This is a genomic window from Kitasatospora sp. NPDC101447 (assembly GCF_044767225.1).
Classification (GTDB): domain Bacteria; phylum Actinomycetota; class Actinomycetes; order Streptomycetales; family Streptomycetaceae; genus Kitasatospora.
On the sequence record NZ_JBIWNL010000001.1, the window covers coordinates 282232 to 395842 of the forward strand.

Annotated in this window: 95 protein-coding genes, 3 pseudogenes and 1 riboswitch (2 of these 99 running past the window's edge); of the genes and pseudogenes, 49 read left to right on the plus strand and 49 right to left on the minus strand. The window is 74.3% G+C overall.

What is annotated here, in order from left to right; all coding sequences use genetic code 11:
- Together ACIRST_RS01215 and ACIRST_RS01220 are read right to left on the minus strand one after the other, a co-directional pair.
- On the minus strand, positions 1–1206 hold the start of the coding sequence (locus tag ACIRST_RS01215) for a SpoIIE family protein phosphatase (RefSeq protein WP_402798921.1). It extends 1494 nt beyond the left edge of the window; 1206 of the gene's 2700 nt are visible here — the first part of the coding sequence; the start codon lies at positions 1204–1206; the stop codon falls past the left edge of the window.
- A 276-nt stretch (positions 1207–1482) separates the two neighbouring features.
- On the minus strand, positions 1483–2322 hold the full coding sequence (locus ACIRST_RS01220) for an SAM-dependent methyltransferase (protein ID WP_350525061.1): 840 nt from the start codon (positions 2320–2322) through the stop codon (positions 1483–1485).
- A gap of 205 nt (positions 2323–2527) precedes the next feature.
- Between ACIRST_RS01220 and ACIRST_RS01225 the strand changes: the two genes are divergently transcribed.
- A complete protein-coding gene (locus ACIRST_RS01225; RefSeq protein WP_402798923.1) occupies positions 2528–3667 on the plus strand; it encodes a hypothetical protein in 1140 nt (379 codons plus the stop codon).
- A 77-nt stretch (positions 3668–3744) separates the two neighbouring features.
- Complete coding sequence (locus ACIRST_RS01230) at positions 3745–4605, plus strand: DUF3592 domain-containing protein (protein WP_402798925.1); 861 nt, start codon at positions 3745–3747, stop codon at positions 4603–4605.
- 265 nt (positions 4606–4870) lie between these two features.
- Here the strand turns inward: ACIRST_RS01230 and ACIRST_RS01235 are convergent, their stop codons facing one another.
- The 3 genes and pseudogenes from ACIRST_RS01235 to ACIRST_RS01245 all read right to left on the minus strand — a co-directional run.
- The gene (locus ACIRST_RS01235) at positions 4871–5041 is read right to left on the minus strand and encodes a hypothetical protein (protein ID WP_402798927.1); all 171 of its coding nucleotides are present in this window, start codon (positions 5039–5041) and stop codon (positions 4871–4873) included.
- A 287-nt stretch (positions 5042–5328) separates the two neighbouring features.
- Positions 5329–5934, minus strand: coding sequence for a hypothetical protein (locus ACIRST_RS01240; protein WP_402798930.1), 606 nt, complete (start codon positions 5932–5934; stop codon positions 5329–5331).
- 181 nt (positions 5935–6115) lie between these two features.
- A pseudogene (locus tag ACIRST_RS01245) lies at positions 6116–6382 on the minus strand (ATP-binding protein); the annotation flags it as partial.
- Between the two features lie 357 nt (positions 6383–6739).
- Between ACIRST_RS01245 and ACIRST_RS01250 the strand changes: the two are divergent.
- Both ACIRST_RS01250 and ACIRST_RS01255 read left to right on the plus strand, forming a co-directional pair.
- A complete protein-coding gene (locus ACIRST_RS01250; RefSeq protein ID WP_350525066.1) occupies positions 6740–7108 on the plus strand; it encodes an STAS domain-containing protein in 369 nt (122 codons plus the stop codon).
- A gap of 426 nt (positions 7109–7534) precedes the next feature.
- Positions 7535–8641, plus strand: a complete 1107-nt coding sequence (locus ACIRST_RS01255; RefSeq protein ID WP_402798931.1) for a Ku protein — start codon at positions 7535–7537, stop codon at positions 8639–8641.
- Positions 8642–9334: 693 nt separating this feature from the next.
- Here the strand turns inward: ACIRST_RS01255 and ACIRST_RS01260 are convergent.
- The 5 genes from ACIRST_RS01260 to ACIRST_RS01280 all read right to left on the minus strand — a co-directional run bounded on the left by ACIRST_RS01260 (position 9335) and on the right by ACIRST_RS01280 (position 15721).
- Positions 9335–9874: a hypothetical protein gene (locus tag ACIRST_RS01260; protein WP_402798934.1), complete on the minus strand. Its 540-nt coding sequence runs from the start codon at positions 9872–9874 to the stop codon at positions 9335–9337.
- 20 nt (positions 9875–9894) lie between these two features.
- A complete protein-coding gene (locus ACIRST_RS01265) occupies positions 9895–11877 on the minus strand; it encodes a hypothetical protein (protein ID WP_402798935.1) in 1983 nt (660 codons plus the stop codon).
- Positions 11874–13037: a purine phosphorylase gene (locus ACIRST_RS01270; RefSeq protein WP_402798937.1), complete on the minus strand. Its 1164-nt coding sequence runs from the start codon at positions 13035–13037 to the stop codon at positions 11874–11876. The genes ACIRST_RS01265 and ACIRST_RS01270 overlap by 4 nt, the downstream gene beginning before the upstream one ends.
- Positions 13038–13781, minus strand: a complete 744-nt coding sequence (locus ACIRST_RS01275) for an NrtR DNA-binding winged helix domain-containing protein (protein ID WP_402798938.1) — start codon at positions 13779–13781, stop codon at positions 13038–13040.
- 980 nt (positions 13782–14761) lie between these two features.
- On the minus strand, positions 14762–15721 hold the full coding sequence (locus ACIRST_RS01280) for a pirin family protein (protein WP_402798940.1): 960 nt from the start codon (positions 15719–15721) through the stop codon (positions 14762–14764).
- 92 nt (positions 15722–15813) lie between these two features.
- On the opposite strand from ACIRST_RS01280, the gene ACIRST_RS01285 reads away from it, so the two are divergent.
- From ACIRST_RS01285 to ACIRST_RS01305, 5 genes are all read left to right on the plus strand, one after another.
- Positions 15814–16302, plus strand: coding sequence for a carboxymuconolactone decarboxylase family protein (locus tag ACIRST_RS01285; RefSeq protein WP_350525871.1), 489 nt, complete (start codon positions 15814–15816; stop codon positions 16300–16302).
- 160 nt (positions 16303–16462) lie between these two features.
- Positions 16463–17731 carry a serine hydrolase domain-containing protein gene (locus ACIRST_RS01290; RefSeq protein WP_402798942.1) on the plus strand — a complete coding sequence of 423 codons (1269 nt, stop codon included), beginning with the start codon at positions 16463–16465 and terminating at the stop codon, positions 17729–17731.
- 51 nt (positions 17732–17782) lie between these two features.
- Positions 17783–18568 carry a leucine-rich repeat domain-containing protein gene (locus tag ACIRST_RS01295; protein WP_402798944.1) on the plus strand — a complete coding sequence of 262 codons (786 nt, stop codon included), beginning with the start codon at positions 17783–17785 and terminating at the stop codon, positions 18566–18568.
- Positions 18569–18784: 216 nt separating this feature from the next.
- The gene (thrS, locus tag ACIRST_RS01300) at positions 18785–20134 is read left to right on the plus strand and encodes a threonine--tRNA ligase (RefSeq protein WP_402798946.1); all 1350 of its coding nucleotides are present in this window, start codon (positions 18785–18787) and stop codon (positions 20132–20134) included.
- Between the two features lie 172 nt (positions 20135–20306).
- Positions 20307–20597: a hypothetical protein gene (locus tag ACIRST_RS01305; protein ID WP_350525914.1), complete on the plus strand. Its 291-nt coding sequence runs from the start codon at positions 20307–20309 to the stop codon at positions 20595–20597.
- A 158-nt stretch (positions 20598–20755) separates the two neighbouring features.
- Here ACIRST_RS01305 and dmpI read toward each other — a convergent pair whose 3' ends face one another.
- Together dmpI and ACIRST_RS01315 are read right to left on the minus strand one after the other, a co-directional pair.
- Positions 20756–20938, minus strand: a complete 183-nt coding sequence (dmpI, locus tag ACIRST_RS01310; RefSeq protein WP_350522894.1) for a 4-oxalocrotonate tautomerase DmpI — start codon at positions 20936–20938, stop codon at positions 20756–20758.
- A 125-nt stretch (positions 20939–21063) separates the two neighbouring features.
- Positions 21064–21963: a LysR family transcriptional regulator gene (locus ACIRST_RS01315; RefSeq protein WP_350522893.1), complete on the minus strand. Its 900-nt coding sequence runs from the start codon at positions 21961–21963 to the stop codon at positions 21064–21066.
- 190 nt (positions 21964–22153) lie between these two features.
- Here ACIRST_RS01315 and ACIRST_RS01320 point away from each other — a divergent pair, with 190 nt between their 5' ends.
- Positions 22154–22825: a DUF1707 domain-containing protein gene (locus ACIRST_RS01320; protein WP_402798950.1), complete on the plus strand. Its 672-nt coding sequence runs from the start codon at positions 22154–22156 to the stop codon at positions 22823–22825.
- Positions 22826–22956: 131 nt separating this feature from the next.
- On the opposite strand, the gene ACIRST_RS01325 is transcribed toward ACIRST_RS01320, so the two are convergent.
- Positions 22957–23367, minus strand: coding sequence for a VOC family protein (locus tag ACIRST_RS01325; protein ID WP_350522891.1), 411 nt, complete (start codon positions 23365–23367; stop codon positions 22957–22959).
- A gap of 148 nt (positions 23368–23515) precedes the next feature.
- Between ACIRST_RS01325 and ACIRST_RS01330 the strand changes: the two genes are divergently transcribed.
- Positions 23516–24037, plus strand: a complete 522-nt coding sequence (locus ACIRST_RS01330) for a MarR family winged helix-turn-helix transcriptional regulator (RefSeq protein WP_350522890.1) — start codon at positions 23516–23518, stop codon at positions 24035–24037.
- A gap of 64 nt (positions 24038–24101) precedes the next feature.
- Here the strand turns inward: ACIRST_RS01330 and ACIRST_RS01335 are convergent, their stop codons facing one another.
- Positions 24102–24764, minus strand: a complete 663-nt coding sequence (locus ACIRST_RS01335; protein WP_402798953.1) for a C40 family peptidase — start codon at positions 24762–24764, stop codon at positions 24102–24104.
- Positions 24765–25017: 253 nt separating this feature from the next.
- On the opposite strand from ACIRST_RS01335, the gene ACIRST_RS01340 reads away from it, so the two are divergent.
- Positions 25018–25422, plus strand: a complete 405-nt coding sequence (locus ACIRST_RS01340; protein ID WP_402798955.1) for a RidA family protein — start codon at positions 25018–25020, stop codon at positions 25420–25422.
- Positions 25423–25522: 100 nt separating this feature from the next.
- Here the strand turns inward: ACIRST_RS01340 and ACIRST_RS01345 are convergent, their stop codons facing one another.
- Both ACIRST_RS01345 and ACIRST_RS01350 read right to left on the minus strand, forming a co-directional pair.
- The gene (locus ACIRST_RS01345; protein ID WP_350522887.1) at positions 25523–26023 is read right to left on the minus strand and encodes an SRPBCC family protein; all 501 of its coding nucleotides are present in this window, start codon (positions 26021–26023) and stop codon (positions 25523–25525) included.
- On the minus strand, positions 26020–26487 hold the full coding sequence (locus ACIRST_RS01350) for an ArsR/SmtB family transcription factor (RefSeq protein WP_402798957.1): 468 nt from the start codon (positions 26485–26487) through the stop codon (positions 26020–26022). Before ACIRST_RS01350 ends, ACIRST_RS01345 begins: the two co-directional genes overlap by 4 nt.
- 185 nt (positions 26488–26672) lie before the next feature.
- Between ACIRST_RS01350 and ACIRST_RS01355 the strand changes: the two genes are divergently transcribed.
- Both ACIRST_RS01355 and ACIRST_RS01360 read left to right on the plus strand, forming a co-directional pair.
- Positions 26673–27485, plus strand: coding sequence for a hypothetical protein (locus ACIRST_RS01355; protein ID WP_402798959.1), 813 nt, complete (start codon positions 26673–26675; stop codon positions 27483–27485).
- 60 nt (positions 27486–27545) lie between these two features.
- Positions 27546–28988, plus strand: a complete 1443-nt coding sequence (locus ACIRST_RS01360; protein ID WP_402798961.1) for a cell filamentation protein Fic — start codon at positions 27546–27548, stop codon at positions 28986–28988.
- Between the two features lie 166 nt (positions 28989–29154).
- Here the strand turns inward: ACIRST_RS01360 and ACIRST_RS01365 are convergent, their stop codons facing one another.
- The gene (locus tag ACIRST_RS01365; RefSeq protein ID WP_402798963.1) at positions 29155–29412 is read right to left on the minus strand and encodes a hypothetical protein; all 258 of its coding nucleotides are present in this window, start codon (positions 29410–29412) and stop codon (positions 29155–29157) included.
- A gap of 271 nt (positions 29413–29683) precedes the next feature.
- On the opposite strand from ACIRST_RS01365, the gene ACIRST_RS01370 reads away from it, so the two are divergent.
- From ACIRST_RS01370 to ACIRST_RS01395, 6 genes are all read left to right on the plus strand, one after another.
- Positions 29684–30418: a ScbR family autoregulator-binding transcription factor gene (locus tag ACIRST_RS01370; protein WP_402798966.1), complete on the plus strand. Its 735-nt coding sequence runs from the start codon at positions 29684–29686 to the stop codon at positions 30416–30418.
- 300 nt (positions 30419–30718) lie between these two features.
- Positions 30719–31588 (plus strand): AfsR/SARP family transcriptional regulator, encoded by an 870-nt coding sequence (locus ACIRST_RS01375; RefSeq protein WP_350522881.1) that lies wholly within the window; start codon positions 30719–30721, stop codon positions 31586–31588.
- 89 nt (positions 31589–31677) lie between these two features.
- Positions 31678–32481, plus strand: coding sequence for a TetR family transcriptional regulator (locus ACIRST_RS01380; protein ID WP_402798969.1), 804 nt, complete (start codon positions 31678–31680; stop codon positions 32479–32481).
- A gap of 452 nt (positions 32482–32933) precedes the next feature.
- On the plus strand, positions 32934–33737 hold the full coding sequence (locus ACIRST_RS01385; protein WP_402798971.1) for a putative protein N(5)-glutamine methyltransferase: 804 nt from the start codon (positions 32934–32936) through the stop codon (positions 33735–33737).
- A gap of 334 nt (positions 33738–34071) precedes the next feature.
- Positions 34072–34518 (plus strand): hypothetical protein, encoded by a 447-nt coding sequence (locus ACIRST_RS01390; protein WP_350522877.1) that lies wholly within the window; start codon positions 34072–34074, stop codon positions 34516–34518.
- Between the two features lie 90 nt (positions 34519–34608).
- Entirely contained in the window at positions 34609–35112 is a 504-nt protein-coding gene (locus ACIRST_RS01395) for a DinB family protein (RefSeq protein ID WP_402798973.1), read from the plus strand.
- Positions 35113–35193: 81 nt separating this feature from the next.
- Here ACIRST_RS01395 and ACIRST_RS01400 read toward each other — a convergent pair whose 3' ends face one another.
- Positions 35194–36606 (minus strand): pyridoxal phosphate-dependent decarboxylase family protein, encoded by a 1413-nt coding sequence (locus ACIRST_RS01400; RefSeq protein WP_402798975.1) that lies wholly within the window; start codon positions 36604–36606, stop codon positions 35194–35196.
- A gap of 178 nt (positions 36607–36784) precedes the next feature.
- On the opposite strand from ACIRST_RS01400, the gene ACIRST_RS01405 reads away from it, so the two are divergent.
- Positions 36785–37117, plus strand: a complete 333-nt coding sequence (locus tag ACIRST_RS01405) for a hypothetical protein (RefSeq protein ID WP_402798976.1) — start codon at positions 36785–36787, stop codon at positions 37115–37117.
- Positions 37087–37836, plus strand: coding sequence for a hypothetical protein (locus ACIRST_RS01410; protein ID WP_402798977.1), 750 nt, complete (start codon positions 37087–37089; stop codon positions 37834–37836). The genes ACIRST_RS01405 and ACIRST_RS01410 overlap by 31 nt, the downstream gene beginning before the upstream one ends.
- Here ACIRST_RS01410 and ACIRST_RS01415 read toward each other — a convergent pair.
- The 4 genes from ACIRST_RS01415 to ACIRST_RS01430 all read right to left on the minus strand — a co-directional run bounded on the left by ACIRST_RS01415 (position 37784) and on the right by ACIRST_RS01430 (position 46365).
- Positions 37784–39850: a HEAT repeat domain-containing protein gene (locus ACIRST_RS01415; protein WP_402798978.1), complete on the minus strand. Its 2067-nt coding sequence runs from the start codon at positions 39848–39850 to the stop codon at positions 37784–37786. The two genes, ACIRST_RS01410 and ACIRST_RS01415, sit on opposite strands and share 53 nt — an antisense overlap.
- Before the next feature lie 200 nt (positions 39851–40050).
- Positions 40051–41313, minus strand: coding sequence for an MFS transporter (locus ACIRST_RS01420; protein WP_402798979.1), 1263 nt, complete (start codon positions 41311–41313; stop codon positions 40051–40053).
- A 195-nt stretch (positions 41314–41508) separates the two neighbouring features.
- Entirely contained in the window at positions 41509–44565 is a 3057-nt protein-coding gene (locus ACIRST_RS01425; protein WP_402798982.1) for an RNA repair domain-containing protein, read from the minus strand.
- A gap of 6 nt (positions 44566–44571) precedes the next feature.
- Positions 44572–46365: an RNA ligase family protein gene (locus ACIRST_RS01430; protein WP_402798984.1), complete on the minus strand. Its 1794-nt coding sequence runs from the start codon at positions 46363–46365 to the stop codon at positions 44572–44574.
- 278 nt (positions 46366–46643) lie between these two features.
- Between ACIRST_RS01430 and ACIRST_RS01435 the strand changes: the two genes are divergently transcribed.
- Together ACIRST_RS01435 and ACIRST_RS01440 are read left to right on the plus strand one after the other, a co-directional pair.
- Positions 46644–47429 carry a class I SAM-dependent methyltransferase gene (locus ACIRST_RS01435; protein WP_402798986.1) on the plus strand — a complete coding sequence of 262 codons (786 nt, stop codon included), beginning with the start codon at positions 46644–46646 and terminating at the stop codon, positions 47427–47429.
- A 120-nt stretch (positions 47430–47549) separates the two neighbouring features.
- The gene (locus ACIRST_RS01440) at positions 47550–48896 is read left to right on the plus strand and encodes a DUF2254 domain-containing protein (protein ID WP_402798987.1); all 1347 of its coding nucleotides are present in this window, start codon (positions 47550–47552) and stop codon (positions 48894–48896) included.
- Positions 48897–48940: 44 nt separating this feature from the next.
- Here ACIRST_RS01440 and ACIRST_RS01445 read toward each other — a convergent pair whose 3' ends face one another.
- Positions 48941–49585 (minus strand): hypothetical protein, encoded by a 645-nt coding sequence (locus ACIRST_RS01445; protein WP_402798988.1) that lies wholly within the window; start codon positions 49583–49585, stop codon positions 48941–48943.
- A 208-nt stretch (positions 49586–49793) separates the two neighbouring features.
- Positions 49794–51632: a glycoside hydrolase family 15 protein gene (locus ACIRST_RS01450; protein WP_402798990.1), complete on the minus strand. Its 1839-nt coding sequence runs from the start codon at positions 51630–51632 to the stop codon at positions 49794–49796.
- A 467-nt stretch (positions 51633–52099) separates the two neighbouring features.
- On the opposite strand from ACIRST_RS01450, the gene ACIRST_RS01455 reads away from it, so the two are divergent.
- The 5 genes and pseudogenes from ACIRST_RS01455 (at position 52100) to ACIRST_RS01475 (ending at position 57449) form a co-directional block, all read left to right on the plus strand.
- Positions 52100–52789 carry a GPP34 family phosphoprotein gene (locus ACIRST_RS01455; protein WP_402798992.1) on the plus strand — a complete coding sequence of 230 codons (690 nt, stop codon included), beginning with the start codon at positions 52100–52102 and terminating at the stop codon, positions 52787–52789.
- Between the two features lie 337 nt (positions 52790–53126).
- Positions 53127–53744 (plus strand): annotated as a pseudogene (locus ACIRST_RS01460) (carbohydrate binding domain-containing protein); the annotation flags it as partial.
- Positions 53745–53942: 198 nt separating this feature from the next.
- Positions 53943–54908: pseudogene (locus ACIRST_RS01465) on the plus strand (chitinase); the annotation flags it as partial.
- A 223-nt stretch (positions 54909–55131) separates the two neighbouring features.
- Complete coding sequence (locus ACIRST_RS01470) at positions 55132–56460, plus strand: peptide ligase PGM1-related protein (RefSeq protein WP_350522863.1); 1329 nt, start codon at positions 55132–55134, stop codon at positions 56458–56460.
- A gap of 38 nt (positions 56461–56498) precedes the next feature.
- Positions 56499–57449, plus strand: a complete 951-nt coding sequence (locus tag ACIRST_RS01475) for a zinc-binding dehydrogenase (RefSeq protein ID WP_350522896.1) — start codon at positions 56499–56501, stop codon at positions 57447–57449.
- 106 nt (positions 57450–57555) lie between these two features.
- Here the strand turns inward: ACIRST_RS01475 and ACIRST_RS01480 are convergent, their stop codons facing one another.
- From ACIRST_RS01480 to ACIRST_RS01490, 3 genes are read right to left on the minus strand one after another with little or no spacing between them, the layout of a single operon-like run.
- A complete protein-coding gene (locus tag ACIRST_RS01480) occupies positions 57556–58086 on the minus strand; it encodes a MaoC family dehydratase (RefSeq protein ID WP_350522862.1) in 531 nt (176 codons plus the stop codon).
- An 18-nt stretch (positions 58087–58104) separates the two neighbouring features.
- Positions 58105–59340 carry an aminotransferase class I/II-fold pyridoxal phosphate-dependent enzyme gene (locus ACIRST_RS01485; RefSeq protein ID WP_350522861.1) on the minus strand — a complete coding sequence of 412 codons (1236 nt, stop codon included), beginning with the start codon at positions 59338–59340 and terminating at the stop codon, positions 58105–58107.
- Positions 59341–59342: 2 nt separating this feature from the next.
- Positions 59343–60350 carry an HpcH/HpaI aldolase/citrate lyase family protein gene (locus ACIRST_RS01490; protein ID WP_402798995.1) on the minus strand — a complete coding sequence of 336 codons (1008 nt, stop codon included), beginning with the start codon at positions 60348–60350 and terminating at the stop codon, positions 59343–59345.
- Between the two features lie 239 nt (positions 60351–60589).
- On the opposite strand from ACIRST_RS01490, the gene ACIRST_RS01495 reads away from it, so the two are divergent.
- Both ACIRST_RS01495 and ACIRST_RS01500 read left to right on the plus strand, forming a co-directional pair.
- Complete coding sequence (locus ACIRST_RS01495; protein ID WP_402798997.1) at positions 60590–62455, plus strand: hypothetical protein; 1866 nt, start codon at positions 60590–60592, stop codon at positions 62453–62455.
- Positions 62456–62808: 353 nt separating this feature from the next.
- Positions 62809–63888 carry an inosamine-phosphate amidinotransferase 1 gene (locus ACIRST_RS01500; RefSeq protein ID WP_402798998.1) on the plus strand — a complete coding sequence of 360 codons (1080 nt, stop codon included), beginning with the start codon at positions 62809–62811 and terminating at the stop codon, positions 63886–63888.
- Positions 63889–63951: 63 nt separating this feature from the next.
- On the opposite strand, the gene ACIRST_RS01505 is transcribed toward ACIRST_RS01500, so the two are convergent.
- A complete protein-coding gene (locus ACIRST_RS01505) occupies positions 63952–64548 on the minus strand; it encodes a DUF2867 domain-containing protein (RefSeq protein ID WP_402798999.1) in 597 nt (198 codons plus the stop codon).
- A 95-nt stretch (positions 64549–64643) separates the two neighbouring features.
- Here ACIRST_RS01505 and ACIRST_RS01510 point away from each other — a divergent pair, with 95 nt between their 5' ends.
- Positions 64644–65201: a TetR/AcrR family transcriptional regulator gene (locus tag ACIRST_RS01510; protein WP_350522856.1), complete on the plus strand. Its 558-nt coding sequence runs from the start codon at positions 64644–64646 to the stop codon at positions 65199–65201.
- A gap of 86 nt (positions 65202–65287) precedes the next feature.
- On the opposite strand, the gene ACIRST_RS01515 is transcribed toward ACIRST_RS01510, so the two are convergent.
- The 3 genes from ACIRST_RS01515 to ACIRST_RS01525 all read right to left on the minus strand — a co-directional run bounded on the left by ACIRST_RS01515 (position 65288) and on the right by ACIRST_RS01525 (position 69170).
- Entirely contained in the window at positions 65288–65887 is a 600-nt protein-coding gene (locus ACIRST_RS01515) for a hypothetical protein (protein WP_350522855.1), read from the minus strand.
- 563 nt (positions 65888–66450) lie between these two features.
- Positions 66451–67806 carry an NRAMP family divalent metal transporter gene (locus ACIRST_RS01520; RefSeq protein WP_402799001.1) on the minus strand — a complete coding sequence of 452 codons (1356 nt, stop codon included), beginning with the start codon at positions 67804–67806 and terminating at the stop codon, positions 66451–66453.
- Complete coding sequence (locus ACIRST_RS01525) at positions 67803–69170, minus strand: magnesium transporter MgtE N-terminal domain-containing protein (RefSeq protein ID WP_402799003.1); 1368 nt, start codon at positions 69168–69170, stop codon at positions 67803–67805. Before ACIRST_RS01525 ends, ACIRST_RS01520 begins: the two co-directional genes overlap by 4 nt.
- Before the next feature lie 311 nt (positions 69171–69481).
- A riboswitch (M-box (ykoK) riboswitch) is annotated at positions 69482–69660 on the minus strand.
- 361 nt (positions 69661–70021) lie between these two features.
- Between ACIRST_RS01525 and ACIRST_RS01530 the strand changes: the two genes are divergently transcribed.
- Positions 70022–70747: a DUF4232 domain-containing protein gene (locus ACIRST_RS01530; protein WP_350522851.1), complete on the plus strand. Its 726-nt coding sequence runs from the start codon at positions 70022–70024 to the stop codon at positions 70745–70747.
- Between the two features lie 182 nt (positions 70748–70929).
- On the opposite strand, the gene ACIRST_RS01535 is transcribed toward ACIRST_RS01530, so the two are convergent.
- Positions 70930–71619, minus strand: coding sequence for a phosphonatase-like hydrolase (locus tag ACIRST_RS01535; RefSeq protein ID WP_350522850.1), 690 nt, complete (start codon positions 71617–71619; stop codon positions 70930–70932).
- Between the two features lie 4 nt (positions 71620–71623).
- Complete coding sequence (locus tag ACIRST_RS01540) at positions 71624–72385, minus strand: GntR family transcriptional regulator (RefSeq protein WP_402799006.1); 762 nt, start codon at positions 72383–72385, stop codon at positions 71624–71626.
- Between the two features lie 162 nt (positions 72386–72547).
- On the opposite strand from ACIRST_RS01540, the gene ACIRST_RS01545 reads away from it, so the two are divergent.
- Both ACIRST_RS01545 and ACIRST_RS01550 read left to right on the plus strand, forming a co-directional pair.
- Positions 72548–73744 carry a TIGR03364 family FAD-dependent oxidoreductase gene (locus tag ACIRST_RS01545; RefSeq protein ID WP_350522848.1) on the plus strand — a complete coding sequence of 399 codons (1197 nt, stop codon included), beginning with the start codon at positions 72548–72550 and terminating at the stop codon, positions 73742–73744.
- A gap of 135 nt (positions 73745–73879) precedes the next feature.
- A complete protein-coding gene (locus tag ACIRST_RS01550) occupies positions 73880–74575 on the plus strand; it encodes a hypothetical protein (protein ID WP_402799008.1) in 696 nt (231 codons plus the stop codon).
- A 78-nt stretch (positions 74576–74653) separates the two neighbouring features.
- Here ACIRST_RS01550 and ACIRST_RS01555 read toward each other — a convergent pair whose 3' ends face one another.
- Positions 74654–74890 (minus strand): hypothetical protein, encoded by a 237-nt coding sequence (locus tag ACIRST_RS01555; RefSeq protein ID WP_350522846.1) that lies wholly within the window; start codon positions 74888–74890, stop codon positions 74654–74656.
- Between ACIRST_RS01555 and ACIRST_RS01560 the strand changes: the two genes are divergently transcribed.
- The 3 genes from ACIRST_RS01560 to ACIRST_RS01570 all read left to right on the plus strand — a co-directional run bounded on the left by ACIRST_RS01560 (position 74862) and on the right by ACIRST_RS01570 (position 77067).
- On the plus strand, positions 74862–75608 hold the full coding sequence (locus tag ACIRST_RS01560) for a molybdopterin-dependent oxidoreductase (RefSeq protein ID WP_402799377.1): 747 nt from the start codon (positions 74862–74864) through the stop codon (positions 75606–75608). The two genes, ACIRST_RS01555 and ACIRST_RS01560, sit on opposite strands and share 29 nt — an antisense overlap.
- A complete protein-coding gene (locus ACIRST_RS01565; RefSeq protein ID WP_350522844.1) occupies positions 75592–76239 on the plus strand; it encodes a cytochrome b/b6 domain-containing protein in 648 nt (215 codons plus the stop codon). Before ACIRST_RS01560 ends, ACIRST_RS01565 begins: the two co-directional genes overlap by 17 nt.
- 138 nt (positions 76240–76377) lie before the next feature.
- A complete protein-coding gene (locus ACIRST_RS01570) occupies positions 76378–77067 on the plus strand; it encodes an SDR family oxidoreductase (RefSeq protein ID WP_350522843.1) in 690 nt (229 codons plus the stop codon).
- Between the two features lie 58 nt (positions 77068–77125).
- Here ACIRST_RS01570 and ACIRST_RS01575 read toward each other — a convergent pair whose 3' ends face one another.
- The 5 genes from ACIRST_RS01575 to ACIRST_RS01595 all read right to left on the minus strand — a co-directional run bounded on the left by ACIRST_RS01575 (position 77126) and on the right by ACIRST_RS01595 (position 85462).
- Positions 77126–78865 carry an ATP-binding cassette domain-containing protein gene (locus tag ACIRST_RS01575; protein ID WP_402799010.1) on the minus strand — a complete coding sequence of 580 codons (1740 nt, stop codon included), beginning with the start codon at positions 78863–78865 and terminating at the stop codon, positions 77126–77128.
- A 282-nt stretch (positions 78866–79147) separates the two neighbouring features.
- The gene (locus ACIRST_RS01580) at positions 79148–80812 is read right to left on the minus strand and encodes an ATP-binding cassette domain-containing protein (protein ID WP_402799011.1); all 1665 of its coding nucleotides are present in this window, start codon (positions 80810–80812) and stop codon (positions 79148–79150) included.
- A gap of 437 nt (positions 80813–81249) precedes the next feature.
- The gene (locus ACIRST_RS01585) at positions 81250–81375 is read right to left on the minus strand and encodes a SapB/AmfS family lanthipeptide (protein WP_350522840.1); all 126 of its coding nucleotides are present in this window, start codon (positions 81373–81375) and stop codon (positions 81250–81252) included.
- A gap of 217 nt (positions 81376–81592) precedes the next feature.
- Complete coding sequence (lanKC, locus tag ACIRST_RS01590; protein WP_402799013.1) at positions 81593–84229, minus strand: class III lanthionine synthetase LanKC; 2637 nt, start codon at positions 84227–84229, stop codon at positions 81593–81595.
- Between the two features lie 741 nt (positions 84230–84970).
- On the minus strand, positions 84971–85462 hold the full coding sequence (locus tag ACIRST_RS01595; protein ID WP_350522838.1) for a DUF1269 domain-containing protein: 492 nt from the start codon (positions 85460–85462) through the stop codon (positions 84971–84973).
- A 255-nt stretch (positions 85463–85717) separates the two neighbouring features.
- On the opposite strand from ACIRST_RS01595, the gene ACIRST_RS01600 reads away from it, so the two are divergent.
- The 5 genes from ACIRST_RS01600 (at position 85718) to ACIRST_RS01620 (ending at position 94052) form a co-directional block, all read left to right on the plus strand.
- The gene (locus ACIRST_RS01600) at positions 85718–86665 is read left to right on the plus strand and encodes a polyphosphate kinase 2 family protein (protein WP_350522837.1); all 948 of its coding nucleotides are present in this window, start codon (positions 85718–85720) and stop codon (positions 86663–86665) included.
- 34 nt (positions 86666–86699) lie between these two features.
- Entirely contained in the window at positions 86700–89444 is a 2745-nt protein-coding gene (locus ACIRST_RS01605) for a cation-translocating P-type ATPase (RefSeq protein ID WP_402799017.1), read from the plus strand.
- Positions 89445–89472: 28 nt separating this feature from the next.
- Positions 89473–91209 carry a SulP family inorganic anion transporter gene (locus ACIRST_RS01610; protein WP_402799020.1) on the plus strand — a complete coding sequence of 579 codons (1737 nt, stop codon included), beginning with the start codon at positions 89473–89475 and terminating at the stop codon, positions 91207–91209.
- A 141-nt stretch (positions 91210–91350) separates the two neighbouring features.
- Entirely contained in the window at positions 91351–93021 is a 1671-nt protein-coding gene (hcp, locus tag ACIRST_RS01615) for a hydroxylamine reductase (protein ID WP_402799023.1), read from the plus strand.
- Positions 93018–94052: a 2Fe-2S iron-sulfur cluster binding domain-containing protein gene (locus ACIRST_RS01620; RefSeq protein ID WP_350522833.1), complete on the plus strand. Its 1035-nt coding sequence runs from the start codon at positions 93018–93020 to the stop codon at positions 94050–94052. Before hcp ends, ACIRST_RS01620 begins: the two co-directional genes overlap by 4 nt.
- Before the next feature lie 190 nt (positions 94053–94242).
- Here the strand turns inward: ACIRST_RS01620 and ACIRST_RS01625 are convergent, their stop codons facing one another.
- The 3 genes from ACIRST_RS01625 to ACIRST_RS01635 form a co-directional block, all read right to left on the minus strand.
- Positions 94243–94995: a maleylpyruvate isomerase family mycothiol-dependent enzyme gene (locus ACIRST_RS01625; RefSeq protein ID WP_402799025.1), complete on the minus strand. Its 753-nt coding sequence runs from the start codon at positions 94993–94995 to the stop codon at positions 94243–94245.
- Between the two features lie 111 nt (positions 94996–95106).
- Positions 95107–96129, minus strand: a complete 1023-nt coding sequence (locus tag ACIRST_RS01630) for a 2-dehydropantoate 2-reductase (RefSeq protein ID WP_402799027.1) — start codon at positions 96127–96129, stop codon at positions 95107–95109.
- A gap of 133 nt (positions 96130–96262) precedes the next feature.
- A complete protein-coding gene (locus tag ACIRST_RS01635) occupies positions 96263–97096 on the minus strand; it encodes a class II aldolase/adducin family protein (RefSeq protein ID WP_402799030.1) in 834 nt (277 codons plus the stop codon).
- A 157-nt stretch (positions 97097–97253) separates the two neighbouring features.
- On the opposite strand from ACIRST_RS01635, the gene ACIRST_RS01640 reads away from it, so the two are divergent.
- Positions 97254–97874 carry a TetR/AcrR family transcriptional regulator gene (locus tag ACIRST_RS01640; protein WP_350522828.1) on the plus strand — a complete coding sequence of 207 codons (621 nt, stop codon included), beginning with the start codon at positions 97254–97256 and terminating at the stop codon, positions 97872–97874.
- Positions 97875–97951: 77 nt separating this feature from the next.
- Here the strand turns inward: ACIRST_RS01640 and ACIRST_RS01645 are convergent, their stop codons facing one another.
- On the minus strand, positions 97952–98779 hold the full coding sequence (locus ACIRST_RS01645) for a class I SAM-dependent methyltransferase (protein ID WP_402799032.1): 828 nt from the start codon (positions 98777–98779) through the stop codon (positions 97952–97954).
- Positions 98780–98963: 184 nt separating this feature from the next.
- Between ACIRST_RS01645 and ACIRST_RS01650 the strand changes: the two genes are divergently transcribed.
- Positions 98964–100121, plus strand: coding sequence for a low temperature requirement protein A (locus tag ACIRST_RS01650; protein WP_402799034.1), 1158 nt, complete (start codon positions 98964–98966; stop codon positions 100119–100121).
- A gap of 27 nt (positions 100122–100148) precedes the next feature.
- Here the strand turns inward: ACIRST_RS01650 and ACIRST_RS01655 are convergent, their stop codons facing one another.
- The 4 genes from ACIRST_RS01655 to ACIRST_RS01670 all read right to left on the minus strand — a co-directional run bounded on the left by ACIRST_RS01655 (position 100149) and on the right by ACIRST_RS01670 (position 104781).
- A complete protein-coding gene (locus tag ACIRST_RS01655; RefSeq protein ID WP_402799037.1) occupies positions 100149–101516 on the minus strand; it encodes a GH1 family beta-glucosidase in 1368 nt (455 codons plus the stop codon).
- A 79-nt stretch (positions 101517–101595) separates the two neighbouring features.
- Positions 101596–102438: a carbohydrate ABC transporter permease gene (locus tag ACIRST_RS01660; protein ID WP_402799040.1), complete on the minus strand. Its 843-nt coding sequence runs from the start codon at positions 102436–102438 to the stop codon at positions 101596–101598.
- Positions 102435–103475: a carbohydrate ABC transporter permease gene (locus tag ACIRST_RS01665; RefSeq protein ID WP_402799042.1), complete on the minus strand. Its 1041-nt coding sequence runs from the start codon at positions 103473–103475 to the stop codon at positions 102435–102437. The genes ACIRST_RS01660 and ACIRST_RS01665 overlap by 4 nt, the downstream gene beginning before the upstream one ends.
- A gap of 1 nt (position 103476) precedes the next feature.
- A complete protein-coding gene (locus ACIRST_RS01670; RefSeq protein WP_402799044.1) occupies positions 103477–104781 on the minus strand; it encodes an ABC transporter substrate-binding protein in 1305 nt (434 codons plus the stop codon).
- Between the two features lie 155 nt (positions 104782–104936).
- Between ACIRST_RS01670 and ACIRST_RS01675 the strand changes: the two genes are divergently transcribed.
- Complete coding sequence (locus ACIRST_RS01675; protein ID WP_402799047.1) at positions 104937–106175, plus strand: ROK family protein; 1239 nt, start codon at positions 104937–104939, stop codon at positions 106173–106175.
- 210 nt (positions 106176–106385) lie between these two features.
- The gene (locus ACIRST_RS01680) at positions 106386–108644 is read left to right on the plus strand and encodes a discoidin domain-containing protein (RefSeq protein ID WP_402799049.1); all 2259 of its coding nucleotides are present in this window, start codon (positions 106386–106388) and stop codon (positions 108642–108644) included.
- 133 nt (positions 108645–108777) lie between these two features.
- On the opposite strand, the gene ACIRST_RS01685 is transcribed toward ACIRST_RS01680, so the two are convergent.
- Positions 108778–109761 carry a PQQ-binding-like beta-propeller repeat protein gene (locus ACIRST_RS01685; protein WP_402799052.1) on the minus strand — a complete coding sequence of 328 codons (984 nt, stop codon included), beginning with the start codon at positions 109759–109761 and terminating at the stop codon, positions 108778–108780.
- Positions 109762–110076: 315 nt separating this feature from the next.
- On the opposite strand from ACIRST_RS01685, the gene ACIRST_RS01690 reads away from it, so the two are divergent.
- Both ACIRST_RS01690 and ACIRST_RS01695 read left to right on the plus strand, forming a co-directional pair.
- Positions 110077–112143 carry an ABC transporter ATP-binding protein gene (locus ACIRST_RS01690; protein WP_402799054.1) on the plus strand — a complete coding sequence of 689 codons (2067 nt, stop codon included), beginning with the start codon at positions 110077–110079 and terminating at the stop codon, positions 112141–112143.
- Positions 112140–112787, plus strand: coding sequence for a 2'-5' RNA ligase family protein (locus ACIRST_RS01695; protein WP_402799056.1), 648 nt, complete (start codon positions 112140–112142; stop codon positions 112785–112787). The genes ACIRST_RS01690 and ACIRST_RS01695 overlap by 4 nt, the downstream gene beginning before the upstream one ends.
- Positions 112788–112820: 33 nt before the next feature.
- Here the strand turns inward: ACIRST_RS01695 and ACIRST_RS01700 are convergent, their stop codons facing one another.
- On the minus strand, positions 112821–113611 hold the 3' portion of the coding sequence (locus ACIRST_RS01700) for a polyprenyl synthetase family protein (protein WP_402799058.1). 421 nt of this gene lie beyond the right edge of the window; 791 of the gene's 1212 nt are visible here — the last part of the coding sequence; the start codon falls outside the window, past its right edge — the gene reads right to left on this strand; the stop codon is at positions 112821–112823.

Sequence of the window (113611 nt, forward strand, 5' to 3'; positions counted from 1 at the left end):
GTCGATCTCGCCCACGCGGACCACGGCCTCCGGCACGCCCGCCAGCACGGACTGGTGTGCCGCCCGGCGCAGTACGCCGTCGGTGACCGGTCCGGGCGCGGGCTCCCGGCCGCCCGCGACGCCGTCCAGCAGGTCGACACTGACGAAGTCGGCGAGCCGGGGCACCGCCACGTCCGCCAGCTCCTGTGCCGTGCCGGTGACGTCCAGGGTGGTGCCGATCCGGGCGCCCGCGTCGTACAGCAGCCGCAGCCGCTCCCGGGTCTCTTCGGCCAGGCCGGCCACCGCGCGCAGCTCGGTGGTGTCCCGCAGGGTCGCCACGAGACCGGCGGGCCCGCTACGGACGGTCATCGGCCGGAGGTTGACGGCCACCAGGCGGTCCCCGGCCGGGTGCACCTCGTCGGTGACGGTCCGCCCGGAGGCCAGCAGTTCGGCCATGCCCGGGTCCAGCCCCAGCTCGTCCACCCGTCGGCCCTGCGCGTCCGGGCTCAGGGCGAGCAGCTGCTGCGCCTCGTCGTTGGCCAGTACCAGCCGGTGGTCGGCGTCCAGGATCAGGACGCCTTCGCGGACCGCGTGCAGTACGGCGTCGTGGTGCTCGTACATCCGGGTCATCTCGATCGGGCCCAGGCCGTGGGTCTGGCGGCGCAACCGGGTGCTCACCAGGACCGCCCCGCCGGCGGCGAGGACCAGCGCGCCGGCCGCGGCGCCGAGCAGCACCGGCAGCTGGTGGTTCACGGTGGCGCTGATGCCCGTGGTCTGCACGCCGGTGGAGACCAGGCCGACCACGGTGCCGTTCGCGTCCTTGACGGGGACGAGCGCCCGGACCGCGGACTGCGGGGAGCCGGTGAAGACCTCGGTGAAGGACTGTCCGGCCGCGGCCCGGGCGATGTCGCCCTGTGCGCGCTGGCCGATCAGGCCGGGCACCGGGTCGGTGTAGCGGATCCCGCCGGTGCTCAGCACGTCGACGAAGTCGACGCCGGAACCCTGCTGGGCCGCCAGGGCGAGGGGCCCGAGCGCCGCGGTGGGGTCGGGCGACTGCAGCGCCTGCACCAGGCCCGGAGCCTGCGCGAAGCCCGTCGCGACGGCGAGTGACCTGTGCCGGGCGTCGTTCTGGGCGTCGTTCACGGTCTTGAGCACCAGGACGGTCCCGCCGACCACGGCGAGCAGCAGCAGGACCGCCAGCTGCCAGAGGAAGGTCTGACCGGCCACGCTCCGCGGGCCGAAGTGCGAGGTCGGTCGCGTCCGTGCGGTCCGTCGGCCGGTCGGCTGCGGGTTCTCGGCCGGCTGGGGCGGCGCAGGGCGGTGCCCGCGCCGCGGCCGACCGCCCGGCGGCCACAGGGAGCGGAATGTGCGCATACGCGACTCCTACCCGCCCAGTCAGCGACCGCACGTCGTGCCCGGGGAGCGTGGGCGCCGGGAGACGGTTGCCGGGGTGGTCCCGGACCGCGTCACCAGCGGGTGGCGCGGTCACGGTCCGTGAGCCGGCTAGTGCTTGACGGCGACACCCGCGTAGAACGACACCTGGGCGTCCGTGACCCCGTCCGGCAGTCGGCCGGGGGCGTCCTCGTCCGGGCGCCAGCGGTGTGCGGGCACGACTCCCGGTTCCAGCAGCTCCAGCCCGTCGAAGAGGGTCTCGAACTCGGCGCGGGGCCGCAGCCGCAGCGTGGTGCCCGCCTTGTTGTAGATCTCCTGCACCATCGGCGCGCCCTCCGGGTCCAGCTCCGCCGTGGCGTGCGAGAGCACCAGCGCCGAGCCCGACGGCAGCGGCTTCAGGAGCCGCTCCACGATCGCGCGTGCCTCACCGAGGTCCGGGACGAAGTGCAGCAGAGCCACCATGGAGAGCACGACCGGCTGCCCCAGGTCGAGCGTCCGCGCCACCTCGGGGGCGTTCAGGATGGTGTCCGGATCCCGCACGTCGCCGTGGACGTACGCCGTCCGCCCCTCGGGTGCGCTGGTCATCAGCGCCCGCGAGTGCGCCAGCACGATCGGGTCGTTGTCCGCGTAGACCACCCGCGCCTCGGGAGCCACCGACTGCGCGACCTCGTGCAGGTTCGGGGAGGTGGGAATGCCCGTGCCGACGTCCAACCACTGGCGCAGGCCCCGCTGCGCCAGCGTCCGGGTCGCCCGGTGCATGAACGCCCGGTTCGCCCACACCGCGATCCGCATGGTCGGGAACACCGTGAGCACGCGCTCGGCGGCCTCGCGGTCCACCTCGTAGTGGTCCTTGCCGCCGAGGAACCAGTCGTACATGCGGGCGCTGTGCGGTATGTCCTGCCGTATGACGGTGCTGAGCGGCTTCTCCAGGCCCTGGTCTTCCACGTTCATCGCCGCCGCTCCCCGCTCTCTCCCCACGACCACACCAGGGCCGAAAGGACGATATGACTTGACGTACGGTCAGTAGTGTGACAGGTGAGGCGGGCAAGGTGGTAGTACCCGGAGATTCTGTCCGGGGTCCGGGGTCCGGAGGGAGATCCATCGAGCGCGCACCGACCCCTGTCGGCAGCCACCCGGGGCCGACAGAATCACCCGTATGACAACCACCACGGTCGCGCCGCCCACCGGTGCCACTCCCGTCGACCTCGCCAGGGGATTCCTGACGGGTGGTGTGGTCGGGGTGTCGCTGGCCGCCTTCGTCGTCGGCTGCACCCTCGGGAAGGTGCCGCTGATCGTCGCCGGTCCGGCCCTACTTGCGGCCTACGGGCTGCTGTTCCGCCTCGCCGGCGCGCCGCGCCGGGCCCGGGAGGGGGCCCTGGCGCCCCGTACGGCGCTGGCGCTGATCGACGCGCTGGAGGTGCAGAAGGGCGAGGAGACGGACGTCCCGGTGCGGTTCGACCTCACCGTCGCCCCCGACCGGGCGCCGGCCTTCCGCATCCGGATCACCCAGGACGTGCACGTCTCCGAGCTGCGCGACCACCGGGCGGGCGCGGTCCTGGTGGTCCGGTACCCGCCGGACCGGCCGTGGCTGGTGCGGATCGTGAAGCGGCCGACCCCGGAGTGGGAGGAGCGGGCGGCCGGCGCCGTCCTGGAGTCGGCGCCCGGGCCGGCCGTGGCGGCCGACCGCCAGGACGGCTGCGCCTGGAGCCTCGTCACCCTCCTCGGGGTGCTGCTCGGCGCCGCCGCCGTGGTCCTGCTCCTGCGCGCCGAGCTGTTCGGGAAGGACACCGACGCGTCCGACGGACGCTCCGCCTCCGTGACCTCGTCGAGTACGAGCACGAGCACGAGCACGGTCACGAGCACCGGCACGGTCACGGGTGCGGTCACCTCCTCGGCCTCCGGCACGGTCTCCTTCGGCCCGGGCCGGTCGATGCTGGACCGGGGCGCGCTGCGGGCGGCCGTCGAGTCGCTCACCGCGGGCGGGGCCGGGGGCGGGGACGGCAAGTCGGCGCTCACCGTCGTCGTGCAGGAGCAGCTGCTGACGGTCGTGTTCTCCCCCGCCGGGGCGGACGCCCCGGCGTTCGACCCGCGCTCGCTGCCCTTCGACCGGGTGCCCGCGCTGGTCGAGGAGGCCAGGACCACGCTCGGCGTCGACTCGCCGCAGACCTGGCAGCTCTCCGCGGAACGCCTGACCGGTGCCCTCACGATCAGGATCAGCGTGGCCGGGGCCGGCGGCTCGGCCTCCCTGGAGGCGGACGGTCAGGGCGTGGTGGTGCGGCGCAGCCCGGCCCGCTGAGGGCGTGCCGGAGGGGCCGGCCGCCGCGGTGCGGCCCGGTGGGGCAACGGGGTCGGAGAGACAGGAGGGATGGGCGCATGGGGTGGCACGGGTACCTGGCGCTGTGGTGCGCGGTGCTGGGCGCGGTGGCGCTGGTGGGGTACGGCCGGTCGCTGGCCGGGGTGACCAGGGCGCAGCGGATGGTGCGGGTGCGGGGGCGGATCGAGCGGGTCCGGGAGCCCCGGCACGGCGGCTCCCGGCGCGGGGGGATCGCGGTGGTGGTCTCCTACCGTGAGCCGTCCTCCGGTGCGGAGGTCACCGTGACGAACGACGGTGAGCGCGGCGAGCTGATCACCGCCGCGTGGACGGGCCGCGAGATCGGGGTCAGCTACCCGCGCGGGAGGCCGCACGACTACCGGTTCAGCGACGACCCGGAGGCGGGCGGTCGCGGGCTGGGCTGGCCGAACGCGGCGCTCTTCCTGATCTACGTCGGCCTGGTGGTCGTCGCCTCGGTCGACCGGGGCTGGCCGTGGGCGCTGGTCGGCGTCTGCGGGCCGTGGGCCCTGGTCGGTGTCTGCTACCTGCCGGGGAACGTACGCGACGCCCGGCACCGCCGCGAGCAGCTGGCGTCGATGGTCGCCGTCCCGGGCCGGATCGTCGCGGTGCTCAGGGACGTCAGCACCGATGCGGAGGGCAGCACCTCCACCACGATCACGCCGGTGGTGGCGTTCACCACCCGCGAGGGCGCGGCCGTCACCGCCCACTGCGACTCGGGCGTGCCGGACCCGGCCGGGTCGTACGGGCGGGAGCTGACGGTGCACTACCCGGAGGACGATCCGGCCCGGTTCGTGCTGGACCACGCGGCCCGGCAGCGCTCGGTGCGCTCGGACGTCGCGGTCAACGTGGTGTTCCTGGCCCTCGTCGCGGCGGCGGCCGTCGTGGGCGTCGTCCTGCTCTGACCCGCAGTGGCCCCCGCCGGCCCCGCCGACCGCGGCGGGGCCACAGGGGGCGGCTACGGCATGGCACCCCGAAGGCTCCGTCCGGTCGGCTCCCGCCGTCGCCGGCAGGCTCTGGAGGCGGTGCCGCTTCCGTGAGTGCCGGGGATCGGCGGGTCGGTGTCCCCGCGAGATCGGCGGGTCAAATCTTCTCGCGAGTGGGGCCGGCCGCCCGCTTGTTTCCCCAGGCCGGGCCCTGGACCGGGCCGGACCTACGGACGGGCGGCCGTCACCTCGGCTGGCGAGCCGACTGACCCCTGCGCAGGAACGCGCCGCCGAGTGCGAGGGCGATGAGGAAGACGACGATGCCGATGAGGAGGAGGTAGAGCAGGCCATGCGCGGCCACGCCGATGATCCCGAGGATGATCGCGACCAGAATGAGGAAGAGGATCCAGGCCATGGCGGCCCTCCTTTGTTCTCGTTCCTTGCTCTCGTTCGCCGACGGGCTGCGCGGTGTCGGCGAGGGTCACGGCGGTGCCGTCGGCCGGCGGCTCGGACCGACACCGGGTGCCGTACTTCGCGTGTGATCGCCTGCCCCGGCGGCGAAACCAGCACAACCGCCCCGGCTCACTCGCCCCTGCCGGGCAGCCCCCTCCACCGGTGTTCCCGTGCTCGCCGGTCAGCGTGGTGACCGGCGAGGGGTCCACCGCCCGTGAGGCCCACCCGGTGCCGCTCAGCCGGTGCCGCTCAGCCGGATGCCGGGGACACAGCTCCCAGCCCGAAGTACTCGACGGCCCGCACGGCGACCTCATCGGGTTCCAGGTGGGTGTTGTCGATCAGCAGGTGTGCCTCGGGGATGTGGGCGAAGTCGTCGACGGAGTTGAGCCGGTACCGGGCGTCCATGCCGGTCAGGTTGGCGTTGGACCATTGCAGGTCGCGCTTGGAGGCCTTCTCCGCCAGGCGGGACTCCCCGGCGTTGCGCTGGAGCCGGACGCCCTGGTCGGCGGACAGCTCCAGGAACAGCACGCGTGAGCCCCGGTCGCGGAAGGGGGCCGCGTAGCGTTCGACGAGTGCGGTGTCGGCGGGGTCGTCGAAGTCCCAGACGAGGGTGAACACCAGGCCGGGCAGGTCGCTGGCGGCGGCCTCGGCGAAGATCTGTTCGCGGAAGCCGTGGTTGAGCCGCTGGAACTGCGGCGACTCGTAAGGGAACAGCCGCAGCAGCGGTTCGATGGTCAGGTGGTTGTGGAAGAGCTTGAACCCCGTGCGTTCGGCTATCGCGCCGCCTACGGTCATCTTCCCGACCGCGGCCGGGCCGATGACGAAGAGCAGGGTCGGGGCAGTGCTGTCGGACATCGCGCCAGAATAGGGGCCCGTCGCGATCTTCGTCGACCCGTCGCTCGGCCGGACCCACGTACGTCCGCACGGCGACACCGTCGATTCCCACCACCCTGCGGGCCGCCCCCGCCCGTCCGCACGCCGGCACCCGACACGGCTGCCCCACCCCGGCCGCCCCGGCCGACGGCCTCGCACGGGGTCAGGGAACGGGCAGCGCGGCCCACACGGTCTTGCCTCCCGAAGCCGGGGCGGCGCCCCAGGCCGCGGTGAGCCTGTCCACGACGTGCAGGCCGTGGCCGCCCGGCTGCGCCGGCCGCCAAGGGCGCACCACCGGCGGGTCGGCGGCGGTGTCGCTCACCGCGACGATCAGCACGCCGTCACGGACGTCGACGTCCAGGCGGGTGGGACCGGGAGTGTGCCGGCAGGCGTTGGTGAGCAGCTCGCAGGCCACCAGGAGCACGTCGTCCCGTCTGCGCTCCGCGGTGGCCCCGCCGGTCGGGGGGGATGGCGCCCAGCACTCCCCGCAGGTGGGTCATGGCCGGTTCCAGCACGCTGCCGGAGTCGCAGTCGAGCGGGAAGCACCAGTGTTCCGTCATGCCGTCCACGGCCTTCACCTCCCGCAGCTGAACGAGCACCCGGACCGGGCGGAGCACCGGCGGCCGGTGCCGGACACCGGGCGTGTTTCCGCGATCACCCCGTCCTAATCCCGGCCTGCCTTTGTTCCCCGGGCCTCCGCGCGCGGGTGCTTCGCTCCCGCGGTGGTGGGCAGACGCAGGACGCGCCGACCGCGGGAGCACGATCCGGCGCCGGAAAGGGGCCGATCATGGAAACGGGCCTGAGCACCAGACGCCGCCCGGCACCCCCGGGCACGCGCGTCCTCGCCCTGACCGGTCACGCCGACCTGGACACCGCCCCGGCCCTCGCCCGGGCCCTCGGTGACGCGCTGACCGCGACGCCCGTTCCCGGCACCCTCGTCGTCGACTGCCGCGACCTGACCTTCTGCTCCTCCTCCGGCCTCAACGAACTTCTCAAAGCCCGCCGGGCCGCCGGCGCCGCCGGCACCGTCTTCCGCCTCGCCGCCCCCGGCCCCCAGGTCACCCGCCTGCTGCGGGTCACCGAAACGGACACCGTCTTCGACATCATCCCGACCGTACCCACCCCGGCCGTTCCCGACCTGGACCCCCTGTTCTGACCGCACGGACGGGACCACCGTCCGACGATGCGCCGGCTCTCCGCAGAACTCGTCCGAGCCCCCGGCCGTGAGGACGGCCGCCGGACGACCGGGCGCGGCGGCCGGGCCCGCTGGTAGCCCGAGAGCCTGACTCAGGCGGCTCACGTGGTCGCCATCGAGTTCGCCACCATCGCGTCGTCGGGCCGGGCCGACGTGATCAGCCCGATCCTGCGGGCCACGGGTTTGAGGATGCCGCAGGTGGCCAGGCGCCCGGTAGGGCGTCGCCGTATCGCCTCCGAAAGGGGCTCAGCAGGGCGGCGACGCCCGTCGGGCCCGACACCGCCTGCGGACCACCGGCCCGGCGCCGACGCCGGCCGTGACCCGTGCCGCGCGAGCGGGCCCGGCAGCCGGACCGGCAGCGGGACCGGCGCAACGAAGGAGGACGTGATGGCCCGACCCATGTGGACCGGCGTGCTCACGTTCGGCCTGGTCACCGTGCCCGTGGCCCTGTACTCCGCCACCCGGTCCCACGACGTGCGCTTCCATCAGCTGCAGCGCGGCACGTCCGACCGGGTGCGCAACAAACGGGTCAACGAGCGCACCGGCCAAGAGGTCGAGTTCGCCGACATCGTGAAGGGCTACGAGGTCACCGACGGCGAGTACGTGATCGTCGAACCCGACGAGCTGGAGCAGATCTCCCCCGGCCGCTCCCGCACCATCGACATCTCCGGGTTCGTCGACCTGGATGACGTCGACCCGATCTTCTTCGACCGCACCTACTACCTCGGCCCGCGCGGCATGGAGTACCAGAAGGTCTACGGGCTGCTGGTCGAGGCCCTGGAACACGCCGGCAAGGCCGGGCTGGCGATGTTCGCGATGCGCGGCAAGGAGTACCTCACCGCGGTGCGGTCGGACCACGGGCTGCTGGAGCTGCACACCATGCACTTCGCCGACGAGGTCCGCGATCCGCGCCGCGAGGTCGACAACCTCCCGGAGAAGACGAAGCTCACCGCGCAGGAGGTCGGGACCGCCGAGCAGCTGATCGGCATGCTCGCCATCGACTGGCAGCCCGACGAGTGGCACGACACCTACGAGGAACAGGTCAGGAAGCTCGTCGAGGACAAGCTCGCCGGCCGGGAGATCGCCGTCTTCAGCGGCCCCGCCCCCGAAGCCACCAACGTCATCGACCTCATGGACGCCCTGCGCCGCAGCCTCGACTCCGCCCGGAAGGACGAGCCCGCCGGGCAGCCGAAGAAGTCCACCGCCCGCACCCATGCCTCCCGCGCCGCCGTGGCCCCCAAACGGACCGGCGGCAAGAAGAGCACCTCCACCAAGACCACGGCCGCCAAGCCCACCGCCACCAAGACCACCTCCGCCAAGACCACGGCGAAGCGGACCAGCCCGACCGGCAAGCGGCAGTTGTCCCAGCTCACCAAGGCCGAGCTCTACCAGCGGGCCACCGACCTCGACATCCCCCACCGCTCCACCATGACCCGCGACCAGCTCCAGCACGCCCTCGAACAAACCGGGCGCCCCAGCCGCAGCGCCTCGTAGACAGCACACCGCCACGGTCCGGCGTCCCGGGGACCTCCGCCGGCGGACCGGGCCCCGCGGCTCCCGGTTCCCGGGCTGCCGACGCCGGCCGCTCGACCGGCCGGACCGCGCCCTGCGCGTCCGATAGCCACGGTCCCGCCCTCCGCTCCCGCGACGCAGCACCGCGCCCGCCGACGACGTTGACATCCTTGGTCGGCCTCGGCGACGTTGCCGGGGGCTTTGACACTCTGGGCGTCTAGGACGGCCGCAGACGCGAGCACTCCACGGCCATACTCCCAGGGGACGCCCGTGCGGTTGACGAAGAGGATCGCGTTCACGATCTCTCGCAGGTCATGGACCTGAGCCGCCGGGCTCGGCACGGCGAGCCCGCCAGGCTATGAAGACCGGTTCGATCAGGCCCCATCGGGCATCGGATACGTCACTGCGATACGGGCGTCGAGAAGTCACGAGCCCTGCGACGACCCATCAGCGATCAGGTCACTCGCCCCGGACATACCGCCCGCAAGGCAGATCAGATGCCATCTAAAGTACGGCTCGGGAGAGCCGGCCGACGGACGGATCTGAACCCTCGGAATGGACGAGCTGCCCCGGCCCGAGCCGGATGCTTGCCGACTGTATAGCGGATCCCGGCCCGCGCTTCGTGTGCACCGGAGCCCCGTACGTGTGTATGGCGCGGGTCCGGCGGGGCTGGTGCTACTGGTCCGCACGGCGAAGGAACCGCCAGCCCAGTACGGCCAGGGCGAGCGTCTGTACGACAGAAGTGAGCACGAGCAGGGGCTGAACGGTGAGAGAGCACCAGAACGCGATCGTGCAGACCATTGGCAGGACCAGGTACGCGAACAGGTCCACCGCGGTCTGAAACCGCTTGCGTACGGCGCGGCCGGCCACATTGCGGTGGTAGGCCTCCCAGCCGAACACCGTGCCCTGGGCGGAGACGAGTTCCCCCAGGCGCGGTCCCAGTTGGTCGCGGACGTAGCAGCCGATCGCCGAGATCTTCTCGTCGTTGACCAGGTAGGTCCAGCCCAGGATCAGGCAGATCGCCGGGACGGAGAGCATCAGCCGGGACTGTCCGCTCTGGACGCTGATCGCCACGACCGCAGTGGCTGCGGCGAGCGTGAAGTAGAGCAGGTTGTCGCGGAACCCTATGCGGGTTTTCTGTTCCTCCTTGAGGCAGTCGTACTCGGCCAGCAGAATCTTGCTCTCGGTGACATCGTCCGTGGAGGTCACAGGCATTCCTATGCTCGCGTTCAGGATCAGCTGGCGATCTGGAAGAGCGTCAGGTTGCTGGGGCTGTGCCGTTCGATCCAGCCCTTCCCGTCCGCCGCGATCCCCTCCAGTAGACGGAAGGTGTGGGCGGAGCCGGCCGCGCTGAGGGTGATCTCGGAAATTTCCTGAGCGTTCTCGTCCGGTGCGAGTTGATGGGCATCGGCGTCCTTGACGCGGATCTTCCTGGCCGGTCCGTTGGTGAGGACGAGCTCCAGGTCGTAGCCGATGTCGGCGTTCTCGGTCACCTGCACGGAGGACAGCGCGTCGAACCGGTAGTTGCTCCGTTGTTCGTTCTTGCGCGTCGCGTCGGAGAAGTTGAACTCGGAGCTGATCTCGCGGATGCCGTCCTGGGTGAACAGGAACAGGCGGAAGACGTAGTGCGAGTACCGCCAGGGGCCGCCCCTGACTCGACCTCGTTTGTAGGAGGGACCCGGGGCCATCAGGATGGTGTGGGTGATCAGGTCGCGCCAGGTGAGCCGGTGGTGCCGGAGCGCCTCGTCGACGAACGCGGTCTTGTCGCAGGAGAGCCAGGTCTCCATCTCCCGCTCGCTGGGGCGCATGCCGTCCAGGTACGACTTCCAGCGCTGGTAGGCGAGCTGTCGTGCGGTCAGCTGTTCCTGGTACTCCAGGGTCTCCCGGACCAGCCGGCACTCCTCGCGCCGGACCTCCAGCCACCGGGAAGCGGCCGCGTGCCCGGACCAGGCCGCACCGAGCACGGCCAGGAACGCCCACAGGGGCCGCGGTTGGGCGGCACCCGAGACCGCCGTGTCGAACGCGGCCAGAGCCGCGGCGCCGAGGAGGGCGAGGGCTGCCACGGTCAGGGCCTTCGTCCTGCCCGGGGTCTGCTCCTGGCGGTGCTGGTCGAGCAGGGTGTCGTTGGTGTGGCGGTTCCTGGTGTCCTCGGCGAGGTGCCGGATCAGCCAGTTGACCCGGTCCACTCTGATCCGGCTCTCCCGGTAGAGGTCCGCGATCTCGGCCGCGAGGCTGCCGCGGACCTGAGTGGTGTGGGCGAGCCAGGCCTCCGGGGTGAACCCGTAGGGCGTGCGAATGCTGAAGTAGTAGTCGAACGAATGGCGGACGTTCTTGGTGAACCCGCCTTCGGTGGGTGCGGGATCGCGCGGGTGCGGGATGCGTGCCCCGGCTGTGAGGTCCGGCCGGGTTTCCCGGCCCCACCACCGGATGCCGAGACGGGCCGCGGTCAGACCCGCGCCGAGCGCCACCAGCAGTTCGACGACCGCCTGGGTCGGATCCGCGATCAGCGCCAGGGTCGAGAGGAACGCACTGCTGACGACGAACAGGGCCGCCCGGACCGGGAGGGCTGCCTGGGCGTCGGCAGCGGTGCTCGGGCGGGGCGGGACGGCCCGCGCCCCGATGGGGGCGGGCGCGAAGTAGGCCCAGACCCGTCGGGCCCGGTCGTTGCCGAAACGCTCCGCCTCGGCCCGTTCGAGGGTCTCTGCCCACAGCGCGTCCTTCAGTCCTCCGGTGAGCATGAGGTCGAGGTGGCGGAGGATTGCGTCGTGCTGGTAGGGCGGCAGGTCCTGCAGCTGTTTCAGTACGGGTCCGGTCTCGCTGCCGGACGTGCTGAGTACCGCCAGCAGGTCGAAAGTGACGCGCAGGGCCTCCTTCCACTCGTTCTCGGCGTAGGTCCGTACGAGCCCGGAGGCGTAGCGCAGCGCCTGGCCTTCTTCGGTGCTGAGGTCGTGGTGGGTGCGTGCGCTGAGTATGGCGAGCACCCAGTGGAAACGCATCTCCGCGCCGTCGTATCCGTGGGCGATCGCATCAGCGATCATTTTGCGGGCGCGGCTGGGGACGCCGTCCTGCAGGAGCTGCACCCCCACTCGGTACTTCTCCTGCGGTGAGGCGTCCGGGTGGACGAAGTAGACGTTGGAGTTGTGTACGGTCTCGGCCTGGATCCCGACGGTGGAGTCGTGATCGGCCGAGTTGAACGTGGCACTGCTGTTGTGGCTCATGCCAGGTCACCGGCCGCGGCGACCAGGGGGGTCAGCTCGGCCACCAGCGCGGGGCACTCCGCGACCAATCCGCGCAGCCTCCTGAGCGTCATGACCGTCCGCTTCGACGATTCAGGGCTGGTTCCCCCGGCCGACCGGAGGGCGGAGTCCAGATCGCTCAGGGCCTCCCGGTAGGTGTCCTCGTCGAGGGCACCCTCGACGCGGTGCCGCCCCAGCTGCTCTCGGAAACGGTTCAGGTCCGTGACCAGGTCCGCCGGTCCGGATGCCTTCGGGACCGCGTTCATGTGGACGCTGCTGCCCGTGACCGAGCCGGCCATGATGCCGACGGTGCTGGTGTGGGCGGTGTTGCTGACGTTTCGGCCGAACCGGTCGGCCGAACGGACCCTGTCGTCCCGGGGCACTGCGCCCACCTCCAGTTCCCCCACCAGTTCCACCGCCAGCCGGGTGGCGAACGCCGCCGCGTTCGCTGCGGCCCGCGGCTGCCAGTTGCGGTCATCCGCACTGTTCTTCGTTCCGTCCGCCCGGTCGCTGATTCCCCGGATGATGGCCACCGGCGCCCCGTTGAGATGGCCGGCCTGTGCCACACCGGCCGCCTCCATCTCGATGGCGAGTGCGTCGTTGTAGTGCTGTCGAATCCACTTCGCCTCGGCCGAGATCCTCGAATTTTGGACGACCTCGCCGGCGGCGATCGCCCCGAAGCGCACCTGCGGTGCGTCCTCGTGACCGGGTGTGGGGTCCGCCCAGTCGTTCAGGCGGGCCAGGTGCGAGGCGAGCTGGCTGATGCCATGCGGTGCTTCCCACGCCCGGGGGCGGGCTTTGAGCCCGTCGTCGTCGCTGGTCCCGCCGTGGTAGGCGTACACGTGTGACGCCATCACCACGTCGCCCAGCCTGGTGGCGTCCCACAGGGCGCCGGCGACCCCGACGAACAGCACGGCCACCGGCGAGAACTCCTGGATCGCGCGTTCGGCGATCACTGCGGCGGAGTGGTTTCCCTTGCTCGTCAGACCGAGTGCGACACGGCACGACGTTCCTTGCACGGTTCCCACCTCGAAGCGGGTGCCACGCTCATGGCGATGCACCTGCGGACCCACCAGCCTCTGGCGCACAGCCTGGTACTCAAGATTGAGGGCAGTGAGAACCACCACCGGACCATTCGACATCTATTCCTCTTCCCCTTCGGTGTTCTCTTCCATCGCGGATGGCGCGGGTCGGATCAGCGGTGGGAACAGCACGGTCTTCGGACCGGCCCGGTACAGTCGCGCGGGCCGTCCTCCCGTGGTCCTGCGATCCGTGCCGACGGGGATGATGAATCCCTTCGCGGCTTGGACCTTCCGGTAGAAATTGCGGGTGTCGAGTTCGGTGCCCCAGACGGCCTCGTACACCTCTTGCAGCTCTGCGATGGTGAAGTTCTCCCTGCAGAACGCTGTGGCCAGCGCCGAGAACTCAAGCTTGGTGCGCGCGTGTTCGATCCCGTCCGTAGCGATTCGACGGTGGTCGAAGGCGAGCTCCACCTCGCCGGACAGTACGGCTTCCGCGGGAACCCACGCGGCATCGGTGGCATCCGTTCCCGCGACCGGGTCGGGCAGCCCCGGTGCGATCGCCAGGTGGGCCACGGAGACAACTCGGCCCCGTGGATCGCGGCCCGAGTCCCCGTACACGGCGAGCTGTTCAAGGTGCACCCAGCCGGCGGCCAGGGCCGTTTCCTCGCTCAGTTCGCGGTGGGCGGCATCCAGGATCTCCTCACCATCGTGGTTCAGGAATCCTCCGGGCAGGGCGGGCATGCCCCGGAAGGGATCTTCGCCCCGCTCCACCAGGAGGACGTGCAGGCGGCTCTCCCGCAGCGTCAGGATCACGAGATCGACCGTCAGCAGCACAGAAGGTGGTGACCACACGTCATCTTGCATGCTCTGCAAGGTACTTCAGTTACTGTCACTTACACAAGAAGGGGGTGGTGGGGATTGCTGTGCTGCTCGAATCCGCAGCTACGGCGCGTGGCCGGGGGCCACATGGATCGACCGGCAGGCACCGACCCCACCAGTCCGTTCCGAGTTCGGGGTTCCCGCGGCCCCGATCGCCGTGACGGGAGCCGGAAGCTCCCATCCGGACTGGCCTGCGGCTCGTGACACCATGCGGCTGACAGGCAGGCAGCGCTCGTTAGCCGCCGCTGCCAAGGTAGGGAGAGCCTGAGACCGGGAAGGCGGAAGCCGGACTCTTCAACGTGAGCGAGTGCGTTCGCGAGCTCCGCCTGTCATGGGTGGCAGATGGATCGAACCGGTAGGGGCGGTCGTCGGGTCGGTCCACGGTGCAGGGTGCGTTTCTCCGGCCTACCCCCGAGTTTCAGCTGCATCTGGCATGAACCCCGGTAGCCGATGGAGTGGAGCGCGGTGAGGGTCACGTAGTGCCCAGGCCTCAACCGAGAGACCGTCGCGTGCATAGAGGTCATCTGCGAGTACTTCGGGGCGGCGGGAGGTGACCGGAGGCCAGGAGGGCGCCGAAGCCGCATATCGGCAGGCTGTGGAGGCGGCCAACGGTGGCCCCACTGCAGCCCACCTGGCTTGGGCCCGGGAGGCGGCTGGAGAGCAGGAGGGTGCTGAAGCCCTTGCCTTGCAGGCTGCCGATGCCGGCGACTTCTACGTACTGCGCGACCTCGACCGGATGCGGGAGGAGGCCGGAGACCAGGAAGGGTGTCGAAGCTCTGTACCGGCACGCCGACGCTGGTCACGTCCGCTCGCCGCTTGACCGTGAACGGTGGCAGTGCGGACTGGACCCGGACGGGTGACTCTCAGCTCCGTGGAGCGTGGACTCTCAACCGCCCCAGGGGCCTTCATAGGTGGGGAGCGCGGCAGGTTTGGCTGCTGCGCTCCCCGGCCGGCGAAAGAGCAGGTCAGCGCACGCGGCCGCGGGGCTTGAGGGCGATTCCCGGGAGCTCCGGGGCGGGGAGGCGGTCGCCCGGGTAGCCCTGGACGGCGCCGTAGCGGTCGGGGTTCTCGGAGCTCATCCAGTCCTCGCGGGCCCGGACGATGTCCTCGTGGGACCGCCCGATGAAGTTCCACCACATGACGATCTGTTCCTCGAAGGGCGTGCCGCCGAGCAGGACGGTGCGGGCGGCGGTGTCGCCGGTGTTGGTGAGGGTGACGGTGGTGGCGCCGGGGGCGAGGTAGCCGAGGTCGGCGGGGTGGAGCGGGGTGTCGGCGAAGCGGACCTCGCCGGTGTCGACCAGGAGGCCGTGCTCGAAGGCGGGGTCGACGTCGAGGGTGACGGTGGCGTGCGGGCGCAGGGTGATCTCGGCGCCGAGCAGGGGGGTGAAGGTGGGGACGGGGGAGGTGTCCCCGGCGAGGGTGCCGAGGAAGACCCGGGCCTCGCCGCCGTCCAGGGCGACCGGGGCGGGCGCGTGGTGGTGGAAGGCGCGGCCGGTGTGCCGGTGCTCCTCGGGCAGGGCGACCCACAGCTGTACGCCGTGCAGGGTGGTGGTGGCCGGGGTGGAGACCTCGGAGTGGGCGATGCCGTGGCCGGAGGTCATCAGGTTCACCTCGCCCGGCCGGACGTAGGCGTGGATGCCGAGGCTGTCCCGGTGCTCGATCTCGCCGGTGAAGAGCCAGCTGACGGTCTGCAGGCCGGTGTGCGGGTGCGGGGCGACGTCCATGCCGCCGGTGTGGGCGACGTCGTCGGGGCCGTAGTGGTCGACGAAGCACCAGGCGCCGATCAGGGTGCGGGAGCGCTGCGGCAGCGTCCGACGCACTGTCATCGCGCGCGGACCGCCGAGCGGGACGTCCCTCGGGGGCAGGACCTCGACGCGCGGGTCGGCGGCGTGCGGGTCGATGAGGTCGGTCTCGGTGGTGCTCACGGTCGGGGTCCCTCCCAGGTGCAAGTAGTTCTAGATTCAACTATCATGCCATGGCAGAGTGACGGGTGACAACGATCGGCCAAGGAGTTCAGGTGAGTGACGTGACGGTGGTCCCGGCGGACCGGCGGGTGTTCATCGACAAGCAGAGCCCCCAGGCGTACAAGGCGCTCGTCGCGGCCGCCGAGGCGGCGCGCGAGGTGGCGGCGGAGGCCGGGCTGGACCGTCGGCTGGTGGAACTCGTCAACCTGCGGGTGTCGCAGATCAACGGCTGCGCCTACTGCCTGAACGTCCACACCAGGGCCGCGCTGCGCGAGGGCGAGACCACCCAGCGGCTGGGCGTGCTCCCGGCGTGGCGCGACACCGAGGTGTTCGACGCGCGGGAGCGCGCCGCGCTCGCGCTGGCCGAGGCGACCACCAGCCCGGCGGACGCGGTCGTGCAGGAGGCCGCGTACGGCGTCGCGCGCGAGGTGTTCAGCGAGGCGGAGATCTCGGCGGTGGTGTGGGTGGCGATCACCATCAACTCGTTCAACCGGGTCTCCATCATGAGCAAGCACCCGGTCCGCCCGGCCCCGGCGCGGTAGCCGATCGGAAGGGGGGAGGGCTCGGTCTTTCGGTGGAGGTCCTCCTTAGGCTGGTGTATGACCGATTCCTCCTGGTGGCGGATGACCGATCGTCAGTTCGTGGGTGAGGCTGGGCGTCGAGGGCGGGCGGGTGCTCGCCGCGGGGTCAACTGGGGGGCGCATGAAGCAGGGTGAGGGACGTACGGCGTCGGGCGGGGGGCGTACGGCGTCGGGTGGGGCGCGCACGGCGCGGCGCACCGTTTCGGCGCTGGCGGCGACGGTCTGTCTGGCGCTGGCGGCGCCGGTCGCCTCGGCGGCGGCCGCCGGGCAGGACGGCGGGTCGAACGGCGGCGAGCCGACCGCCGCCGACCGCCGGACGGCGGCGCTGCGGGCGGTGACCGGCGCGGGCGCGGTCTCCGCGATCGCCGAGGTCAGGGACCGGAACGGGGTCTGGCGCGGCGGGTCGGGCGTCTCCGACCTGGCCACCGGCACGCCGGTCCGCACCGACGGGCGGTTCCGGGCCGGCAGCATCACCAAGGTGTTCACCGCCACCACCGTGCTCCAGCTGGTGGGGGAGGGCCGGATCGGCCTGGACGACCCGGTCGAGCGCCACCTTCCGGGCGCCGTCCCCGACGGCGCGCACATCACCGTGCGCCAACTGCTCAACCACACCTCCGGCCTCTGGGACCCGACCAACGAGAAGGGCGGGCTCTTCCCCGACCCGACCGACCCGGCGGCCGTCCGGACCTGGCTGGACCAGGGCGGCCTGACCCGGACGATCACCCCGGCGCAGGTGGTCGCGGCTGCGGTGGCGCACACGCCCGCCTTCCCGCCGGGCACCTCGTGGGGCTACTCCAACGTCAACTACACCCTGCTCGGCATGATCATCGAGCGGGTCACCGGGCACGGCTACGCCCAGGAGATCACCGCGCGCCTCCTGCGCCCGCTCGGCCTGGCCGGGATGTACTTCCCGGGGACGGCCACCGACATCCGCGGCCCGCACGCGCACGGCTACCTGACGCTCGTCGAGGGCCCCGGCCCGGCGGACCGCAGCGACCGGGACGTGACCGTGCAGAGCGTCTCCTGGGCGAACTCGGCGGGCGAACTCGTCTCCACCCTGAGCGACCTGAACCGCTTCGAGCAGGCCCTGACCGGCGGGCGGCTGCTCCCGCCCGCGCTCATGAAGGAGATGACCACGACGGTCCCGATCGTGGTCGACGGCCAACCCACGGGACTGAGCTACGGGCTGGGACTGGCCCGGTGGCAGCTGTCCTGCGGGGTGGTCTACGGGCACGACGGCGGGGTGGCCGGCTACAGCTCGCAGCTGTGGAACTCGGGGGAGCGGCAGGTCGCGATGTCCGTCGCCCCGCGTGGGGACGAGACCCAGCTCCAGGCGCAGGCGGTGGCGGGGTACGGCTTCCTGGAGCAGGCCTTCTGCGGCACCCGGTAACACCGTGGCGCCGTGACACCGCTGGAGCCGCCTGCGGCTCGGTGGCGGAGAATGACCGGCGTGACGGACACGACACTCAACCTCTGGAAGCAGCAGCTCGGCCGGGTGCCCGACGGGCTGTGGGACCGCACCGACCTGACGGTGCTCATCCTCGCCGACACCGGGATCACCGAACTCCCGCCCGGGATCGGGAGGTTGACGGCGCTGCGCACCCTCGATCTCGGGCACAACCGGCTCGCCGCGCTGCCCGCGGAGCTGGGGAGCCTCACCGGGCTCGGCGACTTCCTCTACGTGCACGACAATGCGCTGACCGTCCTGCCGGACACCCTCGGCCGGCTCGCCGCACTGCGCTACCTCAACGTCGGCGAGAACCTGCTCACCGAACTCCCCGCCACCATCGGAGAGATGGCCTCCCTGATCGAACTCCGTGCGCAGCACAACCGGCTCGGCACGCTGCCGGAGTCCATCGGCAGGCTCGGTGCGCTGCGCGAACTCTGGCTCCGCGGGAACGAGTTGACCGCGCTGCCGGAGTCCGTGGCCGGGCTCACCGAGCTGCGCGAGCTGGAACTCAGGGAGAACGCGCTCACCGAGATCCCGGCTGCGCTCGCCGGACTGCCGCTGCTGCGCCGCCTCGACCTGCGCGGCAACCGGATCACCGAACTGCCGCGCTGGCTGACCGAACCGGGCGAGTCGGCCGGGCTGCCGGGGCTGCCCGGGTCTCCGGTGCCGCCCGCGTTTCCCGCGTTGGAGAAGCTGGACCTGCGGTGGAACGAGGTGCGGCCGTCGCCGCAGGTGCTGGCCGCGCTCGCCGCGCGCGGGTGCGTCGTCCTGTACTGAGCGGGCCGCCGGTCGCGGCGGCCGGAAAAGATCTCGCGCTCGGCCACCGGCCTGCTACGGTGGATGACATGAAGCGCGCTGCACTCGTCACGACGACGCCGGAGAGAGTCCCGGCGCGCTGACTGCTGACCTAGTCCGAAGCCCCGGGGCGAGTGCCCCGGGGCTTCGTCGTTCCCGGCTCCACTCGCCCGCAGTCCCAGAGTGGAGACCAGAACCATGAACGCCCAGCCCGCGCACGACACCGCCGCGCACGACACCGCCGTACGCCACAGCGCCGCGCACGACAACGCCGTACACCACAGCGCCGCGCAGGACAGCGCCGTGCACGACCACCCCGCGCACGACCACCGCAGGCTCGGCCGTGAGCTCGACCTGTTCGACACCGACCCGCTGATGGGCGCCGGCCTGCCGTACTGGCTGCCCGACGGCGCCGCGATCCGGCACACCCTGGAGGAGTTCATCCGCGGCCGTGAGCGCCGGGCCGGCTACCGCCACGTCTACTCCCCGGTGCTCGGCAAGCGCGAGCTGTACGAGATCTCCGGGCACTGGGCGCACTACCGCGAGGACATGTTCCCGCCCATGGAGCTGGGCTCGGAGGAGATGGTGCTGCGGCCCAGCCTCTGCCCGCACCATGCCCTGATCTACCGCTCCCGTGCCCACAGCTACCGGGAACTACCTTTGCGGATGGCCGAGTTGGGCGGGATGTACCGCTCCGAGCCGTCCGGGGTGCTGGGCGGGCTGACCAGGGTCCGGGCGATCCAGCTGAACGACGCCCATGTGTTCTGCACCCCGGAGCAGGCCGCCGACGAGGCCGTCGCCGCACTGGAGTTGATCCGCGAGGCGCACCGGGCGCTCGGCATCGTGCCGGTCCGCTACCGTCTTTCGCTACCCGGCGCGGGCGGCAAGTACGTTGCCGATCCGGCGCTCTGGGAGCGTGCCACCGCGCTGCTCACCGACGTGCTGGAGCGGTCCGGCGTGCCGTTCGAGGCGGCGGAGGGCGAGGCCGCGTTCTACGGGCCCAAGATCGACGTGCAGATCGCCGACGGCGCCGGGCGCGAGTTCACCCTCTCCACCGTCCAGATCGACTTCCACCAGCCCGAGCGGTTCAACCTGCACTACATCGGCCCGGACGGCGCCAAGCACCGCCCGGTGATGGTCCACCGCAGCGTGATCGGCAGCGTCGAACGGGTGGTCGCCCACCTGATCGAGCTGTACGGCGGCGCGTTCCCGGCTTGGCTGGCGCCCGTCCAGGTCGTGCTGCTGCCGATCTCCGACGCCGAACTGCCGCAGGCCGAACGGCTCCGGCAGCGCTGCCTCGACCTCGGGCTGCGGGCCGAGGTCGCCGGGCCCGAGCACGGAACCCTCGGTGCCCGGATCCGGGAGGCCAGGCTGGTGCCGTACCAGGCGGTGATCGGCGCCAAGGAGGCCGTGGACGACCGGGTCGCGCTGCGGCTTCGGGACGGCCGGCGGCTGGAGCCGCTGCCGGCGGAGGAGGCGTGGGCCCGGATCGGCGCGCTGGTCGCCGCCTGCGGTGCCGAGCTGTGGGAGGACGGTCCCGGGTGGTGAGCGGGCGGTGAGCGGGCCGGCGAGGGCGCGGCGCCCGTCGGGTCGGTGGCGAACGTACGACTAGTGCGGCTCGCGGTGTGTCGGCCGGGCCGTGGGCGGCGGCCGCCCGTCGAATGGGCGCGGCGGCCGAGTCCACGGCCGCCGCTGTCCCCACCCGTACCGGAGGTATCCCGTGCGCATCCCGCGCAGGCTCGCCGCCCCCGCCCTCGCCGGCTCCCTCGCCCTCGCCGGGGCCGTCGCCGCCACCCCGGCCGGCTCGGCCCAACTCCGCCCGCTGCCCGTACCCGACGGCCGCTACTGCGCCGCCGTGCTCGGGCACGTTCCGGGCGCGGACGCGGCCTCGCCGGTCCTCGGGCGGGCCTGCGCACCGGACACCCTCGCCGACGCGCTCGCCGGGGCGGACGGCCTGACCCGCACGGCGGAGCGACCGGGCGACCGCGTGGTGCTGCTGGTGGAGGAGTAGCGGGCCGGGCCCGCCGGTCTGCCTCGACCGTCTGCCTGCCTGCTTGGCTGCCTGAGCGCCTCGGCCGGCTGGGCGCCTCGGCCGCCTTGGCCTCGGCCTGCCTCGGCCGCCGACCGCCGGGAGACGCCCGGCGGTCGGCTCGCGGTGGCGGCCGGCGGCTACCGGTCCGCGGTGAGCCGGCCGGCGGCGCCCCAGTTCTCCGCCGGGTACTCCTGGATCCACACCGACACGCTCTCGGCGGGAACCTCCAGGGTCGCCACGAAGGCCTCGGTGATCCGCTCGACCAGCTCGCGCTTCTGCTCGACCCCGCGCGGGCCCTGCTGAATGGTGACGATGGGCATGTTCGGCTCCTGACCGGGTGTTCCCGCCGGGACTTCCGGCGGGGTTCTCCTGCCGGTTTCTCCGGCTGGGAACAGTCCACCCCACCGGGCCGTCGGCACCCAGACCCGATTCGCTCTGGCAGCGATCACGAATCCTGATCGTCCCCGGTCGCAGCGGTGCGGCGGCAGGCTTCCAGGAGCAGCCGGGGGAGCGGGGCGGTGCGCCGTACGGCGATCGAGGTCGGTACGGCGAGCGGGGTCCGGCAGGGGCGGAAGGCGATCCGGTGGGCGTTCGTCATCCGGGCGTTGGCGGCGTACACCACCGTCCACATCGGGGTGCCGGTGCCGATCGAGGCCAGGGTGTCCTGGAGGGTGCCGTCGTGCGCCGGGCCGGGGACCGGCCGGAAGCCGGCCCGGGCGCAGGCGTCCGTCACCAGGTCCACCAGGGCCGGGTTGTTGCGGCGCTCGGTGAGTCGCAGCGGCAGGTCGGCGAGGTCCGCGAGGTCGACCTCGGGCCGGTCGGCGAGGGCGTGCCGGGCGGGCAGCGCGAGCACCAACTCGTCCTCCCAGGCGGGCAGGAAGCGGAGGTCGGGGCTGTCCTCGGCGACGGCACCGCGGACGAACGCGGCGTCGAGACGGCCGTCCGCCAGCCGGGCGAGCCGTTCCCGCACCGGGGCGGAGTGCAGTTCGACGCGCACCTCGGGGGCCCGCCGCTGGTAGGTGTCCAGGATCAGGTCGAGCCGCTCGCCGAGCCCGGTGACGGTGCCGAGCCGGAGGACGGCCGGTGCGGCCAGATCGGCGGCGAGGGCGCGGGCGGCGTCCTCGGCGGCCAGGACGTCCCGGGCGGCGGGCAGGAAGCGCTCGCCGGCCTGGGTCAGCCGGACGTGCCGGGGCGAGCGGTCGAACAGCTCGACCTTCAACTCCCGTTCCAGGCGCCGGACCTGCTGGCTCACGGCGGGCTGGCCGAGCAGCAGCTTCTCGGCGGCCCGCCCGAAGTGCAGCTCCTCGGCCACGGCGACGAAGCAGCGCAGCTGCCGTAGCTCCATGCGATCCCCTGCTCGAACTGTTGATCTGTCGATGGTCGGCCTGCCGTGGTCGGTCGGCCGGCGGCCGGCCCGTCCGTGGTCGACCCTGGCGGCCAAACGTATCGCGATATAGCGTGTTCCTGTTCGCGCCGTCGGTCGCACCACCGACCCCATCGCGTGAAAGCCCTTCGTCGAGCTCAGGACGGGATGCATGCCGGGAGAGATCTCGCCCATCGGGAAGCCCACCGCAGGGTCCGCCGGGAAGCCCGCCGGAACGCCCTCCGGGCACGGTTCGCAGCCCGCGATGCGGGCCTCCCACGCGGACCGGGACCGGGTGGTCGAGCTGCTCCGGGTCGCGGCGGGCGACGGCCGGCTGACGTCCGACGAGCTGGACGAGCGCGTGGACGCGGCCCTGTCGGCGCGGACGGTCGACGAGCTGGCCGAGCTCACCGTCGACCTGCCGACCGGGCCGGTCTCGGCCACCGGGGCCCTGGCCGAGGTCAAGGACGTGGTCCGGATCGACCAGCGGTTCAGTACGGTCGAGCGGTCGGGGCGCTGGGTGGTGCCCCGGCGGCTGGAGCTGTCCGCGGAGTTCTGCAAGGTGACACTGGACTTCACGCAGGCGGTGATCACCCAGGACACCGTGCAGATCGCGCTGGACATGCGGGGCAAGACCCTGACGCTGATCGTCGCGCCGGGCATGGTGGTCGATGCCGACGGCCTGGCCCTGGAGTTCAGCAGGGTCAGGGACCGGCGGACGCCGGACCCGGACGTGCCGGTCCGGCTGCGCGTGGAGCTGGTCGGCAAGAAGACCTTCGGCCGCGTCGTCGTGCGGCAGCCGCGGAGGTCGCGCCGGCCGACCGGCCGACGACCCCTGGGGTAGCGCGCGCAGGCGGCGATCGCGCGGCAGTGCCGGACGCGCCCGCCCACGCCCTTGGTGTCCTATGACCTGCGCCCTCGACCGGAGCCCCTGACCGGTGTCCCTGGCCTGCGTCAGGGGGACGCGTCTCAGTCTTAGTAGGACTGAAGCTCGATCAGGTGACCGTCCGGGTCCCGCAGATGGGCGGTTCGGAGGTTCGGGCCCCACTCCGGCCGGTCGGTCGCCTTGACGGCCAGGGTGCCGCCGTGGCGCAGGCAGAGGTCGACCGCGGAGTCCACGTCGTCCACCCGGAAGACCAGCATCGCGGAGTCCTGCGTGGGTGTGGCGGGGCGGGTGGGCGACCCGGCGGTGCCGAGGGTGGCGGCCATCATGGAACGGTCGAAGAGCACCAGAACGGCTTGGTCGGCGACGTCCCAGTTGGCGTACGGGCCCTCGGGTGTGCCCTTGACCAGGGCGGCGCCCGTGAACGGCGGCAGGATCGCGCCGTAGAAGGCGAAGCAGTCGGCGAAGCGGGTGACGAGCAGGCGGGGGTACAGGGCGTCCACGGGCGAACTCCTGGGTTCGGTCGGGTCGGGTCGGGTTCGGTCGGATCGGCTCGGGTCGGTTCGGGGTGGCTCAGGTCGGCCACGGGCGACTCGGGTCCAATATTAGTGGGTCGACACCCACTATAGGTGTGGACCCTAGAATGGCGCCATGGCCTCCGAGAACCCGCCCTCCGCGTCCGAGCGTCCCGCGCCCGAGGGCTCCGCGCCCGACCTCCAGGGACTCGAACTTCCCCCGTCCCTGTTGGATCTGAGCACCTATCTGCTCTCCCGGGTCGGCCGGACGGCCCGTGTCCGGCTCGCCGAGCGGCTGGCCGAACGCGGCCTGCGGCTCTGGGACATGGCGGTGCTCGCCTCGCTCGCCGACTTCGGTCCGCAGGCCCAGCGCGACCTCGTACGGCGGCTGAGCCTCGACCCGAGCGACCTCGCCAAGGTCGCCGACCAGCTCGCCGCCGCCGGGTACGTCGAGCGCGCCCGGGACCGCGCCGACCGGCGACGGGTCTCGGTCTCGATCACCACCGCCGGGCGGGCGCTGCTCGCCGAACTCGACGCGCAGGCGCGGGCGGTGCAGGACGAGGTGCTGGCGCCGCTGGACGCGGGGGAGCGGCAGGTGCTGCAGTCGCTGCTGCTCCGGGTCCACCGGGGAGCGGGGGAGCGGCGCACCGGTCTGTGACCGGTGACCGGGACGTCCGCGGCCGGTCAGGCGGCGGGCGGGCCGGGCCGGGGGTGGCGGGCGGTCAGTCGGCGGGCGGCGCGGGGCGGCGGGCGCCGGCGAACTCGCCCGCCCAGCGCGGAACGTCGAGCACGTGCTCGACGCGGGCGACCAGCGTGCCGGTGCGCTCGGCGTGGATCATCGCGCCGTCGCCGACGTGGATCCCGACGTGGTGCAGCGGCGCGTCGGGGCGGGAGAAGAACAGCAGGTCGCCCGGGGCGAGCGCGTCGCGCTCCACCGGGGCGCTGCGGTTGAACTGGGCGACGGTGTAGTGCCCCAGCTCGACGGCACCCTCGCTGCCCCGGTACCAGCAGTAGAGCGAGAGGCCGCTGCAGTCGAAGCCCACCGTCGTCTCGCCCATGCACAGGCCGTTGAGGTAGCCGTTCTGGTCGTCGCAGAAGCCGAGGCCCGCGCCGAGGCGGTCGCCGCCGCCCCAGGCGTACGGCACCCCGATCTGGGCGGCTGCCACGGCGGCGACCCGCAGGCCCAGCGCGCCGGCGGGCTCGGTGTCCCGTGCGGGGGGTGGGGTGGGCGTCGGGTGTGCGGCGTGTGCCGCCTGCGCTGCCTGCGCCGCCGGGGTGAGCGAGGGGGCGAGCGCCGGGACCAGGCCCGCCCCGAGGGCGAGGCCGAGCATGCGGCGCCGTCCGACGCCGGCGTCCTGGTCGCGGTCGGACGGTTGGCGTTCCATGGGGCGGCTCCCGGGCGGCGGTTGCGGGCGGAGACACGCGTGCGGAGGTGCGTGCGCGGAGGCACGCGTGTGGACGCGCGTGCGTGGGCACCAGGATCGCGTTCCGGTGGGGTCGCCCGCCATCACCCGCAACGGTGAATCGTGGGCGCACCGGCCTTGTGACCGCGGGGATTCCGTCGGTAAATCGTTTGACGGTCGTTCACATGGGGCCAACGATGGGCGCGAACGTTCGGTCGGGCCGTCGGAGGACCTCATGAGCAGCGCCGTCAAGTTGATCCGCACCACACGTCTGACGCAGGCCGTCGACTACGCCTACGGCGCGGTGGTCGACGCCCCGGCGCGCACGCTGTGGCTGGCCGGGGCCTGTCCGCTCGACGAGGACGGCCGGACGGTCGCCGTCGGCGACTTCGAGGCGCAGGCCCACCAGGTGATGCGCAACCTGGTGACGGTGCTGGAGGACGCCGGCGCCGGGCTGACGGACATCGCCCGGACGACCGTGTACGTGGCCTCCGGTGACCAGGCGGACCTGGTGAAGGTGTGGAACGTGTACCGCGCCTACATGGGGGAGCACGACGCGCCCAGCACCCTGCTCGGCGTCTCGGTGCTCGGGTACGACGACCAGCTGGTGGAGGTGGAGGCGGTGGCCGTGCTGCCCTGATCGCCCGGGAAGCGGAGAACCCGGGAGCCCGCGGGCCCAGGAGTCCGGAGCCGGATGGCCCGGGCGATCACGGCGGCACGTCGGCCCGCCTGTCGCTCGGTCAGCCCGCGGCGAGGCCCGTGGCGAGCAGGGCGTCCAGCTGCCGGTAGCCCTCGACGACGCCGTGCTCCATGCCGCTGGCCAGGATGGCGTCCCGGGCCGCCAGGCTGTCGACCACCGACAGTACGGTGACCCGGGTGCGGCCCTCCCCGGCGGGCTCGAAGGTGGCGGTGTCCAGTGAGACGCCGTCCGGCACACCCTCGAACGTGAAGGTCTGGACGAGCCGGGTGGTCGGCCGGACTTCGTGGAAGGAGCCGTAGAAGGCGGCGATCTCCTGGCCGTCGCGGTGCATCGTGTAGCGGTAGTGCCCGCCCGTCCGGGCCTCCCAGGTGTCGATCTTCATCTCCAGGTCCTTCGGGCCGAGCCACTGGGCGACCAGCTCGGGCTCGATCCAGGCCCGGAACACCCGCTCCTGCGGGGCGTCGAACTCGCGGACGATCCGGATGGTGGGCAGCTGCGGGTCCGCCTCGATGTGGGTCTCGGGGCCGGTGGTGGAGGTCATGACGGGTCTCCTTCGCTCTGCTGGGGTCGATCCTTGCCGTGGCTGTCGCTGCTGTCGCTGTCGCTGTCGCTGTCGCTGTCGCTGTCGCTGTCGGTGGAAGTGGAGGTGGAGGTGGTGGCGGGCCCGGTGTGGGCATCGTCGTCCGCCAGCTCCGCGAGGAGGGCGTCCAGGCGGCCGAAGCGCTCCTCGGCCTGGCGCCGGTACCGCTCGATCCAGCTCGTCATCAAGTCGAACACCTGCGGCTCCAAGTGGCACGGCCGTCGCTGCCCGTCCCGGCTGCGACTCACCAGTCCGGCCTCCTCCAGCACCTTCAGGTGCTTGGAGACGGCCTGCATGGACATCGCATAGGACTCGGCCAACTCGCCGACGGTCGCGTCCCGCAGTGACAGCCGGGCCACGATGTCCCGTCGCGTCGGATCCGCCAGGGCCACGAACGCCCGGGACAGCTGGTCGGCAGCCACCATGCACTCCTGCTCTTCCTCAACCGATTGGTTGAGAACAACGCTACGCCGCCTCGCGCGCTTGTTCAACCGTTTGGTTGCGAATGCCCCGCCGTACAGACCCGCGCAGGCCGTGCCGACCGTGCCGACCGCGCAGGCCGTGCCGCCCGCCCGGCGGCCCCGAGCCACCGGTGTGGGATCATGATCGGATGCCTCAGGACCCCGAACCGTCGACCGACCCGCTGCGCGGCCGGTGGCCCCTCGCGCCCTCCAGTTCGGCCGACTGGCTGACCGAGCTGTGCGGCGACGGCGTGCTCGGGTTCATGCCGCCGGCGATGCCCGATGCCGCCTGGGTGCTCAACGCCATGTACGAGCACGAGCACGGGCCGGGCGAACTCACCCACCACGAGTACCGCCAGGCCCGGCTGGCGGACGGGAGCGCGCAGCCCCTCGTCCTCGTGGGCGTGGACCTCGACGCCGTGGGCGTGGCCACGGGCGGTGACCTCGGCCGCGCCGAGCACCCCGGACCCGGCTGGCGGCGGTTGCGCTGGGCCGAACTCGCCGAACGGACCGGCGACCCCGTCGTGCCCGAGGGGCAGCTGCCCTGCCTCCGCTGCTTCCCGTCCGCGAGGAAGGGCGGCAGCTGGCCGCTCGGGATCGTCCCGCCCGCCGAGGGGAGCCTCGACCGGGAGACCTGGAACCGTCTGATCGCCGTCCTCACCGAGCACAGCCCGGCCGGCCCGGACACCCGCTGCCTGGCCTACTACAACCCGCTGATGATGGCGGCCGACGACTTCGACAAGCACCACGTGCGCGAGGGCCGCCTCGGCGACGCCGAACTCCTCTACGACACCGACGACGTGGACTCCAGCCCCTCCAACCTCTGGGCCGCCGACCGCTCCTGGGTGCTGTGCACCGACTACGACCTCTGGGCCACCAAGGTCGCCGGGCCCCCGGCCCTCGTCGAAGCCCTGCTGGGCGACGCCGAGTTGGAGGCACTGCGGCTGCCCTGGGCGGCCTGACACCGGGCCGGGCCGAACACCACGTGAACCGGCATCGCACCGGTATGCCAAGCTGACGCGGTGATTCCGAACCTGGCCCCCGGCCGCCTGAGCTGGCACGACGTGGACCCGACCCGTCACCCCTTCGACGCCGCATCGGTCGAGCGGGAGGTCCGCGGGCTCGGACCGGCCCTGCGCGTGCCCTCCGCGTCCGACGCCCCCACGGGCGACGCCGAGCGGCGCGAGTGGAGCCGGAACGTGGCCGCGCCCTGGGCCGGCGCCATGTCCTACGCCCTCGCGCAGCACTACGGCGGTTGGATCGTCGGCTGGCGCTGGGCCATCGGCGAGGGGGACTACGACGGCGGGCCGATCGACAGCTGGTGCTGCCCGCCACACTCGGTGACCACCCCGGAGGAGACGCTGGGGCGGGTCGTCGCGGCGGTGCGCGAGTGGCGCGCCTGGCTGGAGGACCTCGCCGAACGGTTCGAGGCGTACCCGCTGGACCCGGCCGCCATCGGGGAGCAGCGGGCCCTGTGGCAGAGCGCCGCCCGCGGCCTCATCCTGCACGTGGCCGACCGCACCTGCGGCGACAGCGGCTGGTACGGGCACTGCAAGCAGGTGCTCACCTGGTTCCTCGCCCGTTGGGGTGTCGCGCCCGACATCGCCCGGGAACTCGTCGAGGAGGCGGTCGGCGGGAGGTTCACGAGCTGGGTCAGCCCCGACACCGTCCTGGTCCACGAGGTCGCCGAGCGGCTGGCGGAGTCGCTGCCGCCGGTGGCAGCGGCCGCCGACCGGGCCGTCGAGGCCGCCGACCGGCCCGCCGCGGGCGGGGCGGCCGTACCGGACCACCTGGAGCGCTGGCTCGCCGTGCGCCCGGACGTGGCCTGGCCGGCACCCTCGGCGGAGGCGACGTCCGGGCCGGTGACCCCGACCCGCGACGGAGCCGCCGAGGACATCCAGGCCTTCGACGGCTCCATCGACCCCGCCCGGGCGGACGGCCTGCTCGCCGCCCTCGACCGACTCCGCGCCGACGCGGCACGCGGCGCCGCCCTCGACTTCGAACTGCTCCGCGGCTGGCAGCAGCACGTGCTGGGCACACCGGAGCCGCCGCGCTTCCGCACCCTGCCGGCCTTCGCCAAAGGCGGCGGGGAGCGCTACGGCATCGCCCCCGACACCCGCGCCCGCTTCGACGCCTGCCTCGCCGAGAGCGCTCGCCCCGCCGAGGTCGCCGGTTCCGCCGGTGACACCGACGGAGACGGGGCGCTCCCGCTCACCGTCCGCGCCGCCCGCGCCTACCTCGACGTCTGCTTCTTCCACCCCTTCGACGACGGCAACGCCCGCGCGGCCTTCCTCACCCTCCTCTTCGTGCTCGCCCGCGAGGGCGTCGGGCTCGACGGCGTCACCCTGCTGCGCCGCATCACCTTCCAGGCCGACAACCCGCAGGACCCGCTGATCCTCGCCCGCTACATCGGCTTCCACCTCGACGAGACCCGCCGCAACGCCGCTGCCGTGAAGGAGTCCTGAAGCCTGTCGCGGCGGGTCGGGTGAAGGCAGGTCGACGTGTGCCCCGGCCTGCTGGTTCACGCGGTTCGGGCGAGTGGTGCATGTGGGTGACGGCAGGCGGCCGACGGTGCGGCGGATCCCGCGGAGGCGCCGGTGGGCGCGGTTCTCGTGCGGACCGGCGGGTTCCTCACTCGCAGATGCGGTCGCCGGGGACGTGTGCCGAGTCCTTCCCGTCCGGGAACCGGGCGCGGTCGGGGAGGACGGTGCCGTCCGGGCGGCGGACGCGGGCTTGCAGGACGCCCGGTGCGGCCCACGGGGTGCTGACGGCGTAGACCGTGCGCGGGCCGGGGGTGCCCGGGAAGTGGGCGACGGTCCGGACGGCGAGGTGCCGGTCGCCGCAGGCGATGTCCTGGACCTCCTCCTGGTCCGCGTAGAGGAAGCTCACCCACCGGCCGCGACGGCACGGCCACGGGGAGGGCGACTGTGCGACGAAAGGAAACCAATCGTTCGGTTTTTGTGAGCGAAAGGATTTCCCTGGGTAAGTCGAACGGCAGTGGCTGGCGGGTTGCGTGGTGACGGACCGTCGGACGGGGCTCGGCGGACTGCGGGGAAGGGCGAGCGGTTGGGGGATTGCCCGACATCGTCTTGTCGGTTGCGGGTGGGGCGTAGCTAAGATACGGGGTGTTTGGTTTTGTTTTCCGGGATCTCAGGGCGGGGTGGTTGCGGTGGTACGGCAGGAGCGGGCGCTCCGGACGCGTCGGCTGATCCTGGAGGCGGCGGCATCGGTCTTCGACGAGTTCGGGTACGAGGGAGCGACCATCGGGGAGGTGGTGACCCGGGCCGGGGTGACGCGCGGTGCGGTCTATTTCCATTTCGCGTCGAAGCGGGATCTCGCACAGGGCGTGGTCGAGGAGCAGTTCTCCCAGGACGGGGTTCCCGAACGGAGCTGCAAGCTCCAGGAGTTCGTGGACACCGGGATGGTCGTGGCGTATCTGATGCCGCGTGACCCGCTGCTGAGCGCGGGTGCCCGGCTCTCGCTCGGGCAGGACCTGTTCGACGACCTCGGCGGGGGAGCCATCCCCGGGTGGATCGACCGGATGGAGGCGCTGCTGACCGTGGCCGGCGAGCGCGGTGAGCTGCTGCCGCACGTCGTTCCGGCGGACACCGCATGGCTGGTCATCGCCGCGTGGACGGGGGTCCAGATCCAGTCCCAGAAGCTCTCCGGGCGCGCTGACCTGGAGCTTCGGGTGTCCGGGCTGTTCCAGCACCTGATGCCGAGCATCGCCGTGCCGGGTGTGCTCGGCTCGCTGCGGATGGGGCCGGACCGGGGCGCCCAGGTGGTCGCCGAGATCGCTGCGGCCCGTACGTCGGACGACGGCGTGGACGGGGACGGCGCCGACGAGGGCGGTGCGGTGCCGGTCGAGCAGCAGGCAGGGGTCGGCGTGGGCTGACGCCGGATCAACCGGCCTCCCGTCCGCGGGAGGTGGGCGCGCGAAGGCGCGGTGGCGGTGGCGGGATGCGGGGGTCCTGCGCCGCCTTTGTTTTGCACTGCGGCCGGTACGGAGGGTGGCGGAGCGGATCCAGTGGGTGAGCGGGGCGGCCCCACCTGAAAACAAACAGCACGTTCGGTTTTGTATTGACAAACCGCGCGTCCTGTTTTTCACTGGTGACAGTTGCCCCCTGGGCTGTCGACCCGGGTGCCGGCCGCGGCGGAAGAGCCTGCGGCGTTCCGTGTGATTGGGGTGGTCATCGTGGAAATTCGGGTGCTCGGGGCGTTGGACGTCCGGGTGTGCGGGGTGTCGGTGGTGCCGTCGGCGCCCAAGCCGCGCCAGGTGCTGGGGCTGTTGGCACTCCGTGCCGACCAGGTGGTTCCGGCGGGGGTGCTGGCCGACGAGCTGTGGTCCGGCCGTCCGCCGCGCAGCGCGCGCACCACCGTGCAGACGTACGTCCTCCAACTGCGCGACCTGATCGACCGGGCGCTCGCCCAGGGGGACGGCGGTCCGGGGGCGACCTGCGCCAAGGACGTCCTGGTCACCTCGCCCGGCGGCTACATGCTGAACAGCGGCGGCGGGCTGACGGACGTCCGCGAGTTCGAGCGGCTGGCCGGTACGGGCTACCGGGCGATGGACGGCGAGGACCATCCGCTGGCCGCCCGGATGCTCGGCGAGGCGCTCGCACTGTGGCGCGGTCCGGCCTTCGCGGACGTCCCGGTCGGCGGCCAACTCGCCGTCGAGGCGAAGCGGTTGGAGGAGACCCGGCTCTGCGCGCTGGACCAGCGGATCGACGCCGACCTGCGGCTCGGGCGGCACCGCGTGCTGCTCGCCGAACTCACCGTCCTGGTCGACCGCTACCGCACCCACGAGAGCCTGCACGGCCAGTACATGATCGCCCTGCACCGCTCCGGACGGCGCGGCGAGGCCCTGGAGGCCTACCAGCGCCTGCGGAACACCCTGGTACGGGAGTTGGGCATGGAGCCCTCGGTCGGACTGCGCCGCCTCCAGCGCTCCATCCTGCTCGCCGCGCCGGAGCGACCCGCCGCGTCGGAGCGGACCGGGCGCGAACCCGTCGCCGCCGGAGCCGGGTTGTCGGAGGCGGCAGCCCGACTCAGCCGGGTCGGCTGAGCAGGTCGGTCGCAGGACCCGGCGCCCGCCCGGGAGTTCGCCGGGGTCCGGTCGGAACGTGCTTGTCGTCGTGAGGGGTTGTGGGACGAGTGGTCCAGGAGAGGTCGGAACGGACGCGCGGGCGGCTGGTGGAGGCGGGGGCGGGGCTGTTCGACCGCTGCGGCTACGCCGGTGCCACCCTCGGCGAGATCGCCGCAGCCGCAGGGGTGACGAAGGGGGCGCTCTACTTCCACTTCGCCTCCAAGGAGGAGCTGGCCAGAGCGGTCTTCGAGCAGGCCGAGCGCTCGCTGCGGTCGGCCTGCGGCGACCACCGTGCCGTCGACTCGCCGCTCCAGGCGCTGATCGATGCCGGGTACTGGCTGGTCGACGCCCTGGGGACGGACCCGGTGGTCCGGGCGGCGTTCCGCCTCGGCCGCGCGGGCGGCTGGCAGACGGACCATGCGACGGGTGGGTCCGGGGCGGGTGGCCCTTCCGCAGGCGGACCGTCCGCGGGCGGGCCCGCAGCGGGAGGGCTCGGGGCGGGAAGGCCCGGGTCGGGCGGGTTCGGGTCGGGCGCAGCCGGGGCGGTGGATCCCCGGCGGGTCTTCGCGGGTGTGCGCGGCTTCCACGGCGTCTGGGCCGGCGTCGTCCGGGACCTGCTGGCCGGAGCCGACCGCGCCGGCGAACTGCGCGCCCGCTCGGACGGTCTCGGCCCGGAGACGCTGGTCGTGACCGCCGCCTGCGGTCTGGAGGTGGTGTTCGCCGACGGCTGCCCCGCCGAGGAGCGTGCCCGTCGGGTCGGCGCCCTCTGGGACTGGTTGCTGCCCTGCCTGGTGCCTCCCGGCAGGGCCGACGGATACCGCACCAGGCCGCCGGCGCCCCAGCCGGTCACACCGGCGCCGCAGCCCGTCTGACCGGCGGCGTGACCGTCCGGCCGGCGGCGTAACCGTCCGACCGGAGTGCGGATCCGCAGGAGAGGAGTGCGCTCCCGCCCGGCGGGCGAAGCGGAAGCGGGGAGTGGGCGCCCTCCGCCGCGCCCCCGGGTCGGCCCCCCGGGTCGACTGCCCGGTGGGCGCCCGACGGAGCGCGCGCCCGCCCGACCGAGCGGCAAGGGCCGGGGGCCGCAGCACGGTTGATCATCCTCGGCGGGCCGTGCGGTAAGGTGGTTGACGCCGAGTGTGACCGCGACCTAGGGAGGTGAGACCCATTACCGGAATGTCCGAGCGGGTGCTCCCTGAGTGCGGCCGTGCGGGCGCCGCGCGCGCGTAGCGTAGGCGGCGTGCCGACGGTGTCGGCCCTGGCGGGAGCCCTGACGGAGTCCTTCTCCTCCGTTCCTCCTCCTCCCGTCTTCCCCTAAGGGGTTCTCTTGCCGGTCTTCTCCTCCGCCGCTCTCCGATCCTCGGTGGTCTCCCGACTGCGCGCAGCCGGTTGCGTGTTCGCCGAGGACGAGGCGCGCGTCCTGCTCTCCGCCGCCGCCTCGCCCGCCGACCTCGCCACCATGGTCCGTTCCCGCGCCGAAGGCCGTCCGCTCGAACACGTCGTCGGCTGGGCCGAGTTCGCCGGTCTGCGGATCGCCGTCGACCCGGGCGTCTTCGTCCCGCGTCGGCGCAGCGAGTTCCTGGCCGCCGCCGCCACCGCGCTGACCGGCCCGCCCCGGGGCCCGGGCGCGGTGGTGCTCGACCTGTGCTGCGGCAGCGGCGCACTGGGCGCCGCCGTGGCGGCCGGGGCCGCGCACCCGGTCGAGCTGCACGCGGCGGACATCGACCCGGACGCCGTTCGCTGCGCCCGCCGCAACCTGGCGGGAACGGGCGGGCTGGTCCACCGGGGCGACCTGTTCGCGGCCCTGCCCCCGGAGCTGCACGGCCGGGTGGACGTGCTGATCGCCAACGTCCCGTACGTCCCGACGGGCGACCTCGCGCTGCTGCCGCCCGAGGCGCGGCTGCACGAGGCCCGGCCGGCGCTCGACGGGGGAGCGGACGGCCTGGACGTGCTGCGCAGGGTGGTCGCGCAGGCGCCGCGGTGGCTGGCGGCGGACGGCGCGCTGCTGTTCGAGACCAGTGAGCGTCAGGTGGCGGCGGCCCTCGCGGTGGCGCGGGAGGCCGGGCTGGCGGCGGCGGAGAGCCGGCACGAGGACCTGGACGCCACGGTGGTCACCGCGACGCCGGGGTGAGCCGTGGCCCGGGGGGCGCGGTCGTCGCCGCCCCGGGCCGGTGGTCGGCCCGGCCCGTTCAGAGGTGGGTGCCGTACACGTGGTCGACCGGGATGGTGAGCAGCACCCGGCGGTCGGCGACCATCACCTCGCGGTACTCCTTCCAGTGGCCGGGCGTGTTGCGCGGGCGGCGCCCATGATGGCACGCGCCGCGGGCCGGGTGGGGAGGTTCGGCAATCCGGTGCGACGTCCGTCGGGGCGGGGCTATGGTCGGGGCGAGAACGTGACGTTCCGTCGGGTTTCCGTGACGGACCGTCGACGACCGCGCCGCCCGAGACCGAGGGGACACCGCACGATGGCACGCGAACGCAGGCCCGTGGAACTGCTGGAGTTCTCCGACGACCTCCACTACGAGGACGTCACGCCGCTGCGGGCCTTCCTCGACGCCCGGCTGCGCGAGGTGGTCGAGGCCCAACCCGAGGGCACCGACGCCCGGTTCGCCGCCGAGCGCCTGGCGGACGTCACGAAGTCCGACTGCATCTTCCTGTCGGACGTCCTGGGCGCCTGGGAGGACGTACTGATGGAGGGCCGCGGGGACGAGCCCGGGTGGACGCAGCGGATGCGGCAGGACGGCGTCCTGTGGTGGGCGCGGCTGTGCCGGACGGCGGAGCGGTTCCGCGATCACCCCGACCACCGCAGCCGGTGGCGGCCGCTTCCGTTCATGAACCTCGCGCACGCGGAGTTCATGGCGGGCCTGACCGACCGGGCGGGCGGCGTGTACGGGGACGGGGCGCACCCGTGATCCCCGCCGGGCAGGGACGGGTCGGGGCGGGCCGGTCCGGGGCGGTGATCGGGGAGCCGGGTTGTCGGTGCCGGCTGGTACGGTCCGATCATGGAGAAGCGAGTGCCCTTCACGGGTGAGGAGAAGGAAAGCCTTCACGTCGCACTGGACCGGCACCGCGATGCGGTGCTGTGGAAACTGGAGGGCTTGGACGACGAGCAGTTGCGCCGGCCGATGACGCCGTCCGGGACGAACCTGCTGGGGCTGGTGAAGCACCTCGGTGGTGCCGAACTCGGGTGGTTCCGGGAGACGTTCGGCCGGGAGACGGGGCCGTTGCCGTTCGACCTCGACGCCGACGAGATGTCCGACATGCGGGTGGAACCGCACGAGTCGACGGCGGACGTCCTGGAGTTCTACGCGCGGGCGCGGGCCGGTGCGGACGAGACCATCCGGGAGCTCGCGCTGGACGACCTCGGGACGTCGTGGTCGGGCAACACCGTCTCGCTGCGCTGGGTGCTGATCCACATGACGACGGAGGTCGCGCGGCACGCCGGGCACGTGGACATCCTGCGGGAGCTGATCGACGGCGGCACGGGGGACCACAACCGGAGCTGAGCCGGGGCCGGTCGGGCGCTGCTCCGGTCGGGCGCTGCTCCGGTCGGGTCCATTCGGTCAGGCCTGTGTCCGGTCAGGCCCTCAGGTTCCGGTCGGGGCCGGCTTCCCGACGGCCCGGGCCAGCGCCTCCGCCGTCCGCCGGACGTCCGCCTCGGTGGTGCGCCAGTTGCTGAACGCCGCGCGCAGGGCGGGCCGGTCGGCGTAGCGGGTCGGGGTGAGGAAGGCCTCGCCGGCCACCTCGGCGGCGAGGTCGGCGAGGCGCTCGGGCGTGGGATCCGTCGCCAGGGTGAAGCAGACGACGTTCAGCCGGACCGGCGCGAGCAGGCGCAGGCCGTCGATCCGCTCGACCGCCTCACCGAGTGCGCGGGCGCCCGCGACGTTGCGCTCCACGATCTCCCGGTGGCCGGAGCGTCCGTACGCGCGCAGCGTGAACCAGGCCGCCAGGGCGCGCAGCCGGTGCGAGTTCTCCGGGGTGAGGTGGACCAGGTCGGGGTGCTCGCCGAGAGGGCCGAGGTAGGCGGCGGCGTTCCGGAACACCCGGGCCTGCAGGTCGGGGCGGCGGGTGAACTGGACGGCGCTGTCGTACGGCACGTTGAGCCACTTGTGCAGGTCGACGCAGACCGAGTCGGCGAGGTCCAGGCCGGCCACCAGGTGCGCGTGCTGCGGCGACAGCGCGGCGAAGGCGCCGAACGCGGCGTCCACGTGCAGCCAGAACCCGTACCGCTCGCGGAGGGCCGCGATCGCCGGCAGGTCGTCGAAGTCGACGGTGTTGACCGTGCCCGCGTTGGCCACCACGACGCACGGCCCGTCGGCCTCGGCCAGCGCCCGCTCCAGCGCGGCCACGTCCACCGCCTCCCGGCCGGGCAGCAGGGGCACGCCGTGCAGCGCCGTCCGGCCCAGGCCCAGCACCGACAGCGCCTTGGGGACGGAGGAGTGCGCGCCGCCCGACAGCACCCGGACCGGGCCCAGCGCGCCGACCCCGTCCTCGGCGACGTCCACACCGAGCCGCTCGCCGAGCCACTCACGGGCGATGGCCAGCCCGACCGTGTTCGACATGGTCGCGCCGCTCACGAAGGTGCCGTGGTGCGCCGGGGACAGCCCGAACAGCTCGCGCAGCCAGCCCACCGTCTCGCGCTCCAGGTGCTGACCGGCCGGGTCCAGCGAGGAGTTGGAGTTCTGGTCGGCGGTGGCGGTCAGCCAGTCGCCCGCCAGCGCCGCAGGGGTCGCACCACCGGTGACGAACCCGAAGTACCGCGGCCCGGCGCTCGCCGACAGCCGCGGCTCCCACCGCTCGGCGAACTCCGCCAGCGCCGCGGGCAGGCCACCGCCGGCCGTGGGCAACCCGCCACCGCCCGTCGTCGGCAACCCGTCACCGGCCGCCCGCGGGATCACGGACCGCTCGTCGAGGCCGTCGAGGAAGGCGAGGGCGTGCTGCCGGGTCTCCTCCAGGAGTTCGGGCAACCGCGCGAGGTCGGCGGCGAGTTCGGGGTGCATCGGGTTCTCCGTTGATCGACTTGCGTGGTTGACCGGCTGTGTGGTTGACCGGCTGTGTGGCTGATCGGCTGTGCGGCCGAGGGTAGTGGCCGGCCGGGCCGCCGTCCCGGGCCAATCCGGTACGGGTGGCCCGGTCCGGACGGGGAGTTGTCAGTGCGGCGGGCTAGCGTGGCGGACCATGGACGTTCGACAGGCGGTACCGGACCTCGCCTCGGCGGACGCGGCGGTGCGTCGCGCGGCGATGCGGGCCCTGCGCGGCTGCGGGGACGCCGGCAGCTCGCAGGCGGCGAGCGTGCTGCCGCTGCTGGGGGATCCGGACGCCGAGGTGCGGCAGGCGGCGGTGCGGCTGTTCTGCTCGTGGGGCGAGGGCGTCGTGCCGCTGCTGCAGCGGGTGCGCCGGGACGGTCCCGGCGCGCGCGGGCGGCGGCACTGGAGGCACTGGCGGAGATCGGCGGGGAGGCGGCCCTGTCCGCCCGGGACGTGGCGGCGCTGGAACGGCTGGTGCGGGTGAAAACGCCCGGGGACGCACCGGTGCCGATGGCCTGCTGCTTCCTGTCGTGGATCGCGGTCCCCACCCGCGACCAGCCCGGGGTGATGAGCCTGCTCGGCCTGTCCGCGCCGCGTCCGGTGCCGTTCGCCGCCGGGGTGTACGCGGCCGATGTCGACAGCCACGGCGGTTTCGACGAGGACCCGCACGACGCGCTCCGCCGGGTGTTCGTCACCCCCGAACTGGCGGGCTGGACGCTGGTGGTCGGCGCCTGGTGCGATCCGAGCGACGCCGAGCGCGCGGACGACGTCCTGGCGGCCTGCGAGCGCCTGAGCGCCCGCTACGGCCGGGCCCAGGCGTACTGGTGGAGCGCGCAGAACGACGGCTCGGCCGTGCTGGTCGCCGAACGTGGCGCGGCCGTACGGCGGTTCGCCTACATACCGGGCGAGGACACCGGGCACCTGGAGCTCGGCGCGCCGCTCGGGTACGAGCAGCGGCGCCGGGCCGAACTCGGCCTGCCCCCGCTCGTGGCGGGCCGGCTGCCGGCGGAGGCGGACGAGGAGGACGAGGCGGAGGACGAGTGGATGTGGGAGCTCCTGGAGCTGGCGCCCCGCCTGGCGGGCGAGCTGAGCCTCGACCCGCTGTCGCTCGGGCCGGGCACGCCGGTCCGCGGCACCGGCGTGCTGGCACTCACCCCGTACGGGCGTCGGATGCGGCCGCCGGCGGGGGCGTTGCGGCTGTGACCCGGCACAGCTCGGTGACGGCGGCGCGGATCGTCTCGTCGTCCACGAAGGCGCGCCAGGCGCCGGACGTGCTGAGGCGTTCGTCGCGGGTCAGGGCCTCGGCCAGGACGGCGGCGGCGGGGCGGGCGGCCGGGCCGATGCGGGTCAGATGGCGGACGGCCTGCAGCATGGCCGGGTAGTAGGTGCCGGCGCGGAGGTTCCGGCAGGCGTCGAACAGGGCCGGCACGGCGGTGTCGGTGTCGCCGGTGGCGGCCCACAGGGCGTGGGCGGCCTCGACGCTGACCCAGTCGTACGGGTCGGCGACCAGCGCGCGGAGGCGGTCCCGGTACGGGGCGGCGTGCGGGCCGAGGTCGGCGAGCTTGCGCAGCGCGGGGCCCACGAAGCGGCCGTCGGTCGCGGCCGGGCCCAGCACGGCGAGTGCGGGTCCGGGCTCGCCGCCGAGCCGCCAGTAGGCCCAGGCGGCGAGTTCCGCGTCCGCTCCGGCGGCGATGGTGCCCGCGGCGTTGGAGCCCGCAGCGGCAGTGGTGCGGGCACGCAGGAGGGCGAGGGCCTCCTCGCCGGCCGGCTGCCGGATCCCGGCCAGCGCGGTCGCCGCCGGGGCCCAGGTCGCGTCGTCCGCGAGCAGGCCGAGCAGCTCCGGCACGGCGGGTGCGGCAGCCGGCCCCCAGCCGGCCAGCACCTCGCAGAGCGGGCGGGCCAGCGTGGGGGCGGAGCCGCGCAGGTGGGCGCGGATCGACGGCAGGAGGGCGTCCGCGTGCTCCCGGAGCGGGGCCAGCAGTTCATGGATGCCGGGGAGTTGCGGGTAGTGGTGGGTGCCGAACCGGGCGTGGTGCACCCCGGCGGCGCCGAAGGCGGTGGCGCGACCGCCCGCGGTGACCAGGTCGACGACGGCGGGGACGCAGCGCGGGTCGCCGATCCGCGCCAGGGCCCACACCGCCGCCTCGCGGACGGCTTCGCCCGCCCGGGTGCTCCGGGTGGCGGTGTCGTCGAGCAGCGCGGCCACCGCGTCGGCGTGGTCGGCCGCGGCGCTGCCGAGGCAGGCGAGCAACTCGACCGAGCGGAAGCGGACCTCGGTGTCCGGATCGTCCAGGCGCGCCGCGACGGCGGGCAGCACGGCGGGCACCGCCGAGCGCCAGCGGGAGAGCAGCCCGCCCGCCTGGCCCAGTGCACCGATGCGCTGTTCCGGGTCGGGGTGCTCGGCGAGCAGGCCGAGGACGTACACGGGCGAGGCGCCGGGGAACAGGCCGGCCGTCCAGCCCTGGACGCCCTGGACACCGCAGTCCGCCGTGCTGGTCTGCCGCCAGAGCTCCACCCCCGGGTCGCGGACCGCGTCCAGGACGCGGCCGAGGTGCCGGTCGGCGAGCCCCGGATCGTCCGGGGCCAGCGCGTGCACGGCCGCCAGCCGCAGTTGCGGTTCGGGCGCGTCCAGCAGCCCGCGCAGCAGGGCGGTGGTCCGGGTGGACAGGCCTGCGGTCGGCTCCCGGCGGGTGGCGTGGCCGAGGGCGATCACCAGGTCGAGGCGGGTGGCGGGATCCTCCTCCGCCTCCCACCGCGTCAGGAGGGCGGGCAGCGTCCGCGCCCCGGAGCTGCCGCAGCCTCCCAGCAGATCGGCGACGGTCCGGCGGATCGCGGGGTCGGGATCGGACAGCTGACCCAGCACCTCGGGCAGCGCCCGCTCCCAGGCCGCCCCCCACGCCGGATCGACCTGTGCCTCGGCGACGAGCGCGGCCTCACCGCTCAGCCTCGTCAGCAGGTCCAGCAGCTCCAACCGCTCACGCCGGGCCACGACATCCGGCCGGGCGGCCAGCCGGACCAGGTACGGCAGCGCGGCCGAGGCGGCGGAGCAGACCCAACCACCCTGGTGGAACAGGAGGTTGTCCAGATCGCCCGCGGCCTCCCAGGCGTCCTCCCGGTCGGGGCCGGCGCAGCGCCGCAGCAACCCGGGCACGTCCGCCGCGGAGCCGTAGTTGTGCTGCAGCCCGGCCCAGTCGATGGTCTCCAGTCCCTCCCACATGCGCGGACCCTATCGCGTGGTCCGATCGTCGGACTGCGGACTGCGGACTGCGGACTGCGGACTGCGGACTGCGGACGCCCGGGCCGCTCGGCACGTCTGTCGGTACGCATGGCCAGTCCCGATCCGGTCTCACATCGCATCACCGATCACCAACCGGACGGACACATCCGATCAAGTGCTCAGCCCATCACAGACACGCCTCAGACGGTGTCGGGGAGCGGGGTCCCGTCGGGGTGGACGGGTGCGGTGGGGGCCGGGTCGTCGTTCGGGCGGCGGGTGCGTTCCGCCCAGGCGGCCAGCGGCGGGCCGGCCGCGCCGAGGGCTGCGAAGAACACGCCGAGCAGCAGCCAGCCCGAATGTCCGAAGCCGAGGACGACCGTCGTGAGGACCGCCGGGGCCAGGGCCTGACCGGTGTCGAAGCCGACGCCGAGGAGGCCCTGGTACTGCCCCTGGGCGTGGTCTGGGGCGAGGCCGAAGCCGAGCGCGTAGCCCCCCGAGGACTCCCACACCTCCCCGAGGCTGTGCACGCCGACGGCGAGGACGACGAGCGCCGGCGCGACCCAGGCCGGGACGTCCGCGGTCAGGGCCATCAAGGGGCAGCTGACCAGGAAGCACAGGCCCGCGAGGCGGAGCGCCCGCCCGCCCTGGTGCGGAGTCTCCACCCGGGAGCCGATCCGGCTCTGGAGCAGCACGCACACCGCGCTGTTGACCGCGTAGACCGCCGCCACCGTCCAGCGGGGCGCGTCGGTGTGGGCGGAGAGCCAGATCGGCAGCAGCAGCGAGACGGTCTGGTACTGCAGGCCCATCGCGCCGTAGAGCGCGACGAAGGACACGAACGGCCGGTCGGACAGGACGGCGGCGCGGTGGTGCTCCTCGGGCCGGGGCAGCGGCCGGTAGTCCGGGAGGCCGCGCACGGCGATCAGGGCGGCGCAGGCGAAACTGGCGGCATTGGCGAGGATGAGCGCGGTGTACGCCGTGCGGGTGCCGATCGAGACGGCGAAGGCGGCGCCGAGGGTGCCCAGGACCACGCCGAGGTTGACGAAGGTGCGGAGTCTCGCCCGGAAGGCGGCCGGGCGCTCGCCGCCGGCGCGGGCGACGAGCGCGCCGCCCGCGGCGCCGGCCGCCGCCGCCGCGAGCCGGTCCAGGGTGGCGACGACCGTGAAGGTGGCCCAGTCGTGGATGAGGACGAAGGCGGCCATCGTCGCGGCCTGCAGGGTGAGGGCCGTCAGCCAGACCGTGCGCGGCCCGTACCGGTCGGCCAGGTTCCCGGCCGGGACCCCGGCCAGCAGCCCGACCAGCCCGGCGATCGTGAGGCCGACCCCGACCCGGGCGGCGGGCAGGTGCACCACCAGCGTGAAGTAGAGCACCGACGCGGTGTTGAACAGCCCGTTGCCCACGCGGCTGACGAAGCTCGCCATGATGAGGGCGCGCTGCGGACCGCTCGCCGGCGATAAGCCGGACACCTGTGACCTGCTGCCGTTTCCGATCATGGAGGACAGGCTAACAATGCCGCCGCGGACACCCTCCGGACTGGACTGCGACGGCCTCGCGGCCGGCCTGGTCGAGCGGGCCGAGGCCCTGGAGGCGGGCTGACGACGGTTCGGGTCCCCGCCCGGGACGGCGTCCGGCGGGCGAGGACGTTCGGCGGGAAGGGGCGTTCAGCGGGTGAGGGTGGGGACCGCGCCGCCGTCGACATGCTCGATGCGGACGCCGGGGAGGTGGCGGCACCAGGCGGCGGCGAGCGGGGCGAGGCGGTCCGCGGTGAGCGGGGTGCCGGCGGGGCCGAGGCCGATGGGGAAGTGGGTGCGGCCGTCGGACGTCCGGTAGGGCTGTGGCCAGGCGTGCAGGTGGGTGCCGCCGGCCTCCTCCAGTGCGGCCAGGAGCGTACGGAGGCGGCCGCGGACCAGCCCGACGGACTCCTCCGCGGCGGTGACCACGGCCCAGGCGGCGTGCCGGCGGTGGAGCGGGGGCGGGGCGAGCAGGGCGGGCCAGGGGTCGGTGCTCTCCGTGACGAGCTCCCAGGCGCGGTACAGCTCCTCGGCGAGCAGGTCGCGGGTGTCCGCGCCGACCTGGGTGGTGCAGCTGCGGACGGGGGAGGAGGGGGTGAGGACGGTCAGCGGTTCCGGCCGGCGGTCGGTCAGATCGCCGTCGGGGGAGTCGGGGGAGTCGGGGGAGTCGGGGGAGTCGGGGGAGCCGAGGGAGACGGGCCGGCGCCAGTCCCAGCCCGCCCAGGTCTCGGCGAACCGCCGGAACAGGCCGCCGTCCGTGTCCGGGCCGTCCGTGTCCGGGCCGTCCGTGTCCGGGCCGTCCGTGTCCGGGCCGTCCGTGTCCGGGCCGTCCGTGTCCGGGCCGTCCGTGTCCCGGCCGTCCGTGTCCTCGGTGGACTCGCTCGCGGTGCCTTCGTCGTCCAGGACGGTGCGTGCGGCGAGCACCGACCAGGCGAGCGAGGGAAGTTGGCCGAACGGCGCCGAGTCCAGGCCGCGGGCCCGGGCCCACGCCTTGACCTGGCGGGCCAGCCGGACGAAGCGGTCGTGCCGTTCGCCGAGTGCCGTCAGGATCGCCTCGGCGTCGGTGACGGCGCTCAGCGCGACGGCCTCCGCCTCGCCCAACTCGGCCCGCCGGTCGACGGCTCGGGCCGGATCGAGCGAGCCGGTGAACACGACGACGAGATCGACGGACAGGCCGTCCGCGGCCAGCCGCAGCCCCGGTACCCGGGCGCCGCGCACCTCGCGCAGCTGCCGGGCGTCCGGCAGCGCGGCCGCGATCCGGGCGCGGACGCCGGACAGGTCGGCCGGGCCGGGCAGGGCCGCCACCAGGTCCAGGTCGGCCCCGTCCAGCTGACAGCCCAGCCGGCGCGAGCCGACGACGTGGACCGCGCCGTCGGGCAGCGCCGCCGCGATGCGCCGGGCCAACTCCCTTGCGGCGGCCGTCCGTCGGGGTGACTCGGGCCGAGGCGAGACGGTCGCTTCCTCGGGCACCGGACGCACCTCGCCCGTCCCCAGCGCGATCACCGCGCGCGGCCGCATCGGCTCGGCGCCCCGGCGGGAGAGCACCACCAGCTCGCCGACCCGGGCCGGGACCGCGTCGAGCCCGGCCGCGCAGTCGGCGGCCACCCGCTGCGGATCGGTGCTGCGCCCGAGGGTCAGGTGCGGCGTGAACCCTTCCGCCCGGCCGCGGCAGCGGGGGAAGCGGCGTTCCAGCGCGTGCCGCAGCGCCGCCCACGGCTCGGCGGAGGCGGCGGCAGGGTCGAGCCAGACGGTGGCGTCCTCGCGGTGACCGAAGGTGTGCACGCCCTCCAGCCGCGCCGTGAACGGGTCCACCTCGGCGGCGGCCGCGCCCAGCAGCGGCAGGGCGCGGTCGAACTCGGCCTCCGGGACGAAGCCGAACAGCAGGTTGACGTGCGGCGGCCAGCGGTGCACCTGCGGGTCGTGCGCGGTGCGCAGCCGCTGGATCGGCGGCCACAGCTCCTCGGGCGGCAGCCAGGCGACGGCGGTGCGGGCGGTGGGCGCGGCGGCGAGGAAGTCCGGAGCCCCGGCCTCGGACCCGCCCGCTCCGGCGTCGGCCCCGCCCGCGCCGCCGAGGGTGAGGTCCACGGCGACGCCGTAGTGGTCGGAGGGGTGCAGGCCGTCGGCGGTCGGGCGGTCGCCGAGCAGCCCGGCGGCGGTGACGCGGGTGCTGTCGGAGCGGTGCAGGACGCGGTCGATCCGGCCGGGGCGGCCGGTCAGCGAGGAGACGGCGGCGAGCGGGTTGACCGTCGGGTCGAAGGTCGGGGTGTCGTCGGACGGCCCGTGCACCTGGGTCCAGGCGTCCCGCAGGCCCAGGGCGGCGGCCGGGCCCGAGGTGCCGGAGCGGGCGTCGTTGAAGTCCCCGAGCAGCAGCAGTTCGCCCTCGACGCCGCCCAGACCCTCGGCCAGCTCGGTGAGTTCGGCCTCGCGGCGGGTCGCGCCGTCCGACGAGTGGTCGCTGCTGAGGTGGACGGCGGCGACCGTCAGCGGTTCGCCGGCGGTCCGTACGGTGATCGCGGTGACGGCCTTGTGCGGGCCCAGGGCGTGCCTCCCCGCCTCCAGGACGGGTAGCCGGCTGAGCAGCAGCAGGCCGTGCTCGTCGACGTCCCGCCCGAGCGGGTCGGTGTTCAGGGTGTACCCGGCGCGGACCCAGGGCGCCGCGAGCAGCAGGGCGACCAGGGCCGGTTCGACCTCCTGCAGGGCGATGACGTCGGCGTCGGCGGCTTCGAGCGCGGCGAGCAGCAGCGGACGGCGGCGGGCGGTGGCGATCCGGTCGGCGTCGTAACGGTCCCACAGGGTGTTCCAGGTGACCACGCGCAGGCCGGTGACCGCCGGGGCCGCGGCGTGGGCGGCGCCCGGGGCGGGGGTGTGGGCGGCCTCCGCGTGGGCGGCCAGCCAGCCGTCGTCCGGCCGCCAGGCGTACGGGGTCGTGGCCGCGAAGAAGGGCGGGCGCAGGCGGCGCGGAGCGGTGCGGCGTCCGGCCTCGGTGGTGTCGAGCACGTCCACGCCGGACGGGCGGTCCCAGACCACCACGCCGTCGGCCTCGACCCGCTGCACCCGGTGCCAGGGGATGTCCCCGGAGGCGGCGAACGCCTCCAGCGGGATGCGCTCGGTGCGGTCGTCGCGCTGGCGCACGCCCAGGGTGAACCGGGCCGGGTCGAACCGGGCGTCCCAGCGGATGCGCTGGCAGATCTGTTCGATGGGACGCATCGGTCCTCAGTCCTCCTCGGCGTCGAGCGTGCCCGCCGTGTCTTCCACGGTGCCACCGGCGCCGACGTACCAGGTGCGGTGCGCCTGGCCGGCGTGCGGCGGGCTGAAGCGGTGCAGCTGTGCGGTCAGCACGTCGGCCGGCACCGGGTGCGGCCGGACGGCGTTGCGGCGCAGCAGTTCGTCCTCGTCGACCACCAGCACCACCTGGGTGACCAGGGCGTCGCGGCGCTGCGCGACGGCGTGGACGTGGGAGCGCTGCTGCCGGTTGAGGGAGGTGGCGTCCCAGACGACGGTGGCACCAAAGGAACCAGAGGCCTCAGAGGCACCGGACGGGCCGAACGCACCGGGCGCACCCGGTGAGCCCGGGGCGGCGAGGGCCGCGTCCAGCCGGGCCAGGCCCTCGCGCAGCACCACGGCGTTGTCGCGCTGGTCGGCGCGCGAGCCCCGGGCGGCGCGCAGGTCGTCCAGGCTGATCCGGGTGCCGACACCGGTCAGCCCGGCGGCGAAGGTGCTCTTGCCGCTGCCGGACGGGCCGCACAGGTGCAGCAGCCGGGGGAAGCGGCCGTCCCGCAGGCGCCAGGTGGCCGCGACGGCCTCCTCCGCGGTGGAGATCCTGCCCCGTGCGTACGCCTCGCGGGCCTGCGCCCAGCAGCGGTCGGCGGCGTCCCGGTCGAGGCCGGCCAGGGCGTCGCGCAGGCCGCTGCGCAGCCGGGCGAGCGGCCCGCCGTCGTCGTCGAGCAGCCCGGCGTCCTCGGCGTGCAGGGCCGACCAGGCGACCTGCTCGCGCTCCGCCGCCCCCGGGGCGGCGGTCGCGGCGACGGCGTGCAGCACGCCGAGGTCGGCGGCGCAGGACAGCCGGACCAGCCCGGCGCGGCGGTCCTCGTCCGGGTACGGCCGGTGCAGGCCGGGGTGCAGCGCGACCAGGTCGGCGACCCTCCGGGCCAGCGGCAGACCGAGCGGCCCGGCCAGCCGCGCCGCCGGGTACTGCCGGGGCCCGGCGCGCAGCACGGTGGCGAGCACCCCGGCCAGCCGGGCGTCCCCGCCGCGGCCGAGCTCGTCCAGCCGGGCCGACACCTCCGCCGGCTCCTCCGGCCGGCAGGACAGTTCGGGGAGCCCCAACGCGGCCGCCAGGGCGGACAGTTCGGGCAGCGCACCGGACCGTACGGACCACAGCGCGGCAGCCGGTCCGAGCCCGTTCTCCACCACGGCGGCGTGCATCCAGTGCGTGTCGGTGCGCACGTGGTGCGGGCGGACCCACTTGGCGACCCGCTCGCCGAACTCCCCCCGGGCGAAGCCCCGGACGGTCCGGACGACGTAGCCCTCCTGCCGGTCCAGGTCCAACCTCAGGGCGCGCAGGGCGCGTTCGTCGTAGCGGCCGCGCCACAGCACCCGGGGCGCCGGGACGCCGAGGCGGCACAGGAAGCGGACGGTGTCGTCCCAGTCCAGGCAGTGGTCGCGGTCGGTCCACACCGAGAAGCCGTAGAACCAGCTCTCCAGGTCGGTGTACGGGATCGAGTGCCGGGCGAACAGGTTCTCGCCGCAGATCCGCCAGCCGTCCGGGATCCGCCCGCCGATCCGGCCCTGCAGGCCCTTCACCCAGGCGCGGGAGGGGTGATGGGCCGAGTCCAGCGAGCGGGCGTGCAGGCCGTCGGAGTAGAGGGTGGTGTTCTCGCCGTCGAGCTTCTCGGTGACGACGACCTCGGCACCGGTCAGCGCGGTGAGGTCCCCGGTCCGTACGTCGTCCGCCGCCGCCCCGGGTGACCAGGGAAGATGCGGAGTCCGGGGGTAGTGCACGCGCATGGCCGGGGCTCCTGTGAGGGTGGTTGATCCGGCGGACACTGTAGGAGTGGCCGTCGCGCGCGGGCCACCGAATTAGCGCGGGGCGCGGCCACCCGGCGCGGCCACCCGGCGCCGTCGCCCGGCGCGGCCACCCGGTGCCGTCGCCCGGCGCGGCCACCCGGTGCCGTCGCCCGGCGCCGTCGCGGCGACACGCGGGCAGGAACGTCCCTGCACGTGCGCGGCCGGCGGCCGGGGTGCAATGGGCGCGCCCCACACGCCGTCAGAGGGAGGCCGCCCCGGTGGAGACGAGGACGAGGGACGCGGATCCGGTCCGCGTACTGGACGTGGCGAGCGCCGACTACCGACGGGTGTTCGAGCTGTTCCTCGCCGGGACGGACGAGAAGCCTCTCACCCACGCCCGGCTGAGCGAACTCGTCGCCGCCCTGCCGCACCGCCGGGTCCTGCTGGACCTGGGAGCGGGCGACGGCCGCACCACCGCCCACCTGGCCCGGTCCTTCGACCGGACGGTGGCCGTCGAGCCCAGCGCCGCGATGCGCGAGAAGCTCCGCACCACCTGCCCCGACGCCCTCGTCCTCCCGGACCGGCTCGACCGCGTCCGGCCGCCGGAGCCCGCCGACCTCGTCCACCTCTCGCACGTGCTCTACTACGTGCCCGAGCCGGACTGGCCCGCCACCGTCACCCGCGCCCTCGACTGGACGGCCCCCGGCGGCACCCTGCTGGTCGTCCTGCAGAACCCCGAGAGCCCGTGCATGCGGATGGCCGCCCACTTCACCGGCGTGCGTTACGACCTGGGCCCCCTCGTCGACCTCCTGCGCGAACGGCACCCGGCGGACGACGTCACCCTGGAGAGCCTCGACCTCCACTACCGCACGCCCCACCTCGCCGAGGCCGTGGACGTCGCCGAGTTCATGGTCAACGTCGCCGACCTCGCCACCCTCAACCCCCGCCCCTCCCGCGCCGCCCTGACCGCCTACGTCCGGGACCACTTCGCCCGCCCGGACGGCACCTACGCCATCGGCCACACCCAGGACATGCTGATCGCCCGCCGCACCCCCGCCGCCTGACCGCCCGGGCCCGCCCCCCGGACCCCCACCCCGTACCCCGCCCTCCCGTCACCTGCACGTCCGAGTGTTTAGGGTGGATTCGTCCGGTCGGCGCCGGGGCGGAGCGACGGAGGTGGTGGCGTGATCCGTGGGGTCCACCTGGAGGCGCAGTGGCGCCGGGAGGCGCTGCGGACGAACCTGTGGGTCGTACCGGTCCTGGAGGTCGTGCTCGCCGCGCTGCTGTTCGTCGTCACCTGGTCCCTGGACCGGGCCGCCTACCGGGGGGACGTGGACCTGCCGTCCTGGGTCGTCAGCGGCACCGCCGACGCCGCCCGGCAGATCCTCGCCGCCATCGCGGCGGCCCTGATCACCGTCGTGGGCGTGGTGTTCTCGATCATGATCGTGACGCTGACCCTGGCCTCCACCCAGTTCGGCCCGCGCATGCTGCGGACCTTCATCCGGGACCGCACCACCCAGCTGACCCTGGGCACCCTCGTCGGCACGTTCGTGTACGCGATGCTCTCGTTGGTCGTCATCGGACCGGCCTCGCACGGCGACCTCGTGCCGCACCTGTCCATCACCGTCTGCATGGCACTGGTGATGGCCGACGTGGCCGTGCTGATCTACTTCATCCACCACATCGCCACGTCGATCCAGCTGCCCAGGGTCATCGCCAGCATCGCGGCGGAGCTCTCCGAGGCGATCGAGGCGGGGGCGGGCGAACCGGAGCGGGCCGCAGGGGCCACCGCCGGGCCCTCGGCGGCCGAACTGCACGCAAGGCTCGACCGCTCGGGCGCGGCCGTCCCGGCGCCGGCCAGCGGCTACCTGCAGTTCGTCCGGCACCGCACGCTGGTGCGGATGGCGACGGAGCTCGATGCCGTCATCCGGTTGGACCACCGGCCCGGACACTTCCTGGTGCAGGGGCACCCGCTCGCCACGGTCTGGCCCGCCGAGGCGGCGCCCGAGGTGGCCCGGAGCTTCGCCCGCGCCCACGTCACCGGCTCGACCCGGACGCTCGCCCAGGACATCGCCTTCGCCGTCGACCAGCTGGTGGAGATCGCCATCCGGGCGCTGTCCACCGCCGTGAACGACACCTTCACCGCCCTGACCTGCGTCGACTGGCTCGGCGAGGGCCTGTGCCGGGTCGCCGCGGGCTGGCACCCGAACCCGGTCCACCGGGACGCCGGCGGGCACATCCGGGTGATGACCGCCCCCGTGAGCTACGAGCGGCTGGTCCAGCGGGCCTTCGAGAAGATCCGCCAGGCCGCCGCCGGCATGCCCGCCGTGCTGATCCGCCAGCTCGACGTCCTCGCGGAGATCATGTCGGAGACGACGACCGAGCAGCAGCGCGAGGTGCTCCTCGCCCAGGCCGGGATGATCGAACGCCTCGGCCGCGAGTCGGTGTCCGAACCGGCCGACCGCGACGACGTGCACCGCCGCTACCTGGCCGTCCTCGCCGTCCACGCCGACCTCACCGGGCGGGGCTGAACGGCGCCCGGAGCGGCCGGGCGGGCGGCGGCGTCCAAGGGGGTTCAGGTGCACCAGAACAGCAGCCGGGTGCAGCTCGGTGTGGCCGTCGGGCCGGTCGGGTGCTGGGTGGGGGAGGTCGGCGGGACGGGGCCGGTGTTCGGCGGGGGCGTGCTCGGGGCGGGCTTCGCGGGCGGGTCCGCCGGAACCGGGGCGGCGGACACGGTCGGGCCCGAGGGGGACGTCGCGGTCGGGGCGGTGCCGGACGGCCTGGGCCGGGTGGTGGTGGCCGACGGCTGCGGGCGGGCCGTGGCGGTGGCCGTCGTGGTGGCCGGCGCCGGTGCGGCCGGGGCGCCGGGGGTGGCCGCGGTGTGCTGCGAGGGCGATTCGGCGCCCGCGGAGGCCGGGGCCACCGCACCGTCCGAGTTGCCGCCGGACAGCACGACGGCGGCCAGTCCGCAGACCACCACCCCGGCGGCCGACACGGCCAGCACCGTGCCCCGCGGCCGGCCCTGCCGCCGCCGGGCCGAGCGCCGTCCGGACTGGCGTGCCGACCGGCGTGGCGGTGCGGACGCGTCGGCGGAGCCCTCGCCCGGTGGCGTGGGCCGCGGGCCCGCCGCCTCCCCGGTCGTGGGTTCGGCGGCCCGGCCGCAGCCGGGGCAGGAGAGCGCGCCGTTGAGGTGGCGTCGGCAGGGCGTGCAGTAACTCATGGGATCTCTTCGGTAGGTGCGGCATGACCTGGATCCCGACGGTGACTGCCACGCCCCCCGCAGGCCGGGCCGGATCGGATGCGAGCGTACGCAGATCAAGCCGGTCCGCGACACCCGCGCGGCGCGAGGCTTCTGCGCGGGTCGGGTGTGGTTCGTGTGACGATGGATGACGCGTGTGACGCCCGTGCCGGTTTCCGCGGGGCGGCCGTCAGCCCAGGGCGCGGTCCAGGTTGAAGGCGGCGCTGATCAGCGACAGGTGGGTGAACGCCTGGGGGAAGTTGCCGAGTTGTTCGCCGGTCCGGCCGATCTCCTCCGCGAACAGGCCCACGTGGTTGGCGTAGGTGAGCATCTTCTCGAAGGCCAGCCGGGCCTCCTCCAGCCGGCCCGCCCGGGCCAGCGCCTCGACGTACCAGAAGGAGCAGATCGAGAACGTGCCCTCGGAGCCCTGCAGGCCGTCCGGGCTGGCCGCCGGGTCGTAGCGGTACACCAGGGAGTCGGAGACCAGGTCCGAGGTGAGCACGTCCAGGGTGGAGAGCCACTTGGGGTCGGTGGGCGAGACGAACTTGGCCATCGGCATCATCAGCAGGGACGCGTCGAGCACCTCGTCGTCCAGCCCCTGGACGAACGCGCCGCGCTCGGTCGACCAGCCGCGGTCCATGATCTGCCGGTAGATCGTGTCGCGGGTCCGGCGCCAGCGCAGCAGGTCGGCGGGGAGGCCGCGCCGGTTCGCGATCCGGATCGCCCGTTCCAGCGCGACCCAGCACATCAGCCGCGAGTACACGAAGTCGCGCCGCCCGGCCCTGGTCTCCCAGACCCCCTCGTCGGGCTGGTCCCAGTGGTCGCAGAGCCAGTCCACCACGCCGCCGACCTCGTCCCAGTGGCCGCTGCTGATCGGCTGCCCCCACTTGTCGTAGAGGTAGACCGAGTCGATCAGGGCGCCGTAGATGTCCAGTTGGAGCTGCCCGGTGGCGGCGTTCCCCACCCGCACCGGCGCGGAACCGAGGTGGCCCTCCAGGTGGGACAGCTCCCGCTCGGGCAGCTCGCGGCGCCCGTCGATGCCGTACATGATCTGCAGCGGACCGGTGTCCCCGGTGCCCCGCATGATCCCGTGCTCGGAGATGAAGCCCATGAACGCCTCGGCCTCCGAGGTGAAGCCCAGACGGAGCATGGCGTAGATGCAGAAGGCCGCGTCGCGCACCCAGACGTAGCGGTAGTCCCAGTTGCGCTCGCCGCCGACCTGCTCGGGCAGGCTGGTGGTCGGCGCGGCGACGATCGCGCCGGTGGGCGCGTAGGTGAGCAGCTTCAGCACCAGGGCCGAGCGGTGCACCATCTCCCGCCACCGCCCGTGGTACTGCGACTGGTGCAGCCAGCGGCGCCAGAACCGGACGGTGGCCTCGAACTGCTGCTGCGCCTCCCAGGCGGGGCACGCCCGCGGGCCCACGTCGGCGCTCACCCGGTCGAGGGCGAACACCGCGGACTCGCCCTCCAGCAGTTTGAACCGCGCGGACACGTCGACGCCGTCGGTCTCGACCGGCACGGTGGCGGTCAGTGCCACCGACAGCCCGGCGGAGTGGAACACCGCGTGGCCGTCCCGGAGTTCGACCGTGTGCGGATCCGCCCCGTAGCCGAACCGCGGGGCGACCTTCGCCCGGAACGGGAGCACCCCGCGGACGCAGATCACCCGCCGGATCAGCCGGTGGCGGTCCGCCTCGCGGGACTCGTCGACGACGGGCATGACGTCCTGGATCTCCGCCACGCCGTCCGCGGCGAAGAACCGCGTGATCAGGACGTTGGTGTCGGGGAAGTAGAACTGCCGGGTGCGGGACGGCACGTCCGCGGACAGTTCGAAGCTGCCGCCCCGGTCGGCGTCGAGGACGGACGCGAAGATGCTGGGCGCGTCGAAGCGCGGGCAGCAGTACCAGTCGATGGTGCCGTCGGTGGCGACGAGCGCGGCGGTACGGAGATCACCGATCAGGCCGTGTTCGGAGATCGGCAGGTACCGGGCACGGCTCAGCTCGCCGAATCCGCCGTTGCCGTTCTGAGCCATGGCGGCCTCCTCACCCGTTGGCGCGGGGTGGCGCCGGGTATCGAGCCGAATGTCTCGTTTCATGCTAGATCGCCGGGCGCCGGGACGCCGAAGCGAAGCCGGCTGCGCCCGGTGGCGCAGAGCGAACGGTCGGCACGGGGTGTGTACGGAGTGTGTGCAGGAGGTCCCCGCTGCCGAGCGGGGCCGGTCGCGCGGGATCCGCTGCTCCCGGGAGCGACGGTCTGCGGGTTCGGGAGGATCGGACCGCCGCCTGTGACGACGTCAGAACCTGGTGCTCACTCATCGGCACCGTGGCGTCGACCCCGCCCCGCTCGAACACCGGGCGCCCGCGCGACGTAGGCTGCGGGGCTCGGGCCGGGCGGGTGGGAACCGGGCTTCCGGTGCACGCGTTCCGGCTGAGGACACCCGGGTGCGGCGGCCGTCGAGCCGCTGCCGGGTGGCCGGTTCGCACAGGGAAAGGAATGCACATGCACGTCACCCTCGCCGAGGAGCTGATGCTGCTCTCGCTGGACGACGAGTCCGGCGTGGCGAAGGACGGTTCGAGCGCCGGGTGGGCGGCGGCGGGAGGCCTGCTCGCCGACCTCGCGCTGGCCGGGCGGATCGCGGTCGACGAGGGCCGGCTCGCCGTCACCGACCGGACCCCGACCGGTGAGCCGCTGCTCGACGAGTGCCTGGACCGGCTCGCCGCGTGGGTCGAGCGCAAGGCCCCCGGCAAGGCGAAGGCGGCGGACTGGCTCACCAAGGACCACCCCGTGGCGGTCCGCTCCGCGGTGCAGCGGCTGTGCGAACGCGGTCTGGTCGTCGAGGAGCGCCGTCGGGTCCTCGGCCTCTTCCCGGTCCGCCGCTACCCGGAGGCGGACGGCTCCGTCGAGCGCGAACTCCGCGCGCGGCTGGCCGGCGTGATCCGGCACCACGCGACCCCGGACGTCCGCACCGCGACCCTGATAGCCCTGCTGCACGCCGCCCGGCTGCACGGCCTGGCGTTCCCCGACCTCCCGCGTGCGCGGGTCGAGCTGCGCTTCGGGGAGATCGCCGCGGGTGACTGGGCGGGCGAGTCCGTCGGCCAGGCGATCCGGAACATGCAGGTCGCCATTGCGGCCATCACCGCCGTGACCGTCGCCACGGCGGCCACGGCCGCCACCGTGGCCGCCGGCTGACGGTCGCCGACTGACGGCTGACGGCTGACGGTCCGACGGCTGACGGTCCGACGGCCGCCGGGCCCGCCCCCGCGTCGGGGCGGGCCCGGTCCTGTTCCCGGGGCGGCCCGCCGCCCGGGGCGGCCCGCCGCCCGGGGCGGTCCGGCCGCCGCCCTCCGGCGGGAGCCTCAAGTGGTCCAGACCTAGTGCAATTGGTCCAGACCTATTGACGGGCCCGGGCGCCCCTCCTACGATCCCGTCCGGCACAGCCCCACATGTCCCCACCTCACCCAGAGCCGGGCGTCACGCCCCCACGCGCTGGTCATGCCCATGGCGCTCGGCGGGAAGGGAGCACAGCATGTTCCGTCGGAAGTCGCGTACGCCACGCCCGTCGGGCGGGTCCCGCCCCTGTCCGGATCCCGGCCGCGTCGACGGCGACCGGGCCGGGGCCGAACCGCACCGCGCGCCGCGCCCGCAGCGGGCGGCCGTGCAGCGCGCACCGCGGGTGAACCGGGCGGGCCGCACCGGGCACGGGCCGACCGTGCTGCGGCGCTCGCTCGCCGGGGCGAGCGCCGCCGCCCTGATCGGTGCCGGCATCGCCGTGGTCGGCTCCGTCACGGCCGGGGCCGCCACCACCAACCTGGTGGCGAACCCCGGATTCGAGAACGGGCTCTCCGGCTGGACCTGCTCCGGCGGCTCCGGTGCGGCCGTCGGCAGTCCGGTCCACTCCGGCGCCGCCGCGCTCAAGGCCACGCCGGCCGGCTCGGACGACGCCCAGTGCACCCAGACCGTCAGCGTGCAGCCCGACTCCCAGTACACGCTGAGCGCCTACGTCCAGGGCAGTTACGTCTACCTCGGCGCCACCGGCACCGGCATCACCGGCACGCCGTCCACCTGGACGCCGAACAACGCCTCGTACGGCCTGCTCAGCGTCGGCTTCACCACCGGGCCGAACACCACCTCGGTGACCGTCTACCTTCACGGCTGGTATGGCCAGCCCGCGTACTACGCGGACGACGTCTCGCTCACCGGCCCCGGCGGCAGCAGCCCCACGCCCACCGCGACCACGCCCACGACGACCCCGCCCACCACACCGCCGCCGACCACCACCCCGCCGACCACGCCGCCGCCCACGTCGACCCCGCCGACGACCCCGCCGCCCACCACCACCCCGCCGGGCGGCGACACCTGCCCCACGAAGCCCCGGCCGTCCGGCAAGGTCCTGCAGGGCTACTGGGAGAACTGGGACGGCGCCGCGAACGGCGTCCACCCCGGCATGGGCTGGGTGCCCATCACGGACAGCCGGATCGCCGCGCACGGCTACAACGTCATCAACGCCGCCTTCCCGGTGATCCTCTCGGACGGCACCGTCCTGTGGCAGGACGGCATGGACGCCGGCGTCAAGGTCTCGACCCCCGCCGAGATGTGCCGGGCCAAGGCCGCCGGGGCGACCGTCCTGATGTCGATCGGCGGTGCCGCCGCCGGCATCGACCTGAGCTCCGGCGCCGTCGCCGACCGGTTCGTGGCGACCGTCGTCCCGATCCTCCAGAAGTACAACTTCGACGGGATCGACATCGACATCGAGACCGGCCTGTCCGGCAGCGGCAGCATCGGCACGCTGTCCGCGTCCCAGGCCAACCTGGTGCGCATCATCGACGGCGTGCTGGCCCGGATGCCCGCGGGCTTCGGCCTGACGATGGCCCCCGAGACCGCGTACGTCACCGGCGGCAGCGTCACCTACGGCTCGATCTGGGGCGCCTACCTGCCGATCATCAAGAAGTACGCCGACAACGGGCAGCTGTGGTGGCTGAACATGCAGTACTACAACGGCAGCATGTACGGCTGCTCCGGCGACTCCTACCAGGCCGGCACCGTCCAGGGCTTCACCGTGCAGACCACGTGTCTGAACAACGGCCTGACCATCCAGGGCGCCACCGTCAAGGTGCCCTACGACAAGCAGGTGCCCGGCCTGCCGGCCCAGCCCGGCGCGGGCGGCGGCTACCTGGACCCGGGCCTGGTCGGGCAGGCGTGGAACGCCTTCGGCGGTTCACTGAAGGGGCTGATGACCTGGTCGGTCAACTGGGACGGCTCCAAGGGCTGGACCTTCGGCGACAACGTACGCTCCCTGCAACGTCGTTGAGCGCCCGCTGACAGAACGGGACGGGCCGCCCCGGCCACCGGTGCTCCGAGGTGGCCGGGGCAGCCCGCCCCGGAGCGGCGCCGCCGGTTGTTCGGCGTTTTGTTCAATGACCGAGGGCCGAACCAGAACAACCCCGGTGCGCTACACCAGTAGCGCACGCCACACCCGTGCCGTGCGTGGGACCAGGGCCGCAACAGCGCCGAACGCCGGGAGAGTCCACCAGATGACGACGCTCTGCATCGCGAACAACCGCACCGAGGAGATGGTCGGGGACCTCACCGGGATGACGCCGCTGGAGCAGCGGTTCGCCGGGTGCGGGGCGCAGCGGATGCTCTGGTGGGCCGAGGACGGCGACGTCCTGGTGCTGCCCTGGGGTCCGGACCCGGAGTACCTGGCGTACGTCACCGGGCTGACCGGCGTACGGGCCGACAGCCTGACCTTCGTGGTGCCGCCGCCGGGCGCCGAGGGCGACCAGATGCTCACCACCGACCGCCTGGCGGACCCGGGCTTCCGGGCGGAGCTGCGCCGCGTCCTGGACGGCCGCACCGTCGAGGAGGTGCTGGCGATCTCGCCGAACGGTGCGGTGGCCGACCTGGCGGCCGCGCTCGGCCTCGCGCACGCCATGCCCGGTCAGCCCTTCGCGGCCCAGGGCGGCAACGCGCTGGTCAACAGCAAGGCCGGGTTCCGGGCGGTGGCCGCCGGTACCGGGGTGCCGATCCCGCCCGGGCGGGTGGCCGGCTCGCCCGCGGAGGTCGAGGCGGCCGTCGAGGACCTGCTGGCGCAGGGGCACAGCGTGATGGTGAAGGTCGAGTTCCAGGCGGGCGGGTTCGGCAACGAGGTCCTCTCCCGGGACGAGCGGGTGGAGGTGGCGGCCGGTGCCGAACGGGTCGTCCCGCTGCCGGACCGGGCGGCGGTGGCCGCGTACGTGGCCGAGCGGTGGACCTGGCTGACCGGCGGCCGCGGCCAACGGGTCGTGGTGGAGCGGTACTTCACCGACTCCGCGGCGCTGTACGCCCAGTTCCTGGTCGACGACGCGGCCGTGGTGCTCTCCGGCTGCGGCGAGATGGTCATGCAGCCGGTGGTGATCGGGGAGATCACCCCGCCGGTCACCCCGGACGCCGACGTCCGGGCCGAACTCGTCGCGCAGGGCGCCCGGTTGTGCGAGGCGCTGCGGGTGATCGGCTACCGCGGCACGGTCAGCGCGGACGCCGTGCTGACCCCCAAGGGCGAGATCTACTTCCACGAGACCAACGGGCGGCTCACCGGCTCCAGCCACCTGCACGACGCCTTCTTCGGCCGCCTGCTGCGCGAGGAGCACCGCGGCTCGCGCTACATCCTGGAGCTCGCCGGCCTCAAGGTGCCCTCCTTCGCGGCGGCCGTGACGGCGATCGCCGACGCCGGGCTGGCCTTCGACCCGCGGACCGGCACCGGCGTGGTCTACAGCTGCGACTTCGCGCCCGCCGACGGCTCGGTGATGTACTGCGTGCTCGCCGAGACCCCGGAAGCCACCCGTGCCCTGGAGGCCCGGCTGCTCGCGCTCTTCGCCGGATGAGACCGCAAGGGATGAGACCGGAGGCGGCCGTGGGCGGGATGCGTGCGACGGTGATCCACCGCTACGGCGGGCCGGAGGAGTTCCGCACCGAGACGGTGCCGGAACCGGTGGCCGGGCCGGGCCAGGTGCTGATCGACGTCACCCTGGCCGGGCTCAACTACGCCGACCTGCACTGCCGCACCGGCGAGTACGCGCGCTACCCGCTGCCGGCGGTGCTCGGCGCCGACGTGGTCGGGCGGCGGCGCGGGGACGGGCGGCGGGTCGCCGCGCTGCTGCGCGCCGGGGGCGGGTACGCCGGGGTGGCCCGCGCCGAGGCGGCGCACACGGTGGAGGTGCCGGACGGCGTCGGCGACGAGCAGGCGCTCGCCCTGCTGGAACAGGGCGCGACGGCGTACGGCGCGCTGACCCTGGCCGGGCGGCTGCGGCCGGGCGAGAACGTCGCGGTGACCTCCGCCGCCGGCGGGGTCGGGCACCTGGCGGTGCAGCTGGCCCGGGAGTTGGGCGCGGGGCGGGTGACCGCGCTGGCCTCGACGCCGGAGAAGCGGGCGTTCGCCCGCTCGCTGGGTGCCGACGCGGCCCTCGACCCGGCGGAGCCCGACCTGGCCGAGCGGCTGGCGCGGTCGGGCGGGGTGGACCTGTTCGTGGACCTGGTCGGCGGCCCGGTGCTGCGCGCCGGGCTGGCCGCACTGGCGCCGTTCGGGCGGCTGCTGTCGGTCGGGGCCCGGGGCGGGCCGGAGGAGAGCTTCTCGGTGGACGAGCTGGCCGACCGCTCGGCGGGGCTGGCGGCCTTCTGGCTCCAGCACGTCCTGGCCGACCGGGTGCTGTTCACCGGCATCGCCGAGCAGCTGTTCCGGCTCGCCGCCGAGCGGCGGCTGGTGGCGCGGATCGACCGGACCGTACCGCTGTCCGGGATCGCCGCGGCGCACCGGGCGCTGGCCGCGCGGGAGACCATGGGCAAGGTGCTGGTGGACGTCCGCCGCGAGGACTGAGCCGCGGCACGCGCGCCGGGCCCGACAGCGCACTGTCGGGCCCGGGGCGCGGTCGGCTCCCCGGGGCGGCCGGTACCCGCAGGCGGCCGGTTCCCCGCGGGGACGGTCAGTACCCGGCGACCTCGTCCAGGCCGTGGCCGCGCAGCGGGACGAGGAAGCTGCGTTCGAAGACCACCACGACCTCGCCGGTGGACTTCGTCCCGGTGGTCCGGCAGCTCACGATGCCCTGCCCCTCGCGGCTCTTGGACAGCCGCTTGGCGAGGGTCTCGGTCTCCGCGTAGAGGGTGTCGCCGGTGAACACCGGGTGGGTCATCCGGATGTTCTCCCAGCCCAGGTTGGCGATGGTGCGCCCGCTCGTCGAGCGGGCGGTCATCCCGCCGACGATGCTGAGCGTCACCAGGCTGGAGACGATCGGCCGCCCCCAGGGGGTGTGCGCGCTGTAGGCGGCGTCGATGTGCAGCGGGGCGTCGTTCATGCTCAGCATGCTCATCAGCACGTTGTCGAGCTCGGTGACGGTCCGCCCGGGGCGGTGCTCGACCACCTCGCCGACCTCGAACTCCTCGTAGTAGCGCCCGACCACCTCGCGGTAGCGGCGCTCGCCGATCCGCCGGTAGCCGGCGGGCTCGGTTGCGTCCATGGCGACTGCCCCCAAGTCCTAGAGATCGGCGGTGAGTTCCTTGACGTGGCCGGCGAACTCGCGGATCAGCCGCTCGTCCATGTCGGCGCGCATCATCAGCCGGAGGCCGGCCTCGCCCTTGGGTACGATCGGGAAGAACACCGCGGAGCTGTAGAAGCCGCGCTCGAAGAGCTGGGCGGACAGCTTGACCGCCCGCTCGGCGTCGCCGACGTCGACCCGGCGCACCGGCAGGCCGTTGCCCGCGAAGGTGGTCGGCAGCAGCTCGTCGAAGAGGTCGATGTTGCGGTTCAACTTCGCCTGGAGGTCGGCCAGTTCGGGTGACCGATGGATGGCGGCGCTGCCCAGCGAGGCGCCGACCAGCGGCAGCGCGACGTTCTGCGACCAGCCGACCGGGCCGGCGTGCCGGTGCAGGAACTCGAACTGCTCGCGGTTGCCGAGCATCGCGACGCCGCCGCCGGTGCCGAAGCCCTTGCCGAGGCTGGCGACGATGACGGTCAGCGGGTTCATCTGCAGCCGGGAGCGGACGAAGCCCTCGCCGCGCTCGCCCATGATGGACAGCGAATGGGAGTCGTCGATGTAGAGGAACAGCCCGTAGCGGTCCTGGAGTTCGAGCAGGCCGTCGAGGGCCGCCGCGCCGCCCATCGAGTACGCGCCGTCGGCCACGTAGGCGACCCGCGGGTACTTGCGGCAGATGTCCTCCAGGTAGTTCAGGTCGTTGTGCGGGCAGGTCAGCACCAGCGACTCGTCGGCGCAGATCGGCTTCACGTACGCCATGCAGAAGTGGCAGAAACGGTCGAAGACCATCACCCGGGGCCCGCCGCCGCTCCGACAGTCGCCGTCCAGGTGGCCGGAGGCGATCAGCGGCAGGATGCCGGCGGTGAGCGCGGTGCAGGACGCGCCGGGCAGGATGTGCGCGCCGAACAGCTCGCCCAGCTCCTCCTCCAGGCGCACCAGCAGGTTGTGCCGGATCCGGGTGGTCGAGGTGACCAGCCAGGTGCTGCGGGACTCGGCCAGCGCGTCCACCGCGGCGGCCGCGACCGAGGGGTGGTTGTTCAGGCCCAGGTACGCGCAGGAGACCATGTTGGCGAACTCGTGGCCGGTCTCGCGGACGATCAGCCGGTTGTTGGACTCCGAGTCCACCGTGATGCCGATCAGGCCGTTGGCGGCGGCGGCCTGCCAGACCGGGTCGGCGCTGGCCAGCATGGCCTCGGCGTTGCGGTACCGGCGCGGGCCGAGGATGGGTTCTTCGGTCATCGTCACTTCTCCGTCGCGTGGGTCGGGGTGTCGGTGGGCGCGTGGCCCGGGGGCGGGCCCTGCCGGTCGCCCTGGGGGTGCTGCGGTCCGGCCGACCGGGGCGAATCCGGGGGCTGGCGCGAATGCGGGGGCCGGGGCGATCCGGCGGGTTCCGGCGGGCCGTCGGGCCTCGGCGGGTCGAACTGCTCGATCAGGCGCTGCGAGGCCTCGAAGAACGGCATGCCGACCATCACCCCGTCCACCACGGTGACCGAGCGGCCGTTCTCCAGACCCGCCGCTACCACCCGGCGGGCGCGTGCCAGCAGCTCCTCGTCCGGGCTGAACGTCTCGTTGATCAGCGCGAGTTGGCGCGGGTGGACGGCGATCTTGCCGCTGAACCCGAAGTCCCGGGCGAGCCCGGCCTCGCGGCGCAGCCCGGCGAGGTCGGTGACCTCGAAGAACGGCGCGTCCATCGCCTCCACCCCCGCGGCGCGGGCGCTGTTGACCACCCGGGCGCGGGCGTGGGCCAGCGCGTCCCAGGAGAGCCTGGCCCCCACCGCGAAGGCGTAGTCGGCCGAGCCGAAGACCAGCCCGCGCAGCCGGTGCCCGGCAGCCGCGATGGCCGGCGCGTGCTCGATGCCCAGCGGCGTCTCCACGACGGCCAGGAACTCCGTCTCCGGGCAGTCCCGGCCGAGCGCCCCGGCGGCGATCTCGATGTCGCGGGGCGACTCCGCCATCGGGACCAGTACGAGGTCCGGCTTGACGCGGTACCGGGTGATGGCGATCAGGTCGCGCAGACCGTCCGGGCCGGACAGCGTGTTGATGCGCACCGCGCTGCGCGCGAGCTTGGTCGACGGCAGCGCGAAGAACTCCTCGGCGAGCCGGCGGGCCTCCTCCTTTCGGGCGGGTGGGACCGAATCCTCCAGATCGACCATGGCGATATCGGCCCCGGACTGGTGGCTCTTGGTGTACCGCTCCACCGCCATCGCGGGTGTGGACAGTAGGGAACGGCAGTACCGCGTGAACTTCATGGATGTCTCCGAAGTCAGCGAAGGCTGCGGGTCCCGGTTCTATCCCACCGGCTTTGTTCGGCGCCGTGCGGCTGGACATTGAACATCAACTCGGAACAACCGACCCGCACGCACCATTGTTTGACGCCAACCGTCCTGTGCATGATGAATCACCGGGGGATGGACACGAGCCGCGTGCGACGCGCGTGGACACGTGAGCACAGGTTCAGGACACCACTTCACCGAAGAAGGGGGACGTCGTGCCGCGTCGGGAAAGTCCTCTGGACCCCGGGGACGCGCCGCTGCTGCGGTTCGCAGGCGATCTGCGGGCCCTGCGGGAACGCGCCGGAAGTCCGCCGTACCGTCAACTCGCCGTCCGGGCGCACTGTTCGGCGGCCAGTCTGTCGGTGGCCGCGGGAGGCCGGCGGCTGCCCAGTCTCGCCGTCACCCTCGCCTATGTGCAGGCCTGCGACGGGGACGTGCGGGAGTGGCGGCACCGGTGGCAGTTACTGGCCGCCGAGCTGGCCGCCGAGGCCGCCTCCCGGCGGCGCGCCCAGGACGCCGGGCGCGCCCCCTACCCCGGCGCGGCGGCGTTCGAGGCGGTCGACGCCGAGCGGTTCTTCGGCCGCGAGGCGCTGCTGGACCGGCTGGTCGCCCTGCTGGCCGATCGGCGTCTGGTGATCGTGGCCGGGCCGTCCGGGGCGGGCAAGTCCTCGCTGGTCAGAGCCGGTCTGCTGGCCCGGCTCGGCGGCTCGCCCGCGGTCGGCGCGGCAGTCGGTGCGGCGGCCGGGCGGGGCGGGGCCGGCGGGCGGTCCGGGGCCCGGGGCGGCCCGGGGCGGGCCACGGCCTCCGGCAGCGGTGTCCCGGTGGCGCTGCTGACGCCCGGCGAACGACCCATGGAGGCGTACGCGCTCGCGCTCGCCCGGCTCGGGCAGCGAGCCGGGGAGGCGAGGCGCGACGCGTCCGGACCGACGGCCGGCGACCCGGTGCTCGTGGTGGACCAGGGCGAGCAACTGCTGACCCGCTGCCGGGACTCCGCCGAGCGGGCGCGCTTCCTGGACGCCCTGGTGGCGACGGCCGCGGGCGGTCCGGTCGAGGCCTGGGCCGGGCTGCCGGTGCCGGCGCCGGCCCGCTGCCGGGTGGTGCTGGTGGTCCGCTCGGACCAGAGCGGGCCGCTGCTCGCCGGGCACCCGGGGCTGGCCGACGCCGGGCGCCTCGGCGTGCTGGCGGTGGGGCGCCCGGCGCCGGACGACCTGCGGCGGGCGATCACCGAACCGGCGCTGCGCTCCGGCTGCACCGTCGAGGGCGCCCTGCTGGCCGTCCTCATCTCGACCGCCGCCCAACAGCCGGGCGCGCTCCCGCTGTTGTCCGCGGCGCTGCTGGAGACCTGGCGGCGGCGCAGCGGCAACGCGCTCACCCTGGCCGGGTTCCAGGCCACGGGAGGCTTCGAGGGTGCGCTGGCCCGGACGGCGGAGTCGCTGTACAACGGGCTGGAGGCGGCCGACCGGGCGCGGGCGCGGGCGGTGTTCCTGCGGCTCGGCGGGGAGCTGCTGGGCGGGGAGTTGCCCGGGTCCGGAGCGGGCGCGGGCGCGATGGCGCTGGACGACGGGCCGGCGTCCTGCGGCGAGCTGGTGCCGGGCGGTGACGAGGGCACCCGCAAGCCGGTCCGGCGGGCCGAGTTCGACGATCCCGGTGTGCCGGAGGTGCTGGAACGGCTGGTCCGGGCACGGCTGGTGGTGGTGGACCGGGACACCGTCGAGCTGTCCCACCACGCCCTCCCGCAGGCCTGGCCGAGACTGCGCGGGTGGCTGGCGGAGGGCCAGGAGGCGCTGGGGGAGCAGCGTCGGCTGACCGCGGCCGCGCGCGGCTGGGCGGCTGCCGACCGGGATCCGGAACTGCTCTACCGGGGCGTCCGGTTGGAGGAGCTCAGACGGCGGGTGGCGGCCGGTGAGCTGGCCGCGGCCGGGGTCGAGCGGGCCTTCCTGGCGGCCTCGGAGCGGGCGGCCGCCGCCGACCGGCGCCGGGCGCAGCGGCAGAACCTGGCGGTGGCGTCGGTCGCCGCGGCGGGCGGGGCGCTGCTGGCCCTGGCCGGCGGGAGCCGGATCCGCCGGGCGTGGCGGTGGTGAGCGTCGGGCGGCGGGAGGGGACGGCCGGGTGGGTCCTGGCCGTAAGCCGAGCGTTGATCGGCGCCGGGGCAAGGGAGTTGAACAACGGGCGGATCGGTCGGAGGTTCGTCGGGGCGGCGTGTGCGGTGCCGATCACGGTCCTTGCGCCGCCGTCTTCCGGCCGGGTAGCTTGACCGTCGATCCCGGCCCGTCGAAAGGCGAATTCGGCTGCCCGGCCGGTGATTTCCCGTAGGCCGTGCTCGACCGGAGACAGTCCGGCGGTCCATCCGTACCGATGTCCATGGCCGGTTCCGCGCAGCCCGGGGGCCTCGCTCCGCGGTGCCCGTCCCTAAATCCCGTGTCAAGGGGGAGTCATGTCCAATTCGGCCCGTCCGGTCCACAGCTGGGACGAGTTCACCACACTGCGGGAGGTCGTGGTCGGCAGCGCTGTCGGCGCCCGGCTGCCCGAGCAGACCGAGCCGTCCTCGTGGCTGTCCTGCTTCCCGAAGACCAGCGCCGCCGACCTCGCCTCGATCGAGGTCGGGCCCTACTCGCAGCAGGTCGTGGAGGAGACCGAGGAGGACCTGGACGCGTTGGTGGCCACCCTGCGCGGCCTCGGCGTCACCGTCCACCAGCCCGAGGCGGTCGACCACGCGGCCGAGTTCGCCTCGCCGCTCTGGAAGGCCGACGGCGGTTTCCACTCCTACTGCCCGCGGGACCTGACCCTGGTGGTCGGCGAGACGGTGATCGAGGTGGCGAGCCCGATGCGGCAGCGCTACTTCGAGGTCTTCGGGCTGCGCGGACTCTTCCAGGACTACCTGCGCCGCGGCGCCCGCTGGCTGGCCGCCCCCCGGCCGCAGTTGAGCGACGAGCTCTTCGAGTACGACGCGGACGGGCTCCCGCTGCTGGGCGAGGCCGAGCCGGTCTTCGACGCCGCGAACGTGCTGCGGCTCGGCCGGGACGTGTTCTACCAGGTCTCCCGCAGCGGCAACGAACTCGGCCTGCAGTGGCTCGAATCCACCCTCGGCCTGCTCGGCGACGGCGGCCTGCGGCTGCACCCGCTGCGCGACATCTACGGCTACACCCACATCGACAGCACCATCGCGCTGCTGCGGCCGGGGCTGGTGCTGCTCAACCCGGAGCGGATCAGCCCGGAGACCGTCCCGGAGCCGCTGCGCGGCTGGGACGTCCTGTGGTGCCCGCCGGCCGAGCCCACCGGGGACGCGCCCGAGCACGCGCTCAGCGAGAGCTGGATCAGCATGAACCTGCTGATGGTCTCCCCGGACACGGCGATCGTCGAGTCCGGCCAGGAGAGCCTGATCAAGCTGCTGGAGCACTCCGGGATCACCGTCCTGCCGCACCGGCTGCGGCACTCCCGGGTGCTCGGCGGCGGCTTCCACTGCGTCACCCTGGACATCCGGCGTGACGGCGGGCTGGAGGACTACCTGTCCTGACCCCGTTCGGGGAGCGGCCCGACCGGCGGCCGTGCGCCGCCGGCCGGGCTCGCCGTCACACCGTCAGTTCGCGTTCTTCCCCGGTGTGTTCGCCTGCCAGGTGCGGCCGACGGAGCGCAGCAGGGCGGGGTACACCAGGAGGTGCCGGAAGGGCTTGATGGCGGCCATGTAGAGCGTGCCGAGCGCCCCGTTCGGCTTCACCAGGACGGCCATCCGGCCGCGGTGGCCGACCGGTCCGTCCGGCACCCAGCCGAGGTGCAGCACCGCGTGCACGGTCCGGTTGGCCAGCTCGGCGGCCCACTCGTCGTCCAGCCGGTAGAGGGAGGCGAACCCGGACGTGCCGAGGTCCGGGCCGCGCCGGCCGTCCCGGAGGTCCGCCGGGAGGCGGTCGCGCAGGGTCGGCGGCCGGGTGCCGGGGCGCGGCTCGTCCCAGTGGAACAGGGCGCCGAGCCGGTGGCGGACGGCGAAGAGCGCCCGCGAGGCCGCGCTGTCGCCGAGCATCCCGCCGGTCATTCCCTCGGCGAACTGGCGCACCAGCCGGTCGAAGTCGTCCGGTCCGCCGGGGGTGGGCAGGTCCCAGACGTCCTCGACCGTGAAGTCGTGGGCGATCCCGTGGATCCGCCAGGGCAGGTCGGTGTGTGCGGTTCGGGGAAGTCTCACGGCCGGACCCCAATCTATACGGTGGCGTATAGATCCAGCATAGGGCCATTTATACGCTGCCGTATACTCGCCCTCGACGCGAGGAGGAGCACGGCATGGGCGCGATCCGCACGCCGCGGGAGAAGTGGATCGAGGAGGGCCTGCGGGCGCTCGTCGCGGGCGGCCCCGAAGCCGTCCGGGTGGAGGTCCTCGCGCAGTCCCTCGGCGTCACCAAGGGCGGCTTCTACGGGTACTTCCGCAACCGGGACGCACTCCTCTCCGAGATGCTCGACACCTGGGAGTACGAAGTCGCCGAGGGCGTGATCGAGGAGGTCGAGCGCGGCGGGGGCGACGCCAGGGCGCGGCTCCACCGGCTGTTCGCGGTCGTCGCCGCCTCCGAGGGGCCGGTCCGGGGCACCACCGCCGACCTGGCGGTCCGCGAGTGGGCCCGCCGGGACGCGGCCGTCGCCGAGCGCCTGCGGCGGGTGGACAACCGCCGCATGGCGTACCTCCGTTCCCTCTACTCCTCCTTCTGCCCCGACGAGGAGGAGGTCGAGGCCCGCTGCCTGATGACCGTGACCCTGCGCATCGGCGGCCACCTGCACGCCGCCGACGACGGCCCGTACGCCCGGGCGGACGTGGAGGCGCGGATCCTGCGGCGGCTGCTGGAGTAGCCCGCCGCCGGACGGACCGCGCGGCGACGGGAACGGGACGCCCGGCCCGGCCGGCCCCCCGCTCCCGCGCTGCGCCGCGGTCCCGCTCAGCCCAGCAGGAGGAACTTGGTGGACGGGACGCCCTGGTAGAAGCTGCAGTCGGTGTTCTGGGTGGTCGTGCTGTACGTGAAGCCCTTGGGGACGTCACAGGCCCAGAGGCCGTTCACCGGCGTGCGGAGGTGGAAGGCGTTGGACTGCACGCCCTGCTGGAGACTGCAGGACAGGCCCCAGGTGATCCGGTCGTAGGTGAACGCCGGGGTGCCGACGCAGGCCGTGAGGCCGTCGACCGGCGTGCGCAGGTGGTACTGGTTGGACTGGACGCCGCTCTGCTGGCTGCAGGCGAGCCCCCAGGTGATCTGGTCGTAGACGAAGCCGGGTGCGCTGACACAGGCCGTCAGGCCGTCGACGGGGGTGCGCAGGTGGAACTGCGGCGAGTTCCAGCTCCCGCCGCCGCTGCAGGAGCGGTTCATCGACACCTGGTCGTAGACGTACCCGGACGGGACGGTGCAGGCCCAGGCGCCGTCCAGCCCGGTGGTGGCGGCGCTCGCGGGGGTCGTCCCGGCCGTGCCGGGGAGCAGCAGGGCGAGGGCGGCGGCCAGTGCGCCGGACAGGAGGCGTGCGGGGCGGATGCGTGCGGCAGTCGACATGGCTCTCCCAGGGTGGTGGCCGGAAGGGGCGTGGGACGGGGGCGCGGTGCGCGGAGTGCCGGGCGGGCAACGGGAGTTGCGGCCCGGCGTCGGTTCTAGCACGGTGGTGTCGCGCCGACGTCGTGCCGTCCTCGTGCCCGCATCGTGGCCGCGTCGTGCCTGCATCGTGCCCGGGTCGTGCCCGCTTCGTGATCCGGCGGGGGCCGATCCGGTCCGGGGCTCGGGCCGCTCGTCGGCTCGACCGGACGCGTCGGCGAGGTCACCGGATGCCAAGGTGTGCAGCGCGGTAGCGTTGAGTGGACATGGCATGTACGCTGCGTATCGCTGGTTGAACACCATGCGGGCCTGGTTGCCACTCCGTGGGGGGAGTCGCATCCAGGCCCGGGCGCCGGCCAAGGGCCCGGCCGTTGCTCGTGGGGGAGCGTCGGCTGGGCCCGTCGGTGGGCTGTCCTCGTTATGCCCGGCCGGACGGTGTTTCAGTCATGACAATCCGTCGGAGTCTTCGCGGCGGGGTCCGGCGGCCCGCCGCCGGCCGCTGACGACCGGGGCCCGCGGGGGCCGGCTCAGCCGAGGCCGAACCAGCCGAGGACGGTCTGGACGAGCAGGATCGTCGACATGGCGGCCACGCCGACGACCACGGCGGTGGCCGCGATGCGGTAGCGCGGACCGTTGGCGGCCTCGCCGAGGACGGCCCGGCGGTTGGTCAGCACGAGCAGGTAGACCAGGACGATCGGGCTGATCAGACCCTGCAGCACCTGGGTGCCGATCAGCAGCTGGATGACGTCCACCGGGGTCAGCGCGACCACGGCGCCCAGGGCGATCTGGGCGGTGAACACCCCGAGGAACAGCGGCGCGTCGCGGAAGCTGCGGGAGACCGAGCGCTCGACGCCGGCCGCCTCGCCGACGGCGTAGCTCGCCGAGAGCGGCACCACGGCGCCGGCCAGGGCGGAGGCCCCGATCAGACCGAAGGCGAACAGCAGCTCGGCGCCGTGCCCGGCGACCGGCTTCAGGGCCTCGGCGGCCTGCGCGGCGGACTCCAGGGGGCCGCTGCCGCCGATCGCCGAGGCGGTGGCGATGATGATGGTCAGGCTGATCACGCAGGCGAACACGGCGCCGAGCACGGCGTCGGCCCGGATCAGCTTGTAGTCGGCGGGCTTGGCACCGCGGTCGACGACTCCGGCGGCGGCGTAGAACTGCATGTAGGGGCTGACGGTGGTGCCGATCAGCGCGACGGCCAGCAGGATGAAGTCCTTGCCGGGCTCCAGGTGCGGGACGACCAGGTGCTCGCCCACCCGCCCCCAGTCGGGGCTGCCGAGCACCATGGCGACGGGGTAGGCGAAGAACGCCAGCGACATGATCAGGAAGATGCGCTCGGCCCACTTGTAGGAGCCGAACAGCACCAGCGACCAGAGCAGCACGGCGGCCGGCGGGACGACCGCCCACTTGGGCACGCCGAGCAGCTCGAACGCCGCGCCGATCCCGGCGAACTCGCTGACCACCAGGCCGGTGTTGGCCAGCAGCAGGCAGAACACCGCCAGGGCGGTCAGGCGCAGGCTGAACTGCTCGCGGATCAGCGCGCCCAGCCCCTTGCCGGTGTGGGCGCCGAGGCGGACCGCCATCTCCTGCACCATCACCAGGGCGACGGTGACCAGCACCATGAAGAACAGCGTGCCGTACGTGAACTGGGAGCCGGCGCTGGCGTACGTCGCGATGCCGGCGGCGTCGTTGCCCGCGTTGGCGGCGACCAGGCCGGGGCCGGCGATCATCGCGACGGCGGCCAGCCGGCGGATGCCCCGGCGGCAGGCCGGGGCGGACGGCGCCGAGGTGGACGGCGCTGGGGCCGGGTGCGCGCCGTCCGGGCGGGTGCCGGACTCGGCGCGGTTGCCGCCGTCCGGTCGGGTGTCGAGGTCGCGGGTCACTTGAGGAGCCTCCGGAAGTGCAGGCGCCCGCGCTCGGGCAGCAGCGTGTCGAGGATGTCGTCGGCCAGCACGCGGCCGAGCGGGCGGCCGGTGTGGTCGACCACCAGCAGCGAGGTGGCCCGGGCCGCGATCAGGCGATCGGCGGCCTCGGCGAGCCGGGTGTCGGGCGGGACGGTCACCGGCGGGCCGAACTGGGCCAGCCAGGCCACCAGATCGGCGACCACCGTGGTGTCCTCGGCGACGGCCAGGTCGAACAGGGGGAGGTCGCCGAGCAGCCGGCCGTCGTCGTCCAGCACGGCCACCGCGTCGATGTCGGTGCGGTGGTCGGCCTGCGCGGCGAGCTCCGCCCGTACCCGGGCGACGGTGTGCGCGGGGCGGGCGGTGACCAGCAGGGTGGTCATCGCGCCGCCCGCGGTGCCCTCGCGGTGGGTGAGCAGGGCGCGCAGCTCGGCGGCCCCGGGGGCGGTCATCCGGGCGAGCAGGTTCTCGCGCTCGCCGGGGTCGAGGTCGCGCAGGGCGTCGGCGGCTTCGTCGGGCTCCATCTCGTCGACCAGCCGGGCGGCGTGCTCGGGCGGGGCCTCGCGGAGCAGGTTCTCCAGCTCGGCCGGCTCCATCTCCTCCAGGGCGTCCGCGGCCTGCTCGGGCTCCAACCAGCCGAGCAACTGCTGGCGTTCGTGGCGGCCGAGGTCCTCCAGGATGTCGGCGAGATCGGCCGGGCGCAGCCGGTGCAGCGCGGAACGGGAGGCGCGCAGCCGCACCTCGGCGGGCCCGTGGGTGGCCTGCTCGCCGAACGGTGCGACGGACTGCCAGTCCAGGACGCGCTCCGGGGTCGGGCGGATCTGCCAGCGGCGCGGGCCGAGGCGGCGCAGCAGGGTGGGCAGGGAGACGTCGACGCCGACCAGGACGGTGCGGGCCGCCAGCGGGGCCAGGTAGAGGTCGGCGGCGCGGGTGACCTGCACGCCGTCGACGTCGACGAGTTGATGGTCCAGCACGTCGCGGGCGAGCAGCACCTCACCGGGCCTGCGGTTGAACTCCCGGAGGTCCACCCGGGCGGTGCGCAGCCGTACCCGGCCGGTCAGGATCCGGTCGACGGCGTCGGCGGCGATGAAGGCGCGGCGGCGGCCTATCCGGATGATCAGGCCGGTGACGGGCGGGTACGGCTCCGGCCCGTAGAGCCGGGCGACCACGTCGACGACCCGGCCCATCTCCTCGCCGGCCTGGTTGGCGACCGGGCCGCCGATCAGCCCGGCGAGCGAGACCAGGGAGGAACGCACGGCCCGGGACACCGTGGTGCGGTGCTCGGCGTCGACCGTGCGGTCGCGCAGCCGGGCCGTGGCGGACGTGAACAGGGTGGTGGCAGCCACGAGGAAAGACCCCCTCGCCCCGGACGGTTCGGGGCATGCGGGCCGCCCGACGGCACGCCACCGCGTGCCCCGACCGCGCGGGCGGTTCCGGGCGCACGCCGAGGCGTCCCGCGCGGGGCGGGACGGCAGGGCGGGGCCGGACCGGTTCGGTCAGGGCAGGAGGGGGCGCCTCGGACGGCGGAAGGACGGCGAGGACAGCACGGGAATGGGCCGACTATGGCCAGGACTTCCGTCCATCACGCCTCCCTCCCGATCTCGGCCGCGCATCGGCGTCGCGGCGGCACGGCAGGGGGAGACCGGCGTCACCACCGGGTGCACCCCCACTCGTCAGAGCTTTGGCACTCCACGGCGTGTCCCTGGTCGCGAGCGACGGGAAGCCACTTGGGGTCACCCCTTGGGCCGGGGAGACCTGTCCTGATCCGGAGCGTCTCTCGACGGGTGGGATCAGTGGCCTGTGTCCGTGAAGACGCCTCACCGAACGAGGTGTCTGTATGAATCGGCCCCAGGATAGGCCCCCGCCGCGCGTCCGGCGAAACCCTTGACCGTAGCTTGACCCCGCACTGACCTGCGGGGGAGCCGCCGGGCGCAGCCCGGGGCCCGGTGCCGGACGGTTCCGTGCGCGGGCGCACCGGTCGGTGACGGGGTCTCATCATCCGGACGGGACGGGACGGGACGGGACGGACGGAGCGGACGGGCCCGACCGGCCGTCACCGTGCGACGGCGGTCTCCCGATTCCGTCACCGTCCTGTCACACCCGGGCGCTCGGGGAACCGGCACCGGAACGGCGGTGTGTACGGGGCAGGTGCCCGCACAGGGCCGGCACCGCTCCGTCTCCGTCCCTCGGGGGAACCATGCAGGACACGCAGTACCGGAAGCAGACCCGAAGAGCCGCGGTCGCCGTCGTCTCGGCCGCCACCGCCGCCCTGCTCGTCACGGCCTGCGGGCCGGGGAACGACGGATCCGGGCCGGCCGCGGCGCCGACCGCGGCGGCCACCGTGACGCAGACGGCGGCGGCCCCCGCCCCGACCGCGCCGAGCACCGCGCACCCGGCCCCCGGCAAGGGCGCCACGGCGTCCGGCGCTCCGGCCACCGGGACCGCGCCGGCCACCGCATCCCCGTCCGCCGGAACGGCCGCGGCCTGCGCGGCCACCGACCTGACGGTGGAGGCCCACCAGGCGAAGCAGCGCCCCAACGGAACCGGGGTGGGAGCGGCGATCGTCGCGTTCACCAACACCTCGGCGCACCCGTGCACGCTGCAGGGCTTCCCGACCGTCGCCGGGGCGGCCAACGGCTCCCCGGACCACAACGCCCCGCTCGCGGTGACCCACAGCGGTACCGCCACCCCGGTCCGGGTGGCCCCGGGCGGGAAGGCCTGGGTGAAGCTCACCTTCGTCCAGGTGCAGGGCGAGGGCGACGGCGGCTGCGACTCCGGGGCCACGCCGGTCGCCTACCCCACGCTCGTGGTGGGCCTGCCGGGCGGCGCGGGAGCGCACCAGGTGGCCCTGGACGACGGCCTCTTCGCCGAGTGCGACAACAAGGTGACCACCACCGCGCTGCTGGCCACCAGCCCGTCCTGACGGGACGTCCGCCGCGGCGGCCCCGACCGGCCGCCGCAGCCCCACCGACCGACGCATGAGCCGCCCGGGCGTACGCCCCGGCGGCTCACCCGGCGGTGAGGTCGGTCAGTGGGATGACAGCGGCGGGATCACGGCGACGGGGTCACGGCGGCGGGGTCGGGCGGTGCGGTCGGGCGGTGCGGTCAGGCCGTCGGCCGGGCCTCGGGGAGCGCCGGGATGTCGGCGACGCTGTCCAGCACGTAGGTGTGCGGGCGCCCCTCGAAGTCGTCGCGGCCGAGCTCCCCGGTCAGCACGCCGATGACCACGCCGGCCCCGGCGTTGGCGCCGGCCTCGACGTCGACGACGGTGTCGCCGGCGGCCAGCACCCGGCGGGTGTCGATCACCCCGGTCTTCTCCATCGCCCGGTGGATCATGTGCGGCGCCGGGCGCCCGCGCGGGACCTCGTCCGAGGTGACCACGGCGTCGAGGTTGCCGCCCTCGCCGGTGGACCAGCCCAGCGACTCCAGCAGCGGGTACGCGACGTCGTCGCTGAAGCCGGTGGTCAGGGCCACCTTGATGCCGCGTCGGCGCAGCTCGGCCAGGGCGTCCTCGACACCGGCGATGGCCTGCGGGGGAGTGGCCCGATAGGCCTCGCGCAGGAACTCCGCGAAGGCGGCGTAGCCGTCCTCGACGAGCTCGGGGGTCGGGGTGCCCCCGCCTATGCGGACCAGGGCGGCGATGGCCTCGCGCTTGTCGGTGCCCATCCAGGTCTGGAGGTCGGCCTCGGTGACGGCCACTCCGGTGCGCTCGACGGCGGTGCGCAGCGCCCGGTAGACGGCACCCGCCTCGTTGATGGTCGTTCCGGCCATGTCCAGGACGGCGAGCTCGATCACGGTGTCAGTCCTCTTCGGTGCGGTAGCGGCCGATGACGGTTCGGCCTTCGATGGTGTTCTCGATGGTGAAGGTGGCCATGGCGGGCAGGTAGCGGTCGTCCGCGTCCTCCAGCGGCACGCCCCGGCTCGACGTGGTGAGCCGGCGGACGCGCAGCAGCGGGGCGCCGACGGCGACCCGGAGGAGTTCGGCGTCCTGCGGCTCGGCGGCGACGGCGTCGATGGTGTGCCGGGCGCGGTGCAGGTCGACCTCGCGGCGCAGCAGTTCCTCGTAGACGGATCCGCTGTCCGGGTCGAAGTCGAACAGGATGCGCCCGACCTCGTGGACGAAGGTGGAGCGTTCCAGCATGGCCGGGACGTCGTCCAGCAGTCGCAGCCGGACCAGTTCGACGACGGGTGCGCCCTCGGCGAGGCCGAGCCGGGCGGCCGCCTCCGGGGTCGCCCGGCGGCGGGCCACCTCGACGGTGGTCTGCCCGGGCTCGCGGCCGATGGTGCGGGCCCACTGGGTGAAGGACAGGAACGTGCCGAACGGCTGGGAGGGCGCCGTACGGCGGGCGACGGGCGGCTTCCCGCGGCCGCCGACCAGACTGCCCTCGTGGCGCAGCATGGCCAGGGCCTGGCGGACCGGGCCGCGGGAGGTGCCGAACTCGGCGCAGAGCTGCGACTCGCTGGGCACCGGCAGGCCCTCGGGCCACTGGCCGGACTCGATGCGGCGTTGGAACTCGGCGCCGAGCCGTTGGTGGAGCGGAAGCTCGTCACTTGTCTTCACAAGTCGACTATGACACCCGATGGCGGAACTTCTCAAGGCGGGCCCACCTGGTCGTTTGTCCTGGTGAAGGGTTCTCGCCCGTGGTCGTCGCGCGGGTGAACAGACGGTAACTTGTACATACATGTCTTGACGGCGACGCCGACGACCCCGGAACCTGGAGCCATGAGCAGCAGCACCACACCCACGACCGCCCCCGCCTCCTCCCGTACGCACGCACCGGGCACGCCCGGCCGCAGCGACGTGGTGATCGTCGGCGCCGGCATCATCGGCCTCGCCCACGCCTTCGAGGCACTGAGCAACGGGCTGTCCGTCACCGTCGTCGACCGCGACCGGCAGCCCGTCGGCGCCTCGGTCCGCAACTTCGGCCACTGCTGCATCAGCGCCCAGGACGGCGACCTGCTCGCCCTCGCCCAGCGCTCCCGGCCCGGCTGGCTGCGCGCCGCCGAAACCGTCGGCATCTGGGCCGAGGAGGCCGGCACCCTGGTGGTGGCCCGGTCCGCGACCGAGGCGGCCGTCCTGGAGGAGCTGCGCGACGAGCGCGGCGGCGACGCCGTCGAGCTGCGCACCGCCGCCCGGACGGCCGCGCTGCTCGGCCGCGCGGACGATGCCGCCGGCGACCTGGTGGGCGGCGCGTTCCTGCCCGCCGACCTGCGCGTCAACCCGCGCGAGGCGGCGCCCGGCCTGGCCCGCTGGGTGGCCGAGCAGCCGCAGGGCCGGGTCCTGTGGGGCACCGCCGTCACCGGCGTCGAGCCCGGGACGGTCCACACCACGCGCGGGCCGGTCCACGGCGACCGCATCCTGATCTGCGTCGGCCACGACCTGGACTACCTGTTCCCCGACATCGCCGAGGACCACGGGATCCAGCGCTGCCGCCTCACCATGGCACGGGCCGCCGCCCCGGCCGGGTTCCGCACCTCCTCCGCGGTGCTGACGGCCACCTCGATGCTCCGCTACGACGCCTTCACCTCCCGCCCCTCGGCCGCCCTGCTGCGGGAGGAGGTCCTGGGCCACAGCCGCGAACTGCTGGACATCGGCGCCAACGTGATGTTCACCCGACTCCCGGACGGCACGGTCCTGGTCGGCGACTCGCACCACTACGACGCCACCACCACGCCGTTCGTCGACGAGCGCACCCACGAGCTGCTGACCGACGCGGTCGCCCGGGTGCTGGGCGTGGAGCGCCTGCGGGTCCTCGAACGCTGGCAGGGCGTCTACGCCAGCAGCCCCCGCGGGCCCCTGCTGGTGCGCGACCTGGCCCCGGGGGTGCGCGCCATCTCCGTCACCTCGGGCATCGGCATGACGCTGTCCTTCGGCCTCGCGGCCGCCACCTTCGACGGCACCCTCGCCCCGACGGCCTGATCGCCGGCCGGTCGTACCGGCTGGTCGCGTCGGCTGGTCGCGCCGTCCGATCGACCCGCCCGGTGGCACCCGCCACCGGGCGGAGCCGTTCCCCGGCGCCCCCCGCTGACAGTGCCGCATGGCACAGTTCGGCCCATGAACCTCACGACCACACCGCACAGTTGGGACCAGGCCGTCGCCCTCTTCGAGCGCCGCGGCCTGCCCCGCTCCTCCTACGAGAACCTCTACGAGGAGCAGTACGACGTCCACACCGGCGCGCTGGCGATCGAGGGCCACCTCGACCTCGACGCCGCCGAGCCGGACGGCACCGGCTACATCGTCGACGGCGACCTCGACGTCACCGGCGCCGTGCTCAACACCGACGACGGCTGCCCCGCCCTGATCGTCCTCGGCGACCTCAGGGCGGCCGCCGTCTACCTGGAGGGCGACGCCAAACTCCTCGTCCGCGGCGACGTCCACGTCGAGGCCTTCGTCGGCAACATGACCGACAAGCTGGTGATGCTCCACGGGGACCTGCACGCCCGGGTCACGGTGCTGTCCGCCGAGTTCGCCCCCGACCTCGTCGCGGGCACCCTGCACGGCCCCGTCCTCGCACCGGCCTACCTCGCCGACTCCGCCGCCGAACCGCCCCGCCCCGCCGAGACGGTGCTGGTGCCCGAGGTCCTGGCCGGCGCCGACGACGATCCCGACGACCTGCGCGGCTTCGACGCGCCCGGCGTCCACGGCGGCCGGCTGCTCAGCCGCATCGAGTCCGGTCTGCCCGTCACCCTGGCGGGCTCCGGCTCCGGTTCCGGTGCCGCCCCGGTGGCCGAGCGGCCCGCGGCGGGCTGATCCCCGCGGCGGCCGGGTCCACCAGGGGGAGTTCAGGTTCGGGCCGGGGCACCGGGGGAGCCCCGGCGTGGTCCGGGGTCAGGGCCAACCGGTCGGCCGTGCACCCGCCGTGGCCGCGGCGGTCGCGATCGAGGCGCAGGCGCGCCGGACCGCCGCGGCCGCCCAGCCGGAGGGCAGCGGCCCCTGCGCCCCCAGGACGGCAGCCTGCCGCTGGAGTTCGCGGAGCGCGCCGCCCTGGGCGCTGGAGCGGCCCGCGGGCCCGGCGCAGCCGGAGGCGTCGGGCGGGTTGAGCCCACCCCCTTCGACCTGGTCCAATCGGGCCGTGAAGAGAACCGAGCGCCCCGAGGGCACACCCGTGGGCCGCCGGGTCGTGCTGGGCCTGCTGGGGCTGGGCGCGGCCGGTGTGGCGGCCGGCCCGTACCTCCAGCGCGCCCAGGACGCCGTCACCGCCTCGGACCCGACCGGGGTGACCGGGCTGCTGCCGGGCGGCGGCGTCTTCCGGTACTACTCCGTGGCCTCCTCGGTGCCGACCCGCACCGCGGAGACCTACACGCTGACGGTGGACGGCCTGGTGGAGCGCCCGACGAGCCACCGGCTCGCCGATCTGCAGGCGATGCCGCAGCAGCGGCTCGTCCGCGACGTCCAGTGCGTGACCGGCTGGCGCGTCCCGGACACGCCCTTCGAGGGGGTGCCGCTCGCGCACCTGCTGGACGCGGCCGGGGTGCGGCCCGGCGCGAGGGCGGTGTCGTTCAGCTGCTTCGACGGCACGTACACCGAGAGCCTCACCCTGGAGCAGGCCCGGCGGGACGACGTGCTGGTCGCGCTCAAGCTGCAGGACGCCCCGATCACGCACGCCCACGGCGGCCCGGTGCGGCTCTACGTCGCACCGATGTACTTCTACAAGTCCGCGAAGTGGCTCTCGGGCATCACCGTCACCGACGCGGTGCGCCCGGGCTACTGGGAGGGCAACGGCTACGACGTCGACGCCTGGGTCGGCCGGTCGAACGGGCGGGACGATGCGCCGACGAGCTGAGCTGGTCCTCCGTTTCACCCGCGCCGAGCGCTGGGTGCACCGCACGACCGCCGCCCTGATGCTGGTCTGCCTGGCGAGCGCGGCCTGCCTCTACCTGGCGCCGCTGGCCGAACTGGTGGGCCGCCGCCACCTGGTGGTGACCGTGCACGTCTGGTGCGGCCTGGCGCTGCCGGTGCCGCTGCTGCTCGGGCTCTCCTCCCGGGCGCTGCGCGCGGACGCGACCCGGCTGAGCCGCTTCACCCCGGCGGACCGGGCCTGGCTGCGCGCCGTGCGCAGGCGCGAACCGCAGCGCCCGGCGGGCAAGTTCAACGCCGGACAGAAGCTGTACGCGCAGTGGACGCTCGGATCGATGCTGGTGATCCTGGGCACCGGTCTGCTGATGTGGCTGACGCACCTGTCGCCGCCGGCCTGGCGGACCGGGGCGACCTTCGTCCACGACTGGTTCGCCCTGGCCATCGCCACCGTGGTCGCCGGGCACGTGCGGATGGCGATGGCGGACCGGGAGTCACGGCTGGGGATGCGGACCGGCCTGGTGGAGCGCGCGTGGGCGGAGCGGGAGCACCCGCAGTGGGAGTGCCGGCCGTCGGAGCGCCCGCAGCGGGAGCCCGCCGCTTCCTCCGAACACCCGTGACGAATCGACGAATCGACGAATCGACGGGGTGACGGGATGACGGAGTGACCGGGTGACGGCTCCGGCCTTCCGGACCCGGCCGCCAGGACGGCGGGAAATCGCCGTTCCGACGCGGTCACGGTGGGTAAGGGGGCCGGCATGGGCGTTCATCTCATCACCGGTGCGGGCTCGGGAATCGGCGCGGCGGTCGCCGGGGTGCTCACGGAGCGGGGCGAGGACCTCTGGCTGCTGGCCAGGGACGAGGCCCGGGCGGAGGAGCTGCGGTCGCGGTTCCCGGGGAGCCGCACCCTGGCGGCGGACCTCGCGGAGCCGACGACGCTGGCGGCCGCGCTCGGGAAGCAGGAGCTGCCGGAACGGCTGGACTCGCTGATGCACGTCGCCGGGACGCTGGAGCCCGGCACGGTGGCGGGCCTCGACCCGGCGGTGTGGCAGGGCATGCTGGCGGTCAACTGCGTGGCCCCGGCCGAGCTGACGCGCGTGGTACTGCCCGCGCTGCGGGCGGCCGCGGGCCGGGTGGTGTTCGTGAACTCCGGCGCCGGGCTGCACGCGCCGCCCGGTCTGGGGGGCTACGCGGCCTCGAAGTTCGCGTTGCGGGCGCTGGCCGAGTCGCTGCGGGCGGAGGAGTACCGCAACGGCGTGCGGGTCACCACGGTCTTCCCGGGGGAGGTCGACACCCCCATGCAGGCCCGGCTGCACGGCGCGCTCGGCCTGCCGTACGACCCGGGCATCTGCCTCGCCGCGGAGTCCGTGGCCGCGGCCCTGGTCGGGGTGCTGGACTTCCCCGCGGACGGCACGCTGAGCGAGCTGACGATCCGGCCGGGCTGCTGAGCGGCGGGCGCGGCCGGGGCCGGCGGGCCCCGGCCCCGGCTGACCCCGGCCCGCTCCGTCAGCTCCCGCCGGAGGGCGGCGCCGTGAGCCCGTCGGGCTCCGGTTCGCCGGTCAGCCGGCGGTAGGCGGGCACCTCGGCCAGCAGGCTGCGGTGCGTGCCCAGCCGGGGCCGCGACCCGTCCAGGAACAGGACCCGGTCCGCGCGGGCGGCCGGGCCGATCCGGTGGGTGATGGTCACGACCGTGCCGGGCCGGGAGCGGAAGGCCTGCTCGACCCGCCGTTCCGCGGTCGCGTCGAGGTGGCGGGTCGCCTCGTCGAGGATGACGAGGCGCGCCTCGCACAGGTGCGCACGGGCCAGCGCGATCAGCTGGCGTTCGCCAGGCGACAGCGCGGCCGGGGCGAGGTGCCCGTCCGGTCCGCCCAGCCGTTCCACCAGGGGCCGCGCGCCGACGGCGTCGACCGCGTCGAGCACGGCCGCCGTCGCGGCGTGCGGTGACAGCCACCGGAGGTTCTCCGAGACCGTCCCGGTGAAGACGTACGGATCCTGGGGGAGCAGGACCCGGGCCCGGGCGAGGTCCGGGCCGGTCAGCCGGGCGGGCGCGACCCCGCCGAGCAGCACCCGGCCGTCGTCCGGGGCCACGACGCCCGCCAGGACGTCGGCGAGCGTGGACTTGCCGATGCCCGACGGGCCGACGACGGCGAGGTGTTCGCCGTCGCGCAGGGCGAGGTCGAGCCGGTCGAGGACCGGGTCCGCGTCGGCGCCGTAGGCGAAGCAGACACCGGAGAGCACGACCGAACCGTCCACGGGGAAGGGGCCGGCGGGCGCCGCCGCTCGGTCGCGGGGTATTCCGTCGCCGGGCGTTCCGTCCCCGGGCGTTCCGTTCGCGGAGGTCTCCGGACGGCTCGCCCCGGCGAGGCGGTCGGCGGCCACCGCGAGCCGGAGCCAGGAGGTGCCGGCGCCCTGCACCAGCAGCCGCAGGGCCGGTTCCAGTGTGCCCGTCAGGTACGCCAGCACGCCGACCACCGCGCCCGGGGTCAGCCCCCGGCCGACCAGGCCCGGCGCCGCCAGGACGACCAGCAGCAGCGGCAGGTGCGCGCCCAGGGACACGATCAGCCGGCGCGCGCCCGCGAGCCGGGCCAGGGCCAGGCCGGCCGCCTCGTTCGCCGCGACGGTGGCCAGCACCTCGCGCTCGGCCCCGTCCCGGGCGCCGCACGCGACCAGGTCGCGCAGCGCCCGCAGGACGTCGGCGCAGGACCGCGCCAGCTCCTCCTCCGCCGCGAAGGCCTCCCGCTGGCGCCGGGCGGTGGCCGGGGCGAGGGCCGCGAAGGCGAGCAGCGACAGCAGCAGCGGGCCCGCGATCAGCGCGGCGGCGGCCGGGGCGAGGGCGGCGCTGCCGGCCACCACGGCGACCACCGTCAGCGCGAAGTGGGACACCACCAGCAGTTGTCCCGCGACGGTGTCCCGGACCACCTCGACCTGACGGGTGAGCCGGGCGACCGCGACCGCCCCCGAACCGTCCGGTCGCCCGGGCGCGGCCGCGGCGTCGTGGAGCATGCCGGACACCACCCCGCCCAGCAGCCGGTCGCGCATCGGCTCGACGACCTCGGCCAGCCACGGGTACGCCTGCCGTGACGCCCACGCGCCGGCCAGCGAGACCACGGCGAACAGGGCGAGCCAGCCCGCCGCCTGGGCCGGCCGGCCGGCGATGAAGCCGCGGTCGACCGCCAGCGCCAGCGCCTTGCCCGACACCAGCGCCGGCGCCGCCGAGAGCAGTGACCAGGCGAGGAGCCGGAGCACCGCCGGCCGGCTCCGGGCCAGTGCGGAACGCAGCAGGTGCAGGGCCGGTCGGTGCGGTCGATCCCGCGGGTGGGGCCGTTCCCGCGGGTGGGGCCGTTCCGGCGGGTGCGGTCGTTCCGGGCGGCGAGCGGTGGACGGGGGCATCGGGGCACCTTCCCGGGCGACGGGCCGTGGGTGACGTGGCGGGGGTGGCAGCGGGTGACGTGGCGGGAGGTGACGGGCAGCAGGTGACGGCGCGGCGATTGACGGCGGGCGCGCGGAGGCCCGGGGGGCCGGACCGCCTCAGTCCTGCGGGCCGCCGCCGAACAGGGCCCGGTAGGCGGGCACGCCGGAGAGCGCTTCGTGCGTGGACTGCGCGTGGACCCGGCCCGCGCGGAGCCAGACCACCGCGTCGGCGTGGGCGGCCACCGCGGCCCGCCGGGTGACCACCAGCCGGGTGCGGTCGCCGGCCTCGTCCCGCAGGGCCTGCAGCACCCGGTTCTCGGTGGCCGCGTCCAGGGAGGAGGTCGCGTCGTCCAGCACGAGCAGCCGGGCGTCGCGGGCCAACGCCCGTGCGATTCCCAGTCGTTGGCGCTCCCCGCCGGAGAACGGGGCTCGGCTCAGCGGGGTGCGGTAGCCCTCCGGGAGGCGGCGGACGAACACGTCGGCCCCGGCCGCCCGGGCGGCCCGGTGCAGGCGCTCCGCCGGGCCGGGCGGCAGGCCCAGGCCGATGGCGTCCGCGACCGTCCGGCCGGGCAGGGCGGGATCGGCGAAGGCGCAGGCGACGGCCGTGCGCAGCTCGTCGGGGTGGACGGCGGGCAGCGGGACGCCGTCCAGCAGGACGGTCCCCTCGTCCGGGTCGAGCAGGCCGGCGGCGACGGCGGCGAGCGCGGCGGTGGCGGCGTCGTCGGCACCGACCACGGCGATCCAACTCCCGCCGGGGACGGTCAGGTCGAGCCGGTCGAGGACGGGGCCGCCGGGCCCGTGGACGACCACCCCGCGCAGCTCCAGGCGTCCGCCGCCGCCCGCGGCGGCCGGCAGCGGACGGGTGCCCGGGGCGCGGACCGGGGCGTCCAGCAGCTCGGTGAGCCGGGCGGTCCCGGCGCGGGCCCGGGAGACGTCGAGCAGGCTCTGGGCGGCGCCGAACCCGCCGAGCCCGATGCCGGTGTAGCCGAGCGCGGCCAGCAGCCCGCCGACGGACGGCGCGTGGGCGCCCACCGCGGTTCCGGCGGCCGCCAGCACGGCGAGTTGGGTCGCCGGGGCGAGCAGGGCCGAGCACCAGGCGATCCGGCGCTGACTGTCCCAGAGCTCCCGCCCGTGCCGGGACAGCGCGGGGACGGGGCGCAGGACGCGCGCGATCTCGCGGTCCACCGCGTGCGCGGCGGCGATGCTGCGGCTGCCGGAGACGGCGTCGAGCAGCCGGACCGCGATGTCGGCCTGCGCCTGCTGGTACCCCTCGCCGAGCCGGGTGGTGCGGCGCAGCTGGCGGCGGATCGCCGCGTACCCGAGCGGGGCGGTGCCGAGGAAGGCGAGCGCGGCGGTCGGCGCGAGCACCGCCAGGGCCACCAGGGCCGCTACGGCCATGGCGAGTTGGGCCACGGAGTAGACCACGGCCGGGGCGGCGAGGGCGGCCTGCGGGGCGCTGGCGGTCAGCCGGGCCGCGACGTCGCCGACCGGGAGCCGGTGCGCCCCGAGCGGGCTGCCGGCGAGCACCCGGCGCACTGCGTGCTCGCGCAGGCGTGCGGTGGCGTCGGTGGAGATCGCGGGGCCGGCGTACTGGCCGACGGCCTCGGAGCCGGCGAGCAGGACGAGCGTCCCGGCCAGCGGCAGGACGCCCCGGGCGCCCGCGCCGGCCAGCGCCGCGTCGACGGCGTGGGCGAGGACGGCGGGGAGGGCCAGGGTCGCGCCCGTGCTGGTGGCGACGGCGAGGGCCATGACGGCCGACCGGCGGTGCGTGAGGGCGAGCACCTGGCGCAGGCCCGTTGTCCGCCGCTTCCCGCCGGCGGGCCGCGCGGGGGCCGGGCCGGGGGGATCGGCCCGGGGAGGGCCGCCGCGCGGTGCCGGGCCGGCCGGCGCGGGTGCCGTACGGGCCGGATTCGTGTGGTCAGGATCCGTGTGGTCAGGATCTGTACGGGCGGGATCCGTACGGGCGGGATCCGTTCGGAGCGCCGCAGGCGGGGAGGGTTCGGTCGGCACGGGTGACCTCCGGACGGGTGCCCCGCCCGGCCCGGGAACCGGGACCGGGCCCGGGAGGGCCGGGAAGGGCGGGAAGGGGCCGGAACGGGAACCGGGCCCCGGTCGCGTGACCGGGGCCCGGTGGCGTCCTCGGCGGGCCGGGCCCCGGACCCACGGGGCCGGCCCGCCTCGGACGCCGGCCGCGGGACGAGCCCGCGGCCGGCGGTTGCTCAGAGGCAGAGCAGGGTGCTGACCGTGCTGTTGGTGCAGTTGACGGCGCTCAGCGAGCTGAGGACCGAGCGGTACTCGACGGTCTCCTCGACGGTCTCCAGGGCCTGCAGGTTCAGGATCGACATGGTGAACTCCCATCGGGTGGTGGTGCGGTGCTCCCGGCAGTCGCCGGAACTCGTGGGCGGCGGTGACGCCGCGGGGTGGGCAGCCGGCCGGAGGTGGCGCTCGGCGTGCCGTGGGAACAGTCGGACCGGGCGGGACGTCCGGGTGGTCCGGGTGGTCCGGGTGGTCCGGATGGTCCGAGTGGTCGGGACGGGTCGGGTGGTCGGGACGACCGGCCGCTCAGGCGGGGTTGGCGCGCGGTCCGACCGGGCCCGCCGCGGAGGGCCAGAACGGCATCGCCGGACTGTCCGCGAACACCGCCCCGAGCGCGGTCAGCACGCCGGCGGTGCCGGTGGCGAGGTCCATCGACAGGCGGAGCAACTGCTCGCCGGGGAAGGCCGGGTGGCCCTGGTAGGGGATGGCGTGCCAGGCGAGCCGGCGGATGTGGCGGCGGATCGTGTCCGCGTGCTCCGTGCCCCCGCCCTGGGCCTGCCGGAGCAGCGCGATCAGGCCGGCCCGTCCGTTGAACAGGCCCGACTGGACGATGAACTCGGGCCGGGCGGCGCCGCGGATCTGCTCCAGCCGTTCGGCGAGCGCGGCGTCCGGACGGTGCCGCAGGTAGGTGTGGAGGACGGCGGCGATGCCGGCGCTGCCGGACTCCAGGTAGGGCAGGACCCGGGTGCCGTCGTCGACCTGGAGAGTGCCGTCCTCGGCGAGGACGCAGCGGGCGAGGTCACGGTCCAGGGCGCGCCGGGCGAGGTCCAGCAGCGCCGGGTCGCCGGAGTCCTCGAAGAGGTGCAGCAGCAGGAGGGCGGCTCCGGTGGGGCCGTGCATCAACCCGGTCCGCGCCCCGGCCGCGGCCCCCGCCCCGGTGGCCGCGCCGTCCGGCAGGTGGAGTCCGAGCTTGGTGACGGCGCGTTCGGCGGCGTCCACGGCGGCTTCGTGCAGGGCCCGGTCGCCGGTGGTCCGCGCGAAGTGGCAGAGGGTCAGGCCGACTCCGGCCAGGCCGCCGGCGAGGTCGGGGCCGAGGCCGTCGACGTCGTCCTTGCCGAGCCGTTCGAGCAGGTCGAGGGCCTCGGTGCGCCGTCCGAGCAGGTCCAGGATGTAGGCGACGCCGTGTGCGCCGATGAACAGGCCGGACCGGCAGGGTTCCCGGTGCACCGCCGCGGTCAGCCAGCGGACGTGGTCGGGGTCGATCTCGGCGCCGGTGGTGTGCAGGGCCCAGAGCACCCCGGCCGCGCCGTAGGACAGGCCGAGTCCGTCATGGGTGAACTGGCCCGGGTCGCCGGGGAAGAGCCGGTCGGTGCGGTCCGGTGTGGCGGCGGCCGTGATGGCGGCGGTGAGTTCCGCGCGCAGCCGGGGCCAGCTGTCGGGCCCGCCGTCCAGCAGCTCCTCGAAGGCGTGGTCCGGAGCTCCCACGGCGCCCGGGGCCGGGACACCCGCGGCCGCAGCGCCCGGGGCCGCAGTACCCGCGGCCGCGGCGGCCGGAGCCGGCGGGTCGGGCAGCAGCAGCGGGGACAGTCCGAACCGGTGCCGGGCGGCGCGGACGAGCGCACCCGCCTTGCCGGGGCTGAGAACGGTCAGCGGCATGAGCGGCAGGAAGAGCCACAGCCGGATGGCGGCCAGCGCGTGCTCGTCGACCGCGAACCCGGTCAGTCCGGGCGGGGCCGCGAAGCCGGCTGCGCCGAGCGCGGGCCGGAGGAACTCGTCGACGGGGGAGGCGAGTTCGAAGTCGACGAAGGTGACGCTGCCGTCCGGCCGGACGATCAGGTTGCGCGGGTGGAGGTCGCCGAACACGATGCCGCGGTCGTGGATCGTGCGCAGGCCCTCGGTCACGGCGTCGAGGATGCGCAGCGCCTCGGTCCGGTACTCCTCGACGGCGGCGGCGTCCGCGTCCGGGTGCACCAGCGGGTAGTTGAGCCCGAACCAGCGGTGCAGCGGTTCGCCCTCGACGTACTCCTGGACCAGGAAGTGGTGTTCCCACGCGGTGAGGTACCCGAGGGCGTCCGGCACGGCGTCCAGGCCGCGCAGTCGTTGCAGCACGTCGTGTTCGCGTCCGAGCCGACGGACGGCGTCCTCGCCGCGCTGGTCCAGGCCGGCGTGCGGCCGGGCCTCCTTCAGCACCACCTGCGGACCGCCGTCGTTGTGCCGGCCGAGGTAGATGCCGCCGCCGTTGGAGAAGTGCAGGGCCCGTTCCACCGCGTACGGGAACTCGCTCGGGCCGGTCCGCGCCGGGTCGGCCAGGGCCGGGGCGAGGACGGCGGGCACCGGTGCCCACTCGGGCACCTCGAAGACGGCCCGGCGGACGTCGGGGCGCAGCGCGCCGGAGGGTTCGCGGAAGGCGAGGACCAGTTCGCCGGTCTCGGTGCGGCAGAACTGCTCGACGAACCCGCCGTAGCGCAGGTAGAGCGGGCCCTCCCGCCAGCGGAGGTCGGAGAGGATGTACGGTCCGGGTTCGCCGGCGAGGGCGGCGTCGAGGTCGGTGAGACATCGCTCCAGGGCGTCGTCGCCGACCGGGTAGAGCGTCATGAACTTGCCGCTGGAGCCGCGCGGGGCGTACTTCGCGTTCTGCGTCTGGACCAGGGCCGGGCTGCGCAGGAACTTGAACGCCACGCGGTGGGTGAAGCAGTGGGTGCGGACGACGTCCAGGATCCGCGGGGCGTTGTCCATGCACGCCGAGACGTGGATCTTCCAGCCCTGCTCGGGCAGCCGGAGGTCGTCGGGCTGGAATCCCACCCACACCTCGCGGGCGTTGCGCGTCCAGCCGGCGGGTGCCGGTTCGACCGCCTCGGGGAACTCCTCCAGCGTGGCCCAGCGGACCGGCGAGTCGTAGAAGAGCGGGTCGGCGTAGGAGTACGCCTCGTAGCGCATGTCCATCGGAATCCTCCAGGAGGCGTCGAGCAGCGTCGCCGCGCACCGTCGTCCGGGCGCACGGCACCACTGGGCCGGGGGAGAAACCTGGGAGAGGCGGGCCGCTCGTGTGAAGGCCTCGGGTGGGAGACCTGGGCACCTGGTGAGCGGCCCGGGGAGAGTCTGCGGTCAGCGTTCGACCGGACGCCAGAGGCTCCGGGATGTTTGGCCGAATATCCCATCGGAATATTGATCGGAATGAATGGCATGGCCCCCCACCAGCGGTGATCGCTCCGGGTGCAGGGACGACTGCGCCCCGTCGCGGGGCGGCGGGGGACTGATCGACTCGGGCGCAGGTCGCGCGGCCCGGCCGGTGGTCCACGGCGGCGGCAGCCCGCCGGAGCGGCGGACCCGCAGCGGCCGGCGGCGGCGCCGCGGTCGTCACCCGGGGGGTGCGTACCGTTCGGTGGCGCACGATCACCCCCGGGGAACCCGGTCGTGGCCGGATTCCTCCCGGCGCTCGTCCGGCGCAGCCGTCGGCGCACCGGTCGGTCCGACGGCGCGCGCCCGGGGACGGACGATCTCGTGCGCCCGGGACGCCGACGGGGCGCCCGCCGTCACGGCGCGCGCCTCCTCCTCAGCACCCGGACGTCGGCGGCCTCACCGCCCGGACGTCGTCGGCTGGCGGCCAGGCGAACCGTGGCCACCCGGACCGTCCGGCCCGGAGCCCCCCGCCCGGAGCGGAGGACGCGCCCCGCGGCCCGGTCCTCACTCGCCCTCGGTGAATGCCTCGCGCAGCCGGGCCTCCTCCTCGGGCGAGAGGTTCGTCTCCAGGAGCTCGGCGTGCATGCCCTCGAACGAGGCCCGGACGGCGTCGAGCACGGCGTCCGTGCTGAGGACGAACAGCGCGGAGGTGCCGGGCGTCACCTTGTCCCGCAGCCGCTTGATGAAGTCCTCGTCGATGCCGAGGTGGGCGAGGTGGCCGCCCAGCGCGCCGCCGGCCGCGCCCACCGCGGCCCCGAGGATCGGCACGAAGAAGATCAGCCCGAGCAGGAAGCCCCAGAAGGCACCGCCCAGGGCGCCCATGCCGGTCATGTCGCTCAGGTGGCGGGTCTTCGGCTTCCGGGCGTCGCCCGGCCAGCTGACCACGGCTCCGTCCTGGACCTTGATCAGCTCCTGGCGCTGCAGTTTCTTCAGTGTTTCGAGGGCTTCGTCGGCTCCGGTCGCGGTGGGGAAGCGCCATACCGTCAGGGTCGCCATGATGGTCTCCGGTCAGAGGGGGTGCGCACGACAGGCCCATCGTCGGCCCGGCACCCCGGTGCCGCCACACCCGGCCACCGGACGGGGTACCCGGGGCCCGGGGGCCCGCCTTCACAACCGCCGGCCCGCACCCCGGCCGGACCCCGGCCGGACCGCCGACCAGGCCGCCCCGGAAGGACGCCGTCGGATTGCCGCGTCCACCCGGCTGCCGCAGCGTGGCACGTAGCACTCTCCCGAGAGGACGTGGTACGGGCGATGTCGGACGCACGGACGGCCAAGCGCATTGCGAAGTTCGTCAAGCCGCTGCGGGTGAAGCCGGGTTCGAGCGTGGACCTGGCGGAGGACTTCGACCCCCGCTACAAGGCGGGCCTGAAGAAGCGGCAGGGCGCGGAGCTGCTGCGCACCGGCGTCTCACTGCTCGCGGAGTACCAGGCGCGGCTGGCGGCCCAGGACACCTACGGCGTGCTGCTCTGCCTCCAGGCGCTCGACGCCGGCGGCAAGGACGGGACGATCCGCCACGTCATGAGCGGGGTGAACCCGCAGGGCGTCAAGGTGAGCGGCTTCAAGGTGCCCTCGACGGAGGAGCTGGACCACGACTACCTGTGGCGGTACGCGCAGCGGCTCCCGGCCCGCGGCGACATCGGGATCTTCAACCGGTCCCACTACGAGGAGGTCCTGGTGGTGCGGGTCCACCCGGAGAACCTCGACCGGCAGAAGCTGCCCGAGGAGGCCAAGGGCCCCGGGGTCTGGCACCGCCGCTACCGGGAGATCAACGACTGGGAGCGCTACCTCACCGACAACGGGATCAAGGTGGTGAAGGTCTTCCTGAACCTCTCGAAGGAGGAGCAGCGCACCCGTTTCCTGAAGCGGATCGACCTGCCGGAGAAGAACTGGAAGTTCTCCGCGGCCGACATCCGCGAGCGCGAGCGGTGGGACGACTACCAGGAGGCGTTCTCCGAGATGCTGTCGGCCACGAGCACGCCCTGGGCGCCCTGGTACGTCGTGCCGGCCGACCGCAAGTGGTTCGCGCGCATCTGCGCGGCGGCGGTGCTCGCCCACACGCTGATCGGGATCGATCCGCAGTACCCCACGGTCGGGGACGAGGCGCGGAAGGAACTCCTCGTCGCCAAGCGCCGCCTGGAGCGGGAGGCCCCCAGGGGCGCCGCGCGCGACCCGTACGCGGCCGAGCACCGCACCGACTGAGGCGACGTCGACCTTCCGGACTTGAGGAGTGGACATGGCGGAGCAGAGCGGTCTGCCCGGACCGCAGGAGCCCCCGGACCCCTGGTACGCGCGGCCCGCCCGGGAGGTCGCGGCGGCGCTCGGCGTGGACCCGGCGACCGGGCTGACGGCGGCCAGGGCGGCCGAACTGCTCGCCGCGCACGGGCCGAACGCGCTGCCCGAGGAGAAGGCGAGGCCGAACTGGCTGCGCTTCCTCGACCAGTACCGCAGCTACATGCAGATCATCCTGGTGGCGGCGGCGGTGGTCTCGCTGGCGATCAAGGAGTGGACCACCGCGATCCTGCTGATCGTGCTGACCCTGTTCAACGCGGTCGTCGGCCTGCGGCAGGAGGGCAAGGCCGAGAGCGCGATGAACGCGCTGCGGTCGATGATGAAGGCCACCGCGCGGGTGCGGCGGGACGGTACGGAGGCGGAGATCCCGGCCGAGCAGCTGGTCGTGGGCGACGTGGTGCTCGTCCGGGCGGGCGACGAGGTCCCGGCGGACGGCCGGATCGTCGAGGCCAGCGCGCTGCAGATCGACGAGTCGGCGCTGACCGGTGAGAGCGTCCCCGCCGCGAAGGACGCCGGCACCGTGACGGGCGAGCGGCTGAGCCCGGGTGACCAGACCGACATGGCGTTCATGAACACCCCGGTGACCCACGGCAGCGGACTGCTCGTCATCACCGCGACCGGGGAGGGCACCGAACTGGGCAAGATCTCCGGGATGCTGTCGGCCACCGAGAAGGAGCAGTCACCGCTCACCAGGGAGCTCAACACGCTGACGCTGTGGATCGCGGCGGCGGCCGGCCTGACCATGATCGTGATGTTCGCGCTCGGCCGCAGCCGCGACCAGGCCTGGGACGCCCTGTTCGTCAGCGCGGTCTCGCTGGCCATCGCGGCCATCCCGGAGGCGCTGCCGACGGTCAGCCAGGTCATCCTCTCCGTGGGCAGCCTCAACCTGGCCAAGCGGAACGCGATCGTCAAGGAGCTGCCGTCCGTCGAGACGCTCGGCTTCACCTCGGCGATCAACTCCGACAAGACCGGCACCCTGACGATGAACCAGATGACGGTGGTGGAGGTGGTCACCCCCGTGGACCGCTACACCGTCTCCGGCACCGGCTACCGCCTCGACGGGAGCATCCACCACGCCGCGGGCTCCGCGCCGAGCATCGAGGAGGCCGTCCTGCCCTACCTCGTCGCCAACGACGCCAAGCTGGTCGAGGGCCGGGTCGTCGGCGACCCGACCGAGGGCGCCCTGCTCGTCCTCGGCCACAAGGCCGGGCTGGACATCGAGGCCACCCGGGAGCGCTTCCCCCGCCTCGCCACCCTGCCCTTCGACCCGAGCTACAAGCTGATGGCCAGCTTCAACGAGGCGAAGGACGCGGACGGCCGGCCGGTGGTGCGGTGCTTCGTGAAGGGCGCGGCGCCCGCGGTGACGGCCCGCGCCGCCACCGCGCTCTCCAACGGCGCCGTAGTCCCCTGGGACGCGGACCTCAGCGGACGCGCCCAGGCGCAGACCGAGCGGATGGGCGGCGAGGGACTGCGGGTGATGGCCGGGGCCGTCCGTGACCTGGACCCGGCGGAGTTCGACCCGGACGGCGACCTCCTGGCGCTCGTCGACGGCCTGCGGATGACCAGCCTGGTGGCCATGGTCGACCCGCCGCGCGAGGAGTCCCGGGTGGCGGTCGCCAGCGCGCAGGCCGCGCACATCCGGGTCCGCATGGTGACCGGCGACGACGTGACCACCGGGGCGGCCATCGCCCGCCAACTGGGCATCGACGGCGAGGCCGTCCTCGGCGCCGACTTCGCCGCCCTGCCGGAGCACGAGCGGCTGGCCCGGATCGACGGCATCGGCGTGGTCGGCCGGGTCGCGCCCGAGCACAAGGTGCTGCTCGCCGCCACGCTCAAGAAGAAGGGCGACGTGGTCGCGATGACCGGCGACGGCGTCAACGACGCGCCGGCCATCAAGGCCGCCGACATCGGGATCGCCATGGGCAGCGGCACCGACGCGGCGAAGAACGCGAGCCGGATGGTCCTCTCCGACGACAACTTCGCCACCATCGTCTACGCCGTGGAGGAGGGCCGGAAGCTCTACGACAACCTCACCAAGTACATCCGGTTCGTCCTGGTGCTGCTGGTGACCTTCGTGCTGACCTTCCTCGGCGCCGCGCTCCTGAACATCGCCGCGGGCGAGCCGTTCACCCCGGCACAGGTCCTGTGGGTCCACTTCGTGGTCAACGCCCCGTTCGGCTTCGCCCTCGGCTTCGACCGGGAGAGCCCCGGTCTGATGCGGCGCACCCCGCGCCCGCGCGGCGAGACGGTGCTGACCGGTCCGGTGATGGTCACCGTCGGGCTCGCCGGACTGGCCGTCACCGTCGCCCTGCTCGGGCTGACCAAGCTGGGCGAGGCGCACTACCACAGCGCGCAGGTCGGCAACTCGATCGCGTTCACCGCCTTCGCGCTCTGCCTGATCGTGGCGGCCTTCGAGTGCCGCAGCGAGCGGGCGTCCGCGCTGAGCGCCGACACCTTCGACAGCAAGCAGATGAACCGGGCGGCCCTGGGCGAGTTCGTCCTCGCGGTGCTGGTCACCCAGATGGACGCGTTCCACCGCATCCTCGGGACCACCGACATCAACGCCCGGCAGTTCGGCTGGGCGCTGCTGGCCGCCGTCGCCCTCCTGCTGCTGTGGGAGCTGGGCAAGTTCCTGGCCCGCAGATCGCCGGCCGCCCGCGACACGGCCGCCGTCGCCGCCCGCCCGTGACGGGGTTCCGGAGTCCCTGAGGAGAACCATGGCCACCGGTGCACCCGACCGAGGATGGCGCCGCGTGGTGCCCACCCTGCCGGGGCTCGCGGTGCTCCGCCGCTACCGGCGCGCCTGGCTGCGGGGCGACCTGCTGGCCGGTGCCACCGTGGTGGCCTACCTCGTGCCGCAGGTCATGGCGTACGCGAGCGTCGCGGGCCTGCCGCCCGTCACCGGACTGTGGGCCATCCTGCCCGCCATCGTGCTGTACGCCCTGGTCGGCTCGTCCCGCCTGCTGTCGGTCGGGCCCGAGTCGACCACCGCGCTGATGACCGCCACCGTGGTCGGGCCGATGGCCGGCGGCGACACCGGCCGCTACGCCGTCCTGGCCGCGGGCCTCGCCGTGGTGGTCGGCCTGCTGTGCGTGCTGGCGTGGCTGGCCCGGCTCGGCTTCGTCGCCGACCTGCTCTCCCGGCCGGTGCTGATCGGCTACCTCGCCGGCGTGGCACTGATCATGATCGTCGACCAGCTGTCCAAGCTCACCGGGATCGACGTGCGCGGCGAGGGCTTCTTCCCGCAGCTGAGGTCGTTCGCGGCGGACATCACCGAGGCCCACCTGCCGACCGTCGCCTTCAGCGTCGCGACCCTGCTCTTCCTCTTCCTGGTGGCCCGCTTCCTCCCGCGCCTGCCCGGCCCGCTGCTGGCCGTCGTCCTCGGCACCGCGGTCTCGGCGGCGTTCTCGCTCAAGGACCACGGCATCGCGGTGATCGGCGAGATCCCGGCCGGACTGCCCGTGCCCAAGCTGCCGGACCTCTCCGAGCTGAACCGGCTGGTGCTGCCCGCGCTGGGCATCCTGCTCGTCGGCTACACCGACTTCATCCTCACCGCGCGCGCCTTCGAGAAGACCGGCGGGGAGGGGCGGCTGGACGCCAACCAGGAACTGCTGGGCCTCGGTGCGGTCAACCTCGGCGCCGGGTTCTTCCAGGGCTTCCCGGTGAGCAGCAGCGCCAGCCGTACCGCGCTGGCCGAGTCGGCGGGCGGCCGCAGCCAGGCGTACGCGCTCGCCGCCGGCCTCGGCGTGGTCGCCGTGCTGCTGTTCCTCAGCCCGCTGCTGCACGACACTCCGGACGCGGTGCTCGGCGCCCTGGTGGTGTTCGCCGCGGTGCGGATGATCGACCTCGCCGGTTTCCGCCGACTGGCCTCCTTCCGGAGCCGCGAACTGCTGCTCGCACTCGGCTGCATGGTCGGCGTGCTGGCCCTGGACATCCTCTACGGCGTGCTGGTGGCCGTCGGACTGTCGGTGATCGAGCTGCTCAGCCGGGTCGCGCGACCGCACGACGCGGTGCTGGGCGTCGTCCCGGGCGTGGCCGGGATGCACGACGTCGACGACTACCCCGAGGCGCGGACGATCCCCGGACTGCTGATCTACCGCTACGACTCCCCGCTGTTCTTCGCCAACGCGGAGAACCTCCGCCGCCGCGCCCTCGCCGCCCTGGCCGAACAGCCCGAGCCGGTACGGTGGTTCGTCCTCAACACCGAGGCGAACGTCGAGGTGGACATCACCGCGCTGGACTCGCTGGACGCCCTGCGGCTCGAACTGGCCGACCGCGGCATCGTGTTCGCCCTCGCCCGGGTCAAGCAGGACCTGCGGGCCGAGCTCGACGCGTACGGCCTGAGCGACTCCGTCGGCGCGGACCGGATCTTCCCCGCCCTGTCGACGGCGGTCGCCGCCTACCGCGCCTGGGCGGGGGAGGACGGCACCCCGGACGCCGCACCGCCCGACTGACGGAGAGGGACCACCGGGCCCCGGCGACCGGGTCGTCCGACCCTGGGCGCCCCCGCGCCCCGACCCGATCCTGGAGGGGCCGACGGCGGGCCTCCCGCGGACCGCCCGGCACGACGGCCCCACGAGTCCCGGAGGACCCGCATGTTCTGCTACCAGTGCGAACAGACCGACCGCACCGGCACCACCCCCGGCTGCGCCGGCCTGATCGGCAACTGCGGCAAGGATTCCACCACCTCGGACCTCCAGGACCTGCTGGTCCACGCGGTCAAGGGCATCGCCCAGTACGCCGCCGAGGCCCGCGCCCTCGGCGCCCCGGACGACGACGCGGCGGCCTTCGTCCTCTCCGCGATGTTCACCACGCTCACCAACGTCAACTTCAACCCCACCCGCTTCGCCGCCCTGATCCAGGAGGCCGTCGCCGTCCGGGACCGGGTCAGAGCGGGGTACGAGCGGGCCGCGCGCGCCGCGGGTCACGAGCCGAAGGCGCTCACCGGCCCGGCCGTCTGGGCGCCCGGCGCGAACCCCGCCGAACTCGCGCGCCAGGCGCAGGACGTGCGCGTCGACACCGGGCTCGCCCTGGTCGGCCCGGACGTCGTCGGGCTGCGCTCGCTCCACCTGTACGCCCTGAAGGGCATCTGCGCCTACGCCCACCACGCGCACGTGCTGGGCCGGCAGAGCGCCGAGGTGTACGCCGGGGTGGAGGACGCCCTGGCCCACCTGGCCGGCGGACCGGCCGACGCCGCCGACCTGCTGGAGCGCGCCGTCGGCCTCGGCCGGCTCAACCTGGCGGCCATCGAACTGCTCGACCACGCCAACACCGGCACCTACGGCGCCCAGCAGCCCACCGCCGTCCGCACCACGCCCGTCGCCGGCAAGGCGATCCTGGTCAGCGGCCACGACCTGCGGGACCTGGAGGCCCTGCTGGAGCAGACCAAGGACCAGGGCATCAACGTCTACACCCACGGCGAGATGCTCCCCGCGCACGCCTACCCGCTGCTCAAGGCCCACCCGCACCTCGCCGGCAACTACGGCGGCGCCTGGCAGGACCAGCAGCGGGAGTTCGCCGCCTTCCCCGGCCCGATCCTGATGACCTCCAACTGCATCATCGAACCGCACGTCAGCTACCGCCGACGGATCTTCACCGCCGGACCGGTCGGCTGGCCCGGCGTCCGCCACCTCACCGGCCGCGACTTCACCCCCGTGGTCCAGGCCGCCAAGGCGCTGCCCGGCTTCCCGGAGAGCCCGGCCGAGGAGCGGTTCATCACCGTCGGCTTCGGCCGCGACGCCGTCCTCTCCGTCGCCGACCAGGTCGTCGACGCCGTACGCCGGGGCGCGATCCGGCACTTCTTCCTCGTCGGCGGCTGCGACGGCCCCACCCCCGGGCGCGACTACTACACCGACTTCGCGCTCGGCGCGCCCCGGGACAGCGTGGTGCTCACCCTCGGCTGCGCCAAGTACCGGTTCAACGGGCACGACTTCGGCGAGATCGACGGCATCCCGCGGCTGCTCGACCTCGGGCAGTGCAACGACACCTACTCGGCCATCAGGATCGCGACGGCGCTGGCCGACGCCTTCGAGTGCGGCATCGACGACCTGCCCCTCACCCTGGCGCTCGCCTGGACCGAGCAGAAGGCCGTCGCCGTGCTGCTCACGCTGCTGGCGCTCGGCATCCGCGACATCCACCTCGGCCCCTCGCTGCCCGGCTTCCTCACCCCGGCCCTGGTCGACGGCCTGGTCGAGCGCTTCGGCCTGCGGGTGACCGGCGACGCCGGCGCCGACCTGGCCGCGGCGCTGGAGCGGACGGCGTCGTGAGCGCGCCCGAACCCGCCCCGGTGGTCCTCACCACCAGCGACGGCGGGCGCCTGGAGTTCACCTGCGCCCCCGGCGCCAGCGTGCTGGAGGCCGCGGCGGAGGCGGGCGCCGCCCTGCCGGCCTCCTGCCACCAGGGCACCTGCGGCTCGTGCCACGCCTCCGTGACCGACGGCCGGTACGAGCTGGGCACCCACAGCGCACTGGCCCTCCCGGAGGACGAACGCGAGCGCGGCGACGTCCTGCTGTGCCGCACCTTCCCGTGCGGGCCGCTGACCGCCGCCCTGCCGTACGAGCAGTCCCGCATCCTGTACGGCGGGATCCCCGTCCGGGAGGCCGTCATCACCGCGCTCGAACCGGTCGCGCAGGACACCGTACGGCTCGAACTGCGGCTCGACGGGGACGCCGACTGCCAGTTCGACCCCGGCCAGTTCATGGAACTCCAGGCGCCCGGCAGCGAGGTGAAGCGGGCCTACTCCCTCGCCAACACCGGCAACTGGGAGGGGCGGCTGGAGTTCTACGTCCGGCTGCGGGAGGGCGGGCGGTTCTCCACCCACCTCGCCCACCGGGCCCGCCCCGGCGACCGCCTCACCGTGCACGGTCCCCAGGGCGCCTTCGGCCTGCACGAGACCGGGCTGCGCCCGCGCTGGTTCGTGGCCGGCGGCACCGGACTGGCCCCGCTGCTGGCGATGGTCCGCCGGATGGCCGAATGGCAGGACCCGCAGCCGGCCCGGCTGTTCCTGGGCGTCAACGAGCCGAAGGACGTCTTCGGGGTGCGCGAACTCGCGGCCGTCGCCGAGGAGTTGCCGGGCTTCCGGTACGACGTCTGCGTCTGGAAGCCGTCCGGCGGCTGGTCCGGCCCGACCGGCACCCCGGCCGACCGGTTCGCCGCGGCCCTGCCCGAACTCGCGGGCACCGCACCGGACGTGTACGTCTGCGGACCGCCGCCGCTGGTCGACGCCGTGCTGCGCGCCGCCCTGCAGGGCGGGGTGCCCCAGGAACAGGTCCACCGGGAGCGCTTCCTGGCGGGCTGAGGACCGGCGCCGCCCCGCCCCCGCCCCCCGTCCCCGGGGCGGGGCGGCGCCCTGCCGGGGTTCGGCGGTTCGGCCGCCCGGCACCAGCCCTGGGCGGTAGTCTCCTTGACGCACCGTCAGGTACCGGTCGCCCTGTCAGGCCCGCACCCGCCCCGCGGGGCGGCCGGGTGCGGGCCGTGATCGGCGTGCGTCAGAAGGCGGAGTGCGCGAACCAGTGGTCCAGCAGCTCCTGGTCGCCGGACGTCGCGACGGCGGGGGCGGTGCGGTCGAGGCGGCCGTAGAGCACCAGCAGCAGGTCGGCGGCGGTGGCCCGGAGGGTGGCGTCGGCGGTGGTGTCCGCGCCGTCGGGGTCCAGGGCGAAGCCGTCGGGGCGCAGCCGGACCAGCCAGTCGCCCTCGCCGTCGGTGCGGGCGAAGCGGATGGTCCGGTCGTCGCCGCGCAGCTCGGCCGTCCCGGGCGCGAAGAGGGTGGCGAAGGGCAGGTTGGTGAGGAACTCGGCCACGCCGTCGGCCGCGAGGACCGGGTCGACGGTGGGGGTGAGGCCGAGTGCGACCTCGGCGTCGACCCGGTGGACGAGGGTCTCGAACAGCATCCGGCGCACCCAGAAGCGGGCGTGCTGGTCGGCGCCCCAGGCCCACATCGGCGCGTCGAGGTCGGCGAAGGCGGTGGCGGCCTCCTCGGCGGACTCCGCCAGCCAGGCCGGGTAGTCCTCGGTGCTCTCCGGCAGCCGCAGGTCGACGTCGCGGCTGCGCGGGGGCTCCTGGATCCGCTGCCGGAGCAGGACGGTGAACCAGCGCTGCACGCTGCCGGCGTGGCGGACCAGGTCGGCGACGGTCCAGCCCGGGCAGCCGGGCACCGGGAGCGTCGGGTCGGCGTGCTGCACGGCGGCGACGAAGCGGGCGGTCTCGGCGGCGACGGCGGTGCCGTGGTCGTGCGGGGTCATGGGCGTGGTCTCCGGGGACGCGGGCCTGGCGGCGCCTCGGGGCGGCGGGCGCCCCGATGGTTCATCGCATGAAATAACGTGGGCGACGGTAGGCCTGAAAGGTTGATTCTGTCAAGCATCCGCCGGGCCGAGTGCCGCCAGCAGCTCCGGGCCCGACCACCGGCGGGCGGCGCCCGGCCCGGCCCGCTCGGCCTCGTGCACCAGCGCGGCCAGCCGCGCGTTGGCCGGAGCCGCCAGACCGTGCCGGGCCGCGATCGCGACCACCTCGCCCTGGAGCGAGTCGATCTCGGTCGGGCGGCCCCGCTGCAGGTCCTCCCACATGGACGACCGGGCCAGGGCGTCGATCCGCAGGCTCGCGGCCGCCACCCTCCGGAAGACCGCGTCCGGCAGCCCGAGCACCCGGGGCGTCCAGTGCGGCGGCACCGGGCCGAGCCGGGCGGGCGCGGTGCCCGCCGCCCGGAAGGCGGCGAGCGCCTCCCGCTGGCACCGGGCCAGACAGGCCCGGTACGCCCGGGTGCCCAGCTCCTCGCGCAGCGGCAGGCCGGACAGCGCGTTCACCGCGTTGTTGAGGTTCATCAGCAGCTTCGCGGCCTGGACGGCGGGCATGTCCGTGCGCAGCGCCAGGCTCAGACCGCCCGCCCGGGCCGCCGTCGCGAACGCGCCGGCCGCCGGCACGTCCTCGACCATGAGCGCGCCGCCGCTGCCCTGGTGGACGGCGGCCGGGCCGCTGCGCAGCACGTTGTACGGCACCATCCCGGCGAGCACCCGGTGGCCCGGGAGCCCGGCCCGCAGCTCGTCGGCGTTGTGCAGGCCGTTCTGGAAGCTGATCACCACCGCGCCGGGTGCCAGCCGCCCCGCCAGCTCGCGCGCGGCGGTGCGGGTGTCCGCGGACTTGACGGTCACCAGCACGTAGTCCGCGGACGCGGCGGCGGCCGCGTCGGTGGCGAGGGTCAGCCCGCGCACCTCCCTCCGGGCGCGGCCGGGGCCGGTGAGCGTCAGCCCGTCGCGGTCGAGGGCGGCCATCGCCGCGGGCCGGCCGATCAGGGTGACGTCCGCGGCGGCGGCCAGCATGCCCCCGAGGTGGCAGCCGATGCTGCCGGCGCCGAAGACCGCGATCCGCGGTTCCTTGTCCACTGCTGCTGTCCTTCCGGCGGCGGCCGGAGCCGGCGGGTCGGGTGGGCCGGCCGACGCGGTCGGAGCGGCCTGGGGAGGGCGGGTCGGGCTTGGAGCGGGGCTCGGTGCCGGGCTCGGTGCCGGGTTGCTCGGGTCAGCCGGTCAGGTCCGGGTCGGTGGCGGCGATCTGCTCGAAGAGCGGCTGGGCCTGGAACCAGCCGGCCAGGTCGCTGCCCACCTGTCCGCGGGTGATCAGCGCGGTCTCCCGGTCGATGTGCTTGGGGGTGCCGGCCGCCATGGCGAGCAGCTGGGCCTGGCAGGAGCGCTCCATCGTGACGAACCACCAGACCGCCTCGGCGACCGACCGGCCGACCGTCAGCAGCCCGTGGTTCTGCAGGATCACCGCCTTGTGCGGGCCGAGCGCGGCGGCGATCCGCTTGCCCTCGTCGACCTCGTTCACCACGCCGCGGTAGTCGCTGTACAGCCCGTGGTCCTCGAAGAACGCGCAGGCGTCCTGGGTGAGCGGATCGAGCGCGATGCCGAGGCTGGAGAAGGCCTTGCCGTGCAGGGAGTGCGCGTGGGCGGCCGCGACCGCGTCCGGGCGGGCCGCGTGCACCTGGGAGTGGATCACGAAGGCGGCCCGGTTCACCGGCCGGTTGCCGTGCAGCAGGGTGCCCTCGTGGTCGACGAGGAGCAGGTCCGAGGCCTTGATCATGCCGAAGGGCATGCCGAACGGGTTCACCCAGAAGCGGTCGGGGTGCTCCGGGTCGCGCACGGTGATGTGCCCGGCGACCCCTTCGGAGAACCCGAACCGGCCGAACAGCCGGAATCCCGCGGCGAGTTGCTCCTTGCGGTACCGGCGTTCGGCGGCCACCGAGTCGAAGGTCGGCGGCAGCGGCAGGGTGACTCCGGCGGGCAGCGGTCCGACGGCGGCGGCGAGCGAGGCGGGCAGCGGGGTGCCCGCGCCGGGAGGCGGTGGGGTGCTCATGGCCCCAGAAGATACAATGCTGTATCCGATACGACAATGGATCCGATGCGGGGTCGAATCCGGCCGGCGGGGCCGTCCGCCGGGCTTCGGGATCCGTCCGCCGCCTCCGACCGCCGACCGCCGACCGCCGACCTCCGAGTGAACCGGGACGCCACCGATGCCCAAGGGTGAGACCAAGCGACGACCGCGCACCCGTGCGGCCCTGCTGCAGGCCGCGCTGGAGACCTTCGCCGAGCAGGGCTTCCGCGCCGCCACCATCGAGCAGATCTGCGAGCGGGCCGGCTACACCCGGGGCGCGTTCTACTCGAACTTCAGCAGCAAGGAGGAGCTGTTCCTCGCGCTGTTCGACGCGCACAGCGACCGGATCGTCGGGAGGATGACCGAACTGGTCGACTCGATCGCCACCGAGGACCTCACCGTGCAGGCGCTGGTCGAGGTCCTGTGCGAGGTCGAGCCGGCCGAACGCGACTGGTACCTCGTCACCACCGAGTTCACCCTGCACGCCATCCGCGACCGGCAGGCCGCCTGGGTGCTGGCCCGGCACGACGCCCGGCTGCGCGCCGAGCTCGCCCGGGCGCTCACCGACCACCTCGCCCGGGCCGGACGCACCCTCACCGCGGACCCGGACGAGGTGGCCCGGCTGCTGATCGCGATCCGCGAGGGAGGCCTGGCGCAGAGCTACGTCGAACCCGAGCAGCTGCCGCCGGGCAGGCTCGAACAGCGCTTCCTGGAGCCCCTGTTGACGGCGCTCACCACGGACGCCACCCCCGTGTCCTGAGACGCCGGCCGCGCCCCGGCCGCGCCCCGGCCGCGCCCCGGCCGCGCCCCGGCCGTGCCCCGGCCGGGAGGCCCCGTTCAGCCCGTGGCGGCCGGCCGGCGCCCCCAGGCGGTGATCATGCCGGGGGAGAGGTCGGCGAGCTCGGGGGAGGACAGGTAGGCGAGGGCCCGGTCGAGTTCGCCCGGCTCCAGGGCGGTGCCGGCCTCCAGGGCGTCGCGCATGCTGAGCCAGGTGGTGCGCCAGAAGGCGGTGACGGGCGCGTCGGGGGTCAGCGGCGGCACGTGCACCTCGGCGCCGACCTCCTGCAGGCCCAGCCCCCGCAGGAGCTGCGGGTAGCGGGTCACCCAGGTGATGTCGGTGCCGATCCGCTCGCGCAGCGCCTGCCACATGGCGGCCATGGCGTGCCGGTAGGCGGGCTGCGGCGAGTGCGCCGTGGTCAGGTCGACGGCGTCGGCGACGACCAGCCAGCCGCCGGGCGCCACCCAGTCGGCCAGGCGCGCCAGCACCTCGGCGTGCCCGGGCAGGTGCATCAGGACGAACCGGCAGTGGACCAGGTCGAAGCGGCCGGGTGCCAGCGCCGGGTCGGTGACGTCCGCCGTCGCCGTGCGCAGCCGGCCGTCCGGGCGGGCCCGGACGAACCGCGGGTCCCGGTCGAGGGCCAGGACCTCGTCGACGCCGGCCTCCTCGGCCAGCCAGCGGCTGATCGTGCCGGTGCCGGCGCCGACGTCCAGGCAGCGCCACCCCGGACCGACGCCGAGGGCGGTCAGCCGGGCCCGGGTCGTCGTGTCGTAGGCCAGCGCGCCGTAGTCGATGCGCTCGCCCTCGCCCGTCTCGTCGGGCGCGAAGAGGTCCGTTCCGTACCGTCCATCGTCCGGTGCGGCGCGGTCCGCCGGTCGTTCGTCCACTGGGGCTCCTCTCCGGGGGACGGGGCGGAGCCGTCCGTCGGGCGGTCGCCGCGTCGGCCCGCCGTCGACGGGCTGTCACCCGTGCGTCCCACCCGCGGTGGTCCGCAACCGTCCGCCGCCGCGATCCCACCCGAACGGCCGCGTCGGCGCACGCGGCGCGCCGCCCGGGGGCAGAGTGGGGCCCGTGAGCGAGAGCGCGGCGCCGGTGGACGGCGAGGAGCACCGGGCCGGCTGGTTCGAGCTGTTCTTCGACCTGGTGTTCGTGGTGACGGTCGCGGTCCTCGCCCACGGGCTGCACGGCGACCCGGACGCCGGTGACTTCGGCACGTTCCTCGTCCTGTTCTTCCCGGCCTGGTGGGCCTGGGCGAACCTGATGGTGACGGTCAACGTCTTCGGGTCGGCCGCGCCGCGCATGCAGGCCGTGCTGCTCGGGGTGATGCCCGGGCTCGGCCTGATGGCGGCCGCCGCGCCCGAGGGGCTGGGCGACCGGGCGTGGGCGTACGCGCTCGGCGCGGCCTGGGTGCGCCTCGGGCTGTTCGGCATCTGGTGGGGGCACGCCCGCCACCGGGACAACCCGCTGCCGCTGTGGCGCCCGCTGGCGTACTGCCTGGCGCCGGCCGTGATCTGGGGGGTGTCGGCCGCGCTGCCGAGCCCCGAGCGGTTCGTGCTGTGGGGCCTGGGGATCGCCCTGGAGGCCACGCTGCTGGCGGTCCGGGCCGGGGTGACCGCGACGTTCTACGAGCGGATGTCGATCGAGCACCTGGTCGAGCGGATCGGCCTGTTCGTGGTGATCGTGCTCGGCGAGAGCGTCTTCACCGTGGTCTCCACCCTCGCCGACCACTTCACCGGCGCCTCGGCGGCCGCCGCCTTCCTCGGCTTCGCGGTCGTCGCCGAGCTGGCCCTGGCATTCTTCCGCTGGGGCACCGAGAGCGCCGCCCGCGGGCTCGACCGGGCCCAGTCGGGCGGCGCCGACACGGCGATCCGGGACACCGTGATGTACCTGCCGTTCGTGCTGATCGCCGGCATCACGGTGCTGTCGGGCGCGCTCGGCACCGCCGTCGCCGACCCCGACGACCACCTCCCGCCGGGCGCCCGCTGGGCGCTGTGCGGCGGGGTCCTCGCCTTCTACACCGCCAACGCGGCGATCTCGCTGCGCTACGGAGACCCGGCCCGCACCGTGCTCGACTGGTACGGGCCGAGCCTGGTGCTCGTCCTCGCGGCCCTGCTGCCCGCGTCCGTCCTGCTGCCCGCCTGGGGCGCGGTCGGCGTCGCGGCGGCCGTGGTCCTCGCGCTCACCGCCCTGGCCGCCCAGCGGGTCCGGAGCCGGGCCCGGGCGGGGTGAGCCGCGGGCCCGGCGGGTGAGGCGCGGTCAGTGCGGCGTGCCGGGGGCCCCGCCGCCCCGGCCGCGGTGGGCGGCGATCAGTTCGGCGTAGCGGAGACCGCTGGTCTTCACGGTGCGCCGCTGGGTGGGGTAGTCGACGTGCACCAGGCCGAATCGCTTGTCGTAGCCGTACGCCCACTCGAAGTTGTCCAGCAGCGACCAGGCGAAGTACCCGGCCGGGCCCGCTCCCCGAGCGGCGGCCCGGGCGCAGGCCGCCAGGTGCTCCCGGAGGAACGCGGTGCGCTCGGGGTCGTGGACGCCGCCGTCCGGCCCGACCGTGTCCTGGTAGGCGGAGCCGTTCTCGGTGACGAAGATCCGTCGAACGCCGTAGTCGTGGGTCAGCCGCAGCAGCAGCTGTTCCAGGCCCGGTGCGTGGACCTCCCACGGCATGGCCGTATGGCGCTGGTTGGGGCCGGGCACCTGGCGGAACCGGGGGGCCGGGCCGCCGGGGTCGTCGGCGACGATCTGCCGGAAGTAGTAGTTGAGGCCGAGCCAGTCGAGCGGTGCGGCGATCAGGTCGAGGTCGCCGTCGCGGACGGGCAGGTCGACGCCGTACTCGGCCCGCATGTCCGCCGGGTAGCCGCGGCCGAGGACGGGATCGAGCCACCAGCGGTTGATGTGGCCGTCGGCGCGGGCGGCGGCGGCCCGGTCGGCCGGCGAGCCGCTCGCCGGCTCGATCGGGCTGAGGTTGTTGACGATGCCGATCCGTGCGCCGGGCGCGGTCTCACGCAGCGCCCGGACCGCCAGGCCGTGGCCGAGGTGGAGGTGGTAGGAGGCCCGGACGGCCGCGGTGAGGTCGGTCAGGCCGGGGGCCATCGTGCCGTCCAGGTGCCCGATCCAGGCGGAGCAGAGGGGTTCGTTGAGGGTGGCCCAGTAGGTGACGCGGTCGCCGAGCCGTTCGCCGACCGCGGCCGCGTACTCGGCGAAGCGTTCGGCGGTGGAGCGGGCCGGCCAGCCCCCGCGGTCCTGCTGGGCCTGCGGGAGGTCCCAGTGGTAGAGCGTCGGGAACGGGACGATGCCGGCCGCGAGCAGGCCGTCCACGAGCCGGTCGTAGAAGTCCAGGCCCGCGGGGTTGACCCGGCCGTCCGCCAGGGGCACCACGCGCGGCCAGGCGATCGAGAAGCGGTAGGCGTCCAGCCCGAGGGAGCGCATCAGGGCGACGTCCTCGGGCCAGCGGCGGTAGTGGTCGCAGGCCGTGTCGCCGGTGTCGCCGCCGACGATCCGGCCGGGGGTGTGCGAGAAGGTGTCCCAGATGGACGGTGCGCGTCCGTCGGCGTCCGCCGAGCCCTCGATCTGGTAGGCGGCGGTGGCGGCCCCGAACAGGAAGTCGGCGGGCAGGGCGCTGAGGTCGGTCACGGGGCTGCCTTTCGGCGGGCGAGGGGAGGGTGAGGGGCGGGTGAGGGGGCGGGGGCGGGGGCCGGGCCGGCGGATCCGGTCATTTGACGGCTCCGGCGGTCAGGCCGGCCACCAGGAAGCGCTGGAGCAGCAGGAACCCGGCGACGACGGGCACGCTCACCACCAGGGAGGCGGCCATCACCTGGTTCCAGTAGACGTCGCCGAGCGTCGCGTAGCCCTGGAGGCCGACGGCCAGCGTGCGGGTCCGGTCGTCGGTGAGGACGGAGGCGAACAGCACCTCGCCCCACGCGGTCATGAAGGCGTACACGGCGACCGCCACGATGCCCGGGAGCGCCGCCGGCACGATGATCCGCACCAGCGCCCGTACCGGCCCGCAGCCGTCGACCAGGGCCGCCTCGTCCAGGTCGCGGGGGACGGAGTCGAAGTACCCGACCAGCATCCAGATCGAGAACGGCAGCGAGAAGGTGAGGTAGGTGAGGATCAGACCGCCGCGGCTGCCGTACAGCGCCACCCCGGTCGCGTTGCCCACGTTGACGAAGATGAGGAACAGCGGCAGCAGGAACAGGATGCCCGGGAACATCTGGGTGGACAGCACCGTGACGGTGAACAGCCGGCGCCCGCGGAAGCGGTACCGGCTCACCGCGTACCCGGCGAGCACCGCGACCAGCACCGAGCAGACCGTCGAACCGCCCGCCACGATCAGGGAGTTGACGAGGTAACGGCCGAGCGGGACGGTGTGCCAGATGTCCAGGTAGGGCCGCAGCGTCAGGGTGCTGGGGATCCACCGGAACGGGCCCTGCACGTCCTGGAGGGGCTTGAGCGAGCTGGAGAGCATCACCAGCACCGGAGTGGCGGCGAACACCGCCAGCCCGGTGAGCAGGATCCGGCGCAGCCACCGGAAGGACGCGGACGTCCCGATCATCGCGCACTCCTTCGGCCCGGGGTCCTCCGGCGGGAGGCGAGCAGCAGGTAGCCGGCCGTCACCAGCAGCAGGAAGAGCAGCAGGAGCACCGACATGGCGGAGCCCGCGCCGAAGTTCCAGGTGACGAACGAGGACTGGTAGATGTGGACGGAGAGGAGGTCGGCGGCCTCCGGGGCGGACCTGCCGAACAGCAGGTAGGGCGTGTTGAAGTCGTTGAAGGTCCACAGGAACAGCACGAGCACCAGCACGAGGTTGACCGGGCGCAGCGAGGGCAGGGTGATCCGCCGGATCTGCTGCCAGACGCCGGCGCCGTCGAGGGCGGCGGCCTCGTACAGCTCGCGCGGGATGTTCTGCAGGCCGGCGGTGAGCGTGAGGAACGCGAAGGGCCAGCTGCGCCAGACCGCGACGGTGACCAGCGCGGCGAAGCTGTGGTCGCCGAGCAGCCAGAAGGGCTTGTCGTCGACGAGGTGCAGCTGGTCGTGGAGGACGTGGTTGAGCAGGCCGGTGTCCCGCTGGAAGACGAACGACCAGGTGATGACGGCCGCGTACACCGGCAGCGCGTACGGCAGCAGGAACAGGGCGCGCAGCAGCCCGCGCCCGCGGAAGGCGTCCTGCAGCAGGACGGCGGCGACGGTGCCGATCAGCCAGGACAGGCCGACGGCGAGGACGGTGAAGGCGCAGGTGATCCAGAAGGAGTGCAGCAGCGCGCGGCCCACCGGGGCGTGGAAGTCCACGGACGTCCGGTAGTTGCCGAGGCCGGTCCACGGGGCGGTGGACCAGTCGCGGATGGTGAACTGGGTGAGCTGTTTGAAGCTCATCGCCGCGCCGACGACCATCGGCGTCAGGTGGACGAGCAGTTCGAGCAGGAGCGCCGGGAGGAGGAGGACGTAGGGCAGTGCGGCGCGGCGGCGGGCGCGGCGGCCGGACCGGTCGGGACTCCCCTCGCGGTCGCGGCGGGTGCGGTGGCCCGGGTGGGCGTCGGTGCGGTGGCCCGGGTGGGCGTCGGGGCCGGTGCGGACGGCCGGTGCGTCGGACACCTCAGTGCGCCGGCATCTGCTGCCGGGCCTTGGCGAGTTCGGCCCGGACGGCGTCGTCGGTGACGGGCCGGCCCGCGGCGGCGGCGCCCATCAGGTTCTTCACAGCGGTGCCGACCAGGGTCTCGAACTGGCTCTCCTCGGTGACCTGGGGGAGGGGCGCGGCGCTGGTCCTGAGCACGTCGGCGAGGGTCCTGAGCTCGGGCGTGGCGAAGGCCGGGTCGGCCTGGGCGTCCTTGACCGGCGGGATGGAGCCGTAGGCCCGGTTGAGCCGGATCTGTTCGTCGGTGCCGGTCATGAACTTCACGAACTTCAGTGCGCCGTCGGTGTTGTGGGTGTTGCGGAAGACGGCGAGGTTGATGCCGGCGACCATGGAGGTGGTGGCCCGTTCGCCGCTCGCGCCGGCGGGTGCGGGGACCGGCGCGACGGCGTAGTCCTCGGGTTTCATCCCGTGCGAGGCGAGGTTCGCCCCGGCGGACTGCCACATCAGCATCGCGGCCCTGCCGGTGGCGAAGTCGGCGACGGACTGGTTGTTGCCGTACTCGGCGTTGCCCGGAGCGGCGATCCGCTCGGTGCCGAGCAGCCCCACGTACTGCTTGACGGCGGCCACCGTGCCGGGGCCGTCGAAGACGGGCCTGCCGGCCGCGTCGAAGAAGTCGGCGCCGTGCTGCTTGGCGAGGGTGAAGGCGTGGTGGACGTTCTCGGAGACGTTCCCGCCCTCGACCGCGAGGCCGTAGTGGTCCCCGGAGGTGAGCCGGTGCCCGTCGGCGACCAGTTCCTCCCAGGTCGCGGGCGGGTGGTCGAGCCCGGCCTCGGCGAAGAGCCGCTTGTTCCAGTACAGGCCGTAGGCCATCGAGTAGAGCGGGACGGCGGCCGGGTCCTGACCGGCCGCGCCGGTGGAGGCGAGGGCGGAGGGCAGGAAGCGGTCCCGGCCGCCGGCCTTGTCGAGGGCGGCGGCGTCGAAGGGCAGCAGGGCGCCGGTCGCCTGCAGCGAGGCGGACCAGGTGTTGCCGATGTTGAGGACGTCCGGGCCCTGGCCGGAGGTCGTCGCGGCGAGGATGCGGTTCAGCAGGTCGGACCAGGGGATGACTTCGAGCTTGACCTTGATCCCCGTCTGCTGTTCGAAGCTCTTCAGCTCGGGCTCCAGGACCCGGCGGTCGTCGTCCAGGCCGGTGCCCTGGTTGGACGCCCAGTAGGTGAGCGTCGTGGGGCTGCTGTTGTCGCCGCCGCCCTGGCCGCCGCAGGCGGTGGCGGTGAGGACCAGTGCGGCGGCCAGGGCGGTGGCCGCGGCGGTGCGGCTGCTGGGCATGATGGTGGCGCCCCTCTCGGACAGGGTCGGGCGAAACGGAAGGCGAAGGGAAGTACCCTGGGCAGCGGCTTACTTCACGGCGTGATTTAACGGCTGCGGGTCGTTGCGCGTCAAGGGACCGGACAGTGAGTGACGAACCGACAGGAGGGGTGCCCGTGACCGGGCGAGGCGGAAACACGGTGCGCGACCTGCGCAGGGGCAGCCGGGCCACCGTGCTGCGCAGGCTCTACTTCGACGGGCCGCTCAGCAGACAGGAGTTGGGCGCGCTCACCGGCCTCAGCGCGGGCTCGGTCAGCAACGTGACCGGCGAGCTGCTGGCCGACGGCCTGATCGAGGAGTGCGGCTCGGTGGGCTCCGACGGCGGCCGCCCGCGGACCATGCTCGGGGTCGCCGCCGGGCGCTTCCGGCTGGTGGGCGTCGACGTCGGCGAGACCCAGGTCCGGGTGGCCCTCTTCGACCTGACCCGCACCGAACTGGCCGCCGGCGACCTTCCGCTCTCCGACCGCGGCCGCGACGCCGGCCACGTGGCGGAGCTGATCCTCGCCGGGCTGGCCGACGTGCTCGACCGCACCGGCACCGCCCCCGAGGCGGTGCTCGGCGTCGGCGTCGGCGTGCCCGGCATCGTCGACCAGGGCGCGCCCGGCACGGACGGGCTGGGCATCGTGGTGCACGGGCAGACCGTCGGCTGGGACGCCGTCCCGCTCGGCCGCCTGCTGCGCGCCGGCACCGGCCTGCCGCTGTTCGTCGACAACGGCGCCAAGACGCTCGGGCAGGCCGAGATGTGGTTCGGGGCCGGGCGCGGCGCCCGGCACGCGGTGGTCGCGCTCGTCGGCTCCGGCGTCGGCGCCTGCGTCATCGCCGACGGCGCGCGCTACCGGGGAGCCACCAGCAGCGCGGGCGAATGGGGCCACACCAAGGTGCAGGTCGGCGGCCGCCGCTGCCGCTGCGGCGCCCGCGGCTGCCTGGAGGCCTACGTCGGGGCCGAGGCGCTGGTCGAGCGCTGGGGGGCGGCCCCGCCCGGCGACGAGAAGGCGGGGCTGGCGGCGCTGCTGGCGGCCGCGGAGGCGGGGGAGCCGGCCGCCGTCGGACTGCTCGACGAGGCCGCCGAGTACCTCGGCGCGGGGATCGCGGACCTGGTCAACCTGTTCAACCCCGAGCGGATCGTGATCGGCGGCTGGGCGGGCCTGCTGCTCGGGCCCCGGCTGCTGCCCGGCATCCGCGCCGCGGCCACCGGGTACGCGCTGCGCTTCCCGTACGAGCACGCGCTGATCGTCCTCGGGACGCTGGGGCCGGAGGCGGTCACCACGGGGGCCGCCACCCTGCCGCTGTCGGACTTCCTGGACTCCGGCGGGCAGCTCCCCGATCGTTCGCATCTCTCCGACGCCAGCGCATAGTTCACACCCTGAGGAAAGTCGGCCCGGCGGGTTGACAGTGGCCGGACGACGGCCCGAGACTCGCCGTCAGGGACGGCCCGGCGTACAGCTGCCCGGGCGACGTCCCCGAGTCGATCCCCGGTGAACCCCGACCGCCCGGTGAGGCGATCCCCCACGGGCCGCTGCCGCGCGCCACCGGAACCCCCACCCACCTCACCTAGGGACATGCCGATGAGGCATTCTTCAGCACGCCCGCGCTCGGTACCGGGCACGGTACTGGGCCTGCTCCTGTTCCTCGTGTCGGCCCTGGCGGTGCCGGCTCCGGCGTCCGCCGCCGGCCCCCGCCCCGGCCCGGCCCCCGCTGCGGCTCGGGCCTCTTCTTCCGGCTCGTCCTCCGGCTCCGGTTCGTCCGCCGGTTCCGGCTCCGGTTCCGCCTCCGCCGACTGCGGCACCGACGACGCCGCGAAGGGCCGGCCGGCCGTCGCCTCCTCCACGGAGAACGCGGGCACCCCGGCAGGAGCGGCCGTGGACGGCGACCCCGGGACCCGCTGGTCCTCGGCCTTCAGCGACCCGCAGTGGCTGCAGGTCGACCTCGGCGCGGTCCGCCAGGTCTGCCGCGTCAGCCTCGACTGGGAGACCGCGTACGGGCGTTCGTACCGGATCGAGGTCTCGGACGACGGCGCGTCCTGGCGCACCCTGTACAGCACCGGAAGCGGGACCGGCGGGACGGAGACCGTGCCCCTCGCCGGCAGCGGCCGCTACGTCCGGATGACCGGGCTGGCCCGGGGCACGAACTGGGGCTACTCCCTGTGGGCGTTCCGGGTGAACACCTCCGACGTGCCCCCGGTCCAGGGCGGCGGCGACCTCGGGCCCAACGTGCTGGTCTTCGACCCCGCGACGCCCGGCATCCAGGCCACCGTGGACCGGATCTTCCACCAGCAGGAGGCCAACCAGTTCGGCTCCGACCGGTACGCGCTGCTCTTCAAGCCGGGCACCTACACCGGCCTCAACGTCCAACTCGGCTTCTACACCTCGGTCGCCGGTCTCGGGCTCAGGCCCGACGACACCAGCGTCAACGGCGACGTCACCGTCGACGCCGGCTGGTTCAACGGCAACGCGACCCAGAACTTCTGGCGCTCCGCCGAGAACCTCGCCCTCAACCCGGTCAGCGGCACCGACCGCTGGGCCGTGGCCCAGGCGGCCCCGTTCCGCCGCATGCACGTCAAGGGCGGCCTCGACCTCTCGCCCGCCGGGTACGGCTGGGCCAGCGGCGGCTACATCGCGGACAGCAGGATCGACGGCACCGTCGGCAACTACTCCCAGCAGCAGTGGTACACCCGCGACAGTGCGATCGGCGGGTTCACCAACGGCGTGTGGAACCAGGTCTTCTCCGGCGTCCAGGGCGCCCCGGCCCAGAGCTTCCCCAACCCGCCCTACACCACGCTGGACACCACGCCGGTCTCCCGCGAGAAGCCCTTCCTCTACCTGGACGGTGCCGACTACAAGGTCTTCATGCCGGCCCGGCGCAGCAACGCGCGGGGCGTGTCCTGGGACGGCGCGCTGCAGGGCGAGTCACGCCCGCTCAGCCGCTTCTACGTCGTCAAGCCGGGGGCGAGCGCCGCGACCGTCAACGCGGCCCTGGCCCAGGGTCTCGACCTGCTCTTCACCCCGGGCGTCTACCACCTCGACCGGCCGATCGCGATCAACCGGCCCGACACCGTGGTGCTGGGCCTCGGCCTGGCGACCCTCGTCCCCGACAACGGGGTGACGGCCGTGCAGGTGGCCGACGTCGACGGCGTGCGGCTGGCGGGCCTGCTGGTCGACGCCGGGCCCGTCCGGTCGGACGCCCTCGTGCGGGTCGGCCCGGACGGTGCCAAGGGCGGCCACGCCGCCGACCCGACCACCCTGCAGGACGTGTTCGTCCGGGTCGGCGGTGCGGGCGCCGGCACCACCACCACCGGCATCGTCGTCAACAGCAACGACGTGATCGTGGACCACACCTGGATCTGGCGGGCCGACCACGGCACCGGCGTCGGCTGGGACGTCAACCCGGCCGACTACGGCCTCGTGGTCCGCGGCGCCGACGTGCTCGGCACCGGGCTGTTCGTCGAACACTTCAGGAAGTACGACGTCGAGTGGTCGGGCGAACGCGGCCGCACGATCTTCTTCCAGAACGAGAAGGCGTACGACGCCCCGAACCAGGCCGCGATCCAGAACGGATCCACGCTGGGCTTCGCCGCGTACAAGGTCGACGACAACGTCACCGCCCACGAGGGCTGGGGGCTCGGGAGCTACTGCTACTTCAACGTGGACCCGACCATCCGGATGGACCACGGCTTCGAGGCGCCGACCCGGGCGGGCGTGCGCTTCCACGACCTGCTGGTGGTCTCGCTCGGCGGCAAGGGCCAGTACAACCACGTCATCGACGGCACCGGTGCCGCCACCTCCGGCAGCTCGACCACGCCGTCGACGGTGGTGGCCTACCCGTAGCCCGTAGCCCGTAGCCCGTAGCCCGTAGCCCGTAGCCCGTAGCCCGTGGCTCATGGCCGGGGCTCATGGCCGGGGTGCGGATCGCGGGGCTGCCGCCCTCGGGTGGCAGCCCCGCAGCGGTGCTTCCACGTCGTCAGAGCCGCCACGCCCGCAGGCTGTTCCGGGTGACGGTCAGCAAGCGCCCGGCACCGAGGTCGTGCACGGCCGCGATCCGGCCGCCGAGCCGTTCCCGCCCGGCCACCCCGCCCCCGGCGTCCAGGCGGAACAACCTTCCGCCCTCCGACGCGAGCACCGTCCCGCCCGCCGTCCCGACCACCCCCTGGGCCGCCGGGGTGCCCAGGCCGGCCCGCCACCGGCGGGTACCGTCCAGCGGATCGACCGTGACGTACCCGGCGCCGGCGGCCCGCACCTCGCGCAGCCACAGCACCCCGTCCACGAGCAGCGGCGCCTCACCCAGCAGCGGGCCCTCGTGGGTCATCAGCAGCTCGGGTCGCCGGCCGTCGGCGCGGAGCGCCACCACCGCGCCCCCGTCGCAGCCCACCGCGCAGCGATCCGCGTCCACCACCGTGAACACGGGACGCCCGTCGGCACCCGTCAACGGCCGGGGGAGTTCCCAGGACGCCGACTCCCGGCCGTCCCGCGGATCGACCAGCCAGGCCCGGGCGCCGTGGCCCAGCAGGAACCCTCCCGCCCAGGCGACCGGCCGCTCCGTCGTCGCCCGCGAACCGCTGCGCCACAGCGGCCGACCGTCCGTCAGGTCGAACGCCGCCAGCGGGGTGTACCCGCGCCAGCCGCCGACGAGCACCACGCCGTCCGCGAGCGCGACCTGACCGGTCCAGTGCTCCACCTCGGCCTGCCAGAGCAGCTCTCCCGTGGTGAGAGCGAGGCAGGCCAGCACATCGCGGTCCTGCGGCAGCACGAGCACCCGCCGGCCCACGACGACCAGCGCCCGCGGCCAGGCCACCGCCGGGACGTCCCACAGCGGCGTGCCGTCCGCCGCCCCCAGGCACACCAGGCGGGTGCGGCGCTCGTGCACCACCACCCGCTCACCCGCGAGCGCCAACTGCGAGTACGCGCCCTGCTGGTGCAGCACCCGCTCCCACAACTCCGTGACCACCGCAGCCTCCCGCCCTCTCCCCACCCGGCCGACGCACGTCGGCGCCCGCCGGAAGGCGAACCGAGCAGGATACGCCCGGGCCGTGCCCGAGCCGACCGCGGCCCGGGGCACGGCGCAGCTCGGCCTCGCCACCGCGCGCCGTCACCCACTCGGGTGATCCGGCCGTGGCCCGGCCCGGCGCGCGGGCGCAGCACGGACACTGGGCATCCCGGCCCTTCCGCACCCGCCCCGTCCTGCGCTGTTCCGCCCCGTCCAGTGCTGACCTGCTCGGCCCTGCCCCCCGCCACCGCCCGTACCCCTGACGGCAGGAGTGCCATGACCGCACCCCGCACGAGCACCACGACGGACCACCCCCCGGTCCCGCCGGCCCCGCCGGCCTCCGAGAGCGAACAGCTGCTGTTCGGCGGCCCGATGCGCTACGACTACGGCTGGGCCCGGCACGAGTTCGCCGGCGCCAAGGTGACGTTCCGGACGGTCGCCCGCCAGATGCCCCGCTTCCTGAAACTGGCCGGGCAGATGGCGTGGGCCGCCGACCGCCTGGCCCTGGTGGCCCTGCTGGCGGCGGAGGTGCTGCGCGGCGTCGCCGCCGCGGTCGCGCTGATCGCCACCAACCGGGCGCTCGGCAGCCTCCTCACCCCGGGCGACGTGACGACGGTCCTGCGCGCGGCGCTTCCGGCGGTCGTCGCCGTCGGTGTCGTCTCCGCGCTGTCGGCGGCACTCGCCGCCGTGTCCGGACTCGCCTCCGGCCGCCTGGAACCGGCCGTGTTCCGGGCGGCCACCGTGGACTTCCTGGGCATCGTCTCCCGCTCGGAGCTGGCGGCGATCGAGGACCCCGAGTTCCTGGCCGAGGTCGACTCCGCCCGCTGGGGCGCCGGATCCATCCAGCACATCATCGGCCAGGCCACCGCCGTCCTCACCGCCCTCTTCGCGCTGGTCTCCGCCGCCGGGGTGCTGTCCGTCCTCCACCCGGCGCTGCTGCCGATGCTGCTGCTCATCACCGCCCCGCGCGGCTGGGGCGCGGTGCGCACCGCCCGCCGCCGCTACCTGTCCACGCAGGCGATGCTCCAGCACAACCGCGCCGGCAGCCTGATCTCGGACATGCTGATCCGCCCGTGGTCCGCCGCCGAGGTCCGGGTGCACGCCTGCGGACCGTTCCTCCTGCGGCACTACGAACAGATGGCCCGCGCGGCCGAACGCGAACAGACCCGGCTGGCCGGGGCGAAGGCCCGCACCGACCTGCTCACCGCGTTCCTGGCCGGGCTCGCCACCACCGGCGCGTTCGCGCTGCTGGGCTGGCTGGTCGAGACCGGCTCGATGCCGCTGGCCGTGGCCGGCACCGCGGTGGTCGCCATCCGCACCGGCTCCGCGTCCATCGGAGGCCTCGTCTCCCAGATCAACGGCCTGTACGAGGAAGGCCTGTTCGTCGCAGACCTGGAACGGCTGCGCCGCGACGGGCACCGCCGCGCGATCCCCGCCGGCGGCACACCCCTGCCCGAACGGCCCGACGAGATCCGGGTCGAGGACGTGTCCTTCACCTACCCGGGCCGCGACACCCCGGCCCTCGACCGGGTCAGCCTCACCGTCCACCGCGGCGAGGTCATCGCCCTGGTCGGCGAGAACGGCTCCGGCAAGTCCACCCTCGCCCACCTCCTGTGCGGCGTCTACCAGCCGCAGCGGGGCCGAATCCTGTGGGACGGCACCGACACCGCCACCGCCGACCGCGCCCACCTGTTCGCCGGCATCGCCCTGCTCGCCCAGAACTTCCAGCGCTGGACACTCACCCTGCGCGCCAACCTCCTCCTAGGCCGCCCCGAAGTCCCCAGCACCCAGGCCCAGTTGGAGGAAGCCGCCGACTACGCCGACCTCGACCCGGTGCTCGCCGACCTCGACCGCGGCTGGGACACCCTCCTCGCCAAGGGCTTCGAAGGCGGCGTCGGCATCTCCGGCGGCCAGTGGCAGCGCGTCGCCCTCGCCCGGCTGCGCCACCGGGTGACCACTCCCGGCCCCGACGGCCGCCTGCCCCACCTGGTCGTGGTGGACGAGCCGACCAGCGCCCTGGACGCCAAGGCGGAGATCCAGGTCTTCGACCGGATCCGCGCGCTGACCGGGCTCGGCGTCAGCGTCGTCCTGATCACCCACCGCCTCGCCGCCACCGCCCGCGCCGACCGCATCTACGTCCTCGACCACGGCCGCCTCATCGAGGAGGGCACCCACGACGAGCTGATGGCCCGGCCCACCGAGTACCGCGAGGCCTACCGGCTGCAGGCCGCCCAGTACGGCATCGGCGACCACCTGCCCCGCCAGACCGCCCCCGCTGCCGACCCCGACCCCGCTCCCGGCCCCGACCCCGCGCCCGCCCCTGACCGCCAGGAGACGACATGAAGCCCTTCCACCCCACCTTCGGCCGCGCCCCCTGGCCGGACGGCCTGCGTGCCCTCCAGGTCTACGCACTGCCCGATCTGCCGCCCGGGTCGGCCCTGCACACCCTCCTCGCCGACCTGCGCAAGGCCCTGGCCGGCTTCCCCGTCGTGCCGGTGCCCGACGAACGCGCGCACATCACCCTCGACATGGTCACCTCCGGCCCGGCCGACAGCTTCACCGACGCCGAACACCGCGATCTGGCCGAGGAGTTGCGGGTTTCGGTGGCCGGGATCGGGCCGCTCCGGCTGCAGGCCGGATCGCCGATCGCCTACCGCACCGGAGTCCGCCTCGACCTCCACCCCGACGGCGAACTCGCCGCCCTCCAGCACCGCGTCCGCGCCGCCGTCCACCGTGTCTTCGGGCCCGACTCCACCGCCTACCCGCTCGGCGTGCTGCACACCACCGTCGCCTACGCGGCCGCCGACACCGACACCGACGAGCTGGCGCAGGCCGTCCACCGGGTCCGGCCCGGCCACGCCCCGTTCACGGTGCGCCGGATCATCGTCAACGAGGTGTTCTGGCAATCCGTCCCGGTGCCCGGCACCGCCCTGCCCGGCCGGCGGATCTGCTGGGACACCCTCGCCACCATCCGGCTCGACGGGTAGGCCCTCGCCTGCTTCCGAGGAGCGCCGGAGGGATCAGCGGGGTCGGCGGGCGTGGACGGCGTGGTGGCCGAGGGTGCGGAGGCGGGCGGTGTCCGGGGTGGCGGGCAGCAGCGGGGCGAGCGTCCGCCAGGCGTCGGCGCACAGCCGGTCGGCGTCGCGTTCGCTCGCCGTGACGGCGCCGCACCGCAGGAGGGCGTCGCGGGCCGCGTGGATGTCGGCCTCGGGTGCGCCGCCGTCGCGGACCGTGGTCCACAGGGCCTCGGCGGCGGGGCGGGGGAGCAGGGTGGCCGCGTGGGCCAGCGGCAGGGTGACCTTGCCGTTGCGCAGGTCCTCGGCCACGTTCTTGGTCAGGGTGCCGCGGTCGTCCGTGACGCCGCGCAGGTCGGCGACGTCGTCGGCGATCTGGTAGGCGGTGCCGATGGCCGTCCCCCAGTCCAGCAGTGCCCGGCTGACCGCCGCGTCGGCGCCGGCCGCGATCGCGGCGATCTCGCAGCACGCCCCCACCAGGGCACCGGACTTCAGCCGGTGGGTGGCCAGCACCAGCCTCCGCAGCGGGCCGCTGTCGCCGGCGGCCAGCGCCTGGTCCATCTCGCGGCGGTGCCCCTGGATGTCGAGGGCCTGCCCGGCGTGGGCCGCCCGCAGCGCGGCGAGGAGGACCTCGCGCATCCGGCCCTGCAACGCCGGGTCGTCGGGGGCGCACAGCCCGACGGCCCGGTCGAAGGCGAAGTAGGCGCTGGTCCCCGCGGTCAGGGCGGCGGGCAGGCCGTACACCTCGTGGGCGGCCGGTCGCGCCCGGCGCAGCGCCGATCCGTCCTGGACGTCGT

What these genes read in the sequence shown, in the direction of transcription:
- ACIRST_RS01220 (WP_350525061.1), bottom strand. Translation starts at nt 2,322, where the DNA reads ATGAACGTGGAAGACCAGGGCCTGGAGAAGCCGCTCAGCACCGTCATA.
- ACIRST_RS01225 (WP_402798923.1), top strand. Translation starts at nt 2,528, where the DNA reads ATGACAACCACCACGGTCGCGCCGCCCACCGGTGCCACTCCCGTCGAC.
- ACIRST_RS01230 (WP_402798925.1), top strand. Translation starts at nt 3,745, where the DNA reads ATGGGGTGGCACGGGTACCTGGCGCTGTGGTGCGCGGTGCTGGGCGCG.
- ACIRST_RS01235 (WP_402798927.1), bottom strand. Translation starts at nt 5,041, where the DNA reads ATGGCCTGGATCCTCTTCCTCATTCTGGTCGCGATCATCCTCGGGATC.
- ACIRST_RS01240 (WP_402798930.1), bottom strand. Translation starts at nt 5,934, where the DNA reads ATGTCCGACAGCACTGCCCCGACCCTGCTCTTCGTCATCGGCCCGGCC.
- ACIRST_RS01250 (WP_350525066.1), top strand. Translation starts at nt 6,740, where the DNA reads ATGGAAACGGGCCTGAGCACCAGACGCCGCCCGGCACCCCCGGGCACG.
- ACIRST_RS01255 (WP_402798931.1), top strand. Translation starts at nt 7,535, where the DNA reads ATGGCCCGACCCATGTGGACCGGCGTGCTCACGTTCGGCCTGGTCACC.
- ACIRST_RS01260 (WP_402798934.1), bottom strand. Translation starts at nt 9,874, where the DNA reads ATGCCTGTGACCTCCACGGACGATGTCACCGAGAGCAAGATTCTGCTG.
- ACIRST_RS01265 (WP_402798935.1), bottom strand. Translation starts at nt 11,877, where the DNA reads ATGAGCCACAACAGCAGTGCCACGTTCAACTCGGCCGATCACGACTCC.
- ACIRST_RS01270 (WP_402798937.1), bottom strand. Translation starts at nt 13,037, where the DNA reads ATGTCGAATGGTCCGGTGGTGGTTCTCACTGCCCTCAATCTTGAGTAC.
- ACIRST_RS01275 (WP_402798938.1), bottom strand. Translation starts at nt 13,781, where the DNA reads ATGCAAGATGACGTGTGGTCACCACCTTCTGTGCTGCTGACGGTCGAT.
- ACIRST_RS01290 (WP_402798942.1), top strand. Translation starts at nt 16,463, where the DNA reads ATGAAGCAGGGTGAGGGACGTACGGCGTCGGGCGGGGGGCGTACGGCG.
- ACIRST_RS01295 (WP_402798944.1), top strand. Translation starts at nt 17,783, where the DNA reads ATGACCGGCGTGACGGACACGACACTCAACCTCTGGAAGCAGCAGCTC.
- thrS (WP_402798946.1), top strand. Translation starts at nt 18,785, where the DNA reads ATGAACGCCCAGCCCGCGCACGACACCGCCGCGCACGACACCGCCGTA.
- dmpI (WP_350522894.1), bottom strand. Translation starts at nt 20,938, where the DNA reads ATGCCCATCGTCACCATTCAGCAGGGCCCGCGCGGGGTCGAGCAGAAG.
- ACIRST_RS01315 (WP_350522893.1), bottom strand. Translation starts at nt 21,963, where the DNA reads ATGGAGCTACGGCAGCTGCGCTGCTTCGTCGCCGTGGCCGAGGAGCTG.
- ACIRST_RS01320 (WP_402798950.1), top strand. Translation starts at nt 22,154, where the DNA reads ATGCCGGGAGAGATCTCGCCCATCGGGAAGCCCACCGCAGGGTCCGCC.
- ACIRST_RS01330 (WP_350522890.1), top strand. Translation starts at nt 23,516, where the DNA reads ATGGCCTCCGAGAACCCGCCCTCCGCGTCCGAGCGTCCCGCGCCCGAG.
- ACIRST_RS01335 (WP_402798953.1), bottom strand. Translation starts at nt 24,764, where the DNA reads ATGGAACGCCAACCGTCCGACCGCGACCAGGACGCCGGCGTCGGACGG.
- ACIRST_RS01340 (WP_402798955.1), top strand. Translation starts at nt 25,018, where the DNA reads ATGAGCAGCGCCGTCAAGTTGATCCGCACCACACGTCTGACGCAGGCC.
- ACIRST_RS01345 (WP_350522887.1), bottom strand. Translation starts at nt 26,023, where the DNA reads ATGACCTCCACCACCGGCCCCGAGACCCACATCGAGGCGGACCCGCAG.
- ACIRST_RS01350 (WP_402798957.1), bottom strand. Translation starts at nt 26,487, where the DNA reads ATGGTGGCTGCCGACCAGCTGTCCCGGGCGTTCGTGGCCCTGGCGGAT.
- ACIRST_RS01355 (WP_402798959.1), top strand. Translation starts at nt 26,673, where the DNA reads ATGCCTCAGGACCCCGAACCGTCGACCGACCCGCTGCGCGGCCGGTGG.
- ACIRST_RS01390 (WP_350522877.1), top strand. Translation starts at nt 34,072, where the DNA reads ATGGCACGCGAACGCAGGCCCGTGGAACTGCTGGAGTTCTCCGACGAC.
- ACIRST_RS01395 (WP_402798973.1), top strand. Translation starts at nt 34,609, where the DNA reads ATGGAGAAGCGAGTGCCCTTCACGGGTGAGGAGAAGGAAAGCCTTCAC.
- ACIRST_RS01400 (WP_402798975.1), bottom strand. Translation starts at nt 36,606, where the DNA reads ATGCACCCCGAACTCGCCGCCGACCTCGCGCGGTTGCCCGAACTCCTG.
- ACIRST_RS01405 (WP_402798976.1), top strand. Translation starts at nt 36,785, where the DNA reads ATGGACGTTCGACAGGCGGTACCGGACCTCGCCTCGGCGGACGCGGCG.
- ACIRST_RS01415 (WP_402798978.1), bottom strand. Translation starts at nt 39,850, where the DNA reads ATGTGGGAGGGACTGGAGACCATCGACTGGGCCGGGCTGCAGCACAAC.
- ACIRST_RS01425 (WP_402798982.1), bottom strand. Translation starts at nt 44,565, where the DNA reads ATGCGTCCCATCGAACAGATCTGCCAGCGCATCCGCTGGGACGCCCGG.
- ACIRST_RS01430 (WP_402798984.1), bottom strand. Translation starts at nt 46,365, where the DNA reads ATGCGCGTGCACTACCCCCGGACTCCGCATCTTCCCTGGTCACCCGGG.
- ACIRST_RS01445 (WP_402798988.1), bottom strand. Translation starts at nt 49,585, where the DNA reads ATGAGTTACTGCACGCCCTGCCGACGCCACCTCAACGGCGCGCTCTCC.
- ACIRST_RS01450 (WP_402798990.1), bottom strand. Translation starts at nt 51,632, where the DNA reads ATGGCTCAGAACGGCAACGGCGGATTCGGCGAGCTGAGCCGTGCCCGG.
- ACIRST_RS01455 (WP_402798992.1), top strand. Translation starts at nt 52,100, where the DNA reads ATGCACGTCACCCTCGCCGAGGAGCTGATGCTGCTCTCGCTGGACGAC.
- ACIRST_RS01470 (WP_350522863.1), top strand. Translation starts at nt 55,132, where the DNA reads ATGACGACGCTCTGCATCGCGAACAACCGCACCGAGGAGATGGTCGGG.
- ACIRST_RS01475 (WP_350522896.1), top strand. Translation starts at nt 56,499, where the DNA reads ATGCGTGCGACGGTGATCCACCGCTACGGCGGGCCGGAGGAGTTCCGC.
- ACIRST_RS01480 (WP_350522862.1), bottom strand. Translation starts at nt 58,086, where the DNA reads ATGGACGCAACCGAGCCCGCCGGCTACCGGCGGATCGGCGAGCGCCGC.
- ACIRST_RS01485 (WP_350522861.1), bottom strand. Translation starts at nt 59,340, where the DNA reads ATGACCGAAGAACCCATCCTCGGCCCGCGCCGGTACCGCAACGCCGAG.
- ACIRST_RS01490 (WP_402798995.1), bottom strand. Translation starts at nt 60,350, where the DNA reads ATGAAGTTCACGCGGTACTGCCGTTCCCTACTGTCCACACCCGCGATG.
- ACIRST_RS01500 (WP_402798998.1), top strand. Translation starts at nt 62,809, where the DNA reads ATGTCCAATTCGGCCCGTCCGGTCCACAGCTGGGACGAGTTCACCACA.
- ACIRST_RS01510 (WP_350522856.1), top strand. Translation starts at nt 64,644, where the DNA reads ATGGGCGCGATCCGCACGCCGCGGGAGAAGTGGATCGAGGAGGGCCTG.
- ACIRST_RS01515 (WP_350522855.1), bottom strand. Translation starts at nt 65,887, where the DNA reads ATGTCGACTGCCGCACGCATCCGCCCCGCACGCCTCCTGTCCGGCGCA.
- ACIRST_RS01530 (WP_350522851.1), top strand. Translation starts at nt 70,022, where the DNA reads ATGCAGGACACGCAGTACCGGAAGCAGACCCGAAGAGCCGCGGTCGCC.
- ACIRST_RS01545 (WP_350522848.1), top strand. Translation starts at nt 72,548, where the DNA reads ATGAGCAGCAGCACCACACCCACGACCGCCCCCGCCTCCTCCCGTACG.
- ACIRST_RS01550 (WP_402799008.1), top strand. Translation starts at nt 73,880, where the DNA reads ATGAACCTCACGACCACACCGCACAGTTGGGACCAGGCCGTCGCCCTC.
- ACIRST_RS01565 (WP_350522844.1), top strand. Translation starts at nt 75,592, where the DNA reads ATGCGCCGACGAGCTGAGCTGGTCCTCCGTTTCACCCGCGCCGAGCGC.
- ACIRST_RS01570 (WP_350522843.1), top strand. Translation starts at nt 76,378, where the DNA reads ATGGGCGTTCATCTCATCACCGGTGCGGGCTCGGGAATCGGCGCGGCG.
- ACIRST_RS01585 (WP_350522840.1), bottom strand. Translation starts at nt 81,375, where the DNA reads ATGTCGATCCTGAACCTGCAGGCCCTGGAGACCGTCGAGGAGACCGTC.
- lanKC (WP_402799013.1), bottom strand. Translation starts at nt 84,229, where the DNA reads ATGGACATGCGCTACGAGGCGTACTCCTACGCCGACCCGCTCTTCTAC.
- ACIRST_RS01595 (WP_350522838.1), bottom strand. Translation starts at nt 85,462, where the DNA reads ATGGCGACCCTGACGGTATGGCGCTTCCCCACCGCGACCGGAGCCGAC.
- ACIRST_RS01600 (WP_350522837.1), top strand. Translation starts at nt 85,718, where the DNA reads ATGTCGGACGCACGGACGGCCAAGCGCATTGCGAAGTTCGTCAAGCCG.
- ACIRST_RS01605 (WP_402799017.1), top strand. Translation starts at nt 86,700, where the DNA reads ATGGCGGAGCAGAGCGGTCTGCCCGGACCGCAGGAGCCCCCGGACCCC.
- ACIRST_RS01610 (WP_402799020.1), top strand. Translation starts at nt 89,473, where the DNA reads ATGGCCACCGGTGCACCCGACCGAGGATGGCGCCGCGTGGTGCCCACC.
- hcp (WP_402799023.1), top strand. Translation starts at nt 91,351, where the DNA reads ATGTTCTGCTACCAGTGCGAACAGACCGACCGCACCGGCACCACCCCC.
- ACIRST_RS01625 (WP_402799025.1), bottom strand. Translation starts at nt 94,995, where the DNA reads ATGACCCCGCACGACCACGGCACCGCCGTCGCCGCCGAGACCGCCCGC.
- ACIRST_RS01635 (WP_402799030.1), bottom strand. Translation starts at nt 97,096, where the DNA reads ATGAGCACCCCACCGCCTCCCGGCGCGGGCACCCCGCTGCCCGCCTCG.
- ACIRST_RS01640 (WP_350522828.1), top strand. Translation starts at nt 97,254, where the DNA reads ATGCCCAAGGGTGAGACCAAGCGACGACCGCGCACCCGTGCGGCCCTG.
- ACIRST_RS01660 (WP_402799040.1), bottom strand. Translation starts at nt 102,438, where the DNA reads ATGATCGGGACGTCCGCGTCCTTCCGGTGGCTGCGCCGGATCCTGCTC.
- ACIRST_RS01670 (WP_402799044.1), bottom strand. Translation starts at nt 104,781, where the DNA reads ATGCCCAGCAGCCGCACCGCCGCGGCCACCGCCCTGGCCGCCGCACTG.
- ACIRST_RS01680 (WP_402799049.1), top strand. Translation starts at nt 106,386, where the DNA reads ATGAGGCATTCTTCAGCACGCCCGCGCTCGGTACCGGGCACGGTACTG.
- ACIRST_RS01690 (WP_402799054.1), top strand. Translation starts at nt 110,077, where the DNA reads ATGACCGCACCCCGCACGAGCACCACGACGGACCACCCCCCGGTCCCG.
- ACIRST_RS01695 (WP_402799056.1), top strand. Translation starts at nt 112,140, where the DNA reads ATGAAGCCCTTCCACCCCACCTTCGGCCGCGCCCCCTGGCCGGACGGC.